Raw genomic sequence first — 115,343 nt, 5'->3', positions numbered from 1 at the left:
GTCAGTGACAAAGTTGCCGCACTGGCGGACTGGATTGAGTTAAATTTGCCACAGGTGTTAGCACAACGGGAAGAACGGGCGGCGTAAAACGTTGCCGGATGGCGGCGTGCCCTCCGGCATTAACGTTATTTGCTTAAATCTATCTGATAAATCGCGAAACCAATATCATCGGTGGCGACGTGCTGCATAGGGTATTGCCCTTTCTCTTTGATAAACGCGGTGGCTTTATCACTCGGCGACGTTTCGAAACGGATATCCAGTTTCGTCTTGCTGTGAATCGGTGCCAGACGCCAGTTGTTATCGGCAGCCGGATGAATTTCCCCGGCGCGTTTAGACTCCGCGCCAATCCATGCCGCCAGCACCGAGCGGTTCTCATCCGGTGACGCAAAGGCAATATGATTGTCACCGGTTCCGGCAAACTTACCGCCATAGGCGCGATAGTTATTGGTGGCGACCAGGAAGGTGGCATTGGGATCAATCGGCTTGCCGTTGAAGGTCAGATTTTTAATCCTTTCCGCTGTCGGATTGACCGTCTGGCATTCGCCGTCATAACGTGCGGGCTGCGAGACATCAATCTGGTATTCCACACCATCGATGACATCGAAGTTATAGGTGCGAAAACCCTCCCAGTTAATGAGCGACTGCGGCTTGCTGCTGGTGCTATCGATTTGATTAAACTGTCCGGCTGAGCACTCAAGCCACTCTTTCACCTCTTTGCCGCTGGCTTTAACAACCACCAGCGTGTTCGGGTACAGATAGAGGTCGGCAGCATTACGGAAGGTCAACTGGCCTTTTTCGACCTCGACAAAACTGGCCGGATCGTTCTTGCGCCCGCCGACTTTAAACGGCGCAGCGGCGGAAAGCACCGGCAGTTTCGCCAGGTCCGGGTCGCCCTGAATGAAGTGTTCGACATAGGCTTTCTGCGCGTTGTTGACCACCTGAACGGTCGGATCGTCCTGCACCAGCGCCAGATAGCTGTACATATTATCGGCGGATTTACCGATAGGCTTACTGACGAATTCACGGGTGGCGTCGTGGTCGGCTTTCAGAATATCCACCAGTTTGCTGTCTTCGGCAGCGAGTGATTTCTTCGCGGCCGCGTCGTAAATGGGGCGCGCTTCGGCTTTGGCCTGCGTCACCTGCCATTTGCCGCTGTCGTTATTGAGCACCAGATCCACCACACCCAGATGATCGCCCCACATGCCTGGCATCACCGCCGGTACGCCGTTCAGCGTCCCTTTCGCGATATCTGCGCCTTTGATGCTGGCAAAGTCTTTACCGGGGAAGACCGCGTGGGCATGACCAAACATGATTGCGTCCACGCCGGGCACGTCGCTGAGATAATAAACGGAGTTCTCCGCCATGCTCTGGTAGGGGTCAGCAGAGAGCCCTGAATGCGCAATCACTACCACCACATCGGCCCCTTTTTCGCGCATTTCCGGGACATACTGGCGCGCGGTGGCGGTAATGTCGTTAACCGTCACTTTACCGCTCAGGTTCGCTTTATCCCAGGTCATGATCTGCGGAGGAACAAACCCGATATAGCCGATGTTCAGCGTCTGCTTGTGGCCTTCCTGATCGACGACGTCAGTCTTTTTGATGAGATAGGGGGTAAACAACGGCTTTTTGGTCTTAACGTCGATGATATTGGCGTTAACGTAGGGGAACCTGGCGCCAGCCAGCGCCTTTTGCAGATATTCTAGTCCGTAGTTAAATTCATGGTTACCGAGGTTACCCACTGCGTAATCCAGCGTATTCAGCGCCTTGTAGACCGGATGGATATCACCGTCTTTCAACCCTTTGGCCGCCATATAGTCGCCCAGCGGACTGCCCTGAATCAGATCGCCATTATCGACCAGCACGCTGTTTTTTGCTTCATTGCGCGCGGCGTTAATCAGGCTTGCGGTACGTACCAGTCCGAATTTTTCGGTTGCGGTATCTTTGTAATAATCGAAATCCATCATGTTGCTATGTAAATCAGTGGTTTCCATTATCCGCAGGTCGACGGTTGCGGCATTCACGCTGGCCGCGATCAGCGTGGCCAGGAGCGTTGCACTAAACTTAATCATCAGGGGGCATCCTTTTCAGATCTAAGCCACAAAAGAAAATGTATATAAATCTTCTTGCTTACAGAACTGTGAATCATGCATCAGTTTAGCAAGCAAAACCGCAGGCACTATCACAGTTGGCGGATTCGCCTCTGATCGGGTATAAGTAAAACAATGAGTTAACGCCACTGCCACAAACGAGGTGGAGAATGTTAGAACACGTATGCCAGCTTGCACGGAACGCGGGCGATGCCATTATGCAGGTCTATGATGGAGTCAAACCGATGGAGATTGCCAGCAAGCAGGACGATTCTCCGGTAACCGCGGCCGATCTCGCCGCGCACGCAGTGATTCTCGAAGGCTTAACGACGCTGACGCCGGATATTCCGGTCCTCTCAGAAGAAGATCCGCCGGCCTGGGAAGTACGCCAGCACTGGCAGCGCTACTGGTTAGTCGACCCGCTGGATGGCACCAAAGAGTTCATCAAACGTAACGGTGAGTTCACCGTGAATATTGCGCTTATCGAGAAGGGTAAGCCGGTACTGGGCGTGGTCTACGCACCGGTCATGAAGGTGATGTACAGCGCGGCAGAAGGTAAAGCCTGGAAAGAAGAGTGCAACGTGCGCAAGCAAATTCAGGTCCGCGACGCCCGCCCGCCGCTGGTGGTAATTAGCCGTTCCCATGCCGATAACGAACTGAAAGAATATTTGCAGCAACTGGGTGAGCACCAGACGACGTCGATTGGTTCGTCGCTGAAGTTCTGCCTGGTGGCGGAGGGACAGGCGCAACTGTACCCGCGTTTTGGACCGACCAACGTCTGGGACACGGCGGCAGGCCATGCCGTTGCGGCAGCCGCCGGGGCACACGTTCACGACTGGCAGGGTAAGCCGCTGGACTACACCCCGCGTGAATCGTTCCTGAACCCCGGCTTCCGGGTCTCTATTTATTGAGCAACTTGTGCAGCAGGGCAATCACCTGCTGCACCTCTTCCTGGGTCAGCGCCCCGTCCTTCGCCCACTGTACGCGACCGTCTTTATCGAGCACCGCGATAGCTGAACTCTCTTCATCCAGTTGCCAGGCCTTACGGGCCACGCCGTCACTGTCGACGATAAACTGCGACCATGGGTAGAGCTTCTTATTGCTCTCGAGGCTGCTGCGCACAAACATACCGGAGCCTGGAATGGCATCGTCGGTGTTGACGACAGTCGTGGTCTGGTAAACGTCATGGGGCAGTTTTGCCGCTTTGATGGCTTCAATCAGCGTCGCATTTTTTTCTTTGGCGGAGGTGCGTCCGGCGATGTGCTGAAGGATGCGCACCTTCCCGGGCAACTGCGCGCTGTTCCAGCTTTTATAGCTGAATTTATCATTTTCAAGAATCAATTCGCCGCGATCGGCAATCCCTACCGGCGGGACGCGCTGGCCCGTTTCGAAGCTATGCGCGGAGGCCATCATCGGCGCTAACAGGCACGCCAGCGCCAGAATCTTACGTAAGGTCATGGTGTTTCCTTCTTATTGTTTGCAGGTGATCCGACCACTTGGGTCTGATTTTTAATCATATGTGCGAATGATGCTTTTTCCCGCAAGAGCGATGCCAGTTTGCGGACGGGCGCACAAATCCTGCGAAAAACGAAGGCTTATACTGAGGACAGCGCCGTGATTCAGAGATGATTCTGATTAACTGTAATGAAAAGGTAAATAAACTTATACGCGCTGGAAACATCGTACAGATAGTCTATAGTCAAATGGCATTAAATTTTGCGCCTTAGAACGGTTGGACCGATTGTGGAGCCACAAGGGCGTGACTTAAGCAGGAGATAACAATGAAAATTTTCCAACGGTACAACCCACTGCAAGTGGCGAAGTACGTGAAGATCCTGTTTCGTGGACGGTTATATATCAAGGACGTTGGCGCTTTTGAGTTTGATAAGGGCAAGATTCTTATCCCAAAAGTGAAGGATAAACAGCATCTGTCTGTGATGTCCGAAGTCAACCGTCAGGTTCTGCGTCTGCAAACTGAGATGGCTTAACCAAAGTGCTATGCAGTAGTTTAAAAAACGGCTCCCACTGGGAGCCGTTGATGTTTCTGAAGCAGGCCTGACGGGCGCAAACTACGCTTTCACGTCTTCCTGCGCATCCGGCAGTTTTGGTACCAGTACGCTCGGTTTACTGTCAAGACGGGTCACCAGCAACTGATCGATACGGTAGTTATCAATATCCACCACTTCGAATTTGTAGCCCGAGAACTTCACGGAATCGGTACGTTTGGGGATTTTACGCAGCATGAACATCATAAAGCCGCCAATCGTCTCGTAGTTGCCCGACTGCGGGAATTCATCGATATCCAGCACTCGCATCACGTCATCGATCGGCGTACCGCCGTCAATCAGCCAGGAGTTCTCGTCGCGCGCCACAATCTGTTCTTCCAGCCCCTGGCCGACCAGATCGCCCATCAGCGTCGTCATGACGTCATTCAGGGTGATGATACCCACGACCAGCGCGTATTCGTTCATGATTACCGCGAAGTCTTCACCGGCCGTTTTGAAGCTTTCCAGCGCTTCTGAAAGGGTCAGCGTGTCTGGAACAATCAGGGTGTTACGGATCTGCACGCCGCTGTTCAGCGCCATGCTCTGATTCGCCAGGACGCGATTCAGTAAATCTTTCGAGTCGACATAACCAATGATGTGGTCAATATCTTCGTTACAGACGAGGAACTTGGAGTGCGGATGTTCCGCCACTTTATTCTTCAGACTCTGCTCGTCTTCATGCAGATCGAACCAGATCACGTTTTCACGCGACGTCATGGATGACGGTACGGTACGCGACTCCAGCTCGAACACGTTCTCAATCAGCTCATGTTCCTGTTTACGCAACACGCCTGCGAGCGCGCCAGCTTCCACCACGGCATAGATATCATCAGACGTGATGTCATCTTTGCGCACCATCGGCAGCTTGAAGATGCGGAAGATCACGTTCGCTAACCCATTGAAGAACCACACCAGCGGCGTGAAAACAAACAGACAGAAGCGCATCGGGTTGATGATACGCAAAGCCACAGCTTCTGGCGCAATCATACCGATGCGTTTCGGGGTTAAGTCCGCGAAGAGGATAAACATACCGGTGACCAGCGAGAAGGAGAGGATAAAACTCAACTGCTCAGAGAGCTCTGGCGATATGTAGCGAGAAAATAACGCGTTGAAGGCGGGAGAAAATGCGGCGTCGCCCACGATACCGCCAAGAATAGCGACCGCGTTCAGACCGATTTGCACCACCGTGAAGAACATCCCTGGGTTTTCCTGCATTTTCAACACGCGTTGCGCATTGAGATTGCCTTCATCGGCCAGCAGTTTGAGCTTAATTTTACGTGAAGCGGCAAGTGAGATCTCGGATATCGAGAAGAACGCACTCACGGCTATCAGGCAAAGAATAATGAAAATACTGTTTAACATATTTTATCTAACCGTTCAGGTCAGATCCTCGGAAGGGAAATTGATAAATCCATGTGGTAATGCTTATTGAAAACCGGCTCGTAGAGGTGAGCCGGTAAGTTCAGGGGCTAGTATAGCGTAAGGGACTGTAAAGCCGCCAGAGGGTTAATTTTCAGCGGTAGCCGTCCGATGCTTATTTCGTGCGCCAGGCGCGGCATCCCATATTTCATCGTAGGCGAAGCCGGTGAGTGACTTAATGACGGCGCGGGTCTCTTCGTCGCAGTCTTCACATTTACCGCCGAGTTTGCGGCGCGCCACCTCTTTGATCAGGATTTTGTGCGTCTTTTGCGTCAGCTTAAAGCGGAACGTGGTGTAAAAGCTGACGGCCAGCAGGGCTGCGGTCGCAAATATCATCAGACCAATAATGGCATGTAGCGCACTGATGGGTTGCGAACCGCCGCCTTTGACAAAGCCGCTCTCTTCCAGCACCACGCCAATCAACATAATCGCCAGCGCAACGGTGCTTTTTCGGGTCAGCACCATCACCCCGGCAAAAATGCCTTCCCGACGCTGACGAGTGACTATCTCATCCACATCCGGAATAAAGCTGTAGATATTCCACGGGATGTAATACAACCCGGCTTTTGCCAGGCCGAACAGGACAAATATTGCGGAAAAGAGCAGGGCCGGGAGCTGGATATCGCCCAGATAAAGGGTAAAAAGACAGGCCAGGACGAAGAAAATACTGCCATAGGAGAGGCGCAGTGCCGCAGAAGGCGTCATGTTGAGCTTATTCATCAGCAGCATAAAGCCGAACGTGCCAGGGACCGAAACAAACGCCGCAATACTTAACAGTCCGGAAACTGTGGCCGCATCCTGTTTTAATCCATAGATCACGTAATAAGTGAAAACGGAACCAAAGACATCCAGGGCAGTGAATGAACAAATATAGATAAGAATATGCTGGCGGAAAATACGCAGTTTAAAGGCAGAAAAAAGATCCACGACCAAATACTTCAGGTGGTTTAATAATCCGGTACTGCGCTGCGTGTCCGGTGTGAATTCATATTCTTCCCGCACATCTTTTGCTTCCCAGGTCGTTGCCCAGGTTGTGAATACGGCGACACAATAAATAATCGCAAACACGATCCCGGTCAGGGTATAGGTCAATGAATTATCTTTACCCGTATATTGCATAATAATGCCGGGTACGGAAACCGCTAAAAAGCCGCCCAGTTGTGAACACATCATGCGCACGCCAGAGAGGCGCGTACGTTCGCTGAAGCGGTTGGTCATCTCTGCTGACAGCGTCTCCCAGGGCACCAGCACCATCGCCGAGAGCAGTTCGATGGAAAGATACGTTCCCAGGTAATACCAGTAGCTCATGTCGGTAATCCACACCAGCGCATAGAGAAACATGAGCGGAGCGCTTATCAATAAAAAGAAACGCCGACGGCCAAATTTTCTGCCAAGCCAGGTGTTGCCGAAGTTGTCGGTAATATAACCCATCACCGGGCTTAATATTGCATCGATGATACGTGCAATAGCAAATATAGAACCGGCTTCCAGTACAGACAGTCCACAGTAGGTGGTGTAAAAAAATAACAGCCAGGTGCCAATAACTGCGAATGCACCGCCACCAAATAAATCGGTTACGCCGTAGCCAATTGCTACGCCGTAACCTACTCTACGTTCAGTAGGTTTCGCCATATGATTATTCCTGTAGTATGACTTGATTGCCGGATGTGCCTTATCCGGCCGGGATTCACTTTCTGCGGATTTATTTCTCCAGGTTTATCCAGGTATGTAATTGCGACGAACGATAAATGGCATCGACGATCTGCAATGATTTAGCGGCTTCGTGAATGTTGCATACGCTCCCGGTGGTGGGATGGTGTAGGGCATAATAGAACTGACGGATCGCTTCACGATGACCGACGCCCCAGTAGCTTTTGCCGCTGCCGTCAGGGGCTGCGTCGGTTGCCAGCTTTTGTCGCGTCTCCCCGTTGATATGCCACAGCTCGCTCCCCTCAAGAAGCAACGTGCCTTTTTCACCGTGTATTTCCAACTGGAGCGGTGAGTTGGTGGTGTGGCAGTTGCTGGCATAAAACAGTCCACGCGCGCCGTTGCGAAAGGCAAAGGTCGCCATGGCGCTGTCTTCACCGTCGATGGTACTGGCAAGCCAGGTGCTGTCGACCACTCCCTTGACCCGCGTCACGCCCTCGGCAAACCATTGCATCAGATCGAGCGTGTGGATCGCCTGGTTGATGAGCAGACAGCCGCCTTCGGTGGCGGCTTTTCCACGCCAGGGACTGGCGGTGTAATAACTGCCGCCACGCGACCAGGTCAGCACGGCTTTAATGGCGAGCATCTTGCCTATCGCGCCCTCCTGCAACTGCTGCTTAATGGTGAGACTGGTGGGATTGAGCCGGTTCTGATAACAGATCCCAAGCGTGCCCCGCGCATGGGCGAGGGCCGTCTCGACTTCTGCCACGTCCAGCGCGCGCATCACTGCCGGCTTTTCGCAAAACACATGTTTCCCTGCCGCCAGCGCGGCAAGGATCATCGGTTTATGCAGATAGTGCGGGGTGCAAATATGCACAACGTCGATCGCGTCATCCCAGAGCATTTCGCGGTAGTCATGATAAAAATGGCAATCATAAAGCGCCGCCAACTGTCGTCCTTTGTTGATGTCCGTTTCGGCAATCGCGCGCAGCCTGACGTTGGGCAACTGCTGCAGCGCCTCAGCGTGGATGGCATGGATAGCACCCCCGCCGATAATGGCGGCATTCACTGTGTTCATGGTGCCTCCCGTCACGCGCTCGCGTTTGCCCGCATCTGCGCCTTAACGCACAGCTCCGCCGCCTTAAAGGCGTGCTCCTGCGTCATGGCGTTTTCAGTACGCCGGATACAGTCGAGGATGAGCTGGCCAAAGTACGGAAAGCCCACCTTACCGGCGACGGGATAACGAAATTCCCCCTCTTTGTTGACCAGATAAACCACATCCTGCTCGCCGCGAGTGATATCGACATATTTGCGGATTTCGATATAGCCCTCGGTGCCGAGCAGCGTCAGGCGTCCATCGCCCCAGGTCGAGAGGCCGCCTGGTGTGAACCAGTCGCAACGGAAGTAGCCCGTTGCGCCGTTATCGCCTGCCAGCATGGCGTCGCCAAAATCTTCGAACTGAGGATATTGCGGGTGATTCACGTTGCGTACCTGGCTTGCCACAATATGCGCGTCGCTGTTGCCGGTATAGAACAGAAACTGTTCGATCTGATGGCTGCCGATGTCGCAGAGAATGCCGCCGAAATAGCGTCGCTCGTAGAACCAGTCCGGGCGACCGCTGCCTTCACGGTGCGGGCCGGTGCCGAGGGTTTGTATCACCCGGCCAATTGCGCCCTGTTTGATCAGATCACCCACAAAGACGGCGCTTTCCACATGCAGACGTTCGCTGTAGTAGACCGCGTATTTACGTCCGGTTTTTGCCACCATTGCTCTGGCGTCTTCCAGTTGCTCCAGCGTGGTCAACGGTGCTTTGTCGGTGAAATAGTCTTTCCCGGCGGCCATCACCTTCAGCCCCAGCGGGCAACGTTCCGAAGGGATCGCCGCACTGGCGACCAGGTCAACCGTTGCGTCAGTGAGGATCGTTGCCAGTGAGTCAGCGACCTGCGCCTGAGGATACTGTTGTAGAAAGCTTGCCACTTTTGCCGGATCCGGGTCGTATACCCATTTCAGCGTCGCGCCGGCCTCAATCAGCCCGTTGCACATGCCATAGATATGGCCGTGATCGAGCGCTGCAGCGGCAATGATAAATTCGCCGGGCTTGACGACCGGCTGTGGTTTGCCGGTCGGGGCGTAGTTCATTCCGTCATGCTTGTTCATTCTTCCACTCCTGAATCTAAATCTTTACCCAGCGGGATCGCGCCCACTTCTGCAAAGTTGCTCACCGAGGCGGATTTCTCATAAAAATGTGGGGCCTTCTCGAGCAGGCCTCCCGTGCGATAAAACGCGTCGTCGCGCTGAACAGGTAGGGTCACGACCGACCGGGTGATCGCCGATTTGTAGATAGCGGCGATCAGTTCCAGCGAGCGTTTGCCCTGTTCGCCATCTACCAGCGGTTCGATTTGTTGCTCAATAGCGGTTAGCACATTGTCAATTTGCCCGGTATGCAACGTCCATTGCAGGGCCGGAGTGGCGTGAAACCGCGTTGTCAGACTGTCTTCTCGCGCAGAGTCGTTTCCTGCCTGTGGGAAACCATTGTCTGCGGACTGGCTGGCGAACACGTTCCATGGCGCGGAAATACGCGCCTTCTCACCCTGAATCACAATTTTCTGATCTTCACCGTGATGTACCACGGAGGCGGTCAGTTGGGTCAGCGCGCCATTGGGATACCGGAAGATGGCGGCGCTGAGATCTTCCACTTCCGCATTGTCATGGGCGACGTTGGTCATCATTGCCACCACTTCGCTGGGAAAACCGAGCATCCACTGGATGGCGTCGATATGGTGTACCGCGTGATTGAGCGTGCAGCCACCGCCTTCCTTCTCCCACGTGCCGCGCCACCACAGGTCGTAGTAGCAGTGTCCACGCCACCAGAAGGAATCCACCTGAGCGTGACAAATCTTGCCCGCCAGGCCGGAATCCACCACCGTTTTCAAACGCCAGAAGGCGTCGGTAAAACGGTTTTGCGCGATGATCGACAGCGTTTTGCCGCTGGCCTGTTGCGCAGCAATCATCGCGTCACACTCTTCCAGCGACGCTGCCATCGGTTTTTCACAGAGGACGTGTTTGCCGCGGTTCAGGGCATCAATGGCGATTTCCGCGTGAACATAGGGCGGCGTGCAGACATCCACCAGGTCAACCGTCGTCCCGGCCTCCAGCATTGCCTGATGGCTGGCGTAAACCCGTGCGTCGTGCAGTCCGTAACGCGCTTTTTTCTCTTCGGCCTTTTCGGGAAAAATATCCACCAGGGCGACAATCCGACAGCGCTCAGGAAACGTCAGATAGCCCTGAATGTGCTGATGAGAGATATTCCCCGTTCCGATAATTGCGATGTTCAGCATGATCACTCCTCGCCGTTACCAGGTTCCGGAGGCGTCCAGCGTGCGGCTGGCAACCGTTTTTTCGACCGATGACGCAATACGTTCCTGCAACAGCTGGTAATAGCGCTGCTCGTCAATGGGCAGCGCGACCCAGTCATCTATCCAGGTGGAGAGATGCATAGCATTGGAAAGCGTCAGGCCGTGAATGCCCTCCAGACCGGGGGCGATGAGTGGTTCGCCATGCAGAATGGCGGCGGTGAAATTGCGGGTAATAACAACGTGTTCGCTACACTCCGGGGCGGTGGGGATGGAAACTTCCCAGCACTTCGGTTCGCCGAAACCGTTTTGCCAGCGAGCGTTAAATTCTGTTTCGGATTCACGTAATCGCCAGAAACGCAGGCGACCCTCTTCGACAACCACTTTGCCGCGATCGCCGACAATTTCCAGACGGTTGGTGCCCGGCGCTTCGGCGGTGGTAGTGATGAAAACCCCCGTCGCCCCGTTCGCGTACTCGGCATACGCCGTCACCTCGTTTTCGACTTCAATCTGCCGATGCTTACCGAACTGGCAGAAAGCGCGCATCCGCACGGGCATACCGACCAGCCACTGCCAGAGATCGAGTTGGTGCGGATCCTGGTTCAGCAACACGCCGCCCCCTTCGCCTTTCCAGGTTGCGCGCCAGCCGCCGGAGTTGTAGTAACTCTGCGAGCGATACCAGTTGGTGATAATCCAGTTGGAGCGTCGCAGTTCGCCCAGCTCACCGCTGTCGATCAGATCTTTCACCTTCTGATACAGCGGGTTAGGGCGCTGGTTGTACATCATGCTGAAGACCACGTCGCACTCGCGGGCGCAGGCGTTCATCTCCTTAACCTGAGCGGTGTAGACGCCAGCGGGTTTCTCACAGAGCGTGTGGATCCCCAGACGCATGGCCATGATGGACAGCCCAGGATGATCATAGTGCGGCGTCGCGACAATGACGGCGTCAATCAGTCCACTCTCCAGCATGTCGCGCGCATCGCTGAACAGCGTCACGGATTCGCCCACCAACTGGCGGATGGCGACATGCTTAGCGGCGTTGTTGTCGCAGACGGCGGTCAGGCAGGCGTCATTCACGGTTCCCGCCAACAGATAACGGGCATGGACGGTACCGATGTTACCCACGCCAATAATGCCAAAACGTACTTTTTTCATGTCATGCCTTATTCAGGAACAAGGAGGGATAAGCGGAACATAAGAAACGCCTGGAAGGTCGACAACGTGATTTTGTGAGAGCGCTTGCAGGACGCAAAAGAAGTTAGCGTGCTAATTAAAAAGGTGTTTTAGAATCAACGAAGTATGTCTGCAAAAATTTGCAAAGATACATTGCGAGCGAGGTCACAGAATGCCGGGCAAGCTGAAAATGGATGAAATTGCCGCCTTAACGGGCTTCTCAGTGAGCACCGTTTCGCGGGTGCTAAGCGGGAAGTCCTACACCAGCGACAAGGCGCGTGAGGCAATAGTGAAATGTGCGCGACAACTGGGCGTTCTCGACTCACTCGCCAGTGGACGACTGTTGATTAACGGCATCGCCGTCTTCGCCCCGCAGCGTACGTTCACGGCGCAGGGTGATGCTTTCTACCTTGAAGTGACGCGCGGCATTGCTGAGGCGGTCGCGTCACACGATGTTTGGGTGAGCTATTGTGGCCTGGATGAGCAGCGTGCGGATATCAAAGCTTTTCTGGAAAAAGCCAACCATAAGAACATCAATGCCATCATTTTGATCGGCATTGATGATCCGACGATCCACAAGCTGGCGCTGTCGCTGGAGAAGCCCTGTGTGTTGATCAATACGCAGGACAGGGAAGGGCTGCTGGATTCGGTGTCGCCGGACCATCGGGCAATTGGCAACCGGGCGATGCAGTATCTGTTCGATCAAGGTCACCGGCGCATTCTCAACGTCACCAGCCTCCGGCGGGAGACGATGTACTGGCGGCTGGAAGGCATTAAAGAGGTCTATCGTCAGTACCAGATCCCGTTTGATACCCATTGCGATCTGCTGGTGACGGAAGGGTTCACTGCAGAAGAGTCGGAGCAGGCGATGGGCGAATGGCTGCGCGATACGCCGCGTCACGACTGGCCGGAAGTGATTTTCTGCGCCGGCGCGTCGATGTCCACCGGCATCCTGCAGGTACTGAACGCCCACGGGGTGCGCGTTCCGCAAGAGATGTCGCTGATGACCACGGGCGTACAGGAACTGGATGCCCGCATCGTGGCGACGGTGAGCAGCATGACCATTCCCTGCCGGGCGCTGGGCGTGGAGGCGGTGCATCTGCTGCAACATCGCCTGAACCGGCCCGACGCGCCGGTATTTAATCTGTTGCTGAAAGGGATGCTTTCACAGAGAGGGACTGTCGCCAGCGCCACGCGGCATGCGGCCCGCGTGACGGTGGAACGCTGATCTTACGCGTCAGGGGGTAAACAGACGCCAATCCCGCCGATACCGCAGTAGCCGTACGGGTTTTTGTGCAGATACTGCTGGTGGTCGTCTTCCGCGTAATAAAACGGTGTCGCGTTGCTGATTTCGGTGGTGATGTGGCGATCGTCCCCCGCCGCGCGCATGGCGGCCTGGAAGCGCTCAACACTGGCGCGAGCGGCGCTGTCCTGCTCCGGTGTCAGCGGATAAATAGCCGAACGATATTGGGTGCCGTGGTCGTTGCCCTGTTGCATGCCCTGTGCCGGATCGTGGTTTTCCCAGAAAACCTGCAGCAACTGTTCATAGCTGATGACCGCCGGATCGTACACCACGCGCACCGCCTCGGCGTGGCCAGTTTCACCGGAACAGACTTCCCGGTAGGTGGGATTCGGCGTGTAGCCGCCGGTGTACCCCGCAGCCGTGCTGTAAACGCCGGGCAACTGCCAGAACAACCGTTCTACGCCCCAGAAACAGCCCATCGCGAAAATCGCGATTTCCATCCCTTCAGGGACGTTCGTCATCGAATGTTCGTTGACGGCATGCAGCGTCGCCACGGGCATCGGGGTATTGCGCCCAGGTAATGCATCCGACGGTGAAATCAGGTGCTTTTTATCAAATAGACTCATGGTGCGGTTCTCCCGAAAATCAGTAATTGGGGTTAAGGTTGTAACAAGACGCGTATTTGCACACAATAACCGTTAGGAATGCGTCTACAGTAAACATAAGAAATATTTGGGTAGTCGTCTGTTTTTCAATCCCAGTTGTTGGGTTTTTGTTAAGCCGTGGATCGGCGTTATGATTTTTTCCAGGGTGGAAATAAGGGATATTCAGGAGAAAAAGTGCCACATATCCGTCAGTTATGTTGGGTGAGCCTGTTGTGTTTAAGCAGTTCTGCCTTTGCCGCGAACGTCCGTTTACAGGTCGAAGGGCTATCAGGAGAACTGGAGAAAAACGTCCGGGCACAACTCTCAACCATCCAGGGTGATGAAGTCACGCCGGACCGGCGTTTTCGCGCGCGCGTGGATGACGCCATTCGCGAAGGATTAAAGGCACTCGGCTATTACGAACCGACTATTGATTTCGATCTGCGTCCGCCTCCGGCGAAAGGGCGTCAGGTGCTGGTGGCCAAAGTGACGCCCGGTGAACCGGTGCGCATTGGCGGAACAGAAGTCATTTTACGCGGCGGCGCGCGTACCGACAGAGATTACCTGGATCTGCTGAAAACGCGTCCGGCGATCGGTACAGTGCTCGATCATGGGGACTATGACAGCTTCAAAAAGTCATTAACCAGCGTGGCGCTACGTAAAGGGTATTTCGACAGCGAATTTAATAAGAGCCAGTTGGGTATTGCGCTTGATAGACATCAGGCGTTCTGGGATATCGATTACAACAGCGGTGAACGTTATCGCTTTGGTCACGTCTCTTTTGAAGGCTCGCAGATCCGCGAGGAGTACCTGCAAAACCTGGTGCCGTTTAAAGAAGGGGATGCGTACGAGTCGAAAGATCTCGGCGAACTGAACCGTCGACTGTCGGCGACCGGCTGGTTTAACTCCGTGGTTGTCGCACCCGAATTCGATAAAGCGCGAAAAACCAAAGTGTTGCCGCTGAAGGGGGTGGTGTCGCCGCGAACGGAAAACACCATTGAGACCGGGGTGGGTTATTCCACCGACGTGGGGCCGCGCGTGAAGACCACGTGGAAAAAACCGTGGATGAACGCTTACGGCCACAGCCTGACGACCAGCGCCAGTATCTCGTCACCAGAACAGCAACTGGATTTTAGCTATAAAATGCCGCTGCTGAAGAACCCGCTGGAGCAATACTATCTGGTGCAGGGCGGTTTTAAGCGTACCGATCTCAACGATACCGAACAGGACTCCACCACGCTTGCGGTTTCCCGCTACTGGGATCTTTCCAGCGGCTGGCAGCGCGCCATTAACCTGCGCTGGAGTCTCGACCACTTTACTCAGGGGGAGGTGACGAACACCACCATGCTGCTTTATCCCGGCGTGATGATCAGCCGTACCCGTTCGCGTGGCGGCCTGATGCCCACCTGGGGCGACTCTCAGCGTTACTCCATTGATTACTCCAACACCGCCTGGGGCTCCGACGTCGATTTCTCGGTCTTTCAGGCACAAAACGTCTGGATCCGTTCTCTGTACGATCGTCATCGCTTCGTGATGCGCGGTAATCTCGGCTGGATCGAAACCGGCGATTTCGACAAAGTGCCGCCAGACCTGCGTTTCTTTGCCGGGGGCGACCGCAGTATTCGCGGCTACAAATACAAATCCATCTCACCAAAATACAGTAACGGCGACCTGAAAGGGGCCTCAAAACTGGCGACCGGGTCGCTGGAATACCAGTACAACGTCACCGGTAAATGGTGGGGGGCGATGTTTGTCGACAGTGGTGAAGCCGTCAGTGATATCCGTAAAAGCGATATCAAAACCGGTGCCGGGGTGGGCGTACGCTGGCAGTCTCCGGTCGGGCCCATCAAGCTCGATTTTGCCGTTCCGGTCGGCGACAAAGATGAACACGGTTTACAGTTTTACATCGGTCTGGGGCCTGAATTATGAGTTTATGGAAGAAGATAAGCCTCGGCGTACTGATTTTTATCCTGCTGTTGCTGGGGACGGTGGCGTTTCTGGTTGGAACGACAACCGGTCTGCATCTGATCTTCAATGCCGCGAATCGCTGGGTGCCGGGGCTGGAAATCGGCCAGGTTACCGGCGGCTGGCGCGATCTGTCTCTGAAAAATATCCGCTTTGACCAGCCCGGCGTGGCGGTTAACGCGGGTGAAGTGCATCTGGCCGTGGGGCTGGATTGCCTGTGGAACAGCAGTCTGTGCGTGAACGATCTGTCGCTCAAAGACATTAATGTGGCGATCGACAGTAAAAAAATGCCGCCGTCCGCGCCGGTCGAAGAAGAAGAGAACGGGCCGCTGAATCTCTCCACGCCGTATCCGCTAACGCTTTCCCGTGTGGCGCTGAACAACGTCAATATTAAAATCGATGACACTACCGTGTCGGTGATGGCGTTTACCTCCGGACTGCACTGGCAGGAGAAGGACCTGACCCTGAAGCCCACGTCGTTACAGGGATTGCTGATAGCGCTGCCGAAAGTGGCGGAGGTCGCTCAGGAAGAGGTGGTCGAGCCGAAGATCCAGAACCCGCAACCGGATGAAAAGCCGCTTGGCGAAACGCTGAAAGATCTGTTCTCGAAGCCGGTTCTGCCGGAGATGACGGACGTGCATCTGCCGCTCAATCTCAATATTGAAGAGTTCAAAGGCGAGCAACTGCGCATCACCGGCGATACTGACCTGACGGTGCATAACCTGCTGCTGAAGGTGAGTAGCATCGATGGCAACATGAAGCTCGATGCGTTGGACGTTGACTCTAATCAGGGCACGGTGAACGCCAGCGGGTCGGCCCAGTTAACCGACAACTGGCCGGTAGACATCACCCTGAACAGCACGCTGAACATGGACCCGTTGAAAGGCGAGAAAGTGAAGCTGAAGGTAGGCGGTGCGCTGCGTGAACAGCTGGAAGTGGGCGTGAACCTCTCCGGACCGGTGGCGTTGGATCTGCGTGCCCAGACGCGTCTGGCGGAAGCCGGGCTGCCGCTGAATCTGGAAGTGGTCAGCAAGCAGGTTTACTGGCCGTTTACCGGCGACAAACAGTTCCAGGCCGACGATATCAAACTCAAGCTCACCGGCAAGATGACGGACTACCGGCTCTCGATGCGTACGGCGGTGAAAGGACAGGATATCCCACCGGCGACCATCACGCTCGATGCGAAGGGCAACGAACAGCAGATTAACCTCGACAAGCTTAGCGTGGCTGCGCTGGAAGGGAAAACCGAGCTGAAGGCGCTGGTGGACTGGCAGCAGGCGATCAGTTGGCGAGGCGAATTGACGCTGGACGGCATCAATACGGCGAAAGAGGTGCCGGACTGGCCGTCGAAGCTCAATGGTCTGATTAAAACCCGGGGCAGCCTGTATGGCGGCAGTTGGCAGATGGAGGTGCCGGAGCTGAAGCTGACCGGTAACGTTAAGCAGAACAAGGTTAACGTTAATGGGTCGCTGAAAGGCAACAGCTACATGCAGTGGACCATTCCAGGGCTGCACCTGGAACTGGGGCCAAACAGCGCCGACGTGAAAGGTGAACTGGGCGTTAAAGATCTCAATCTGGATGCGACCATTGACGCGCCGGGACTGGACAACGCATTGCCGGGACTCGGCGGTACGGCAAAAGGGCTGGTCAAAGTACGTGGTACGGTTGACGCTCCGCAACTGCTGGCGGATATCACCGCCCGTGGGCTGCGCTGGCAGGAACTGTCGGTTGCCCAGGTGCGCGTGGAAGGCGACATTAAATCGACCGACCAGATTGCCGGTAACCTCAACGTGCGGGTTGAGCGCATTTCGCAGCCTGACGTGAACATCAGCCTCGTGACGCTGAACGCCAAAGGGAGCGAGAAGCAACATGAACTGCAACTGCGCGTTCAGGGCGAGCCGGTCTCCGGTCAACTGGATCTGACCGGGAGCTTTGATCGTAAAGAAGAGCGCTGGAAAGGCTCGCTGAGCAATACGCGTTTCCAGACGCCGGTAGGGCCGTTAACCCTGACCCGCGCCATCGCGCTCGACTACCGTAACCAGGAGCAGAAAATCAGCATCGGGCCACACTGCTGGGCAAACCCGAATGCTGAACTGTGCGTGCCGCAAACTATCGATGCTGGCGCCGAAGGGCGGGCAGTGGTGAATCTCAACCGCTTTGATCTGGCGATGCTGAAACCGTTTATGCCGGAGGCGACTCAGGCCAGTGGCGTATTCACCGGTAAAGCGGACGTGTCGTGGGACACCACCAAAGAGGGGCTGCCGCAAGGCAATGTCACGCTTTCCGGGCGTAACGTGAAGGTGACGCAGACGGTCAACGACGCGCCGCTGCCGCTGGCGTTCGATACCCTGAACGTGACGGCCGATCTGCGCAACAATCGTGCGGAACTGGGCTGGCTGATCCGCCTGACCAATAACGGCCAGCTTGACGGACAGGTACAGGTCACCGATCCGCAGGGCCGTCGTAACCTGGGCGGTAACGTCAACATTCGCAACGTCAACCTTGCGATGGTGAACCCGATCTTCGCGCGTGGTGAGAAGGCCGCAGGTATGCTGAGCGCCAATTTACGTCTGGGCGGTGATGTGCAGAGCCCGCAGATGTTTGGTCAATTGCAACTGAGCGGCCTGGATATCGACGGCAACTTTATGCCGTTTGATATGCAGCCGAGCCAACTGGCGATGAATTTCAACGGTACGCGCTCGACGCTTACCGGGGAGATACGAACCCAACAGGGGCAGATCAATCTGAGCGGCGACGCCGACTGGAGCCAGATCGACAACTGGCGCGCGCGCGTGGCGGCGAAAGGGAGTCGGGTACGTATCACCGTGCCGCCAATGGTGCGCCTCGACGTTTCTCCGGATGTGGTCTTCGACGCGACGCCGAGTCTGTTTACGCTGGACGGACGGGTAGACGTACCGTGGGCGCGTATTGTGGTACACGACCTGCCAGAGAGCGCCGTGGGCGTGTCGAGCGACGAAGTGATGCTCAATAATGACCTGCAGCCAGAGAAGCCGCAGAGCGCCGGGATCCCTATCAACAGCAATCTGATTGTACACGTCGGTAATAACGTGCGGATGGATGCGTTTGGTCTGAAAGCCCGTCTGACGGGCGATCTGAAAGTGGCGCAGGATAAACAGGGACTGGGTCTAAACGGACAGATCAACATTCCGGAAGGTCGCTTCCACGCCTACGGTCAGGATCTGATTGTGCGTAAAGGCGAGCTGTTGTTCTCGGGGCCGCCGGATCAGCCGTTGCTGAATATCGAAGCCATTCGTAACCCGGAGGCGACAGAAGATGAAGTGATCGCCGGCGTTCGCGTTACCGGAACGGCAGATGAGCCAAAGGCTGAGATCTTCTCTGACCCGGCGATGTCGCAGCAGGAAGCGCTCTCTTATCTGCTGCGTGGCCAGGGCCTGAGCAGCGATCAAAGCGACAGTGCGGCGATGACCTCAATGCTTATTGGTCTGGGGGTTGCACAAAGTGGTCAGGTTGTGGGTAAAATCGGGGAGACATTTGGCGTAAGCAATCTGGCACTGGACACGCAGGGGGTGGGCGACTCCTCCCAGGTCGTGGTCAGCGGATATGTACTGCCAGGTCTGCAGGTGAAATATGGTGTGGGTATATTTGACTCACTGGCGACACTCACGTTACGTTATCGTCTGATGCCTAAGCTATATCTGGAAGCCGTGTCTGGCGTAGATCAGGCACTGGATTTGCTCTATCAGTTTGAGTTTTAGCAATGCGAATATTTGTCTACGGCAGTTTACGAACCAAACAAGGCAACAGCCACTGGATGACCAACGCCCAGTTGCTGGGAAATTACAGTATCGATAACTACCAGTTGTACAGTCTGGGCCACTATCCAGGCGCAGTTCCGGGGAACGGAACGGTACACGGTGAGGTTTATCGTATTGATAATGCGACTCTGGCCGAGCTGGATGCTTTGCGCACCCGCGGCGGTGAATACGCACGCCAGTTGATCCAGACGCCGTACGGCAGTGCATGGATGTACGTGTACCAGCGCCCGGTGGACGGATTAACGCTGATCGACAGCGGTAACTGGTTAGACAGAGACCAGTACTGAAACCTCCGCGCCACCTTCGGGTGGCGTTGTTTTATGCGATGTCACTCGCATTCCGGATTGCCAGCCTTCCGGTGCTCTTTTTCCCCTTTTGCCAAAACGCAGGCATAAAAAAACCCTTACTGACCGGTACCCGGCGTTCAGGGTTTTCAGCGTTCAGCGAACTTATTTCTTCGCGGCGCGCTCGAAGGAGGCAATGATTTCAGCTTTAGCGGCTTCAGCGTTGTCCCAACCGTCCACTTTCACCCACTTGCCTTTTTCGAGATCTTTGTAGTGCTCGAAGAAGTGCGTGATCTGTGCTTTCAGCAGTTCCGGCAGGTCGTTCACATCTTTGATGTGATCGTACTCTTTGCTCAGTTTGGTGTGCGGCACGGCAACCAGTTTCGCATCTTCACCGGATTCGTCGGTCATTTTCAGTACGCCAACCGGACGGCAGCGGATAACGGAGCCAGGTTCCAGCGGATACGGGGTCGGGACCAGAACGTCAACCGGATCACCGTCCAGAGACAGTGTGTGGTTGATGTAACCGTAGTTGCACGGATAGAACATCGCGGTGGACATGAAGCGGTCAACGAACAGTGCGCCGCTCTCTTTGTCGACTTCGTATTTGATCGGATCTGCGTTAGCCGGGATCTCGATAACAACGTAGATATCTTCCGGCAGGTCTTTACCTGCTGGGACGTTGAGTAAGCTCATGTCTGTTTCCTTTAACTGTGTCGTAAACAAGTGGCGAGTATTATAGCGATCTCGCGACGAATGTCTTCGCCTGATTTTGTTTTCACTCGCCTCGTACCGGTCTTTTCAGACCACTTGCATGACAGGAAAATCCATATCTTCAGCCGCTTTTTTCATAGGGAAATGGAAGCGATTACAAACTTGTGATTAACGTTCTATTTACTTTTTTGAAGTGTGATGTAACGCAATCCGTTACATGCTCGATTGTCTATAGTTTTTTCGCGACTGTTTCTTAACCAACAATAACCTACCCTACGAGGACACAGTTATGTGGAAGCGCTTACTTATCGTCACAGCAGTTTCGGCAGCCATGTCGTCTATGGCCATGGCCGCCCCATTAACCGTAGGATTTTCGCAGGTCGGCTCTGAGTCCGGCTGGCGCGCCGCAGAGACCAACGTGGCGAAAAGCGAGGCCGAGAAGCGCGGCATTACGCTGAAAATCGCTGACGGTCAGCAAAAGCAGGAAAACCAGATTAAAGCCGTGCGTTCATTTGTCGCTCAGGGCGTTGATGCCATCTTCATTGCGCCGGTGGTGGCGACAGGATGGGAGCCGGTGCTGAAGGAAGCGAAAGATGCCGAGATTCCGGTCTTCCTGCTTGATCGTTCCATCGATGTAAAAGACAAATCTCTCTATATGACCACCGTCACCGCCAACAACGTGCTTGAAGGCCAACTGATCGGTGACTGGCTGATCAAAGAGGTTAATGGTAAGCCGTGTAATGTGGTTGAGTTACAGGGCACCGTCGGCGCCAGTGTGGCCATTGACCGTAAGAAAGGGTTTGCTGAGGCCATTGCCAAAGCGCCAAACATCAAAATCATCCGTTCCCAGTCCGGTGACTTCACCCGCAGTAAAGGTAAAGAGGTCATGGAAAGCTTTATCAAAGCGGAGAACAACGGCAAGAACATCTGCATGGTTTACGCCCATAACGATGACATGGTGATCGGTGCTATCCAGGCTATCAAAGAAGCGGGGCTGAAGCCGGGCAAAGATATTCTGACCGGTTCTATCGACGGCGTACCGGACATTTATAAAGCAATGATTGACGGTGAAGCGAATGCCAGCGTTGAACTGACGCCGAACATGGCGGGTCCAGCCTTCGACGCACTCGAGAAGTTCAAGAAAGATGGCACGATGCCTGAGAAGGTCACTATCACCAAATCGACGCTGTACCTGCCGGATACCGCGAAAGAAGAGTTAGAGAAGAAGAAAAACATGGGCTACTAAGTTCAGACCCGTTCTGGTGGCATACCTTACACCGTAGGCCTGATAAGCGAAGCGCCATCAGGCAAATGTTCTGCCGGATGGCGGCGTAACGGCCTTATCCGGCCTACGGGCCTACGGCCACGCTTTGTACCGGAGGAAGATCATGACGACTGAACAACACCAGGAGATCCTCCGTACAGAGGGGTTAAGTAAATTCTTTCCTGGCGTCAAAGCGCTGGATAACGTCGATTTCAGCCTGCGTCGCGGGGAAATCATGGCGCTGCTCGGCGAGAACGGCGCCGGAAAATCCACGCTCATTAAAGCGCTGACCGGCGTCTATCACGCCGATCGCGGTACCATCTGGCTGGAAGGCAGCGCCATCTCCCCCAGAAATACCGCTCATGCTCAACAGCTGGGCATTGGCACGGTGTATCAGGAAGTGAACCTGCTGCCGAATATGTCGGTGGCGGACAATCTGTTTATTGGTCGTGAGCCTAAGCGCTTTGGCCTGCTGCGGCGCAAAGAGATGGAAAAGCGCGCCACGGAACTGATGGCGTCTTACGGCTTTTCCCTCGACGTGCGCGAACCGCTGAACCGCTATTCGGTGGCGATGCAACAGATCGTGGCTATCTGCCGGGCGATCGATCTTTCCGCTAAAGTCCTGATCCTCGATGAACCCACCGCCAGCCTCGATACGCAAGAGGTTGAGATGCTGTTCGGCCTGATGCGTCATCTGCGCGATCGCGGCGTGAGTCTGATCTTCGTTACCCATTTTCTCGATCAGGTCTATCAGGTTAGCGATCGGATCACCGTCCTGCGTAACGGCAGTTTTGTCGGCTGCCGTGAAACCCGCGAGCTGCCGCAGATAGAACTGGTCAAAATGATGCTGGGACGCGAGCTGGACACCCATGCGCTACAGCGCGCGGGACGCACCTTGCTTAGCGACAAACCGGTTGCCGCGTTCAAAAATTTCGGTAAGAAGGGGACTATCTCCCCGTTCGATCTCGACGTTCGTCCCGGTGAGATCGTCGGTCTGGCTGGACTGCTCGGATCCGGACGCACCGAAACGGCTGAGGTGATCTTCGGCATCAAACCGGCGGACAGCGGCAGCGCACAGATCAAAGGCAAAGCGCAGACGCTGCGATCCCCTCACCAGGCGTCATGCCTGGGAATCGGTTTTTGCCCGGAGGACCGGAAAACGGACGGCATTATTGCCGCCGCCTCGGTGCGGGAAAATATCATCCTGGCGCTACAGGCCCAGCGCGGTTGGCTGCGGCCGATTGCGCGCAAAGAACAGAATGACATTGCCGAGCGGTTTATCCGCCAGCTTGGCATTCGCACCCCCAGCGCAGAACAGCCGATCGAATTTCTCTCCGGCGGCAACCAACAAAAAGTACTGCTGTCGCGCTGGCTACTGACCAAACCGCAGTTTCTGATCCTCGACGAACCGACGCGAGGGATCGACGTGGGGGCGCATGCCGAGATTATCCGCCTGATCGAAACCCTGTGCGCTGATGGTCTGGCGTTGCTGGTGATCTCCTCGGAGCTGGAGGAACTGGTGGGGTATGCGGATCGGGTGATCATCATGCGTGACCGCAAACAGGTGGCGGAGATCCCGCTGGCTGAACTGTCCGTACCGGCGATCATGAACGCCATCGCGGCGTAAGGAGACTCTTGTGATGCCCCAATCTCTCCCGCAAACCACGCCGCCGAAGCGACGCTTTCGCTGGCCGACCGGCATGCCGCAACTCATTGCGCTGCTGCTGGTGCTGCTGGTGGACAGCCTTGTCGCCCCCCACTTTTACCAGATTGTGTTGCAGGACGGGCGTCTGTTCGGCAGTCCAATCGATATCCTGAACCGCGCCGCCCCCGTCGCATTGCTGGCAATAGGGATGACGCTGGTGATTGCCACAGGCGGCATTGACCTTTCCGTTGGCGCGGTGATGGCGATTGCCGGGGCCACGACCGCCGCGATGACCGTCGCGGGTCACAGCTTGCCGGTGGTGCTGCTCGCCGCGTTGGGGACCGGCGTTCTGGCCGGCCTGTGGAACGGCGTTCTGGTGGCAATCCTCAAAATTCAGCCCTTTGTCGCCACGCTGATCCTGATGGTGGCGGGGCGCGGCGTGGCGCAACTGATCACCTCCGGACAGATTGTCACCTTCGACTCGTCCACGCTCTCCTGGTTTGGTAGCGGTTCGCTGCTGCTGTTTCCCACACCGGTCATTATCGCGCTGATCACGCTGGTGCTGTTCTGGCTGCTGACCCGGCGAACGGCGCTTGGGATGTTTATTGAAGCCGTAGGGATCAACATCCGGGCGGCGAAAAATGCCGGGGTGAACACGCGGGTCATCGTCATGCTCACCTACGTGCTGAGCGGGCTGTGCGCGGCGATTGCCGGGATTATCGTCACGGCGGATATTCGCGGTGCTGATGCCAACAATGCCGGATTGTGGCTGGAGCTGGACGCCATTCTGGCGGTGGTGATCGGCGGTGGTTCCCTGATGGGCGGGCGTTTTAATTTGCTGCTGTCAGTGGTGGGTGCGCTGATTATTCAGGGGATGAACACCGGGATCCTGCTGTCCGGATTCCCGCCGGAGATGAACCAGGTGGTCAAAGCCATCGTGGTGCTGTGCGTACTGATTGTGCAGTCACAGCGCTTTATCAGTCTGCTAAAAGGAGTGCGTGGTCGTGATAAAACGTAATTTACCGTTAATGATCACCCTCGGGGTTTTCGTGCTGGGCTATCTCTACTGCTTAACCCAGTTCCCCGGCTTTGCCTCCACGCGGGTTATCTGCAACATTCTGACCGATAACGCCTTTCTGGGGATCATCGCCGTGGGGATGACCTTTGTGATCCTCTCCGGTGGGATCGATCTCTCCGTCGGATCGGTCATCGCCTTCACCGGCGTATTCCTGGCGAAGGCTATCGGCTACTGGGGGATCTCGCCGCTGCTGGCGTTTCCGCTGGTACTGGCGATGGGCTGTGCGTTTGGCGCTTTCATGGGGTTGTTGATTGATGCGCTAAAGATCCCGGCCTTTATCATCACGCTTGCCGGTATGTTCTTCCTGCGCGGGGTCAGCTACCTGGTGTCGGAAGAGTCGATCCCGATTAACCATCCCATTTACGACACGCTTTCCAGTCTGGCGTGGAAAATCCCCGGTGGCGGTCGCCTGAGCGCGATGGGTCTGCTGATGTTGGCGGTGGTCGTTATGGGGATTTTCCTCGCGCATCGCACCCGGTTTGGCAATCAGGTGTATGCCATTGGCGGAAATGCGATTTCGGCGAACCTGATGGGGATTTCCACCCGCAGCACGACGATTCGCATCTATATGCTGTCGACCGGGCTGGCGACGCTGGCCGGGATTGTCTTTTCTGTCTACACCCAGGCCGGCTACGCGCTGGCGGGGGTTGGTGTGGAGCTGGACGCCATCGCGTCGGTGGTGATCGGCGGTACGTTGCTGAGCGGTGGGGTGGGTACGGTTCTTGGAACGCTGTTTGGCGTGGCGATTCAGGGGCTGATCCAGACCTACATTAACTTCGACGGTACGCTCAGTTCATGGTGGACGAAAATTGCCATTGGCGTTTTATTATTTATTTTCATTGCGTTGCAGCGTGGCCTGACGGTGCTCTGGGAAAATCGACAGAGTTCGCCGGTGACGCGTATTGCTGATTCAGGGAGCAGGAATTGATATCTGTTTGCCGATGCAGTCCAGGACAGAACAGACGGTTTTTGCTACAGTGCCTGTTTTACGGCAAGTGGGTTGGATATGGCTTCATTAAAGGATGTTGCGCGCCTGGCGGGGGTGTCGATGATGACTGTCTCCCGGGTAATGAATAATGCGGAATCAGTACGCCCTGCAACGCGTGACAGCGTGTTGCAGGCTATCCAGACCCTGAATTATGTTCCCGATCTTTCCGCCCGTAAGATGCGTGCCCAGGGGCGTAAGCCATCGACTCTTGCCGTGCTGGCGCAGGATACGGCCACAACGCCTTTCTCAGTCGATATCCTGCTTGCCATTGAACAAACAGCCAGCGAGTTCGGCTGGAACAGTTTTTTAATCAACATTTTTTCTGATGATGATGCCGCGCGTGCGGCGCGCCAACTGCTTGCTCACCGGCCTGATGGCATTATCTATACCACGATGGGGCTACGGCATATCACGCTACCTGAAGTTCTGCATGGCGAAAATATCGTTCTGGCGAACTGTGTGGCGGACGATCCCGCATTACCCAGCTATATCCCTGATGATTACACCGCACAGTATGAGGCAACCCAGTATTTGATCGCGGCGGGATATCGTCAGCCATTATGCTTCTGGTTACCCGAAGGCGCGCTGGCGACAGGGTACCGTCGACAGGGATTTGAACAGGCCTGGCGTAATGCCGGACGGGATCTGGCGGATGTGAAGCAATTTCACATGGCGATGGGTGACGATCACTATACCGATCTTGCAGGTTTACTGGACGCCTGCATTCCATCGGGTAAACCCGATTTTGATGTTCTGATTTGTGGTAACGATCGCGCCGCCTTTGTGGCTTATCAGGTTCTTCTGGCGAAAGGGATCCGCATCCCACAGGATGTTGCTGTTATGGGGTTTGATAACCTGGTGGGCGTCGGGCATCTGTTTTTACCCCCATTAACCACAATGCAGCTTCCACACGATATTATCGGGCGGGAAGCGGCATTGCATGTGATTGAAGGACGTACCGGCGGCGGCCAGAAACGGATCCCTTGTCCGCTGCTGATCCGTTGTTCCGCCTGACCGTTGATTACCCCAGTAGCCAGAGTTCGCCTTGCAGCAATATGGCTTCTCCATGAGCGGCATAGAGAGACAGTTCACGTTCCTCTGGCTGCGGATAGATTCGGCTGCTCATGACCGCTTCCCCACCATTAATGAATACCTCAATGGATGACTTATCGATAAAGATCCTCAGATCAAGTGGTTCACCTTGCGTAAGAGGAATACTACGGTAACCATCTATGTTTTCTTGCGGGTAATACCGCCACAAAACGAGCCGTCCGGACTGATTATCGATATACAGTCGCATCCCTGTGCCGAGCTGTAACCCGTAATGCTCGGCATGACTATTCTGACAATCCCACCGTAATTGAATTTCGATCGCTTGTGCGTTTTCCTGCAAAACGCATTTGCTGACGACGTTATTGGCAGGAATAGGTTGATACCGCTGGCGTAACGACTCTGCTTCCCGCACCGGGCGCTGGATGAGTTTGCCGTTGCTCTCAGAGAGCTCTCGAGCCAGCGTCATGCAACCTGCCCAACCCTCACGTTTTGATGGCATTGATGATTCCCACATATCCATCCAGCCGATGATGATGAGCCTGCCATCTTTAGCGGTAAAACTTTGCGGCGCATAAAAATCATGCCCGTGATCGAGTTCAGTAAAAGGGCCTGACTGGGCAAAGATCCGTCCAGGAGACCAGACCCCAGGTATGACTCCGCTCTGAAAGCGATTCCGGTTACAGTATCCTTCCGCCTTCATTCCTTGTGGTGAAAACATCAGGTAATGGTGTTCACCAGGACGGAAAAAGTCCGGACACTCCCACATATAGCTTTCGCCTGCGTTGGCATGCGCCAGTACGCGATCGAAGGTCCATTCACGCAATGATTTACCACGATAAAGTAAGATCTGCCCGGTGTTACCAGGATCCTTTGCACCTACCACCATCCACCAGGTGTTTGCTTCTCGCCAGACTTTAGGATCGCGAAAATGCATAATCCCTTCCGGCGGGGTCAGCACCACACCCTGTTTTTCAAAATGGATCCCATCCCGACTGGTTGCCAGACACTGTACTTCACGAATGGCGTCATCATTGCCTTCTCCTGCAAGCCAGACATGACCGGTGTAGATGAGCGATAGCACACCGTTGTCATCGACGGCACTGCCCGAAAAACATCCATCTTTGTCATCTTCATCGCCTGGTGCCAGCGCAATAGGCTCATGGCGCCAGTGAATCATATCTTCACTGGTGGCATGTCCCCAGTGCATAGGCCCCCAGTGTTCGTTGAATGGGTGATGCTGATAAAACGCGTGATAGCGATTATTAAACCAGATCAGCCCGTTGGGATCGTTCATCCACCCTGCTGGCGGGGCAAGGTGGAAATGGGGATAAAAGGTGTTTCCACGGCGGGTGTGAAGCTTTTCCAACGCTTTTTGCGCCATGTGTAATCGAGATTGCGTCATCTTAGCTCTTCCTGGTTTAGCAATAATTGTTGAATTGTTAACGTTAACTTTTGCAAAAATAAAGATCTTAATTTCGTCTAATGTGATGATTATCGCAAATGTTAACGTTAACTATGCGGTTTTGTGATCGATTATGCATGTTGGGGCAAATTTATGACGGTTTTGAGAAAAAGCGGTTTATCAATGTGCGTAAGCCAGATGAAGTCGAGGGAGAAACATGTCAGCCAAAGTATGGGTTTTAGGTGATGCGGTTGTAGATCTTATGCCTGAATCAGATGGAAGGTTATTGCCTTGCCCTGGTGGCGCGCCGGCTAACGTTGCGGTGGGGATAGCCAGATTAGGTGGGGCAAGTGGATTTATAGGTCGGGTGGGGGATGATCCTTTTGGCGCTTTGTTAAGAAGAACGCTGAAAGCGGAAGGGGTTGATACTTCACGGTTGAAGCAGGATGAATGGCACCGGACATCGACTGTGCTTGTCGATCTTAATGAACAAGGAGAGCGTTCTTTTACATTCATGGTTCGCCCCAGCGCCGATCTTTTTCTGGAGGCAACCGATTTGCCCGAATGGCGGCACGGCGAATGGTTACATCTCTGTTCAATTGCCCTGTCTGCCGAACCTTCACGTACCAGTGCTTTTATTGCGATGTCAGCGCTTCGACGCGCAGGCGGCTTTGTCAGCTTCGATCCCAATATCCGTGACGATCTCTGGCAAGACAAACAGTTGTTGCGCTTGTGTTTGTTGCAGGCGCTTCAACTGGCAGACGTGGTTAAGCTGTCGGAAGACGAATGGCGGCTTATCAGTGGAAACGCTCAGTGTGATCGGGATATCTGCGCCCTGGCAACGGAGCATGAAATTACCATGCTGTTGGTGACGAAAGGGGCTGATGGTGTGGTGGTCTGCTACCGCGGGGAGGTTCACCACTTTGCCGCGATACCCGCGAATTGTGTAGACAGCACCGGGGCGGGGGATGCGTTTGTCGCCGGATTACTGGCAGGTCTGGCTGCTGAAGGCTTCCCTGCGCATGAGGGCGAATTACAACACATTATAGAACTCGCTCAACGCTGCGGAGCGCTTGCGGTAACGGCAAAAGGGGCGATGACAGCGCTGCCGCATCGACAAGAGCTGGAACGGTGTAAGTAAACAACGAGGCCGATTTTGCCTCTGAACAGGACGTGATTTTTGTTAACGACAGGCAGGTAATTATGGCATTGAAGATTCCATTCAGAAATGCGTACTATCGTTTTGCATCCAGTTATTCATTTCTCTTTTTTATTTCCTGGTCACTGTGGTGGTCGTTATATGCCATTTGGCTGAAAGGACATCTGGGTTTAACAGGGACAGAATTAGGCACACTTTATTCGGTTAACCAGTTTACCAGCATGCTGTTTATGGTGGCCTACGGTATTATTCAGGATAAGCTTGGCCTGAAGAAACCTCTCATCTGGTGTATGAGTTTCATCCTGGTCCTGACGGGGCCGTTTATGATTTACGTTTACGAACCGCTACTGCAAAGCCATTTTTCTGTTGGGTTGGTTCTGGGATCTCTCTTTTTTGGCCTGGGGTATCTGGCGGGCTGCGGCCTGCTTGACAGTTTCACCGAGAAAATGGCGCGGAGTTTTCATTTTGAATATGGAACCGCGCGTGCCTGGGGGTCATTTGGTTATGCCATTGGCGCATTTTTCGCTGGCATCTTTTTCAGTATTAATCCCCATATCAACTTTTGGCTGGTCTCGCTATTTGGCGCCGTGTTTATGATGATCAACATGCGCTTCAAAGATCAGGAGCAGCAGTGCGTAACGGCTGAAGCGGGTGGGGTAAAAAAAGAGGATTTTATCGCTGTCTTCAAAGATCGTAACTTCTGGATCTTCGTTGTGTTTATTGTGGGGACGTGGTCTTTCTATAACATTTATGATCAACAGCTCTTTCCGGTGTTTTATGCCGGTCTGTTCGAATCACACGATGTTGGAACGCGCGTATATGGATATCTGAATTCGTTCCAGGTCGTGCTTGAAGCACTGTGCATGGCGAGTATTCCCTTCTTTGTTAATCGGGTGGGGCCAAAAAATGCATTACTCATCGGCGTGGTGATTATGGCACTGCGCATCCTCTCTTGCGCCTTGTTCGTTAATCCCTGGGTCATTTCGCTGGTGAAGCTCCTGCATGCTATTGAAGTTCCACTTTGCGTCATCTCCGTATTCAAATACAGCGTAGCGAACTTTGATAAGCGACTGTCATCGACAATCTTCCTGATTGGCTTTCAGATTGCCAGTTCGCTGGGGATAGTATTGCTTTCAACGCCAATAGGGATTCTCTTTGACCTCGCAGGCTACCAGACCGTGTTTTTCGCCATCTCGGGTATCGTCTGCTTGATGTTGCTTTTTGGCATCTTCTTCCTGAGTAAAAAACGAGAACCGTCCGTGCCAGAACCTTCACTGAATTCAGCGACATAAACCTAAACTTTTTCCGGTTGTTGTCGATAGTTTCTGTATATCTTACAACCGGAAAATAACGATGCCAAAATCCCTCTCCCTACGAAATACCCTGTTGGTTTTATTGTCGCTTATTACCCTGTTACTACTGCTAACAGGCGGCATGGGGATTTACGCCTCCACGCGTATTATTACCTCATGGGTCTATTACGGGGTGATGACGGCGACGACGCTGACGGCCATCGCTCTGCTGGCGGTGGTTTGGCTGTTATTGCGCAATAAGCTCCTGAAACCGCTCGATAATGTCGTTGAACAACTCGAACGCCTGGCGACAGGGGATTTATCGGCGGCGGAAAGCCGCTATGCCAGCGCCGAGTTTAATCGCCTGCAGGCTGCGCTCGAAGGGATGCGCGTGGCGCTGAGCGAGTCCGTCAAACGCGTCCGCGATGCCAGTTCGCAGATAGACACCGGCAGTCGTGAACTGACGGCGGGTAATATTCATCTGGCGACACGCACCGAATCGACCGCGACCTCGCTGGAACAAACCGCCGCCAGCATGGAGGAGCTCACCGCGACGGTGAAACAGAATGCGGAAAACGCCGATCAGGCGCATCAACTGGCGAAATCAGTTTCTGATACCGCCGATCGCGGCAGTGAAATGGTGTGTTATGTCATTGAAAAAATGCGCGATATTTCCGGTAGTTCTAACCGTATTGCCGATATTCTTGGCGTGATCGACGGGATTGCGTTCCAGACCAATATTCTGGCGCTGAACGCCTCGGTTGAAGCGGCGCGCGCGGGAGAGCAGGGACGCGGTTTTGCCGTGGTGGCAGGCGAAGTGCGCAATCTGGCCAGCCGCAGCGCGGAGGCCGCGAAAGAGATCCGCACGCTCATTGGCGACTCGCAGTCGCAGGTGGGGGAGGGCAGCGACCTGGCAATGCAGGCGGGTGAAACGATGGATGAGATTGCCAGCGAAGTGATGCGGATGACCAAACTGATGCGGGAAATTGCCAGCGCGTCGCAGGAGCAGAGTCGCGGTATCGAACAGGTGAATATCGCGGTGAGCCAGATGGATGAAACGGCGCAGCAGAATGCGGCCCTGGTACAACAGTCCTCCGCGGCAACGCGATCGCTTGAAGAGCAGTCGCACGCGCTTATCGAAGCGATGGCGTCGTTTAAATTGCAGACCGCCTGATGTGAAATGCCGGATGACGACGTTGACACGTCTTATCCGGCCTACGCAGCTATTGTAGGCCGGATAAGCGCTAGCGCCATCCGGCAAGGGTTTTACGCGTCCGGGAACTCCCGGATAAAGCGTTCCACATCTTCAACCATATGGTTGTTACCAACGAAGAACGAACGGCGCTGGTGCAGGCTTTCCGGGGTGATATCCAGAATACGCTCTTTCCCGTCGCTCGCTTTCCCGCCGGCTTGCTCTGCGAGGAATGCCATTGGGTTGCACTCGTACAGCAGACGCAGTTTTCCTTCCGGGTGGCTGGCGGTGCTTGGGTAAAGATAAATCCCGCCTTTCAGCAGGTTACGGTGGAAGTCAGCAACCAGTGAGCCGATGTAGCGCGAGGTGTACGGGCGCTGCGTGGATTTATCCTCTTCCTGGCAGAACTTGATGTACTTCTTCACGCCGTTCGGGAATTTAATGTAGTTGCCTTCGTTAATGGAGTAAGTGTTGCCTTTCTCCGGGAAGCGCATGCGCTCCTGACACAGGCAGAACACGCCCAGCGACGGATCGTAGGTAAAGGCGTGGACACCGCAGCCGGTGGTGTAAACCAGCATCGTGGAGGAGCCGTAAACCACGTAACCCGCAGCAACCTGTTTGTTGCCCGGTTGCAGGAAATCTTCTTCAGTGACCGGCGTGCCAACAGGCGTCACGCGGCGGTAGATAGAGAAAATGGTCCCGACAGAGACGTTAACATCGATGTTGGACGATCCATCCAGCGGATCCATCAGCACCACGTATTTCGCGTGTTCACAGCCTTCGAAAACGACGATTTCATCTTCTTCTTCAGAGGCAATACCCGCGACGATATCACGCGCCTTGAGTGCAGCTTTCAGTTTTTCGTTCGCGAACAGGTCGAGTTTCTGCTGAACCTCGCCCTGTACGTTCTCAGCACCGCTGGCACCCAGGATATCGACCAGACCGGCCTTGTTGATATCGCGGTGGATGATCTTGGCGCCCAGCTTTATTGCCGACAACAACGCAGTGAGCTCACCTGTAGCATGAGAGAACTCGTGCTGCTTCTCGACAATAAATTCACCTAACGTTTTCATAACACTTTCCCTGCAATTAATATGGAGTAAAGCGACCGTAACAATCTTAACAAATATTTCAGTGGCTGCGCTCAGGTGAATCGCGCCAGCAAACTACGGATTATCCTGAAATGCGTTTCTCACTTGCCTGACATATGCGTAAAATGCCCCCTGGGTTAAATTAGGATAGTGACGTATGCGCATTCATATTTTGGGAATTTGTGGCACGTTCATGGGCGGTCTGGCGATGCTGGCGCGCTCGCTCGGTCATGAAGTAACGGGTTCGGACGCCAATGTGTATCCGCCGATGAGTACCTTACTTGAGAACCAGGGGATCTCCCTGATTCAGGGTTATGACCCCAGTCAGCTTGACCCGCAACCGGACCTGGTGATCATTGGCAATGCCATGACCCGTGGAAATCCGTGCGTTGAGGCGGTGCTGGAAAAAAACATTCCGTTTATGTCCGGTCCGCAGTGGCTGCATGACTTTGTGCTGCGCGATCGTTGGGTGCTGGCCGTTGCGGGAACGCACGGTAAAACCACCACCGCGGGCATGGCGACCTGGATTCTTGACGTCTGCGGTTATAAGCCAGGTTTTGTGATTGGCGGTGTGCCGGGGAATTTTGACGTTTCTGCGCGTCTGGGCGAAAGCGACTTCTTCGTGATTGAAGCGGATGAGTACGACTGCGCCTTCTTCGATAAACGCTCCAAATTCGTACATTACTGTCCGCGTACGCTGATCCTCAACAACCTTGAGTTTGATCATGCGGATATCTTTGACGATCTGAAAGCGATCCAGAAGCAGTTCCACCACCTGGTCCGCATCGTGCCGGGTCAGGGGCGGATCATCTATCCGGAACACGACATCAATCTGAAGCAGACGATGGCGATGGGTTGCTGGAGCGAACAGGAACTGGTGGGCGAGCAGGGTCACTGGCAGGCGAAAAAGCTGAATGTTGATGCCTCGGAATGGGAAGTGTGGCTGGACGGCGAGAAGGTCGGCGAAGTGAAGTGGTCGCTGGTTGGCGAACACAACATGCACAACGGCCTGATGGCCATTGCTGCGGCCCGTCACGTTGGCGTGCAGCCGGGCGATGCGGCCAATGCGCTGGGATCGTTCATCAACGCCCGTCGCCGTCTTGAACTGCGCGGCGAAGCGAACGGCGTCACGGTCTATGATGATTTCGCGCATCACCCGACGGCGATTCTGGCAACGCTTGCGGCGCTGCGCGGCAAAGTAGGCGGCACGGCACGCATTATCGCCGTACTGGAGCCGCGTTCTAACACCATGAAGATGGGGCTGTCCAAAGACGATCTGGCACCGTCATTAGGCCGTGCGGATGAAGTGTATCTGCTGCAGCCGCCGCATATCCCGTGGCAGGTGGCGGAAGTGGCGGAAGCCTGCATCCAGCCTGCCCACTGGAGTGGTGATGTGGATACGCTGGCAGAGATGATCGTGAAAACGGCGCAACCTGGCGATCACATTCTGGTGATGAGTAACGGCGGGTTTGGTGGTATTCACCAAAAACTGCTGGATGGCCTGGCGAAAAAAGCCGAAGCGCAAGCCGAAGAGTAATAAAAAGGCCCGGTGGCGCTGACGCTTACCGGGCCTACGTGCTTGTAGGCCGGATAAGACGCTTCGCGTCGCCATCCGGCATTCACGCCGGGTTACATTACGCTTCGTTTTCCGCCAGTTCGCGCAGATACTGGAAGATCTGTCGCGCGGATTTCGGCGGCTTATTCCCTTCTTTCTCTTTCTTCGCGTTGCGGATCAGCGAGCGAAGCTGCTGGCGGTCGGCGTTTGGCCACAGGTTCAGCACTTCCTCTACCGCGTCATCCCCTTCGTCAATCAGACGATCGCGCAGATGCTCAAGCTTGTGAAACAACACCACCTGCTGGTTGTGGCGGTTTTTCAGCTTGTCCAGCGCCTGGCGAATAGGATCAACCTCACGCTGGCGCAGCATTTTACCAATCAACTGCAACTGGCGGCGGCGACCTTCCATTTTGATCCGCTGGGCCAGCTCAATGGCGGCACGCAGGTCCGCATCAAGCGGGATTTTGTCCAGCGCGTTTTTCCCCAGATCCACCAGTTCCGCGCCCAGGCGTTTGAGCTCCTCGGCGTCGCGTTTAATTTCACTTTTACTGACCCAGATAATTTCATCGTCTTCGTCTTCGATGTCATCACCGGGAACGTCGTCGAGCCAGTCTTCGGGCTGCTTAGTCATGTCAGGCTCCTTAAAAAAAGAGGCTAATGTTACCAGTTAAGATGCGCACTGAAAAACGGTTCTCTGTTAGACTTCAGAGAAACTCTCTACATTATGGCATTTGCGATGAAAGTAATCTCACAAGTTGAAGCGCAGCGTAAGATTCTGGAAGAAGCGGTCTCGACAGCGCTGGAGTTAGCCTCAGGCAAATCGGACGGGGCGGAAGTCGCCGTAAGCAAGACGACCGGCATCAGTGTCAGCACCCGTTATGGTGAAGTGGAGAATGTCGAATTCAATAGCGATGGCGCGTTGGGAATTACCGTCTACCATCAGAACCGCAAAGGCAGTGCCTCATCGACTGATTTAAGCCCGCAGGCGATTGCCCGTACCGTCCAGGCGGCGCTGGACATCGCGCGCTACACCTCGCCGGACCCTTGCGCAGGTGTGGCAGACAAAGAGTTGCTGGCTTTTGACGCACCGGATCTGGATCTGTTCCACCCGGCAGAGGTTTCTCCGGATGAAGCCATCGAACTGGCGGCGCGTGCCGAACAGGCTTCTTTGCAGGCCGATAAACGTATCACCAATACGGAAGGCGGCAGCTTTAACAGCCACTATGGCATTAAAGTGTTCGGCAACAGCCACGGCATGTTGCAGGGCTATTGCTCCACCCGCCATTCACTTTCCAGCTGCGTGATTGCCGAAGAAAACGGCGATATGGAGCGCGATTACGCCTACACGATTGGTCGGGCGTTGGGCGATCTGCAAACGCCGGAATGGGTTGGCGCAGACTGTGCTCGCCGCACGTTATCCCGCCTGTCACCGCGTAAACTCTCGACGATGAAAGCACCGGTAATTTTTGCCAACGAAGTGGCGACCGGGCTGTTCGGTCACCTGGTTGGCGCGATTGCAGGGGGCTCGGTGTATCGCAAATCCACTTTCCTGCTGGATTCGCTGGGAAAACAAATTCTGCCTGAATGGCTGACCATTGAAGAGCATCCGCACCTGTTAAAAGGACTGGCTTCCTCACCGTTCGACAGCGAAGGTGTACGTACGCAACGTCGTGACATTGTGAAAGACGGTGTGCTGACTCAGTGGCTGCTAACCAACTACTCTGCCCGTAAGCTGGGGCTGAAAAGCACCGGTCATGCAGGCGGCATTCATAACTGGCGCATTGCCGGGCAGGGGCTGAGCTTTGAGCAGATGCTCAAAGAGATGGGTACCGGACTGGTGGTCACCGAACTGATGGGCCAGGGCGTGAGCGGCATCACCGGGGATTACTCCCGTGGCGCAGCCGGTTTCTGGGTCGAAAACGGGGAAATTCAATACCCTGTAAGCGAAATCACCATCGCCGGAAACTTAAAAGAGATGTGGCGCAATATTGTTACCATCGGTAACGATATTGAAACACGTAGCAATATACAGTGTGGTTCAGTTCTGTTGCCGGAGATGAAAATCGCCGGACAATAATCCCGGATGGCGCGACCTGCCGCGCCAAAACAATAAAAAAGAGGAAGTGAGCAATGCGTAAAAAACTACTGGCGATGCTGGCGGTCTCCACTCTGGTATTGAGTTCGGCAACGGCGTTTGCCGCCGAACTCGAAGACAATATGGAAACGCTTAACGATAACCTGAAGGTGGTCGAAAAAGCGGATAACGCAACACAGGTGACAGAGGCGTTAACCAAAATGCGCGCTGCCGCGCTGGATGCCCAAAAAGCGACGCCGCCAAAGCTGGAAAGCAAAGCCTCCGACAGTCCGGAAATGAAAGATTTTCGTCATGGTTTTGACGTCCTGGTCGGTCAGATCGACGGTGCGTTGAAGCTGGCGAAGGAAGGGAAGGTCAAAGAAGCGCAGGCCGCCGCGGAAGAGTTCAAAACCACCCGCAACGCCTACCACAAGAAGTATCGTTAATGGTCTCCCCTGATGCCTTCAGCCGGGGCTTCAGGGGAAATAATAAAAATAACGGTCTTTTCAACCAGACTCTCCTGAACCAGGCCGCCCTCTTTACAAGGGCGGCCTTAATCATTACTTCAGATTCGTTTTGAAGAACGATGTCAGCTTTTCGAACGGAATCAGGTCGGTACGGTCATACAAATCGACATGACCAGCCCCGGGAACGACATACAGCTCCTTCGGTTGAGCCGCACGTTTCCAGGCATCTTCGCTGAATTCTTTCGAATGCGCCTGGTTCCCGGTAATAAACAGCATGGGGCGCGGTGAAATCGTTTCTATATCGTTGAATGGATAGAAATTCATAAATTTACCAATGCTGCTTAACAGCGGTTTGGTGGTCAGTTCTTCTTTCTCACCCTGCGGGGTGTAGCCGCCTCGCTCGGTACGGTAAAAATCAAAGAACTCACGCTGAATGGCCGGCGTTGAGTCATCCAGTTTGTTAACGGTCCCCGGGATATACGCCTTCTCTGCGCCTTTAAATTCTGCAAATCGCTGCTCGATAGCCGATTTAATAAAGGCCTGACGCTGTTCTGGCGTCTGGGAATGATTCAGACCATGACGGAACGCCGAGCCCATGTCGTACATGCTGACAGTGGCAATCGCCTTCATACGTGGATCGATTTTGGCTGAACTGATTGCAAAGCTCCCGCTGCCACAGATACCCAGTACGCCGATGTTCTCTGGGTCAACATACGGCTGGGTACTGAGGTAATCGACCGCCGCGCTGAAGTCATCTGCATAAATTTCCGGTGAAACCAGATGCCCCGGCTTTCCTTCACTTTCCCCCCAAAAAGAGAGATCGATCGCCAGCGTCACAAAACCCTGCTCTGCCAGTTTTTGGGCATACAGGTTCGAGCTTTGCTCTTTTACCGCGCCCATCGGATGTCCGACGACAATGGCTGGGTTTTTCGCATTCTGATTCAGCGTCTTTGGAATAAACAAATTTCCCACGACGTTCATCTGGTACTGATTCTTAAACGTGACCTTTTGCTGGGTAACGTTATCGCTTTTATAGAAGTTGTCCGCGCCTTTTGACATATCCGCCGCGGTGGCGGCGAATGAACTGATTAACAGCCCCAGCGCCAGTGTCATATTTTTCATGAATTTCATCCTCTCGTGTGCGTGGTGTGTTTTACGTGATGTCAGAATGGTCATCCCTGTTGCGGCGATCGGTCGTCTATCTCCTGCCTCGGCATTATCCGACAACGTGTGCGCTATACAGGTCAGCCATCTTCAGGCAAGCCGGGGCCGGACGTTATTCATGGGAATAACGACAAAAAGTGCATAAATAAACATGCAGTTCACGATGATCTCTTGCGGAAAGTTTTACACGGCAGGCGTAGGTTGACTAGCTAATGAATGCTTAATAGGCTTATAAGATTACCTTATTAATCGGGAAAGCCTGACAGATGAAACGCAATCTCAATGACCTGCTTTATTTTGTCACCGTTGCCCGCGAAGGAAGTTTTACCCGCGCGGCGGCACATCTTGGTGTCACACAGCCGGCTCTCAGCCAGGCGATTTCCGCTCTTGAGAATCGCCTGCAAATTCGACTTCTCACCCGCACCACCCGCAGCGTGTCCCCCACCGCTGCCGGAGAACGGTTGTTGCAGTCCATCGGCAACCGCATTGATGAGATTGAAGCCGAACTGGATATGCTCACTGAGCTGCGAGACAAACCCGCCGGTACGGTACGAATCACCTGTGGGCCGAACGTTTTGCGTACCACACTGTTACCTAAACTGACGCCACTGTTGCGTGAATACCCTGATATTCATATTGAGTTCGACGCCAATCACGGTTTTCGCGATATTGTCGCCGACCGTTTCGACGCCGGAGTGCGACTGGGCGACACGATTGATAAAGACATGATAGCCATACCGATTGGACCAGAACTCCGTATGGCGGCCGCAGCCTCACCGGATTATTTTTCGCGTTATCCCATTCCACAAACCCCCCATGAACTGACGCAACACTGCTGTATAAATCAGAGAATGGTGAGATCGGGTGGGCTGTATGTCTGGGATTTTGATCAGGACGGCGGCGACTTGAACGTGCGGGTGAGCGGGCAAGTGACGTTCAACACGTCAGAACACATTGTCTATGCTGCTCTGGAGGGGATGGGAATCGCTTTTTTACCGGAGGAAGAGTTCGGTGAACATATTGAGAAAGGTCGATTAATCCGTGTGCTTGAACCGTGGTGTAAGCCTTTTCCTGGGTACTATTTGTATTACCCCAGCCGCAAACAAGTCTCTCCCGCGTTTTCACTGGTGATAGATGCTCTGCGCGTTAACCGTAAGCGCCCATCCGTAGAGAAGAAAAAGTGATTCAGGAAAACCAGCCTGTCGCATTGATATAATCCGGATGGCAGCAATATATTTTTATGCCCTAATCTGTCCGCTTGTGGTTCGACGCTACCTGTGACATGTAGACCTGGCAGCGTCGAATAAGAAGGGGGGCAGATTTATAATTTCACTTTGATGATTACTTTAAACTGATATTTTTATTTTTCGCCCACTTTCTTAATCTTCCATTCGCATTGGCGTAAGGCGAAGAGGTGTTAAATGAGATCATTCGCCCCATCGTCCATTTTGTGTACCACGGTTTACCGTACAAAACATCATCAGTACGTTCATTAATAAGCCGCACAATTTCATTTTTTACAGCCTGTAATTCAGCGATCAGGGAGTCATAGCTTAACGCGCTGTAATCCTTGTAAAATTTTTGAGCAAGGAGGCCAAGCTGGTTCCATTTATAACCTGTTTCCGGAAAATCGACCGGCTGACCTTTCGCATCAAAAGTGATCCACTTTACAACCAGAGAATTCCATCCAAGTAGATACGAAACAAGGTCACGAACGCTCATCTCTGTCCCTTTGGCGTGCCCATCCATTGAGTCATCGGAAGTCATTTCGTTCGGGATTGAATTAAGGTAACCGATTAATTTACTGAAATTTTTATCAATGGCTAAAAGTAATTCAGCTTTTGTTTGAGGCACACTCATAAGGAATTCCTTCTCATTTAAGAAAATGACACCATGATGAAACGGTGTGGTGTTTTAACATCGGGCCGTTATTTTCTCTCTCCTTGCGTCATGTCTTGCAAGGATTCGTCATAACTCTTTTCGATAATACGGCTCAAAAGCGCGCTCTGCTCACAGTTTCAGACTTTCTTCTCTGCTGGCGTCGCCACGAAACACCCTCGATATCTGTGAATAAAATCACACTTTCCCAGCGATAAATCATCAAAACCCCCTTTTTTGTGGAACAGATCACTATTGCCACTCGCCTTTCCACTTCGAAGTGGAAAACAACTCGCTACAAACTTTTGACCCCCACCGCTAGTTTTAACTCAGAGCCATTAACGGGGTAAGACGAGTGAATAACGGAGCAGTAATGAACGACATGGGGGACCAGGTGGCGCAGATTGGTGAACTGGCCGATCGCATGCTGGCGCAAGTGTATGCCTTGCTGCGTGAACATCACATCATTCCCAACGCCGTACAGGAACAAATGCTGACGTCTCACGTTCGCGCCATGGCGCACCGGTCGGTGACCGGAGAGCCTTTGCCGGAAGTGGAAGCCAGTTTGTTTGATGAAATTTCAGCCGATTCAATGGCGCTTGCCCGCGACGTGGTCGCAGCGTTTGGCAATCTTCCCGAGGAAGAGGCCTGGCTGCTGTCCGTCCACTTTGAAGTCGCGAAAGACAACCTTTAAGGAGCAACAACATGGAACAGATTACAGTCGTGATTGGCGATCGTCTGGGGAAAGGCCAGAAAGTGGCAGCAGGCGTCGAGAAAGCCGGTGGCCGTGCGGTGGTGGTACCGGGTGTCGCCGCGGATATGAAACTGGGGGACGTGATGAAAGCGGAAAACGCCACGTTCGGCATCTCCTTTTGCGGCAGCGGCGGCGCGGGCGCTATCACCGCACAGAACAAATACGGCTACAAGGCTAAATACGGGATGCGCTCTGTGGATGAAGGCGTAACGGCGATTAACGAAGGCTGCAACGTGCTGGGGTTCGGCTTTATGGATAAAGAAGAGCTTGGCGAGCGTCTGGTTCAGGCGTGGCAGAAAAAATACGGCGCCTAAGTATGAAAGAACAATTCACCACAACGGTGAGAGTCACCGGTAAAGGCGAAGCCAAAACGCGCGCCTTTGCCGATGCCCTGAACCACGTTCAGGCCGCGGTCATGAAGGCATCGCCGCATATTTTACTGCGTATTGAGCCACAGGATGTGCAGGTTGTTCAAGCGCGTGAAGCGGTGCGCAAAGAAGCGTTTTTGTTCTTCTTTCTGCGCCGGGAACGACGCACTTACAGCGTGGAGCTGGATGTGACCGTCAACGTGACAGCCATCAATCTGGACAAGGTGGATTTTGTCTCGCAACGCTGATTCTTGTTAAGAAGGCATAATTATGTTCCTGATAATTTTAATAAAATCGCTCATCATCGGTGCCCTCGTCGGCGTGGGTGTGGGGGCCGGGGCTGCACGCATGTTTCATGCGCCTACCACACAGGGGATGGGTGCGTTTCGAACTCTGGGGGAACTGAACTCCTGTGAAGGGGATCCGGCTTCTCACTTCTCGTTTGGCCTGGGCTTTTTCTTCAACGCCTGGGCCTCATCCGTTGCGGCGGGCTCGTTCACACAGGACGTGGATCACCGCATTATTCCTAACTGGGGCGCGGCAGCGCTGATGATCAAAAACCGCAACGTCGGTGAAACGCTGCATGACCCGAAAAAGATGGCGATTGCCTGCGGCATCATCGGCATGATCGTCGTGACCTTCCTGAACCTCACGGCCTCTTCCGTACCGGAAGCGTTGCAGGTGACCGCCGTTAAGGTACTGGTTCCTGCGGCAAACCTGCTGGTCAACACCGTGATGCCAGTGATCTTCTGGCTGGCGGCAATCGATGCCGGTAAGAAATCGGGCTTCTGGGCAACCGTTTTCGGCGGCGCGGCGCAGTTGATCATGGGTAACGCCGTTCCGGGTCTGGTACTGGGCATCCTGATCGGTAAAGGCGTTGAAGAGAGCGGCTGGAACCATGTGACCAAAGTGATGATGGCGGCGATTGTTCTGCTGTTCGTCCTGAGCGGCTTCTTCCGTGGCTTCGACATGAAGATGATCGAATCCTTCCACATGACCGTGCCGAACTGGCTCGAACTGATCCACAACTCGCTTAGCGGCAAATAACGGAGGCCACAATGGAACAGAATAAAGGTTTTTGGTTTGCCGACTGGTCTTTCCCGATCTTCGTTGGCCTGCTCTCCTCCGGCGTATTTGCCGGGACGCACATGTACTACCTGTACGGGATTGGCGCGTTCAACGAAGTGGCTTTCGTGGCCATGCTGAAAGCGGGAATTGATACCGGATCGTACGGCGCGGTGGCGGCATTTGGCGCCAGCTTCCTGTTCGCCCGTATTATCGAAGGTTCTCTGGTGGGGATTCTGGATATCGGCGGCGCGATTCAGACCGGTGTGGGTCTGGGGGTTCCGGCGCTGCTGCTGGGCGCGGGCATTATGTTCCCGGTTGAGAACTTTATCGCTTCTCTGGCTACGGGGCTGGCGATTGGTCTGGCGATCGGTTACGTCATCATTCTGGCGCGTAAGTTCACCATCAATCAGAGCGATTCGACCTACGGGGCGGACGTGATGATGGGGGCTGGTAACGCCTCGGGTCGTTTCCTCGGTCCACTGATCATCCTCAGCGCGATGACGGCGTCGATCCCTATCGGCGTGGGTTCTTTGGTCGGCGCACTGCTGTTTTACATCTGGCAGAAACCGATCACCGGTGGCGCGATCCTTGGCGCAATGATTTTAGGTTCAATCTTCCCGATTGCGATTAGCTAACCCTCGGCGGGCGTGAAAACGCCCGCACTAACAGGAGAGAGACATGTTTGATTTACTCCTGCGCCGTGCGCGTCTGGTTGACGATACGGTCTGTGACATCGCCCTGAAGGACGGCAAAATCGCCGCGTTAGGTGAGATAAATGACCCGGCGGTGAAAACCGTTGAGCTCAACGGCGAGTGTTACGTCAGCGCCGGATGGATTGATTCCCACGTCCACTGCTATCCAAACTCCCCGATTTATCACGACGAACCGGACAGCGTAGGCATTGCCACCGGCGTGACAACCGTTGTGGATGCGGGCAGCACCGGTGCCGACGATATTGATGATTTTTATACCCTGACGCGCGAAGCCGCGACGGAAGTCTATGCCCTACTGAACATCTCCCGTGTCGGATTGATTGCGCAAAACGAGCTGGCGAATATGGCCAACATCGACGCCGACGCGGTGAAGCAGGCGGTAAAACGTTATCCCGATTTTATCGTTGGCCTGAAGGCGCGAATGAGCAGCAGCGTGGTGGGTGAAAATGGTATTACACCGCTGGATCGCGCCAAAGCGATGCAGCAAGAGAACGGTGATTTGCCCCTGATGGTTCACATCGGCAATAACCCGCCGGATCTGGATGAGATTGCGGAGCGACTGACGGCGGGCGATATCATCACCCACTGCTACAACGGAAAACCCAATCGTATCCTGACGCCGGAAGGCGAACTGCGCGCGTCGGTCACCCGGGCGATTCAGCGCGGCGTGCGTCTGGATGTAGGACACGGCACGGCCAGCCTGAGTTTCGCGGTGGCGAAACGCGCCATCAGCTTAGGCATTCTGCCGCAGACCATCAGCTCTGATATCTATTGCCGCAACCGTATCAGCGGCCCGGTGTATTCACTGGCGAATGTGATGTCGAAATTCCTCGCCATCGGAATGTCGCTGCCGCAGGTCATCGACTGCGTGACGGCCAATGCCGCCGACGGCTTGCGCCTGAAATCTAAAGGTCGCCTCCAGCCTGGTCTGGACGCTGACTTAACCCTCTTTACGCTGAAGCATCAGCCAACCGTGCTGATGGATGCCGAAAATGACAGCTTACAGGCTGAGAAGCTGCTGGTGCCGCTTGCCGCAATACGTGCGGGCAAGGGCTATATGACCGAACAAGGGAGCGCGGAACATGCCTTCGATTTTTGAGAAATACCATTTAAAGCAGGTGATTAATACCTCTGGACGTATGACGGCGCTGGGCGTTTCCACGCCGCGCCCGGAAGTGGTGGAAGCGGCGATGGCCGGCATGAACCAGTACTTTGAAATGAAAGATCTGGTGAATAAAACCGGGGAATACATCGCGAAGCTGCTGGATGTAGAGGGCGCGACGGTGGTCTCCTGTGCGTCTGCGGGTATCGCCCAGTCGGTGGCTGCCGTGCTGGTTCAGGACAGCGACTGGCTGTTGGAAAACCTGCATGTCACGCCGATTGAAAATAACGAAATCGTGCTGCCGAGAGGTCATAACGTCAACTTTGGCGCGCCGGTCGGCACGATGGTGGCGCTGGGCGGCGGCAAGCTGGTGGAAGCGGGTTATGCCAATGAGTGCTCTGCCGCACAACTGGCCGCGGCGATCACCCCGCGTACGGCGGCGATCCTGTACATCAAATCCCACCACTGCGTGCAGAAAAGTATGCTCAGCGTTGAGCAGGCCGTCGTGGTGGCGCGTAAACATAATCTGCCGTTGATTGTCGATGCGGCGGCGGAAGAAGATCTGCAGTGCTACTACCGTTCCGGCGCGGATCTAGTGATCTACAGCGGTGCGAAGGCCATTGAAGGGCCAACCAGCGGACTGGTCATCGGTAAAACGCAGTACGTCGAGTGGGTGAAACGCCAGACAGCGGGCATTGGCCGGGCGATGAAGGTCGGCAAAGAGGGCATTCTCGGTCTGACCTGCGCCATTGAACTCTATCTGCATGCTCAGAAAGAGAGCGGCGCGGAGATGGTTGAAAAAATGACGCCGTTTATTGACGCACTCAATGCACTCAACGGGGTGACCGCTCGCGTGGTGTGGGATAGCGCCGGACGGGATATCGCCCGTGCAGAAATTAAGTTCGATGAAGCCGTTACCGGCATCGCAACGGGCGAACTGGTGGAAGCGCTCAAGCAGGGCGAATACGCGATTTACTTCCGTGGCTACAAAGCCAACGAAGGGATTATTGAAGCGGATGTGCGCAGCGTAGACCGCGCACAACTGGATATTGTGGCGCGCCGTATTGGCGACGTAATTAATCAGGAGAAACAAGCATGAAACTGACCCCGAACTTTTACCGCGATCGCGTCTGCCTGAACGTATTGGCTGGCTCGAAAGAGAACGCTCGAGATATTTACGATGCGGCGGAAGGTCATGTGCTGGTCGGCGTGCTCTCCAAAAATTACCCGGATGTCGAAAGCGCGGTGGCGGATATGCGCGACTACGCGAAGCTTATCAACAACGCGCTGTCTGTCGGGCTGGGGGCGGGCGATCCGAACCAGTCGGCGATGGTCAGTGAAATCTCCCGCCAGGTTCAGCCGCAGCACGTCAACCAGGTGTTCACCGGCGTGGCAACCAGCCGCGCCCTGCTCGGGCAGAGTGAGACGGTGGTTAACGGTCTGGTATCGCCAACCGGCACGCCGGGTCTGGTGAAAATTTCCACCGGACCGCTGAGCAGCAAAGCGGCGGACGGCATTGTCCCGGTCGAAACGGCTATCGCATTGCTGAAAGATATGGGGGGGAGCTCGATCAAATACTTCCCGATGGGGGGGCTGAAATGCCGTGACGAATATAAAGCGGTGGCAGAGGCCTGTGCGCGTCATGATTTCTGGCTGGAACCGACCGGTGGCATCGATCTGGAAAACTACGCTGAGATTTTGCAAATTGCCCTCGACGCTGGCGTCAGTAAAATCATTCCTCACATTTATAGTTCTATTATTGATAAGGTAAGTGGGAACACCCGTCCGGACGATGTGCGCCAGCTGCTTGCGTTTACCCGGACGTGTGTAGGTTAAAATAACGAGGAGAGTGATGTGCGATTCCCCAACCAACGTTTGGCGCAACTGTTTACTATGTTGCAAAACGAGACGCTGCCACAGGATGAGCTGGCGCAGCGGTTGTCGGTTTCCACACGTACTGTTCGTGCCGATATTACTGCGCTCAACGCCCTGCTGACTCAGCATGGCGCGCAGTTTATCCTCAGCCGGGGCAACGGTTATCAGCTCAGGATCGATGACCCGGCAAGCTATCAGTCCCTGCAATCGCAGCAGCCCAGCGCGCTGCGAATTCCGCGAACCAGTCAGGAACGCGTGCACTATCTGATGGTGCGCTTTCTGACGTCCGCTTTTTCTCTCAAACTCGAAGATTTAGCTGATGAATGGTTTGTCAGCCGGGCGACGTTACAAAATGACATGGCGGAAGTACGTGAATGGCTGCAACGCTATCATCTGACGCTGGAAACCCGCCCTCGCCATGGCATGAAACTGTTCGGCAGCGAGATGGCGATCCGCGCCTGCCTGACCGATCTTCTCTGGACGCTGGCGCAGCAGGATCCTGCTAATCCGCTGGTGACTGAAGAGGCGCTGTATGCCGGTGTGCCGTCGCAGCTTCAACCTCTCCTTGAGGAGATCTTCAACCGCTTCCATATTCGCCTTACCGACGAAGGCGAACTGTTTTTGCGGCTGTACTGCGCGGTCGCGGTACGCCGCATCAGCGAAGGGTATCCGCTGTCGGAGTTCACCACCGAAGAGGTGGAAGAGAACGTATGCCTGGCGGCGCGTGAGATTGCCGCTGTGGTGCAGCATCTGGCAAATCATCCGCTCTCGGTATCGGAAGAGAACTGGCTGAAGGTGCATATCGCGGCGCGGCAGGTGCAGGAAATTGCCCCCAGCGCGATCAATGCCGACGATGAAGAAGCGCTGGTCAATTACATTCTGCGGTTTATCAACAGCCAGTACAACTATAACCTGTTGAATGATAAACAGCTTCACGCGGATTTACTCACTCACATCAAAACGATGATCACACGGGTGCGCTATCAGATAATGATCCCGAATCCGCTACTGGAAAACATCAAGCAGCACTATCCAATGGCGTGGGATATGACCCTGGCGGCGGTTTCCAGTTGGGGCAAATACACCCCTTACGCCATCAGCGAAAACGAGATCGGCTTTCTGGTGTTGCACATCGGCGTTGGACTTGAACGTAGTTACAACATCGGTTACCAACGCCAGCCAAAAGTCCTGCTGGTTTGTGACGCGGGAAATGCGATGGTGCGCATGATTGAAGCGGTACTGGCACGCAAATATCCGCAGATTGAAATTGTGCATACGCTGACGCTGCGCGATTACGAACAGCGCGAGAGCATCGCGGAGGACTTTGTGATCGCCACGGCGCGGATCGGTGAGAAAGACAAACCGGTCGTGCAGATCGCCCCGTTCCCTACTGACTATCAACTGGAACAGATCGGTAAGTTGGTGCTGGTGGACAGAACCCGTCCGTGGATGCTGAACAAATACTTCGATGCCGCACATTTTTGTATTATCGACGGTGAGATGGATCAGCAGACGCTGTTTAAAACCTTGTGCGATCGGTTGCAGAGTGAAGGATTTGTCGATGCGGAATTCCTCGACTCGGTAGTTGAGCGTGAGGCGATCGTCAGCACGATGCTTGGTGACAGTATTGCGCTGCCGCACGCCCTCGGACTGCTGGCGAAAAAAACGGTGGTCTATACGGTGCTCGCCCCACAGGGCATCGCCTGGGGTGACGAGACCGCGCACGTGATCTTTTTACTCGCCATCAGCAAAAGCGAGTACGAAGAGGCAATGGCTATCTACGATATCTTCGTCACGTTCCTGCGCGAGCGCGCCATGACGCGGCTGTGCAGCAGCCAGAACTTCGCCGAGTTTAAAGCGGTGGCGATGGAGTGCGTGAGTCGTTTTTGAGAGCCATTATCCAGATATGAATGTAATGCAGATGTAATGCTATAATGCATTACATTTCTTTTTTCTCTGGAGGCATAATGGCCACATTGAACGTCCGTCTGGATGACAAACTCAAAAACGAGGCGTATGCCGTGCTGGAAAAACTCAATATTACGCCTACTGAAGCGGTAAGACTGCTGTTTCAGTATGTGGCTGAAAATGGACGCATGCCGGTAAAGACACTCACTGTCAGTGATAGCGAAGAAGCGTTATTGCGTACTGTCAGGGAGCGACTGGCCGATCCGCAAGAGGCCATTAAGGTCAGACTGGATGCGCTATGAACTGGCGTTTGATCCGCGGGCGCTGAAGGAATGGCAAAAGTTGGGTGAAGCGGTGAAAAACCAGTTCAGGAAGAAATTGGCTGAGGTGCTTTCACATCCACGGCTCTCCTCCGCCCGGCTTCATGACTTTCCTGATTGCTACAAGATAAAACTCAAGGCGTCGGGTTTCAGGCTGGTTTATCAGGTGAAAGGCGCACAGATTCTGGTATTGGTGATTGCGATCGGTAAGCGGGAAAAATCGGCCGTTTATCAGGACGCTGACAAACGGCTTTGACGGGGACGTTACCGCAAATGGTGCACAACCTGGTTGCTGCTGCCGCGCCAGATCAGCGCCGGGTCTTTCAGATCCTGCACATACTTACCGTCGACCAGCACGTTGATGAGATCCACAACCTGCATTTGCGCGGCATTGAGTTCATCCAGCTTATAGCCGGTCCACACCCAGATATCTTTGCCCGCACATTCAGCGCGAATGCGTTGCACCAGTTTCAGAATATCCGGTACGTTCTGCGGATGAAGCGGATCGCCGCCGGAAAGGGAGATCCCCTGGCGGTGGATCCGCGTATCGTTCAGATCGTTAATGATCTGGTCTTCCATTTCTTTCGTGAACGGCTGGCCTGAATTCAGTCGCCAGGTGCTTTTGTTGTAGCAGCCCGGGCATTCGTGCACGCACCCTGAAACAAACAGGGTGCAGCGAGTTCCGGGGCCGTTAACGATGTCGACAGGATAATATTGATGATATTGCATAGAGGATGTCCAGAAAGAATGTAGGCCGGATAAGGTGCTTGCACCGCCATCCGGCAACATTGTGATGCCTGATGGCGACGCGATTGCGTCTTATCAGGCCTACGGCCTTTGCAAACGGAAATTAACCGATCTGCCCATTCCCTAAATGCTTAACGCGACGTTTCACTTCTTCCTGTTTACCGGCGTTAAATGGGCGTGCGTCCGGGCTGCCTAAATAACCACATACGCGGCGGGTAACCGACACGCGTGCGGCGTCGTGGTTACCGCACTTCGGACAGGTGAAGCCTTTACTGGTGCACTCGAACTCGCCGGTAAAGCCACACTCATAGCATTCATCGATTGGCGTATTGGTGCCGTAATACGGCACATGCTGATAGCTGTAGTCCCAGACGTCTTCCAGCGCTTTCAGGTTGTGCTGGATGTTCGGGTACTCGCCGTAGCAAATGAAGCCACCGCTCGCCAGCGGCGGATAAGGCGCTTCGAAATCGATTTTGTCGTACGGATTTACCTTCTTCTCTACGTCGAGGTGGAAACTGTTGGTGTAGTAGCCTTTATCAGTGACGCCCGGCACAACGCCAAACTCGGCGGTATCCAGACGGCAGAAACGGTCACACAGGTTTTCACTCGGCGTGCTGTACAGGCTAAAGCCGTAACCCGTCTCTTCTTTCCACTGATCGACGGCCTGACGCAGATGCGCAACAATGGCGACAGCTTTCGCGCGCAGTACTTCGCTGTCATACAGATGCGTATCGCCAAACAGGGCGTTGATGGTTTCGTGGATACCGATATAGCCTAGCGAAATTGACGCGCGACCGTTTTTAAAGATTTCCGCAATGTCATCATCGGCTTTCAGACGTACGCCGCAGGCCCCTTCCATATACAGGATCGGTGCGACGCGGGCTTTGACGCCTTCCAGACGGGCGATTCGGGTCATCAGCGCTTTACGCGCCAGTATCAGACGATCGTCCAGCAACTTCCAGAACGTCGGCTCATCACCGCCCGCTTCCAGTGCGATACGTGGCAGGTTAAGGCTGATCACGCCGAGGTTATTACGCCCATCGTGAACCTGTTCGCCCTGTTCGTTTTCCCACACGCCGAGGAAGCTGCGGCAGCCCATCGGGGTTTTGAACGAACCGGTGACTTTCACGACCTGATCGTAGTTCAGGATGTCCGGATACATACGTTTGCTGGCACACTCCAGCGCCAGTTGTTTGATGTCGTAGTTTGGATCGCCAAATTTGTGGTTCAGACCGTCACGAATCGCAAACACCAGTTTCGGGAACACGGCGGTCTTGCGATTTTTGCCCAGGCCAGCGATACGGTTACGCAGAATGGATTGCTGAATCAGGCGCGATTCCCAGCTGGTGCCCAGACCGAAACCAAAGGTGACGAACGGCGTCTGGCCGTTGGCGGTATGCAGCGTATTGACCTCATACTCCAGAGACTGGAATGCGTCGTAGCACTCTTTCTCGGTACGGGAATGCGCATAGCCGTCGGCATCCGGAATTTGCCACTCTTCCGCCGTTTTACGGTGCTTTTTGAAGCTGGCGGTCACGAACGGCGCCAGCACTTCATCAATGCGGTTAATGGTGGTGCCGCCGTAAATATGGCTGGCGACCTGCGCGATGATTTGCGCGGTCACGGCGGTGGCGGTAGAGATCGATTTTGGCGGCTCGATCTCCGCATTACCCATCTTAAAGCCCTGCGTCAGCATCCCTTTCAGATCGATCAGCATGCAGTTAAACATCGGGAAGAATGGGGAATAGTCGAGATCGTGATAGTGAATGTCACCGCGCTCGTGCGCCTGCACGACATCACGCGGCAGCAAGTGCTGACGAGCGTAGTGTTTGGCCACGATACCGGCCAGCAGGTCGCGCTGGGTCGGAATGACTTTGCTGTCTTTGTTGGCGTTCTCATTGAGCAACGCGGAGTTGGTTTGCTCCACCAGGCCGCGAATTTCCTGGTTCAGGCGACCGCGTTTTTCACGCTGAATATCACGGTCATGACGGTATTCAATGTAGGCGCGTGCGAGTTGCTTGTAAGGACCCGACATCAGTTGGTTCTCAACCGCAGTCTGGATCTCATTAATATCGACCTGGCTACGCGCGTCCATCTGGCTGCTTACGACTTCTGCGACGGTGGCGCAGTAATCTGCGTCATCGACTCCCGCTGCTTTAGCTGCACGCAGAATGGCTTCTTTGATGCGCTCTGATTTAAACGGCACTTTACAGCCATCTCGTTTCATCACATGCGGTGTCATGATCACTCCATAATTTGTAAGAACAGGTTATCCACAGAGGCTCGGGAAGCATTGATATGGTTATTCATCTCTCTATCCAATCACTTCCCGCAGTCCAGTCCCATGTTATCCACAATGTCACCCTGACTGTGGACATCATCGTTGTTGTAAATGTAGTTGATTAATACAACATGTTGGGGCGGATTGCATTTTAAGTTCTATATATAGTGATTTGCATCAAAAGTGTTTGCGATTTTTTTGATATAGCGCAAAGTAAAAATCAGAGCGTACAGTTGGCGGGCGTTATAGCGATTGTAAATTGTGACATAGAAAAATCTGATTATTTATTCAGCAAAAACAGTTAGCTAAGGCGGGGAGAGGGATTTTGCCCGGGAAGTCTTCCTTCTCCGGGCAAGAGGGGACCAACCGATTACTTCTGAAGCCACCAGATGGCTTCGAAAGGACGCAGCGTCATTGCCGTCGGCTGCGGTGAAACTTCCTCATAGTTGTGCATCAGTACCTGCCAGCTACCACGGCACGACTCCGGTTGCCAGGCCTGACATTCGCCGCTCAGGTTGGCAATGACCAGCAGCGTTTGCCCCTGCCATTCGCGGCGATAGCACCAGAGATACGGGCTGTCTGGCAACAGATCCTGATAGTCGCCCCAGGTGAGTACCGGTTCTGATTTGCGTAGCGCGATCAGCCGTTGGTAGGTGTAAAACACCGACGCGTTATCGCCGAGCGCGTTCTCCACGTTGATGTCCGTGTAGTTATCGCACAACGGGATCCACGGTTCGCCCTGGCTGAAGCCTGCGTTTTTGCGGTTATCCCACTGCATCGGCGTACGACTGTTGTCGCGGGATTTACTGGCCAGGATTGCCAGCAGTTCATTGGCATCGCGACCTTCAGCCCGCAACTCAGCAAACATGTTATGGCTTTCCACATCACGGTAGTCGGTGATCCGGGTGAAGTGCGGATTGGTCATGCCGATCTCTTCACCCTGGTAGATGTATGGCGTCCCCTGCATGCCGTGCAGCACCATCGCCAGCATTTTCGCTGCCGGCACCCGATATTCACCTTCGTCGCCGAAGCGCGACACGATGCGCGGCTGATCGTGGTTACACCAGAACAGCGCATTCCACGCGACGTTGTGCATCCCTTGCTGCCAGTGGCGGAACAGGGTCTTCAGCGCGATAAAATCGGGTTTCGCCAGTGTCCATTTTTCTCCGTCAGGATAATCAACCTTCAGGTGATGAAAATTGAAGGTCATCGACAGTTCGCTACCGTCCAGCGCGGCGTAGCGCTGGCAATGTTCCAGCGTGGTAGAGGACATCTCGCCGACCGTCATCAGCTTGCGCGGCGTAAAGACGTCGCGGTTCATCTCATGCAGAAATTCATGCGCCCGCGGCCCATCGGTGTAAAAGCGGCGACCATCGCCGTCAAGGTCATTGGGGAAGCTCTGATCTTTGGAGATGAGATTAACGACGTCCAGGCGCAGGCCATCCACGCCGCGATCGGCCCAGAATTCGCAGACTTTTTTCAGCTCGGCGCGAACGGCAGGGTTTTCCCAGTTCAGATCCGCCTGTTCCGGGGCGAAGAGGTGCAGGTAATACTGTTCGCTCTGCGCATGCCATTGCCAGGCGTGACCGCCAAACTTGGAACGCCAGTTGTTGGGCAGCGTATCGGGCGTGCCGTCGCGCCAGATGTAAAACTCGCGATACGGGCTGTCTTTGTCGAGCGCCTCACGAAACCAGGCGTGCTGCGTGGAGGTGTGATTAAACACCATATCGAGAATAATGCGGATCCCGCGCGCTTTTGCCTGGGCGACCAGTTCGTCGAAATCGTCCAGCGTACCGTAGGCGGGATCGATTGCCATGTAGTTGGCGACATCGTAGCCATTATCCACCTGCGGTGAGATATAGAACGGCGTCAACCAGATGGCATCCACGCCCAGTTTATGCAGATAGTCGAGGCGCTGAGTCACGCCACGTAAATCGCCGGTGCCGGAGCCGGTCGTATCCTGAAAACTTCTGGGGTAGATCTGGTAGATGACGCCGTTTTGCCACCAGTGGGGAAGGGTATTCATAGTCATTTCCTGGTTATGCGAGGGGCGCAATTGCGCCCCGAATAAAATCAAACAATCTGTAACGTGCCCTGACGGTATTTACGCTGGTAGACCACGGAGGTCAGCACGATCGGGATGACAATGGCGATCGCCATCGCGACGGCGTACACCTGCCAGTAAGTCGGTTGGATAGAGAGGATGCCCGGCAATCCGCCGACGCCGATGCCGTTAGCCATCACCCCGTACAGGCCGCAGAGTAGCCCGGCAAGGCCGGAGCCGATCATCGCGCAGAGCATCGGGAAGCGGTATTTCAGGTTGATACCGTACATTGCCGGCTCAGTGACCCCCAGATAGGCGGAGATCGCGGCAGGAACAGAGATCTCGCGTTCGTTCTGTTTACGGCTGGCGATAATAATGCCCACCACCGCAGAAGCCTGCGCGATGTTGGAAAGGGCAATCAGCGGCCATACCGGGGTTCCCCCCATGCTCTGGATCATCTGCATATCAATGGCGAGCGTGGTCTGATGCACGCCGGTAATCACCAGCGGGGCGTACAGGAAGCCGAACAGCGCAGCGCCAATCGGGGCGAAGCTGCCGGTCATCAGATGGCGAACCGCAAACGCCACGCCGTCGCCAATCATGCGGCCAAACGGACCGATCAGCGCATGGGCGAGGAATACCGCGAGGATCAGCGAACACACCGGTACCACAACAAGGTACAGGTAATCCGGCACGATGCGCTTCAGACGCGTTTCAATCATGCCCAGCGCCAGACCGGCCAGCAGCGCCGGAATGACCTGTGCCTGATAGCCCACTTTGGCGACGCTGAACAAGCCAAAGTTCCACACGTCTGGCACCTGTTGTCCCAACAGATAAGCGTTCATCAACTGCGGAGACACCAGCGTAACGCCAAGTACGATGCCGAGGATCGGCGTGCCGCCCATTTTTTTCACCGCCGACCAGCAGATACCCACCGGCAGATAGAAGAAGATGGCTTCGCCAATCAGCCACAGGAAGTCATAAATGGTTTTCAGCGCCGGATACATCTGCGCCAGCGTCTGGCCGTTGTTCATCGGCAGGTCGCCAATGACGTTACGAAAACCTAAAATCAAGCCCCCGCTGATCAGCGCCGGCAGCAGCGGAAAGAAGATTTCAGCGAAGTGGGAGATCAACTGCTCATGCCATTTCATGTTCTGGCGAGCCGCTTTTTTCGCCTGCTCTTTATCGGCGTGTGCCTGTCCGGTGGTCGCCAGCAGCGCTTTGTAGTAATCGCCGACCTCGGTGCCAATCACCACCTGGAACTGACCGGCGTTGGTAAAGCAGCCTTTGACCATCGGTAATTCTTCGATTTCTTTCGGTCTGGCGTTTGCTGGCTGATTCAGCACAAAGCGCAGGCGCGTAATACAGTGACTCACTGTGGCGATATTCTCTCGCCCACCTACCAGCGCTATCAGCCGGTCAATATCCGCTTGTTTAACTTTGCTCATCATGAAGCCTCGTGGCGATGACTGTGAAAAGGGGGTTGTTGTGCGATGGCCACAGAGTATATCCGGGATAAAAAATTAAAAATGGGAACGTTCCCGAAACGCAGTGAAGATCACAAATTATCGTTCAGAAAGCGATCGACAATGATTCAGGAAAGGGTGGAAGGAATGACGATCTGGCGCAGATCGCTGCGTCCGTTGATCTGCTCGATCAGTTGGGCCGCCGCCTGGCGTCCGGCTTCGGCATAGCCGGGATCGACCGTGACGATCTCCGGATGCAGGAATTTCATCAGCGGCGTATTGCCGACACTCGCCAGCTGCAGGTTATCGATCCGCTGCTCCTGCAAATACTTACTGGCGCCGAGCGCGAGGGTATCAGTGGCGCATACCAGCGCGGTAGTGTCCGGTGTAATGACACTCGCGGCATGCTCATAGCCTTGCTTCATCGCCAGACCTGGCAGGGCTGCGACGGGATGTAACTTATGTTGTTTGCAAAAGCTGAGATAGGCGTCATGGCGGCGCTTGCCGGTGGTGACGTCACTGTGCGGAACGCCGAGGAAACTGATGTGGCGATGCCCCTGATCGTACAGGCGCTGCATCAGGATTTTAATCGCTCCATCGTCGTCATAGCAGACGGAAGCAAAGCCTTTCGCATCACGTGCCAGCAACACCAGCGATGCCTGCCACGGGGCGATCATCGCGTCGGGGATGCCGGTAAAGCCAAACAGCACCACTCCGTCGATGTTGCGGCGTTTCAACATTCCCAGGTGCTCTTCCACTTTTTCTGGGGAAAACTGGCTTTCCATCATGATGGGATCATAACCCTGCTCATAAAACACCGGCAGCATCGTCTGTACGGCAAGGTTTTCCGACAGTGAATCGAGACGAGTCACAATGATGGCGACCACTTTATCGCTTTGGCCGCGCATGGCGCGGGCCGAACGAGAGGGGGAAAATCCGTGCTGATTCATTACTGCTTCGACACGTTCGCGAGTCCGTTCACTGACGCCACTTTCGTTGTTGAGCACACGGGAAACGGTGGATTTCCCCACGCCGCTTAAGCGGGCAATGTCTTTGATTGTCAGCCGATTTTGCATCCTGTTTTCCCGTGGTACGCTGCAAAAGATGATAAGAGGGTAACTTTACTCGTAGAAACCTCAATGGGCAAAGTCTGGTTTATACACGTCATCCTTCACGCTGCCTCTGCGTTGGCGTCGTTCATTCCTTTTCCGCCGGGATGCAAGCCGAATGGTTTTGTGTATATGTTTTGTTTAATTGCCGGGAGTTATTATAACGCCATAGATGCCACAAATATTATGATCTACAACTTATAATCTGCGGGCTAAATCATTCACTTACCGGAGGCTTTATGGATCCCGATCCCACCCCTCTCACGAAATGGAGAACACGTTCTTTCCGGTAAGCCTGCCCTTCGCTGTCTTACCGGTGATGTAAGACAGTGACGCGTTAACGTCCCTGTTTAAGAAAATCATGTTACCTGCCAGGTAAGGCTTTGCCGCGCCTGAAGGATATTTCTGCGCCCGTCTTGTTGGCGCGGAGGGACTGCCTATGTTTAAAAATATCACTCGCCAGCTGTTTGCCCGGCTTGGCCGCCATCTGCCCGATCGCCTGGTGCATCGCGATCCGTTACCCAATGCACAGTCGATTGTCAGCACCCCGATGCCTGCTTCCCTGAGCGAACACTGCCTGAAAGTGGCCGCGATGGATGAAAAGACGTTGTGGAAAACGTTCAATGCGCATCCGGAAGGACTCACTGCGGCAGAGGTGAACGCCGCCCGCGAACAACACGGTGAAAACCTTCTGCCTACCCAGAAACCGTCGCCGTGGTGGAAGCATCTGTGGGTCTGTTATCGTAACCCGTTCAATATCTTACTGACCCTCCTGGGGGCTATTTCGTATGCCACAGAGGATCTGTTCGCCGCCGGGGTGATCGCCCTGATGGTGATAATCTCCACGCTGCTTAACTTTATCCAGGAAGCGCGTTCCACCAAAGCGGCAGATGCGCTGAAAGCGATGGTCAGTAATACTGCGACAGTGCTGCGGGTCATCAATGAGAAAGGGGAAAATGGCTGGGTTGAGCTGCCAATCGATCAACTGGTGCCCGGCGACATTATTAAGCTGTCGGCCGGGGATATGATCCCGGCCGATCTGCGGGTGATTCAGGCGCGAGATCTGTTTGTCGCCCAGGCATCGTTAACCGGGGAATCGCTGCCGGTGGAGAAAGTGGCGCGCACCCGAGACGTCAATCAAAGCAACCCGCTTGAGTGCGACACCCTCTGCTTTATGGGGACCAACGTGGTGAGCGGCACGGCGCAGGCGATGGTGATCGCCACCGGAGCCCATACCTGGTTTGGTCAACTGGCGGGGCGCGTCAGCGAACAGGAAAGTGAGCAGAACGCCTTTCAGAAGGGGATCAGCCGCGTCAGCATGCTGTTGATTCGCTTTATGCTGGTGATGGCACCAGTGGTATTGCTCATCAATGGTTATACCAAAGGCGACTGGTGGGAAGCGGCGCTGTTTGCGCTCTCCGTCGCCGTGGGCCTGACGCCGGAAATGCTGCCGATGATTGTCACTTCGACGCTGGCGCGCGGTGCGGTGAAACTGTCGAAGCAAAAAGTGATCGTCAAACATCTGGATGCGATTCAGAACTTCGGCGCGATGGATGTTTTGTGCACCGATAAAACCGGTACGCTGACCCAGGATAAAATTGTGCTGGAGAATCATACGGATATCTCCGGTAAGCCCAGTGAACGCGTCCTGCATGCCGCGTGGCTGAACAGCCATTATCAGACCGGGCTGAAAAACCTGCTGGATACCGCCGTGCTGGAAGGCGTTGATGAAGGGGCCGCGCGCGAGTTGTCTACCCGCTGGCAGAAAATTGATGAGATCCCGTTTGATTTTGAGCGCCGCCGGATGTCGGTGGTGGTGGCGGAAGAGACGAATGTCCATCAACTGGTGTGCAAAGGCGCGTTGCAGGAGATCCTCAGCGTCTGTACGCAGGTGCGCCATAACGGCGAAGTTGTCCCGCTGGATGACAACATGCTGCGACGGGTGAAGCGCGTGACTGACACGCTGAACCGTCAGGGGCTGCGCGTCGTTGCCGTGGCGACCAAATATCTGCCGGCACGGGAAGGCGATTACCAGCGTATTGATGAATCCGATCTGATCCTTGAAGGCTACATTGCCTTCCTCGATCCGCCGAAGGAGACTACCGCGCCCGCCCTGAAGGCGCTTAACGCCAGTGGCATCACCGTGAAGATCCTGACCGGTGACAGCGAACTGGTGGCTGCGAAGGTGTGCCATGAGGTGGGCCTGGACGCCGGAGAAGTGATTGTCGGGAACGAGATCGAAGGCATGAGCGACGACGCGCTCGCCGCATTGGCCCAGCGTACCACGCTGTTTGCACGCCTGACGCCGATGCATAAAGAGCGGATCGTCCGGCTGCTCAAACGCGAAGGGCACGTGGTGGGTTTTATGGGCGACGGCATCAATGACGCGCCGGCGCTGCGCGCGGCGGATATCGGCATCTCGGTTGACGGTGCGGTAGACATCGCCCGTGAAGCGGCCGATATCATCCTGCTGGAAAAGAGCCTGATGGTGCTGGAAGAGGGCGTGATTGAAGGGCGCCGTACGTTCTCCAATATGCTGAAGTACATCAAAATGACCGCCAGTTCTAACTTTGGCAACGTCTTTAGCGTGCTGGTGGCGAGCGCTTTTTTGCCGTTCCTGCCCATGCTGCCGCTACACTTGCTGATTCAGAACCTGCTGTACGATGTATCCCAGGTGGCGATCCCGTTTGATAACGTTGACGATGAGCAGATCCAAAAACCACAGCGCTGGAATCCGGCGGATCTCGGTCGCTTCATGCTCTTCTTCGGCCCCATCAGCTCCATCTTCGACATTCTGACGTTCTGCCTGATGTGGTGGGTATTCCATGCCAATGTGCCAGAAGCGCAGACGCTGTTCCAGTCAGGCTGGTTTGTGGTGGGCCTGCTCTCGCAAACGCTGATTGTGCATATGATTCGTACGCGCCGCGTGCCGTTTATCCAGAGTCGTGCCGCCTGGCCACTGATGCTGATGACGCTGGTGGTCATGGTTGTGGGAATAGCGCTACCGTTCTCACCGCTGGCAGGTTATCTGCAATTGCAGGCGTTACCGCTGAGTTATTTCCCCTGGCTGGTGGCGATCCTGGTGGGATATATGACGTTAACGCAACTGGTGAAAGGATTCTATAGCCGCCGCTACGGCTGGCAATAAGCGAAAATAATGGCTGCTTCGGCAGCCATTTTTCTTTTCACCCTGCAAAAGAATATATTCTTTCATCCGTCGTGTTTTATTTTTTTTGAAAAACCAAAGAGGTGTGGTCGATCACAATTTTAGGCCTCTTCAGAACATCTTTTTTCCAGGAAAAAGACCTTCATTGCAAAAATGAAACAGCGTGCTAAAAAAAATTCCATCCCGCATCATTTTATGAACATAATCATCGTAATAATTTGTTACACCGACTCGTCTGTTCGGGCAATGTCATTCCTTACTGTCCCTTTTAATTAAGGTGGCCCTCTATCCTGCAAGTCGTTTGTATTAATGAAAATTATAAACCTCTGGAGATGGAAAAATGAAACTGACTAAAACCTTGTTAAACCTGTGTATGGGTTCCGCCTTAGTGCTGGCCGCTCAGGCGGCGTCTGCGCAAACGCTGCGTGCGGCAGATGTCCATCCGGCGGATTATCCGAACGTGGTTGCTGTGAAGCATATGGGCGAAAAACTCAGCGCCGCTACCGACGGGCGTCTGGATATTAAAACCTTCCCGGGCGGTGTGCTGGGCGATGAAAAGCAGATGATTGAACAGGCGCAACTGGGTGCGATTGATATTATCCGCGTGTCGATGTCTCCGGTTGCCGCAATATTGCCAGAGATTAACGTCTTTACGCTGCCCTATGTCTTCCGTGATGAAGATCACCTGCACAAAGTACTGGACGGGGCAATTGGTCAGGAAATTGGCGACAGGTTGACCGCGAACAGCCAGTCCCGACTGGTGTTTCTCGGCTGGATGGATGCCGGCACGCGCAACCTGATTACCAAGGATCCGGTCGTGAAACCGGAAGACCTGAAGGGGATGAAAATTCGTGTTCAGACCAGCCCGGTATCACTCGATACCTTAAAAGCCATGGGCGCGAATGCGATCGCAATGGGGACCAGTGAGGTGTTCAGCGGGATGCAGACTGGGGTCATTGATGGCACAGAAAATAACCCGCCGACCTTTGTCGCGCATAACTATCTGCCGGTTGCCAAAAATTATACCTGGAGTAAGCATTTCATTATTCCTGAGCTGTTCCTGTTTTCAAAAGCCAAGTGGGACAAGCTGAAAAAAGAAGATCAGGAATTAATTATTAAACTGGCGAAAGAAGCACAAATGGAACAGCGCCAACTCTGGGAAGCGTATAACGCGAAATCGCTGGAGACGATGAAAGCGAATGGTGTGAATTTTCATGATATCGATACGAATTATTTCTATAAAGCCACACAGTCCGTCCGGGATCAATATGGTAAAGACCACCAGGATTTGATCAAGCGGATTCAGGATGTGAAGTAATTCATCAGGCGGGTGACGGAGGTCATCCGCCTGAATCGGTTATTAGTTGAGGTGATGATTATGGGTGAATGTTATTCATCGGTAATGGATGTGCTGTATCGAATTTCAATGTGGATTGCCGGGCTGGCTTTATTGGTGATGGTGGCGGTTATTCCCGTGGGGATATTCGCGCGTTATGTGATGAACAGCGCGCTGTCATGGCCTGAACCGGTCGCCATATTATGCATGGTGACATTTACCTTTGTCGGTGCGGCGGTCAGTTACCGCGCGGGTTCGCATATTGCTGTCAGCATGGTGACCGATCGTCTTGGCGAAATGGGGCGTCGGATCTGCTTTATCGGTGCCGATCTGATGCTGCTGGCGATCAGCATTTTTATTCTTTGGTACGGTTCGACGCTCTGTTACGAGTTGTGGCAACAGCCCGTGGCGGAATTTCCCATTTTAACTGCCGGGGAAAACTATCTTCCGCTCCCTATCGGTTCAGCGATCACGCTGCTTTTCATCATCGAAAAGATCTGCCGTGGCGCTCAGTATCAACGTCCTGTCGTCATGCTGGGTTCAACCAGTTGATGACCGAACCGACTTCATAGGGGAAAGCAGATGGATGCATTTATTCTCGTTTTTACGCTCGGCATCATGCTGGCGATTGGGGTGCCGGTGGCGTACGCGGTAGGGATCAGCGCGATCGTCGGGGCGTGGTATATCGATATCCCGCTGGAAGCGGTGATGATCCAGTTGACCAACGGTGTGAACAAATTCTCGCTGCTGGCGATCCCGTTCTTTATTCTGGCCGGTGCCATTATGGCGGAAGGTGGGATCGCGCGGCGCTTAGTGAACTTCGCCTACATCTTTGTTGGTTTTATCCGCGGCGGCCTGTCGCTGGTAAATATTGTGGCATCGACTTTTTTTGGCGCGATCTCTGGTTCGTCGGTGGCGGATACCGCGTCCATCGGTTCGGTGATGATCCCTGAAATGGATAAGAAAGGGTATCCGCGCGACTTCGCCGCGGCGGTCACCGCCAGCGGTTCGGTGCAGGCAATCCTGACGCCGCCCAGCCATAACTCGGTTATCTACTCGCTGGCGACGGGCGGTACGGTGTCGATTGCCGCGCTGTTCATTGCCGGGATCCTGCCAGGGCTGTTGCTGAGTTTTACCCTGATGGTGATGTGTGTTGGCTTTGCCCATAAGCGCGGCTACCCGAAAGGGGAACGCGTACCGTTCCGACAGGCGCTGAAGATCTTTCTCGATACGCTGTGGGGACTGATGACGGTCGTCATTATTATGGGCGGGATCCTTTCCGGTATCTTTACTGCAACAGAATCAGCGGCGATCGCCTGCCTGTGGGCGTTCTTCGTCACCATGTTCATCTACCGCGACTACAAATGGTCTGAACTGCCGAAGCTGATGTATCGCACCGTGAAGACTGTGACCATCGTGATGATCCTGATTGGTTTCGCTGCGGCATTTGGCGCCATCATGACGTACATGCAACTGCCGATGCGCATTACCGAAGCCTTCACCAGTATCTCGGATAACAAGTATGTCATCCTGATGTGCATTAACATCATGTTGCTGCTGATCGGTACGCTGATGGACATGGCCCCGCTGATTCTGATCCTGACGCCCGTGCTGCTGCCGGTTACCAACGCGCTCAGTATTGATCCGGTACACTTCGGGATGATTATGCTGGTGAACCTGGGGATTGGCCTGATCACGCCGCCGGTAGGGTCGGTGCTGTTTGTTGCCAGTGCGGTGAGTAAACAGAAGATCGAACAGGTGGTGAAGGCGATGCTACCGTTCTACGCGGTGCTGTTCCTGGTGCTGATGCTGGTGACCTATATTCCGGCGATTTCGCTGTTCCTGCCGAAATTCTTTGGCGTGATGTGAGGGGACTGCAGTAACGAAAATCCGGGCATTGATGCCCGGATTTTTTTATCGCTTAGCGACGAACGGCGATCGCTTCGATCTCGATCTTCACGTCTTTTGGCAGACGCGCCACTTCCACGCAGGAACGTGCCGGGAAGGTGGCGTTGTGCTCGGTGAAGAACGCTTCGTAGGTGGCGTTGACGGTTGCGAAATCGTTCAGATCTTTGACAAATACGGTCGTCTTCACGATGTCGCCCACTTTCAGACCAGCGGCTTCAACGATAGCTTTCACGTTTTCCAGCGACTGACGCGCCTGCGCGGAGACGTCTTCTGCCACGCTGCCGGTTTTCGGGTCAACCGGGATCTGACCGGAAGTGATGATCATGCTGCCCAGATCTACGCCCTGAACATATGGACCGATTGCTGCGGGTGCATTTTCCGTCGCGATAGTTTTGCTCATGATTTCTCCTGAAGTACAGCGGTAAAAGAATTTTCCCAGGTATTATAGGTAGCCAGGAATTTATAACCAACCCCAATTAGTTGGCCAGCACCACATAATGAGAAAACTCTTTTTCACAGTATTTGCATTTGAGAGCAATGTCATCTACGCGTTTTTTCACTGCGAAGCTGGATGAAACCGGCTCGGCGTGACTGATACAGTTACTGTTCGGGCAGACCAGCACGCTGTCGATGCGATCCGGCAGGCTTGGGCGCGATTTACCCACCACTTCGTAGTTGTCGATACGGTTAACGGTGGCCTGCGGCGCGTACAGTGACAGTTGGTTAACCTGTTCGGCGGTCAGGAAGGTATTCTCGATTTTAATCAGGTCTTTACGCCCCATTTCACCGGAAGGCAGGTTCAGGCCGATGGTGATGCGCTGATCGGTTTCGGTCAACTTAAACAGGGTCAGCAATTTAAAGCCAACCTGCGCGGGAATATGGTCGATTACGGTGCCGCATTTGATCGCTTCAACCTGCAGTTTATTATCGTGTGTCATCTCGTTATCTCCCCTTACAGTGCCAGATCGCTAGTCAGAACCAGTGCCAGTAACGCCTGGCGGGCGAAAATCCCGTTGCCTGCCTGCTGGAAATACCAGGCGTGAGGCGTTTTATCCACATCCGTGGCGATTTCATCAATACGCGGCAGTGGATGCAGTACCTTCATGTTTTCCCGTGCTCCCGCCAGGTCGCTGGCGCGCAGAACAAACTGGGCCTTAACGTTGGCGTATTCAGAAGGGTCCAGACGTTCTTTTTGCACGCGGGTCATGTACAGAATGTCTACTTCCGCCATCACCTCTTCAATAGAGGAGTGCAGGCTCCAGGCAATGCCTTTTTCGTCAAGCATATCGAGAATGTACTGCGGCATCGCCAGCGCATCCGGGGCGATGAAGTAGAAGCGGTTGCCGTCGAACTTGGCCAGTGCCTGCGTCAGTGAGTGTACGGTACGGCCATATTTCAGGTCGCCGACCATCGCCACGTGCAGGTTATTCAGACGACCCTGCGTTTCCTGAATGGTGAACAAATCCAGCAGCGTCTGGGTCGGATGCTGATTCGAACCGTCGCCCGCGTTCAGTACCGGCACCTTACCGGAGAATTCCGTCGCCAGACGTGCCGCGCCTTCCTGTGGGTGGCGCATCACGATCGCGTCAACGTAGGTGCTGATAACCGAGATGGTATCCGCCAGCGTTTCGCCTTTCTTGCCCAGCGACGTGTTGGCGCTGTCGGAGAAACCGACCACGCTGGCACCCAGGCGGTGCATTGAGGTTTCAAACGACAAGCGGGTACGAGTAGACGCTTCAAAGAAGCAGCTGGCAATCACCTTGTGCTTGAGCAGTTCCGGTTGTGGGTTAGCTTTTAATTTCGCCGCGGTCGCCAGCACCAGATTGAGGTCGTCGCGACTGAGGTCGTTTATGGAAATGATGTGTTTTTGATATAGCGGGTTAGCCATGTTTATCTCCTGACGCCTGGGCAAAAAAAAAGCCCCTCATTTGAGGGGCTGGGAATAGGTTAGCAACGGAAAGAAAAACGGCAGGCCAGCGTCTGTTTTCAGACGCGGTAAGACAGAATGTCGTACACACTGGACCATACTTCCTCCCGGCAAATTGTCCGCGATTATACTCAGCTCCGTTTGCGGATCAAGCAAATAATGCCATTTTTATTCAACGCAAACGGTTTTAATGAATATTAATTCATTTTTAGTAAGTAGTTAATCTGTTTGTGGACAAGGCCAGTCCGCTGTACAACCCGTGGGGCAACCCAGACAATACTGCTACCCGCGATCACTCCCAGAATCTCCGGCAGGGCATGGTAATCGAGGATCCTGGCGACGGCACGACCATAGCCGGCGGCAGTATGGATAAGGATAAATTCGCTGTTGTGCTCCACGCTCACTACCATTTCAGCAATCGAACGGGCGGCATCGGGGGCAGGGCGCAATTGCGGATTTACGGAATAAATTTTTTGTCCTTTCGTATTTCTAATTTTTATGACGCCAAGAATTTTCAGCAGGCGGGAAACCGTCGATTGGCTGATGGTTTCAAAGCCGTAGTTTTGCAGATCGCGGCGGATCTCCTCCTGCGAGAGATAACTTTTTTCGCCAATCAGGCGCTGACAAACAGAGAGCTGTAGTTCTTCTTTTTCTGAAGCGGGTTGGTAAAGTTTCATCATCAGTTAGTCCAGTGTAATCAGCCGAAGATAACAACCAATAGGTCTGCCCAATGTTTCTATTTTTAATTGATGACGCACTAAGCAAACGTTCTCCATTTCAACCGGGATGTATTTGATCGGCTTATTGAAATTCTACTGGAGCTCGCTTCAGCATCCTGACGGATGGCATCTCCATGAGAAAATATTCCACTTAGTCGTCTAAGGGAAGGCGGAGTTTTGCCGCTTCGTCTTCCCTGTGTTGACGTGCATCAACTGAGCGTGAGCACGCCTGTCGCCAACAGGTAGACGGCATAGATCCCCGCCGCCACCACCATAATAGCCAGAACGATCTCTATTGGATTGAAAAGTCTCCCATTTTTCTCTTTCCGCGCCCAGACATAAAAAATGATGCCGAGGGCGTAGAGGATCATCGACATCAGCAGATATTCCATCCCGGCGGCGTAGACCAGCCAGGCGCCATAGAGTGTTGCCAGCGCGCCGATGATGATGTCGCGGGTGATGGAACGCTGTTCATCACTACTGTAACCGTCTCTCTGCCACGCCACTTTCAGGGCATACAGACCACTGAGAAAATAGGGGATCAGGATCATTGAGGTGGCAAGCAGCAGCAGCGCAAGATACCCCGCCTGTTGGAAATGGGCGATGATCAGGAACAGTTGGGTCAGGACATTGGTCAGCAGCAGCGCGTTAACTGGTGCTTTATTGGCGTTTTCTTTGCCCAGAAATTTGGGCATGGTGCCGTCTTTACCGGCCATGTACGCCGTTTCCGCAGATAATAACGTCCAGGCCAGCAGCGCGGCACCGACGGAAACGATAAGGCCGATGTTCATCAGAGCGGCACCCCACGGCCCGACCGCCGCAGCCAGTACGCCCGCAGTCGAGGGGTTCTTCAACTGGGCGAGCTCGGGCTGGGAAAGGACGCCCAGCGACAGAACCGAAACGGCGACGAACAGCAGAATCGAGATGAAAAATCCAATCATGGTAGCTTTACCCACGTCTGATTTTTTCATCGCCCGGCCTGAGTACATGGCCGCGCCTTCAATGCCGATGAAAACCCAGGTGGTGACCAGCATGATGTTTTTCACCTGGTCCATGACGGAGCCGAGCTGTTCATTGCCCCAGAATTCGATCTTAAAGGTGCGAACCTGAAAGGCGACGCTGACCAGTACAACAAACATGATCAGAGGAACCACTTTCGCGACCGTGCCGATCAGATTGAGCAGGGCTGCACCCTGCACGCCGCGACAGATCAGGAAATGCAGGCTCCAGAGCAGAATTGAACCCACAATCAGCGCAGAAAGGGTGGTGCCATCACCAAAGAAGCCGAGCGCGCTGAATGAGCCGAGGGCGGAACAGATCACCACATAGTACGAAACGTTGCCGATCCACGCCGAGATCCAGTAACCCCAGGCGGAGTTAAAACCGATGTACTCACCAAAGCCCGCGCGGGCATAGCCATACACGCCGCCTTCAACGTCGCTTTTACGATGCGCCAGGGTCTGGAAAACAAAGGCGAGGGTTAACATCCCGATAAAGGTAATTCCCCAGCCGATCAGGATCGCGCCGGCGCCCGCTTTGGCCGCCATGTTCTGCGGCAGGGAAAATACCCCGGCGGCAATCAGCGCACTGACCACAAGCGCCGTTAGTGCCGGAAGTTTGAGCTTACCTTCGGACAGGGAGGCCGAAGCGTCCGCAGCCGGTTTGCTGGTATCAAGAGTAGTCATGAAGAGAGTCCTCAATCTGACAGAGAGTGATTTTTAGAAGTAGCTGTATTGCTTGCCGACGTATTCGGAGGTCATGCACTGCAAGACGCCGCTGTATCCCAGGGAGAAATAGACGATGTCGCCCACCTGATATCCCGATGCGGTGTGGGTGACATCGAGGATCAAGTGATCGGAACTGGCGCCGAGCACTTTGACGCCGGGGTCAAATGGCCGGAGCTGGGAGAAGGAGACGTCCTGCTCGCCGAGTGCGGCGAGCGCCCGGTGGTGTACGCCAAGATCTTCGAATACCGGCTTTCTCCCCATGGCATCCAGCGCCGTGGAGTGTCGCGGAACGGAGGGTTTATCTTTCAGCTCGATGATCTCCACGCCGAGCTTGATGGCATCCTGGCGGGTGTCGGGGATCGGCTCGTCATTCAGGCCGAATCCCATAATCAGCGATGCGCCAAGCCGCAGTTGGTTAACGCCCGTCGGTAGCCCACCGTTGATCAGCAGGAACAGGGCAGCGGAACTGGCGCCAGAAATCGTGCGCAGTTCAATACCCAGTTCGTCTTCTATCTCATGGGCGAGATCGACCAGCGCCTGCTGGTTTTCGGTAGTAGGTTCCACCCCGCCGTAGCAGGCGAGATTGGCGCCAAGGCCTTCCAGCGTCAGTCCCGGCAGTTCCTTGTGTACCAGGCGCGCAAGACGTCGCGTCTCCTGTGGATCCATGCAGCCTTCGCGCAGATCGCCCAGGTCGTGCATCAAAATGACCCGATGCGTTTTGTTCTGCGCCGTTGCAGCTGCGGAGAGCGCCTGCAACGTATGCTCTTCGGAATTCAGCGAAATATCCGCATAGGCCACGATGTCGTGCGCCAGGCTTATCTGCGGCAGACGCAGCAGTAGTTTGTCGACGGGCAGATCGGCTATTTTTTTGAGATTCTGGATCCGGGAATCCGCAATCGTGCTGATACCCGCATCAATCATGGCTCTGGCGACATTCGCTGCTTCACAGCTCAGCTTATTGACGCCGACAGGCTCTACGCCGTGCTGGCGGCACAGTGCGATCAGCGTGCGGGTGTTGTCACGAATGACCGAAAGATTAACGAAGAGGCATGGAAAATCCTGGTTTCGCATAATGGGTCTCCTTACGTGAGACGCGGGTCAGGGGGCACCCGCGCCCGGTTCGTTCGGTCCAGTAGCTACCGTGGAGAAAGACGCCGTCCCGGACGGCGCTTTCCGTGTGGGTTAGTCGCCGAGCGTCGCCACCATCACTGCTTTGATGGTGTGCATGCGATTTTCTGCTTCGTCGAACACGATGGAGTGAGCGGATTCAAAAACCTCTTCCGTGACTTCCAGCCCTTTCAGGCCGTAGGCCGCTTCGATTTCACGTCCCACTTTGGTGTGTTCGTTATGGAAGGCGGGCAGGCAGTGCATGAATTTCACGTTGGGATTGCCGGTGGCGTCGATAACCTTCTGGTTGATCTGGTACGGCGTCATTAGGCTGACGCGCTCAGCCCAAGCCTCTTTCGGCTCACCCATGGAGACCCAGACGTCGGTGTACAGAAAATCGACGTCGTAAACGCCCTCTTCAACATCGTCCGTCAGCGTAATGCGCGCCCCGGTGGTGCTGGCGATGTTGCGGCACTGGGCGACCAGCGCTTCATCTGGCCAGAAGGATTTTGGCGCGACGAGGCGAATATCCATGCCCATCTTCGCGGCACCGACCATCAGTGAATTGCCCATGTTGTTACGCGCATCGCCAAGGTAAGCGAAGCTCAGTTCGGGCAGCGTTTTTCCAGGCGCGTGCTCCAGCATGGTCATCAGATCCGCGAGGATCTGCGTAGGATGGAATTCGTCAGTCAGGCCGTTCCACACCGGCACCCCGGCGTATTGCCCCAGTTCCTCAACGATCTGTTGACCGAACCCGCGGTACTCGATGCCGTCATACATCCGGCCCAGTACGCGAGCGGTATCTTTCATCGACTCTTTATGCCCAATCTGCGATCCACTTGGGCCGAGGTAAGTGACCTGCGCGCCCTGGTCAAATGCCCCGACCTCAAAGGCACAGCGGGTGCGGGTGGAGGTTTTTTCGAATATCAGCGCGATATTTTTCCCGGTCAGCGTTTGCTTTTCGCGCCCGGCTTTCTTCGCCGCCTTCAGTTCAATCGCCAGATCGATCAGGAACTGAATTTCCGCCGGAGTAAAGTCGAGAAGCTTCAAAAAGTTGCGATTTTTCAGTGAAATAGCCATCAATGTATCCTTGTTAAAATGAACTGCCTGATGACGCTGCGCTTATCAGGCCTACGGACGTGAATCGGTGTAGGCCGGATAAGGCGAGGCCGCCATCCGGCAAAAAAGCCTTACGCGTCAACATCGGCGGTTTCGCGCCGAATCAGGGTGCCTTTATCTCCGGCGAGAATGGCCGGACCATCGGCCAGCGAACCGATGCCCGCAATGCCGTGGCAGCGGCTGACAAATTCAGCGCAGGCGCTGACTTTGGGTCCCATTGAGCCTGCATCAAACTGCATTTCGCTCAGCAGTTCCGGCGTCACCTGCGCCAGCGGACGTTGGGTGGGTTTGCCCCAGTCGAGGTACACCGCGTCGGCATCGGTCAGGATCAGCAACGCGTCGGCGTGGATCTGGCTGGCAAGCAGCGCGGCGGAGAGGTCTTTGTCGATCACCGCTTCGAGGCCGTGGTAACCGTCCGCTCTCTCGACGACCGGCACACCGCCGCCACCGTTACAGATGACCAGGTGATCGCGGGCGATCAGTGCCTGGATGGCGTCGCTCTCAACAATGCGTTTCGGCTGTGGTGAGGGCACCACGCGGCGAAAGGCTTTACCGTCAGCTTTGAAAACCCAGCCTTTTTCCGCCTGTAACGCATCGGCCTGTGCGTGGTCATAAACCGGGCCGATATACTTGGTGGGGTTGCGAAAGGCCGGATCGTTTGCGTCCACTTCCACCTGAGTAAGCAGCACGCTGATTTCCCGCTGCGGCAGTTGATTTTTCAGCGCCTGTTGCAGCATGTAGCCGATCATCCCCTGGCTTTCCGCCCCGAGAATATCCAGCGGGTACGGGGTGACGCGGTCATAGGCGCTGTTCTGCAATGCCAGTAGACCCACCTGCGGCCCGTTGCCGTGAACCAGCACCACCCGCCATTGCTGAGTGAGTTGGGCGATCGTTTTCGCCGCCAGGATGATGTTCTTGCGTTGGATATCGGCTTCCAGCGGTTCGCCGCGCTTGAGCAACGCATTGCCGCCCAGAGCGACAACCAAAGTCGGTTTGTTTTGCATGGTGGGTTCCTTAAATGCCATCGCGTTCCAGTGGGCAACTCATGCAGCGCGCGCCGCCGCGCCCGCGCCCCAGTTCGTCGCCGGGGATGGGCAGCACGGTGATGCCGGCTTTGTCGTATTTCTCGTTGGTCCAGATGTTGCGTTCGTAGCCCACGACCACGCCGGGGCGCAGCGTGAGGACGTTGTTGGCGTCGTTCCACTGTTCGCGTTCGGCTTCAAAGGCGTCGCCGCCGGTGGTAATCAAGCGCACTTGATCGATGCCGAGTGCTTTCTCAATGGCGTTAACCAGCGTGCGTTCTTCGGTACGTTTCAGGCCGCCGCGGCCGTCTGGCGTCAGGGTCCAGCACTGCACGTCCTGGCGCACCACTTCCGGGTAAACGGAGAAGGTGTCGATATCGATGTGGGTCATGACGGTATCGAGGTGCATACAGGAGCGGTGTTTGGGGAGCTCAACGGCGATCACCCGTTCAGCCTGGCGATGTTTAAACAGAGACTGGGCAAGAAACTCGATCCCTTGCGGGGTCGTGCGTTCAGACATCCCGATCAGCACGGCCCCGCGCCCGATCACCAGTACATCACCGCCTTCTAAGGTGGCATGGTCGTAATTAATATTCTCGTCGCCGAAATATTTAATAAAGTCGCCGTCGGCAAATTGTGGATGCCAACGATAGATGGCTCGCAGATTATTGGTTTCGCGCTGGCGGGCCGGTTTAGCCATTGGGTTAATGGAGACGCCGTTATATATCCAGCAGGAAGTATCACGGGTAAATAAATGGTTCGGCAATGGCTTCATAATAAAGTCATTAATATCGTGGGTATCGACCACCATATTTTTAATTGAGGCGGGAATTTCACCGTAGGTGAGTCCACCGCTTAAATGACGGGCCAGTTCACGATGCGACATATCGGCAAGCCAGGCACGGATATCGGTGGCGAAAGTAGGGCCAAGTCGGTAATCCGAGATTTGTGTTTCCAGCAGCCAGCTTTTCGCATCCGCGATATCCAGCGTTTGTGTCAGTAAATCAGTCAGTAACAGGACTTCGATACCCTGCTCGCGTAACGTGTTGGCGAAAATATCATGCTCTTCACCCGCGCGTTCAACCGACAGTACGTCATCAAACAGGAGCTCCTGGCAGTTAGACGGCGTGAGGCGTTTCAGGCTGAGATTAGGGCGATGCAACATCACACTGCGTAGTTGGCCGATTTCAGAACCGACATAATGTTTTTCCATTACGATACCTTTCACTCTATTTCAGGAATAAAAAGGGGGTGGCTGCGAATAATAAAAATGCTCGCAGTCATAACTGTTCCGATATTTTTCGAGAGGCATCATTGAATTATTAAGACGTCGAGAATGTGATGGGTTTCACATCCATTCGGTTATTTGTTTTTTCTTAATTAATATATGACAGAGGTCTGAGAAATAACAAAAATAAAAAGTATAAAACTGAATTACTACGCAGTTATACGGCAGGTTATTCTTCAGTGTTAATTATTTGTTGGCGAGATCAAATAATGAAAGTAATGTAACACTATGATTTGTATCAAATAATAATGATTCGATGCATAGATATGCGTATTGTGAATTATATTATTTTTACCATAAAGTAAATCGCGCAATAACTATGGTGATTATCATTGATTGAGTAAGGGAAATGAATTGTGATCGCCTGGCGGTTTTTCTTATAACTCTTTTTATAACAGTATGTTATGAAAATTTACCCTTGGTTGAATTTACATTTTATGCACTAAATATGCATAGAACACTGTTTGGTGTTAACAGATAGTCAACAACTTCAGCGATAAACATGCGCTGACGCAAAACTTTGCAAGATAGCGATGGCACGGCAGGGCATTTTTTCGTATAACAATTAAAATTGAAACGCTGTTTTGAATGAGGGGTATAAGATGATCGTTGGTAACATTCACCATCTGCAATCCTGGCTTCCTGAAGAACTTCGCCAGGCGATTGAGCACATCAAGGCAAACGTCACCGAAACGACGGAGAAGGGGAAACATGAGATCGACGGCAGCCGTCTGTTCTATCTGATTTCTGAAGATATGACCGAGCCGTTCGAGAAGCGTCGGGCGGAGTATCACGCGCGCTATCTGGATATTCAGATCGTGCTGAAAGGGCAGGAAGGGATGACCTTCAGCGTTCTGCCTGCCGGTAAGCCGGATACCGACTGGCTGGCTGATAAAGACATCGCGTTTTTAGCGGAAGGTGAGCAAGAGAAAACGCTGATCCTGAATGAAGGCGACTTTGTCGTCTTTTATCCGCAAGAAGTGCACAAACCGCTGTGTGCCGTCGGCGCACCCGCGCCGGTGCGTAAAGCGGTGGTTAAACTGCTGATGGCCTGAAACAGTCAAGGCCGGGACTGAGCAGCCGCTCCCTGAATCGGAGCGGCTGTACCTTTTATCCCTTATCTTAAATTCGGCCGTAAAGTTCCTTGCTCCTGCGAAAGCGGTAAAAAATATCAAAACGGCTGCCTGCATTCATCATTCAGAAGAGAGCCAATCTGTACAGGTCGGTTTATTTCAGCCATTAATAGCGCACCGCGATCACATTATTTCCTTATGTATTTAAATATATAACGAGGGCTCGATTTCAGTTAGTCGTTGTATATTTAATTTTATATCGCTATCGCCATAACTTCAGTCACAACATACGGTTAGCGGTAACCTTTTCGGTTAACTTTCAAAAACTCGATCAATAGCACGTTTAACTCTTTCTGGTTAATAACACTTTTGTGTTACATCAATTCTTGTTTAAAAAGCATCCCGCAAAATATATCCCACAAAATTAAATATTAACTTTTGAATTAATTTCAGGGCAAGGTATGAATAAAAAATGGAAGTGGATAGCAGGTCTTGTTTTCGTGGGCATTATCCTGGGGGGAACTCTCGCGCTGTCATCCATGTGGATGATGCATAAAACGTCTGACACCTCGTTTTGTCTCTCCTGTCACACCATGCAAGCACCCTATGAAGAGTACCAGGGGTCTGCGCACTTTATGAATCAAAAAGGTATCCGCGCTGAGTGCCAGGATTGCCATATTCCGCAATCGGGTATGGATTACCTGATCACGAAAGTTCGGGCCAGCAAGGATATCTGGCATGAGTTTGTCACCGGCAAAATTGATACGCCGGAAAAATATGAGGCGCACCGCCTTGAGATGGCGGAGACCGTCTGGGATCAAATGAAAGCCAACGATTCGGCGACCTGCCGCTCGTGTCACCAGTTTGACGCCATGGATCTGCAAAAGCAGAGCGCCGACGCGCAGAAAATGCATGCGCTGGGCATCAAAGAAAAACAAACCTGTATTGATTGCCATAAAGGTATCGCGCACTTCCCACCTGAAATCACAATTGACTCCAAAGCCCATGATGCACTGATAGAAAGCGCACGCCAGACGCCGGTTGATGCAAAAGAAGTGTACCCCGTCGCGCCTACCTCACTGGGCAATCTGGGCACGGTTTACCCGGCCACCAAACTGAACGTGGTGGGTCAGTCTGGCGATGCGCGTGAAGTGGAGATAATCGGTAGCCAAATGCAGGGAGCCGAGCAGGTGATTTACTTTGCGGCGGGCCAGCGTTTAGTCCTTGCCACGCTTACCGATGAAGGACAAAAAGCACTCAAAATCTCCAGTGACTGGGAAAAAGATCCTTACGGAAACGCGTGGCGCACGGTTTCTCTACGCGCGCCACTGGCTGAACCCGCACTGGGTAAACCCGACGCTATCTGGGACTACGCCAAAACACTCGACAAAACGTATTGCTCCGGATGCCATGCGCCGATTTCTTCTGAACATTACACCTTAAATGCCTGGCCTTCCGTAGCAAAAGGGATGGGCGCGAGAACGGACATCAGCGCTGAGGATTTAGACATCCTTACTCGCTGGTTCCAGTATCACGCCAAAGATTTTACCTCTAAGGAATAACTGAAAATTACGATTAAAGGAAACCCCATGAATCTTACACGACGTAACTTTATAAAGTATGCCGGCGGTTCCGCTGGCGCAATGATGATTACCTCGGCAATCCCGATGCCGACGTGGGCCGCAGGCGCGCCGGGTAACGCGATCCTGACTGCGGGGCGTTGGGGAGCGATGTACATTGAGGTTAAAGACGGCAAAATTGTTTCGTCTCGTGGCGCGCTGGCGAAAACGATTCCCAACGATCTGCAAACTACCGCACCGGATCAGGCACATACCCCGTGCCGTATTCAATCTCCGATGGTACGTAAAGGCTTTCTGAATGCGCCGGGCAAACCGGACGGCAACCGTGGTAAAGACGAGTTCGTCAAAGTGTCATGGGAAGACGCCCTGAAGCTCATTCACGAACAGCACGCCCGTATCCGTGCCGAGCATGGCCCTTCTTCCGTATTTGCGGGGTCTTATGGCTGGCGCTCCAGTGGCGTACTGCACAAAGCGCAGACGCTGCTTCAGCGTTACATGAGCATGGCGGGCGGCTACACCGGACATACCGGCGACTACTCTACTGGCGCGGCACAGGTGATCATGCCGCACGTAGTCGGTTCGGTAGAAGTTTACGAGCAGCAGACGGCATGGCCGCTGCTCCTTGAACATAGCCAGGTGGTGGTCCTGTGGGGCCTTAACCCACTGAACACCCTGAAAATTGCCTGGACCAGTACTGATGAGCAAGGCCTCGAGTACTTCAATAAACTGAAAGCCTCCGGCAAAACCGTTATCGCCATCGATCCGCAACGCTCAGAAACCATCGATTTCTTCGGTGATAAAGCGCAGTGGATTGCGCCGAATATGGGTACCGACGTGGCGCTGATGTTGGGTATTGCGTCCGTGCTGGTAGAAAAAGGCCTGCATGACAAAGCCTTCCTCGATAAATACACCACCGGCTATGGCGAATTCGAAGCTTATCTGACGGGTAAAAGCGACAACACGCCGAAAAATCCGGCCTGGGCCGAGAAGATTTGCGGCGTTCCGGCGAAGCAAATGGAAATTCTGGCGGAAATCTTTGCCAAGAATAAAACCATGCTGATGGCGGGCTGGGGCATTCAGCGTCAGCAGTATGGCGAACAGCGCCACTGGATGCTGGTCACCCTGGCGGCGATGCTCGGCCAGATTGGTACCGAGGGTGGCGGTTTTGGTTTCTCTTACCATTACTCTAACGGCGGCAACCCAACCCGTAGCGGCGGGGTGCTGTCGGCGATTTCAGCGACAATCGCAGGCGGCTCGTCTGCTGGCAACGACTGGGCAACTTCCGATGCGGTTGAAGCGTTCCCGGTTGCGCGTATTGTTGAGGCCCTGGAAAACCCCGGTGGCAAATATCAGCATAATGGTAAAGAACAAACCTTCCCCGATCTGCGCATGATCTGGTGGGCCGGCGGTGGCAACTTCACTCATCATCAGGACACCAACCGCCTGGTAAAAGCCTGGCAAAAACCGGAACTGGTGGTGATCTCCGAGTGCTACTGGACGGCTGCTGCCAAGCACGCTGATATTGTTCTGCCGATCACCACATCGTTTGAACGTAACGACCTGACCATGACCGGCGACTACAGCAACCAGCATCTGGTGCCGATGAAACAAGCTATCCCACCGCAATTCGAGGCCCGCAACGATTTTGACGTGTTCGCGGATATGGCGGAGTTGCTGAAACCAGGCGGTAAAGCTGCCTATACCGAAGGCAAGAGCGAAATGGACTGGCTGCGCGAGTTCTACGACGTGGCGCAGAAAGGCGCTCGCCAGCAGCGCGTCAATATGCCGCAGTTTACCGCCTTCTGGGACGCGAACAAGCTGATCGAAATGCGTAAGAACCCGAAAGAAGAAGCATTTGTGCGCTATGCCGATTTCCGTAAGGACCCGGTGATGAACCCGCTGGGTACGCCGAGCGGCAAAATCGAGATCTACTCGAAAACCATCGAAGGCTTCAACTATAAGGATTGCCCGGCGCATCCGACCTGGCTGGAACCAGACGAGTGGGCTGGCAACGCTAAAGAGGGTGAACTGCAACTGCTGACCGCGCACCCGGCGCATCGTTTACACAGCCAGCTTAACTATGCGTCGCTGCGTAAACAGTATGCGGTGGCTAACCGTGAGCCGTTCTACATCCATCCGGAAGATGCGAAAAAACGTGGCATTGCCGACGGCGATTTGGTGCGTGTCTGGAACGCGCGCGGCCAGGTGTTGACCGGCGCGAAAGTTACCGACGGCATCAAGCAGGGCGTGGTGTGTATCCATGAAGGCGCATGGCCGGATCTGGATTATGCTGGCACCGGGATCTGTAAAAACGGCGGGGCCAACGTGCTTACCAAAGACATCCCGACCTCGCGTCTGGCGAATGGCTGTGCTGGCAACACTGCGCTGGTGATGGCGGAGAAATACACTGGACCGGAGCTGGAACTTACCGCGTTTACGCCACCAATGGGCGCGTAATTCACGGTTGTAATACTGAGCGGAAACGGTGATTTCGTCTCAGACTACTCATGAACCCCACATTGTTATGTGGGGTTTTTCTTTGCAGATAACATTATTGTGCCAGCGTTGCCACCATCACGGCTTTAATGGTATGCATCCGGTTTTCGGCCTGGTCGAACACAATACTGGCCGGGGATTCAAATACCTCATCGGTGACTTCCATCCCGCCATGCAGACCAAATTCCTCCGCCATTTTTTTACCGAGCGTGGTCTGGTCGTCATGAAACGCGGGCAGGCAGTGCAGGAACTTCACCTGCGGATTCCCGGAAAGCGTCATCATCTGGCTGTTGACCTGATAGTCACGCAGCATGGCGATACGCTCCGCCCACTTCTCTTTTGGTTCGCCCATCGACACCCAGACGTCGGTGTAGATAAAGTCCGCACCTTTCACTCCTGCCGCGATATCTTCGGTGAGCGTAATGTTGCCGCCATTTTTCTTCGCCATTGCGCTGCATTCTGCGACCAGCGATGCTTCTGGCCAGCAGGTTTTTGGCGCCACCAGACGCAGATCAAGCCCGGTGAGTGCGGCGGCTTCCAGCATTGAGTTACCCATGTTATTGCGCGCATCACCGGCGTAAACCAGCGTCATGTCGTTGAACGCTGTGCCCGGTAAATGTTCCTGCATTGTCAGCAGGTCGGCCAGCAACTGGGTGGGATGGAACTCATTGGTCAACCCGTTCCATACCGGTACACCGGCATAGTCGGCCAGCGTTTCGACCACTTCCTGACCGTAACCGCGATACTGAATGCCGTCATACATCCTGCCCAGCACGCGTGCGGTGTCCTTAATTGACTCTTTATGCCCAATCTGGCTCCCGCTGGAACCGAGATAAGTGACGCGAGCGCCCTGGTCGTAAGCGGCAACTTCGAAAGAGCATCGTGTACGGGTCGAGTCTTTTTCGAAGATGAGCGCGATGTTTTTGCCTGTAAGTTTTTGTTCTTCTTTGCCATTTTTCTTATCGGCTTTCAGTTTTGCGGCAAGTTGGATAAGTGCGTTGAGTTCAGCAGAGGTGAAATCGAGTAACTTTAAAAAATGCTTCTGATAAAAACCTGACATAGTTCCCTCCCATGGCTGATGCCATCTATTGAATTAAAATTCAATTTATATGGATGATTATGCATTTGCAACCCCGTTTAACAAATCTTTTCTGGAAAGGTGGAGGCAACGACGGTGGTATGTGACAATAAGAGTATCGGCAGGACATTATGAGGAACGAGCCATGGCAAACCCGGAACAACTGGAAGAGCAGCGTGAAGAAACGCGCCTGATTATTGAAGAATTACTGGATGATGGCAGCGACCCGGACGCGCTGTATACCATCGAGCACCATCTTTCCGCAGACGATTTCGAAACCCTGGAAAAAGCCGCGGTTGAAGCGTTTAAACTTGGCTACGAAGTGACCGAGCCGGAAGAGCTGGAAGTGGAAGAAGGCGACACCGTCATTTGCTGCGATATCCTCAGTGAATGTGCGCTGAAAGCCGATCTTATCGACGCGCAGGTTGAGCAACTGATGAACCTGGCAGAGAAATATGACGTTGAATACGACGGCTGGGGCACCTACTTTGAAGATCCGAACGGTGAAGAAGGTGAAGAGGGCGACGACGAAGACTACGTCGACGAAGATGACGACGGCGTGCGTCACTAAGATCCCCGCACGTTAAAAGAGTACGGCAGTTTGCTGCCGTACTCTTTCGACAGGTTACACATGGACTATCCGCAAATTCTCTCCCCGGTACGCCAGTTTCTACACTGTCCTACCCCGCAGGCCTGGATTGACCAGGCGCGCGATCCGCAAAACCTTCCTCTGCTGCTCACCGATCATTTGATTTGCGAACTTAAGGCGGCGCAAACGGCGATGCTGCTGGTGCGTAAGTACGTGGCGGATAAACCGGGTGCGGATGCGCTGCTCGCCTGGCTGCAGCCGTATGAAGCCTTTGCCTTCCGCGAAGGGCCGGAACCGGACTTTGTCGCGCTCCATAAACAGATTGGTAAAAGCGTGATGCCAGAAACGGACGATCCGTGGGGCCGCCAGCTTATCGACAGCATGGTGCTGTTGATAAAAGAAGAACTGCACCACTTCTGGCAGGTGCGCGAAGCGATGCAGGCCAGAAATATTCCTTACGTGAAGATCACCGCCAGTCGCTACGCAAAAGGGATGCTGAAAGCGGTGCGCACGCATGAACCGCTGACGCTGATTGATAAGCTGATTTGTGGGGCTTACATCGAAGCACGCTCCTGCGAACGCTTTGCCGCGCTGGCCCCGTTTCTCGATGACGACCTGCAAAAGTTCTACCTGTCGCTACTGCGCTCCGAAGCGCGCCACTTTCAGGACTACCTGGCGCTGGCGCAACAGGTGTCGCAGGAGGATATTTCTCCCCGCGTCCGTCATTTTGGTGAAGTGGAAGCCGTGCTGATAGCCTCACCGGACAATGAGTTTCGCTTTCACAGCGGCGTCCCCGTCGCCTCTTAATTTCGGTAGTTCTGCCTGCTGTAAGGTGACATCCCGTCGCGAGCAGGGAAAAATGTCTCCTTTTCAGGGCAAGGAATACCGATGAACTGGACACATGTACTTCTCGCAGGCTACGTCGGCGCGGTTATCGCTGCGGTGATTGGGCTGATGCGTAAAAAAGGCTGGGTGGGGAAAGCCTCTGGCGCGGTGCTGATGATTGTGGCGATCGTCGCGTGGAACCTCTTTGACGTGCACTACCTGATCCCGCGAGAAAAAGCGGCATCCGGTCAAACGGAAGAGCAGCAGTTTGATGCCGTGCTACTGCAAATGCCGACGTTTCAGGTACTGAAGGAACAGGAGCCGACATTCTGGATCCATCTTCGTACACAGGCGCTGCAGCTAAAAAATGAAGGTAAAACCGAGCAGCAAATTATCGATACCATTCAACCGCAGGTGCTACAAATTCAGATGTCGCGTTTACAGCAGGCGCCGGACAGCAACGTCGTTGACTATATGAAGATCAATCTCGAACAGATTGCCGCGGTGCAGAAAAAAGGCGACGACGAGTGTTTCCGCTTTCTCTTCCCGCAGGTCAAAGGCGGGATTAACCCGACGCGTCTGATCTCGCAGGATATTCTGAAACGGCGTATGGAAGGCGATGCCACGATGATGCGCGCGGCGTATGGTGTCAATAAACACACGGTGACAGAGGCTGAGAAACAACAGGCCATGGAGGATCTGCAAAACGTCGTACCGGTGCTGGTGCAGCGTTACGGGCAGGATGTACAGCTTATGGCTGAGCCGCAGAAGGGCGTGGGGAAAGAAAAGGTTGTCTGCGATCTGGTGCAGGATATGTGGGTGGAAGTGCTGAAATTGCCAGCCGCTCAGGCCGCTGGCGTGATTCGACTTTCGGTATCGCCTGAGATGCAATAACCTGCTTTACAGGGGTTTGAGCATGCGCACTTCGCAATCGACGTGCCCGGTGCAGCCCAGCGGTTCGCTGATATGCTCAAACCCTAAATGTTCGTACAGGCCAATCGCCTCGCGTAAAAAGGCAGTGGTTTCCAGATAGCAGTGTTTAAATCCCTGCGCGCGAGCGTGGTCCATCGCCATCAGCGCCAGCTTTTTCGCCATGCCTTGTCCGCGCGCCGCGGGCAAAAAGTACATTTTTTGCAGCTCGCAAATATCGGGTTCGCTACACGTTAACGGGGCAATTCCGCCACCGCCCACGATTTCCCCATTACGCTCCACCACCCAATACGCATGGCCTGGCTGAGAGTAGAGCTGATACAGTTCGTCCAGATTCGGATCGGCAACCGTATAGCCTTTGTCAGCGGAGAGACCATATTCGGCGGACACCTGACGGATAACCGCCGCGATGACAGGATTATCCTGTACGCAAAGGGGACGGAGAGTGAGGGACTGATGCTGTTGATTACTCATATTTTCGTTTAATTAAATCTACATATATATAATTATAATTGATATCACTGTCTGTGAAAGCATGCAAGCAGTACGTAAAAAAACAAGCGTTTCTTCACTGAACGGGTTATTCTGCGTTTTCTGATAGTGATATTATTTAATAGTTTTCATTTTTATATTTGGCAAACAAAGGAATTGTTATGGACTCAGTAGTAAAAAACGGGCAGCAGTCTCGTTGGCAGTTTGACTTTCATGGTCGCGCCGGAGAATATTTTATGATCTGCCTGACTAATATCATTCTATGTATCATTACTCTTGGCATTTATACACCATGGGCGATGGTGCGCAGTCGTCGCTATATTTATGAAAATATGGAATTGAACGGTGCGCGTTTTGGCTACCATGCGACGGGACTGGCAATTTTCTTAAGCTGGTTGTTCCTGGTTTTTGTTATTATCTTGATCTCTTTCTTCGCCGCCGTGCCCGCGCTTGAACTGGTGTTACTGTTGGTATTTTTCCTGGTATTACCCCTCTTTATGGTCAAAAGCATAAAATATAATGCCATGATGACCACACTGAATAATGTGCGCTTTAACTTTCACAGCCCATTGGGACGTGCATGGTGGGTGATGATGGGATTACCCGTTGTGCTTTATATTCTGCTGACGGTGATTATTCTCCTGGTGGTGAATATTCCTGGTGACAGCGTTACGGCTATTATTACAAAAGTCCTGTTAGCATTCGTTATTTTCCTGGCAGGCGCCGGCGTTATTGCCGGTGTCGTGTATGCGAAATGGATTACGCTGCTCGGTGAGGGCGGTCAGTTTGGTATTCATCGTTTCGCTGTTGCTGTAAGCGTAAAACAGTGCATTAAAGTGTGTTTCCTGTCGATGCTGATCGTTGTGCCTTTCCTGGCGATGATTGCCTGGCTCTTTTCCGGCATTTTCAGCGCCATCATGATGGCCAGCATGATGGGCGGGATGAGTGAGGAGGCGCAGCTTGCACTGATCCTTGAGTACCAGGGACAAATCATCGCCTGCTACCTGCTCTATTTCGCTGCCATTCTGCTTTCCACTGGGTATATGTGGATGGGTTTGCGTAATCATTTTATGAACAGTCTGACGCTCGCGAACGGCGGTATCCGTTTTCATTCCGGTATCGCATTTCATGCGCTGGTGGTGCAGTGGGTGCTGATTGCCGTGGTATCGTCCATTACGCTGGGGCTGGCCTATCCGTTAATGAAGATGCGCTATCTGCGTTTCCTGGCGGCGAATACCTGGGTTGATGGCGATCTGGATACTCTGGAACTGACTGACCATGATGAACAACCCGAGACAGGGCCGATTGCGGTGCTTTCACGCGGTATGATGCCGCAGGTTCCATTTATTTGATACAACAAGCCTGATACAAAAAGGCCGGAGCATGCTCCGGCCTTTTTACATTACCGTTATCCGGTTATTCGATTACAGCGCGGCGATGACCGCCTGCTGCTCAACCAGCTTCGTTTTCGCTTCGGCGTAGCCTTCCAGCTTCTCACGCTCTTTAGCGATGACCGCTTCCGGCGCGCGCGCCACAAAGCCTTCGTTAGCCAGTTTGTTTTCGATACGGCTGATTTCACCTTCGATTTTCGCCACTTCTTTTGCCAGACGCGCCAGCTCATCTTCTTTGTTGATGAGGCCTGCCATCGGGATCAGCAGTTCGGCACCGTCGATAATTTTGGCGACCGATACCGGACCTTTGTCGTCGGCAGGCAGCACGGAGATGCTTTCCAGACGCGCCAGATTCAGCAGGAAGCTGCGGTTGTCGTTCACGCGACGAATCGCGTCATCGCTGCAACCACGCAGCAGCAGTTCCAGCGGTTTGCCCGGCGCGATGTTCATTTCCGCACGGATATTACGCACAGCGGCGATCGCCTGCTTCAGCCATTCGGTATCGGCAAGGGCTGCTTCATCAACCTGAGACGCGTCATAGGCCGGGAACGGTTGCAGCATGATGGTGTCGGCGGTAATCCCACAAATCACTTTCACGCGCTGCCAGATGGTTTCCGTGATAAACGGAATGATCGGGTGCGCCAGGCGCAGCAAACCTTCCAGAACGGTAACCAGCGTGTGGCGAGTGCCGCGCAGTTCAGCTTCCGTCCCACCGTTCATCACCGGTTTCGTCAGTTCCAGATACCAGTCGCAGAACTGGTTCCAGGTGAACTCGTACAGAATGCCCGCGGCGATATCGAAGCGGAAGTTGTCCAGCGCTTCACGATACGCTTTCGTGGTCTGGTTGAATTCCGCCAGGATCCATCTGTCCGCCAGCGACAGGGTCATTTCGCCGCCGTTGAAACCGCAATCCTGGTCTTCCGTGTTCATCAGCACAAAGCGGCTGGCGTTCCACAGCTTGTTACAGAAGTTACGGTAACCTTCCAGACGCTTCATATCCCAGTTGATGTCGCGACCGGTAGAGGCGAGCGCGGCCAGGGTGAAGCGCAGGGCGTCGGTGCCGTGCGGCTCAATGCCGTCCGGGAACTGTTTCTCGGTACGCTTAGCAATCTTCTCTGCCAACTGCGGCTGCATCATGTTGCCGGTACGTTTCTCCAGCAGGTCTGCCAGGGAAATCCCGTCGACCATATCCAGCGGGTCAATGACGTTGCCCTTGGATTTGGACATTTTCTGCCCTTCGTCGTCACGAATCAGACCGGTCATGTAGACGGTATGGAACGGCACCTGCGGCTTGCCGTTTTCATCTTTGATGAAGTGCATGGTCATCATGATCATGCGGGCAATCCAGAAGAAGATGATGTCGAAGCCGGAGACCATCACAGAAGTCGGATGGAACTGACGCAGCGCGTCGGTGTTTTCCGGCCAGCCGAGCGTGGAGAAGGTCCACAGCGCGGAGGAGAACCAGGTATCCAGTACGTCGTCGTCCTGACGCAGCGCAACGTCGGCACCCAGGTTGTTTTCCTTGCGTACTTCGTCTTCGTTGCGGCCCACATAGACGTTACCGTCGTTGTCGTACCATGCCGGAATACGGTGGCCCCACCACAACTGACGGGAGATACACCAGTCCTGAATATCACGCATCCAGGAGAAGTACATATTTTCGTACTGCTTCGGTACGAACTGAATGTCGCCATTCTCAACCGCTTCCACCGCCGGTTTTGCCAGCACGTCGGCACGGACGTACCACTGGTCGGTTAGCATTGGTTCGATGACCACGCCGCCACGGTCGCCGTACGGGACGGTCAGATCGTGTGGTTTAACCTCTTCCAGCAGGCCCAGTGCGTCGACGGCGGCAACCACCGCTTTACGTGCGGCAAAGCGTTCCAGTTTCTGGAACTCAGCCGGGATCTCGCTTGAGTAAACGTCAGATTCTTCGCCTTTGGTGTCGTACACTTCCGCCGTTTCGCGGATATCGCCATCAAAGGTGAAGATGTTGATCATTGGCAGGGCATGACGACGACCGACTTCATAGTCGTTAAAGTCGTGTGCCGGGGTGATCTTCACGCAGCCGGTGCCTTTTTCCATGTCGGCATGTTCGTCACCGACGATCGGAATGCGGCGGTTTACCAGCGGCAGCACCACGAATTTGCCAATCAGATCTTTATAACGCGGATCTTCCGGGTTGACGGCAACGCCGGTATCGCCGAGCAGGGTTTCCGGACGGGTGGTCGCAACCACCAGGTAATCTTTACCGTCAGCGGTTTTTGCGCCGTCGGCCAGCGGGTAGCGGATATGCCACATCGAGCCTTTAGACTCGCGGTTTTCCACTTCCAGGTCAGAAATGGCGGTGCGCAGTTTTGGATCCCAGTTCACCAGGCGTTTGCCACGGTAAATCAGATCTTCTTTGTACAGGCGGACAAACACTTCTTTCACGGCATTGGAAAGACCTTCGTCCATGGTGAAGCGCTCGCGCTCCCAGTCAACGGAGTTACCGAGGCGGCGCATCTGGCGAGTGATGGTGCCGCCGGATTCCGCTTTCCACTGCCAGATTTTGTCAATGAAGGCATCGCGACCATAGTCGTGACGGGTTTTACCTTCTTCTGCGGCAATTTTACGCTCAACCACCATCTGGGTCGCGATACCGGCGTGGTCGGTACCGACCTGCCACAGGGTATTTTTCCCCTGCATGCGCTGGTAGCGAATCAGGGTGTCCATGATGGTTTGCTGGAAAGCATGACCCATATGCAAACTGCCGGTGACGTTCGGCGGCGGGATCATGATGCAGAAGGACTCTTTGCTTTCATCGCCGTTAGGCTTGAAATAGCCCTGCTTTTCCCAGTGCTCGTAAAGCGGCTGTTCGATATCTTGGGGGTTGTATGTCTTTTCCATTATTTCCAGGTTGCCGTATTCAGGTTAAAACCAGCCACGCGGTAGGCTTTGTAGCGTTCACGCGCCGATTGTTTCAGAGAATCTTCGTAAGGAACGAAGTCTATCACTTCTGTGAAAGCGGTGGCAAAATCTGCAAAGCCAACGCGCAGACTGATGAGCAGATCGCGCGGGCTGCTGTTGCGTTTTTCCGGCCAGGCGATTTCCACCGGCGAGCCGCCGCGCGGTCCTTCACCTGCCAGATTGTGCGGGACGAAACTGTCAGCCGGTCTGGCCCACAGTGCTTCATCCAGGCGAATCGCCTGTTTTTCGTCTTCGCAAGCAATCAACACGCGTTTACCACTGCGCCAACGTTCTGCGGCAATCTCACACACCAGTTGCTCGACGGCACTTAAGCCATCGACGGTGTTTTCGTTGTCCAGAAGGTAGAACGTTGCATTCTTCATATATGGGGCTTCTTGTGGTGGATTTAAACGCGTTGCCATGTTGCACACCGTAGGCCTGATAAGGCGCATTAGCGCCGACATCAGGCATTTTGCCGGATGGCACTGCGCTTATCCGGCCTACGGGGCAATCTCTAACTTACTCTTCGCCGGAAAAACCCGCACGATTGAGCAGGAACTGTGACAGCAACGCCACCGGACGACCGGTTGCGCCTTTGGCTTTCCCGGAGCGCCAGGCGGTACCGGCGATATCAAGGTGCGCCCAGTTGTACTTGCGGGTAAAGCGCGACAGGAAGCAGCCTGCGGTGATCGCACCGCCAGGACGGCCGCCAATATTCGCCATGTCCGCAAAATTGGACTCCAGCTGTTCCTGATACTCATCACCCAGCGGCAGACGCCATGCGCGGTCACCGGCTTGTTCAGACGCGCCGATCAGCTCGTGCGCCAGCGGGTTATGGTTCGACATCAGACCGGTGATGTGGTGGCCCAGCGCAATCACGCAGGCACCCGTCAGGGTCGCCACGTCGATCACGGCTTCCGGCTCAAAACGCTCAACGTAGGTTAAGACGTCGCAGAGTACCAGACGGCCTTCGGCATCGGTGTTCAGCACTTCGACCGTCTGACCGGACATCGTCGTCAGCACGTCGCCCGGACGATAGGCGCGACCACCCGGCATGTTTTCACAGCCCGCCAGCACGCCGATGACGTTGATCGGCAACTGAAGCTCCGCCACCATGCGCATCACGCCGTAAACGGCTGCGGCACCGCACATGTCGTACTTCATCTCGTCCATGCCTTCGGCAGGCTTGATGGAGATACCGCCGGAATCAAAGGTGAGCCCTTTACCGACCAACACGATCGGGCGGACGTCTTCGGACGGACTGCCTTTGTACTCGATTACCGACATCAGCGATTCGTTCTGCGAACCGTGACCGACGGCGAGGTAAGAGTGCATTCCCAGCTCTTTCATCTGCTGTTCGCCGATGACGCGGGTGACCACATTCTTACTGTAGCTGTCAGCCAACTGGCGCGCCTGAGAGGCCAGGTAGGCGGCGTTGCAGATATTCGGCGGCATGTTGCCGAGGTCTTTCGCAGCCTTAATACCGGCGGCAATGGCCAGTCCGTGCTGGATAGCACGCTCGCCGCTGGTCAGTTCACGGCGGGTCGGCACGTTGAAGACCATTTTACGCAGCGGGCGACGCGGCTCGCTTTTGGTGGTCTTCAACTGATCGAAACTGTACAGCGTCTCTTTGGCCGTCTCGACAGCCTGACGTACTTTCCAGTAGTTGTTGCGGCCTTTGACGTGCAGTTCGGTCAGGAAGCAGACGGCTTCCATCGAGCCGGTATCATTCAGAGTGTTTATCGTTTTCTGAATAACCTGCTTATACTGACGTTCATCCAGCTCGCGCTCTTTGCCACATCCGATGAGGAGGATACGCTCGGACAGCACGTTGGGAACATGGTGCAGCAACAAGGTCTGACCTGGTTTGCCTTCCAGTTCGCCACGGCGCAGCAGGGCACTGATGTACCCGTCGCTGATTTTATCGAGCTGTTCTGCAATCGGAGAAAGGCGGCGTGGTTCAAAGACGCCCACGACGATGCAGGCACTCCGCTGTTTCTCCGGGCTACCGCTTTTTACACTAAACTCCATGCACTACGCTCCTGAATCTTAAAGACAACGGCGGCGCCTGCGGTTAGAATTGCAAGCTTTCGTAACTCATGTCCGCAGTTGCGGTGACTTCGTGTTAATCTTAACGTTATTACGGCATTGGCACATCAGAACGCGTTCTGAGTGGCGAATCCGCTGAGTATAATAATTTTAGCGACGATTTCGACGACTCAAGAGAATAAATGACGTTTAAGCCATGAAACAAGCTAAATTCCTGCAAAAGACGAGTTTTTACGGGCGTATTTAAAGTGATAATCATAAGATATCTGGTGCGGGAGACGCTCAAAAGCCAGCTTGCCATCCTCTTCATCCTGCTTTTGATTTTCTTTTGTCAAAAGTTAGTGAGGATCCTCGGCGCAGCGGTTGACGGTGACATTCCGGCAAATCTGGTGCTCTCGTTGCTGGGCCTCGGCGTGCCTGAAATGGCGCAGCTCATCCTGCCGCTCAGCCTGTTCCTCGGCCTGTTGATGACTCTGGGCAAACTGTATACCGAAAGTGAAATTACGGTGATGCATGCCTGCGGTCTGAGCAAGTCCGTGCTGGTGAAAGCCGCCATGATCCTGGCGCTGTTCACCGGTATCATCGCCGCCGTTAATGTCATGTGGGCGGGACCGTGGTCGTCAAAGCATCAGGATGAGGTACTCGCTGAGGCGAAAGCCAATCCAGGAATGGCTGCACTGGCGCAAGGGCAGTTCCAGCAGGCCACCAACGGCGGTTCGGTACTGTTCATTGAAAGCGTTGAGGGTAGCCATTTTAAAGATGTGTTCCTCGCGCAGATTCGCCCGAAAGGTAACGCCCGTCCTTCCGTGGTGGTTGCCGATTCCGGACATTTATCGCAACTGCGCGACGGCACGCAGGTGGTCACCCTGAACAAAGGTACCCGCTTTGAAGGCACCGCACTGCTGCGTGATTTCCGCATCACCGACTTCCAGGACTATCAGGCGATTATTGGTCATCAGGCGGTAGCGCTGGATCCTAACGATACTGACCAGATGGATATGCGTACGCTGTGGTCCACTAATACCGATCGGGCCCGTGCGGAGCTGCACTGGCGCATCACGCTGGTATTCACCGTATTTATGATGGCGCTGATGGTCGTACCGCTGAGCGTGGTCAACCCACGTCAGGGCCGCGTGCTGTCAATGCTGCCTGCGATGTTGCTGTATCTGATGTTCTTCCTGATCCAAACCTCCCTGAAATCCAACGGCGGGAAAGGTAAGCTGGATCCGGTTATCTGGATGTGGGTCGTCAACCTGCTGTACCTGGCGCTGGCAGTGGGCCTGAACCTGTGGGATACAGTGCCGGTGCGCCGTCTGCGCGCCAGTTTTTCGCGTAAAGGAGCGGTGTGATGCAGCCATTTGGTGTCCTTGACCGCTATATCGGTAAAACTATTTTCACCACCATCATGATGACGTTGTTCATGCTGGTGTCGCTTTCCGGCATCATCAAGTTTGTTGACCAGCTCAAAAAAGCCGGGCAGGGGAGCTACGATGCGCTGGGCGCGGGGATGTACACCCTGCTCAGCGTGCCGAAAGATGTGCAGATTTTCTTCCCAATGGCGGCGCTGCTTGGCGCGCTGCTAGGCCTTGGGATGCTGGCTCAGCGCAGCGAACTGGTGGTGATGCAAGCGTCGGGTTTTACCCGTATGCAGGTAGCGCTCTCGGTGATGAAAACCGCGATCCCGCTGGTGCTGCTGACCATGGCCATCGGCGAGTGGGTTGCGCCGCAGGGCGAGCAAATGGCGCGTAACTACCGTGCGCAGGCGATGTACGGCGGTTCGCTGCTTTCCACCCAGCAGGGGCTGTGGGCGAAAGACGGCAATAACTTTGTTTACATCGAACGGGTGAAAGGCGATGAAGAGTTAGGGGGGATCAGTATCTACGCCTTTAACGATCAGCGTCGTTTGCAGTCCGTGCGCTATGCCGCGTCTGCGAAGTTTGATCCGGAACAGAAGGTCTGGCGTCTGTCGCAGGTGGATGAGTCAAATTTGACCGATCCGAAGCAGGTAACCGGTTCGCAAATCGTGAGCAGTACCTGGAAAACTAACCTCACGCCGGACAAACTGGGCGTGGTGGCGCTGGACCCGGATGCGCTTTCCATCAGCGGTCTGCACAACTACGTGAAGTACCTGAAGTCGAGCGGCCAGGAGGCCGGACGCTATCAGCTCAATATGTGGAGCAAAGTTTTCCAGCCGCTGTCCGTTGCGGTGATGATGCTGATGGCGCTGTCGTTCATCTTTGGCCCACTGCGTAGCGTGCCGATGGGCGTGCGTGTGGTGACGGGGATAAGCTTTGGTTTTGTCTTCTACGTGCTGGACCAGATCTTCGGCCCGCTGACGCTGGTGTACGGCATCCCGCCAATTATCGGCGCACTGCTGCCGAGCGCCTCATTCTTCTTAATCAGCCTCTGGCTGATGATGCGTAAGTCATAATCTCCGGCACGTTCTGGCGCAGTGCCTGATGGCGCTGCGCTTATCAGGCCTACTCGCGAATTATGATGCGTAAGTTGTCATCTCTTGTAGGCCGGATAAGGCGGTTACGCCGCCATCCGGCAAACTGCGGCGCAATGCCTAGCGTCTTCTGCCGCCCATCAAACTGCCTAACATCCCGCGAATGATCTGATTGGTCACCTGACGCGCGGCGCTTTTCGCCACGCTCTGCACGACGCCATCACGCTTACCGCCGCGTGGCCCGGTAGTGCCGAACAGAATATCTTTCAGACCGCCAAGAATACCGTCGTCAACGGCCACTTCTTTACCTTTCGCGGGGGGATTACTCTGTTGTTCAGTAGCCACTTGTATGCCTTTTTGCAGCATTTCAAACGCGGATTCGCGATCCAGGTCGTCTTCATATTTACCATAAAGCGCAGAGTGGTTGATCAGTCCGTTGCGCTCATCATCCGTCACCGGTCCCATACGTGAGCACGGGGCAATTACCATCGCCCGCTCAACGACCGACGGGCTGCCTTTAGCATCAAGAAACGAGACCAGCGCTTCGCCGGTACCCAGTTCCTGAATCGCTTTCTCCGTATCAAACGCCGGATTGGCGCGCATGGTTTGTGCGGCGGTTTTCACCGCTTTCTGATCTTTCGGCGTGAAGGCGCGTAGGGCGTGCTGAACGCGGTTGCCCAACTGACCGAGTACGTTATCCGGAATATCCGCCGGGTTCTGCGAAACAAACCAGACGCCAACCCCTTTAGAGCGGATCAGACGGATCACCTGTTCGATTTTATCCAGCAACACCTGCGGTGCGTCGTTGAACAGCAAATGCGCTTCGTCGAAGAAGAAGACCAGCTTCGGTTTTTCCAGATCGCCAGCTTCCGGCAACTGTTCGTAAAGCTCGGAGAGCATCCACAGCAGGCTGGCGGCGTAGAGTTTCGGCATCTGGTAGAGCTTCTCGGCACTGAGAATATTGATGATCCCTTTGCCGTTGGCATCGGTGCGCATCCAGTCTTTGATGTCGAGCATCGGCTCGCCAAAGAAGTGCGTTGCCCCTTGCTGTTCAAGCGTCAACAGCCCGCGCTGAATAGCCCCGACTGAAGCACTGCTGATGTTGCCATACTGATTCTGGAAGGATTTGGCATTGTCGCCGATGTATTGAGTGATGGCCCGCAGGTCTTTGAAATCCAACAGCAACAGACCCTGGTCATCGGCAATGCGGAAGATAATGTTCAGTACGCCGGACTGTACCTCGTTAAGGTTCAGCAGACGCGCCAGCAAGAGCGGCCCGAGGTCAGAGACCGTGGCGCGAACCGGATGGCCTTTTTCACCGAAGATATCCCACAGCACCACCGGGTTGCTGTGCGGTTGCCAGTCGGTAATACCAATATTTTTCAGTCTGGCGAGCAGTTTCTCGGAGGCTTGTCCCTCAGCGGCGACGCCCGTTAAATCACCTTTCACATCGGCCATAAATACCGGCACGCCAATTTCCGACAGCGATTCGGCCAGTTTTTGCAGCGTAACGGTTTTTCCGGTACCGGTCGCGCCAGTAATCAGTCCATGACGGTTTGCCATACCGGGGAGTAAAAACACTTCAGTGTCTGGCGTGCGGGCAATCAGCAGGGGTGAGCTCATTAGATTTCCTCCATTTATCCTGCGTCGAGTATAGGCAATGTGAAGGAAAGAGAATATGCGCAGGGGAGAGAAAATCACTTATAGCGTATTGCCGTGATAAATCTGGTATCCCAAATCGATCGTATTGTGGTTGTGGTCGTTGTTCTTGATTTTACTCAGCAACATCTGCGCCGCCATGCGGCCAATATCAAAACGGGGCGTAATGACGCTGGCAAGGCTTGGGATCATCTGTCGGCCCATCTCCAGACCGTGGAAACCCGCAATGGAGATTTGCTCCGGTACGGACAGTTCGCGCTCCCGGCAAAACAGCAGCGCCCCCATTGCAATATCATCATTGGTGCAAAAAACGCCGTCTAAATCCGGGTGGGCGACGAGCGCGTCGCGCATCAGTTGCGTGCCCAGATGAATCGACGAGATCGCCCGAGGGTTAACGCGCAGAGGCGTCAGGTTTCGCTGCGTCATCGCGTCGCAGTAGCCACAAAAACGTTGTTCATCACGGATATCGTCTTTCGAACCGAGATAGAGAATTTTGCGCCGCTGGCGTTTATCCAGCATGGTGCTGACCATATCAAACGCCGCCTGACGGTTATCAAACCCGACTTCCATATCCAGACGATCGCCCTGGATATCCATCAGCTCGATAATGGGAATCGCGGCCGATCGCAGGAATTTCACCGTGCGCAGGGTGTGATATTTCTCGGAAAGAATGATGCCGTCGATATTGTAGGAGAGCAGATTGATCACCGACTCTTCTTCTGATTCGCGGTCGTAGTTATAGTTGGCAATCAGAGTCTGGTAGTTGTGGTCAGAAGTAACAGATTCAATACCGGCAAGAATGTCGGCGAAGAGCTGGTTCTGAAATGAAGGAATTAACACGCCAAGCGTGTAGCTTTGCGCGTTCAACAGCATGGCGGGCGCACGGTTCGGGATGTAGTTAATCTCCTCCATGATCTGCGCGATACGCTCGCCGGTTTCCTTTGCGACTTTTTTCGGCGAGCGGATATAGCGGCTCACCGTCATTTTGGTCACGCCCGCGAGCGTGGCAATGTCCTGCAAAGAAATTCTGTGGTTCCTCATCTTCTCTCCCGTACCGGGGAGCGGCGGCGACATCGCCCCCCGGTGGTTAATCCCGCCTTCTTAATGCAGAACGGCGTTTAGCGCCAGCACGCCCAGCAGTCCCATAATCGAAATCAGGGTTTCCATCACGGTCCATGTCCGCAGCGTTTCACCGACGCTGAGGTTAAAGTAACCCTTAAACAGCCAGAATCCAGGATCGTTAACGTGCGAAGCGATCACGCTACCGGCCCCGGTTGCCAGCACCATCAACGCCGGATCGGCATGAGTGACGTTAATGATCGGCAGCACCACGCCAGCGGTCGTGATCGCGGCAACGGTCGCTGACCCCAGCGCAATACGCAGCAATGCTGCTACCGTCCAGCACATCAACAGCGGCGACAGCGACGTGCCGGTCATCAACTGCGAAATATACTGGCCCACGCCGCTGTCCACCAGTACCTGCTTAAACGCGCCGCCGCCGGCGATAATAAACACAATCATCGCGATGGCGCCGATAGAATCACCGACGATATCCATGATTTGTTCAATCGTCCGTCCATTGCGTCGGCCAAGGGTGAAAATCGCCAGTACGATAGCGATAAACAGCGCGACGGCAGGGTTACCGATAAACTCAAAGAATACCCGCACTGAGTTGGTTTTTGGCAGCGTAATTTCACAGACTGCGGCAACAGCCATCAGTATGACGGGGATCACCGCCGCAAAGATACTGTTCCAGAAGGACGGCATCTCCTCTTCGGTGAACAGGTGCGGGTTAAACAACCCTTCCGGCGGCGCTTTTTCAAAGCGGGTCAGCAGTTTTGAAAACAGCGGGCCTGCGACAATCACCGTAGGGATGGTGATAATGAACCCGTACAGCAGCGTGGTGCCGAGGTTGGCTTCAAAAATCGTCGCAATGGCGGTCGGTCCCGGATGCGGCGGCAGGAAACAGTGGGTCACCGAGAGGGCGGCGACCATCGGCACGCCGACGTACAGCAGCGGCAAACCGGAAGAGGCCACTACCGTAAATACCAGCGGCAGTAGCAGCACAAAGCCGACCTCGAAGAACATCGCCAGCCCGACGACCAGTCCGGTGACGACCAGCGCCCACTGCACGCGTTTTTTACCAAACGTACCGATCAGGGTAGTGGCAATGCGTTGTGCGGCCCCCGTGTCAGAAATCAATTTACCCAACATTGCGCCAAAACCGAGGATCATCGCCAGTCCGCCGAGCGTACCGCCGATCCCGTTTTGAATGGAATGTAAAACTGCCTGTGCGTCCATCCCTTCGGCGAATCCCACGACGGCAGCGACCAGGACCAGGGCGATAAAGCCATTGACTTTAAAGCCAATCATCAGGACCAGAAGCAGCGCGACGCCTGCCGCAATTATGATTAATGGCATAATCTTATCTCTTATCTGTGCCAAAAAGGCAGCGCTTGCGCGCTGCGTAGGGTTGTTCAGTGGTTACACCGCGACCAGCATGCCGCCATCGACGAACAGCAGGTGCCCGTTAACGAAGTCCGAGGCTTTGGAGGAGAGGAATACCGCTGCGCCAATCAGTTCCTGCGGATCGCCCCAGCGGGCGGCAGGCGTACGTTTGCACAGCCATGAGGTGAAAGCTTCATCTTCAACCAGCGCTTTGGTCATCTCGGTTTTGAAGTACCCTGGCGCGATGCCGTTAACCTGAATGTTATGGCGCGCCAGCTCAACGCACATACCGCGAGTCAGCATCTTCACAGCACCTTTCGATGCGGCGTACGGCGTGATGGTGTCGCGACCCAGTTCGCTCTGCATCGAGCAGATGTTGATCACTTTCCCGGCCTGGCGCTCAACCATCCGACGGGTTACCGCCTGGGAGACGAGGAACACGGCGGTCTGGTTGACCGCAATCACGTCGTTCCACTCCTGCTCTGGAAATTCGGTAAATGGGTGACGGCGCTGGATCCCGGCGTTATTGACCAGTACATCAATCGGGCCAATATCCTTTTCGATATGCTCTATTGCTGCGTCGATATCCTGTTTATGCGTCACGTTAAAGGGGGCGGCAACGGCGCGGATCCCTTCCTGCTGTAGTTTTGCGACGGCGGCTTCTGCCCGTTCCGACGTAATATCGTTAACGATAATCTGCGCGCCATATTTGCCAAGACCCGTTGCCAGCAAATACCCGATCCCTTGGGCGGAGCCGGTGATCAGTATATTTTTACCTGCCAGTGAAAAAAGATCGTTCATGATGTTGCTCCTTATTTTTCATTCTCAAAGACGAGCTGAACTTTCGCCGCCTGGGTTTTGTCGCTGGCGAAAATCAGCGCCTGTTCCAGATCGGTAAACGGATATTCCGCACTCAGCAGCGGCAGCGGATCGATAACGTTATGCGCCAGCCAGGAGACCGCGGTGTTAAATTCGGTGGTAAAGCGGAAAGAGCCTTTCAGGGCGATTTCTTTGCCGATCAGCATCATCATCGGGAAGTCCGGAACGGCGCCGCCCATCCCGACCTGCACCATCACCCCTTTTGCCCGGGTAACTTCCAGACAGGTAGTGATAGAGGAAGGATGGCCTGAGACCTCGAAGCTGATATCGAAATAGCCTTTTTCCGTTTTCCACTGATCGAGCGAGTCATGCAGAGGATTCACCAGCGTATCCGCGCCCATTTGCTGAGCCAGCGACAGCGATCGGGGGCTGACGTCGGCACAGACCACTTCCGCGGCGCCCAGCGTTTTCACCGCGCTGACGATCAGGCAGCCGATGGGGCCGACGCCGGAGATAAACACTTTCTTACCCTGTAGGTCGCCAGCCTCATGCGCGGCATGGATGGCCACCGCCAGCGGTTCGGCAAAGGCCATAACCTTTTCGTCCGCCTGTTCCGGGTAAGGAATGCACTGGGCGGTATCGACCGTTTTAAACTGGGTAAATCCCCCATCGACGTGCGGAAAATACATCGCGCTGCCAAAAAAGCGCATTTCAGTACATTGGTTTTCTTCATGCTGAAGACAATATTTACAATGGCCGCACGGTTTAGACGGATTAATAGCAATTGACTGTCCTTCGCGTAATGTTTCTGAATCGCTGTGGACCACTTTGCCAATAACTTCATGACCTAAAATCATCGGGGCTTTGACGGTGAAATTACCGACTTTGCCTTCCTGATAATAATGTAAATCAGAGCCGCAAATTCCTCCGCGAGTTATTTTTACGAGCGTGCCTTTATTATTCCATTCGATATTCTGTTGTGTAACGGCAACAGAATGCTTACCCGCGACAACGCAGGATTGAGTTTTCACTTCCATAAATGCCTCACTGGGTCAGGTCTTCATCTCCGGTGCATTTAAGCGGTTTTCATTGCCCTTATTTGTGATCAGTGTCACGCTGGAAAATTGTTACACTACAATGTTACGCATAACGTGATGCGCTTTATAATTCTTATCTATGGAAATAAAAAAACGTGAAATTGCCGATTGTGCAGGCGTAGTATCGCGCCATGGAATATGACGCAGAGGGTTTTACATGGCCGGGGAAAGCTATATTTTGATGGGCGTTTCAGGAAGTGGTAAATCGTTAATTGGCAGTAAGGTGGCTGCATTATTATCGGCGAAGTTCATTGATGGCGACGATCTCCATCCTGCCAAAAACATTGATAAAATGTCTCAGGGAATACCGTTAACCGATGAAGACAGGCTGCCGTGGTTAGAACGCTTAAATGATGCGTCCTATAGTCTGTATAAAAAAAATGAGACGGGATTTATTGTGTGTTCATCATTAAAAAAACAGTATCGCGATTTTTTACGCAAAGGCAGTCCTAACGTGCATTTTCTCTGGCTGGACGGCGATTACGACATTATCCTGGCGCGGATGCAGCGTCGGGCAGGGCACTTTATGCCGGTCGGCTTGCTGAAAAGTCAGTTTGAGGCGCTGGAATGTCCGCTGGCAGAGGAAGCCGATATCGCGCGTATCGACATTAATCATGATATTGAGAACGTGACGGCGCAGTGCCAACAGGCGGTGCTGGCGTTTCGCCAGGCGCGGGAGCGACTCAGCGCCTCAATCTGAGCAAGGAGGCGCTGGGTCAGACCGTCAGAAATCGGCTTTTAGCACCACGCGGTAGCGGGCTTTGCCGTCACGCACGTGCTGAATAGCCTCGTTGATTTGCGACATCGGGAACAGTTCGGTGGTCGGCGAGACCTTGCTGCGTCCGGCAAACTTCATCAGCTTACGCAGCTCATATGGCGTACCGGTCGCCGAACCGGAGATGCTGCGATCGCCGGCAATCAGCGTGAATGCGGGTACCGGCAATGGTTTCAGCACCGCGCCGACGGTGTGGAAGTTACCGCCGTAGGCCAGCGCTTCGAAGTAGGGCTGCCAGTCGAGATCGACATTGACGGTGTTGATGATGAGATCGAACTGGCCTGCCAGCGCGGTTAATGCCTGCGGATCTCGGCTGTTCACCACTTTATCGGCACCCATCGCCAGCACTTCTTTCTCTTTCGCCGGGTTAGAGCTGAACGCGGTGACTTCACACCCCATCGCATGCAGCAACTTAATCGCGATATGCCCCAGCCCGCCAATACCAATCACTCCGACGCGGCTGGTGGCGGTGATGTGGTGCATCAGCAGCGGTTTAAACACCGTGATGCCGCCGCACAGCAGCGGACCGGCGGATTCAATATCGATGCTTTCCGGAAGCGGGATCACCCACTGCCAGTCTGCGCGCAGCTTCTCAGCAAAGCCGCCGCGATTGAGAATGGTTGGCACAGCGCCTTCCAGACAGTTGATCTGATTGCCGCTGATACAGGCATCGCAGTGCCCACAGCTGCGTGCCGTCCAGCCAATACCCACGCGCTGGCCGATCTTCAGCCCTTTCCCCTGTGCCGCGCTGCCGAGAGCGACCACGCGACCAATCACCTCATGCCCGGCAACCAGTGGATATTGAGAGAATCCCCACTCGTTGTCGATCATCGACAAATCGGAATGGCAGATACCGCAGTAATCGACCTGTACCTCGACATCTTCCGGCTTGAGTTCGCCCGCATCGTATTCAAAGAGTTCGAGTTCGCTGCCCGCCTCTTTTGCAGCATAGCTTTTTATCATCGACATCGTGTTTCCCTCATGTGGTGTTGAACAGAAAAGTGTAGAGCATGGAAAACGGCGTCGCTTTGCAGAAGAGGGGATAGAGAAGAGGAATAGGGGAAGCGTGCTGATTTTTTCGACACTTAACGGAGAAGACACACGCTAGCGCTTGCATGGTTGCGTGCTACAGGTATAATCCACAACGTTTTCCGCGTACCTCTTCAGTGCCGAAGTGGCGAAATCGGTAGACGCAGTTGATTCAAAATCAACCGTAGAAATACGTGCCGGTTCGAGTCCGGCCTTCGGCACCATCGGAACATCAATAGACGTCAACGGACGTCTTTTTTTGTGCCTGAAATCCAGTATCCGCAAGGCTTTCCTCGCTTTTTCACTCTTCCTAAGTCAACCTGATTCAATCTACATCAACTTACTGTTGCGGGTACAACTGCGGGTATATCCCGGTTCGATAATGTTTGTACCCACACCGAACCCTTGAAAGGATACTCATCATGGCTCTGAGTGATGTGAAGGTTCGTTCGGCTAAACCTGAAGCAAAAGCCTATAAACTAACTGACGGTGAAGGCATGGTTTTGCTGGTTCACCCTAACGGTTCCAAATATTGGCGTCTTCGTTACCGCTTCGGCGGTAAAGAGAAGATGCTGGCGCTGGGGAAATACCCTGAGGTTTCGCTAGCAGATGCCAGGGCACGCAGGGATGAGGCCCGTAAGCTATTAGCTAATGGCGTCGATCCCAGTGAAAACAAGAAAGCCGTTAAGGTAGAGCAGGAGCAAGAGGCGATAACGTTTGAAGTGGTTGCCAGAGACTGGCACGCCAGCAATCAGAAATGGTCTGCATCGCATAGTGCTCGTGTATTGAAAAGCCTGGAAGATAATCTTTTTGCTGCTATCGGTAAGCGGAATATTGCGGAGCTGAAGACACGAGATTTGCTTGTACCCATTAAGGCTGTGGAATCATCCGGACGACTCGAAGTTGCCGCCCGTTTACAACAGCGAACTACCGCAATTATGCGCTTTGCTGTGCAGAGCGGTTTAATCGACTACAATCCTGCCCAAGAAATTGCCGGTGCGGTTGCTACGGCAAAAAGACAGCATCGTGCGGCTCTGGAGCTTAACCGCATACCTGAATTACTTCATCGCATTGATCACTATTCTGGAAGACCGTTAACCCGACTTGCTGTCGAACTAACCTTGTTGGTTTTTATCCGTTCAAGCGAGTTGCGTTTTGCCCGTTGGTCAGAAGTAGATTTTGAAACAGCTATGTGGACGATTCCGGGAGAGCGTGAACCGCTGGAAGGTGTTAAGCATTCTCAACGTGGTTCGAAGATGCGGACTCCACATCTTGTTCCCTTATCGCGGCAGGCTCTGGCTATTCTGGAAAAGATCAAAAGCATGAGTGGGAATCGAGAGCTGATTTTTGTTGGTGATCATGATCCACGTAAGCCGATGAGTGAGAACACAGTGAACAAGGCTCTGCGAGTGATGGGCTACGATACGAAGGTGGAGGTTTGCGGGCATGGTTTCAGAACCATGGCGTGTAGCTCGTTGATAGAGTCGGGATTATGGTCGAGGGATGCGGTAGAGCGGCAGATGAGTCACCAGGAGCGTAGCTCTGTGCGAGCAGCTTACATTCATAAGGCGGAGCATCTGGGGGAGAGGAGGCTGATGTTGCAGTGGTGGGCTGATTATCTGGATGTGAATAGAGAGGTGGGGGTTAGTCCATATGATTTTCGTAATTAAGATTAACCCCAGAAAATTATCAATGTAACTTAACACTAAAGAGAATTATAACAGGATTATATGTTCTTTAAAGTTCGGATGAATACTATCGCTTGTTTTGCATATTCATTATCAGGTTCAACTTGAAGCCAAAAATTCAGTTTACCTTCAAGCACACTTAGGTAGGCCGGATTTCTAATTTTCATTTTTGAAGCATGTGAAAGATATCCAAATTTTTTGATGTAATGTACTTCCTTCCTTATTTCTCTTTTTTTATCTCTTGGTAATGTCATTTTAGAACCAGCTACAGAAACTCCAGTTATTATTCTTTTTCCAGGTTTTGTAATCAGTTGCGTTTTGTCATTGTTAATATGAAGTCCGAAATTATCAATTATTTGAGATACAATTTCTGAGAATTTTAACGGAATATAGTCGCCAGAAAAAGTCATATCATCAGCATATCGAGTGTAGTCCAATTTATATGATTTTGATAAGTTTGTTAACCTTCGATCAAGACTTACTAGCAATATATTTGACAAGTATGGACTAGTGGCACCTCCTTGAGGAAGCCCGTTGTTTAGACAGCAGATAGATGATAAGTAGAATGAAACATTATTAGAGTAACCTAAAGAATGAAAGAAGTTAATAACCCAGTTAATTGGAATGGATGGGAAGAAATCTGACATGTCCATTTTTAAAATACATTTTTTTTCTACGTGCTTCTCTGCATTAGACATAATGGAACGTTTCTTTATGAAACCGTGTGCGGCATCATGAATAGCTATTTTGGATAGTATATTTTTATATATCCATTTTTGGCAATGGAGTAAAGAAGGATATGGAGAAAGAATATTTCTTGTCCCACCTTTTCTTTTGGGAATGTTAAACTCTCTGTAATAGTTTTCCGGTGAATTTATTATTTTTAATAATTCAATGTAATTAATAGAAAGTAGTTTAGATAAATGCTCGAGTTCGAATATTATAGGAAGATTTTTATCTATTAAGGAGATAATGTAAGAAATATATTCATCAATCAAGTCAGATGGTAATCCTCTATTTTTTAAGTAGAGATACCATGAGTTGATTTTTAATTCTTGAACTTTATCTAACTTTTGAAATGTCATGATATGAAATCCGCATTCGTTAAAAAAGCTTACAGAAGATACCTTCAATACTTTGCAACAGATCAGAATGCAATAAAATTTGCGATACGCTAATTTTATTGTGTTCTGATCCCGACACAAAGGACGCAGTCCTTTTGTCAACTCAAGGATGAATTTGGTACAAAATCATCCTTGAGTGTTGGCTATCGCGAACCTTAGTTCGGGGAGCGACTACACTCCAACATACTAGCTTCTGTAAGCTTATAGATATTTTAGCGATTTATTTTGCTTTTTGCAATAGGGAATTTTATAGGGTCAAGTAATCGAAGGTTTGGTAAATATGGTTCATCGATATCATATTCGTTCAATTTAAATGTCGATGGTACTTCTCTCCACTTTTTATCAGTTTTTGAGCTGTACTCTGTGAATGCTCTTACATATCCTGTTTTTGTAAGTTTGATTTTTTTATCTAACTCCTCAATAAGCTTTAACTGTTTGAGGTTGTAAAGTGTCTTGGAAAATTCAGCAAAGCTTATGCGCATTCTTTTAAATGCCGTGAAAGAATCAAGCTGGTTGTGTGATTTTAATAATAAATATAATAGTTGTAGTTCTACGTTATTAGTTTTCATTAAGCATCACCCATTGCTCTAATTAAGAGAACTTTTCTGCCATTTTCATTATTTAGTTGTGGCCACCAGAATATAGGGAAGACATTATTAGGTGTGTTCCCACCCTCTCGAGCATAAAGAGATTCAGCTTCCCCATACCCCATACTAGGTAAGCTTCTATTGTTGAAACTAGTTGAAAGAATACTTTCTAGTTCGAGCATTGTATTTTTTTTATTTTGTATTAAGATTTCATCTTCGTAGAAATCAGTAATCCCTTTTTTTATCCTTATTAAGGATTCAAAGTCTATCCCTGTTTCTTTTATCCTTTTGAACCCTTCATTTGTAGAAACAAGTACCTTTACAAAAATATTATAATCTGTGATTCCTGCTGAAGAAAACTGAGAATTAATAAAACGCACTCTGTTTATTACTGTATCACCAGAACCTACAAATTCATCTACAAGAATAATATTTTTGAGATTAATGTTGTTTCGGTAATTTGAAAATGCCTTTCCACAAACATTAACATGAGAGTATTTGGTCCAGTTGTATTTCTGTAAAATAGGTTTGAGTCCATATAAAATGTATTGAGAACTATCAGCTGAGCCGTCCATAGCCATCGCTACGATTTGCGTATCTCCATCATCTATATTAGGCGTGGTAATTATTGACTCGGCTAAACTTTCAAGCATCGAGAGGAACTCTGAGCTATTAAGATAATTAAATCTATTTAATAGCTCAATAATTAGCGCTCTTTTTTCACCAGAGTCACATTCTTCCGATAATAATGAATGTAATTCCTCTGTCTTATTATTCAACCAAGGTTGACTTTGTGTCAGCTTTAGCAGTGTATGAAATGATTCTGAATCGAAATCAACCATATTAGAAAGTACCTGTTATTAACAAATCAAGGCAACTAATATATTTATTCCGTTAACTTATAATAAAAAAATAGTTATAATTAATTAGAATAAATGGGGTTTGACGTTGGATAGTAAGTATGCTACCGCACGAGATTTACTAAAAAACCTCCTTTTAACGTAAAAGATCAACTAAATTTATGTTATATTGACAGTGTCCTAGAATTAAAGCATATTTACTCTTGAATGTATATCATCTTCATTTTCTAAAATTGTTTTAAAAGTAGATCTATATCACCATTCCCTGATATTTAACTGTGCAAATGTTAAATAGCATATAGTTTTTTTTGATATTACATGAAATGTTATTATGTGCTTTAAAATTTATTAATAAGGCTATCCCAACTTTCTAATCGAATAGGTGGGGATGATGTTATCTCTACATTATGACGCTGTTTACTTTCTTCAAGATCATTATTAGAGCGACCAGCAATAACAACGCTTCTGATGTTAATGTCTTTGTTAGGGTCAACACTTAATTTTCCTCTTGGTCCAAGTAATGCGTTTGAGAAGCCAGAACCAGTTTCGACCTGTTCTCTTATCTCATGAAAGTAGTTTCTATATTTTTCATAATCCCCTCTATATATTACACTAATTCTCTCTCTAACTTGTTGTATCGCCTCATTTGTTTTTTGTGACAAATTACCGTATCCAGATTGGTTCATGAGATTAAAATTAGCACCTTTGATTTCTATGAGAGTAACATCCATTCGTGATCGACCGGAAAAGATGACATAATCAACGAAACCATTAGCAATTTTTAATTCTGATAAAACAATATACTCTTCTTTAGGATTAGCATAAAAACTAGCGAAAAATGATAAATCCTTCTTCAGAAACTCTGCTATTTCACGTTCAGTTGGATTAGTTTTAATGAAATCAGAGATTTCTTTTTTTAATATTGAATGTTCTTTAATTAATAATCTTCTGGTGATTATATTGCTATCTTCAACATATGTTTTTTTAGTATAAGGATAAAGTTGTTGATAAAAATACTCTATTTTTTTAAAAAGCCTTTCATTTTTCAATGTGCCATCTAATAATTCTTCGTAAGAACAGCCAAGCATTAATTGTGCTTTTTTCAGTGTTGTTTTCTCCCAATTAGGAGAGTTATTATGGTCAAATGTTACGATATCAAAGCTTCCGTAGCCAGAAAAGCCCTCTTCATAATGTTCAATGATTTTAGTGTCATTGTAGATAAATCCCTCATCAATTAGCTGCTTACGGATATGTTCCACGGAATTGGTTACACTCGTCGGGCTTTTATCATCTAGATCAGTTAGTAATGAGAATTGAGTGTTCGCATGCAAAAATATCCTGACTCGGCATAAGGAATATTCATGTGAATAGTCATTAGGTTTGAATTTAAAAATAAAGTCACTTACTTTCATCATATTTCCTTATGTGATCAGTTTGTATCTAAATTGCTTCACATCGTCCAATGATTCGAAATAACTTCCGCTTGTTTTAATATTAACTCCACCGCTTCCGGCGTTTTATCTGGCGGATACTTATACCTCCGCAGAGTCTGGCGAACTAGGATACGCAATCTTGCACGAACGCTTTCCCGTACCTGCCAGTCTACGGTTGTAGATTGCCGCAGCTTCAGCGTCACTTCTATCGCCAGTTTCTTAAGTACCTCATCCCCTAACTCTCGGACAGCGCTTTCGTTTTCTGCCAGTGCGTCGTAGAAGGCGATCTCGTCAGGATTCAGGCCAAGCGCATCATCACGCGTCATTGCGGACTGAAAATCCTTCGCCATCTGGATCAGCTCTTCAATCACCTGCGCCGTCTCAATAGCCCGGTTGTTATATTTAATCAATACGGCCTGAAGACGTTCCGAATACTTCTTCTCCTGCACTACATTATTTTTTGTGCGGGACTGGATACCATCATTAATCAGTTTTTCCAGCAACTCTACCGCCAGGTTGCGATATGGCATATCGTGGACTTCCTGTAAGAACTCATCAGAAAGTAGGCCAATATTGGGCTTATCCAGCCCGGCCAGCGTAAAAATATCATCCACGCCATTAGCAATTACGGCATTATCCAGAATCTGTTTTAGCGCAGAGTTCTTCTCGGCCTGGCTTATTTTTTTGTCCACACTTGTAAATTTGCTGATAGCGGCCTTCACTGCAGATAAGAAAGCAATCTCCAGTTTATAAGGCTGTGCCGCATCCAGCGTACAGCAAAGCGACCAGGCTTTAGTAATTGCCAATATGTTATCAAGAAAACGCTTCTTACCATCTTCAAGGCCGAGCACGTAGTTTGCAACGGGCACCAACAGCTTTTGTGCGTGAGCTTCAAAGCCGGTGTAGTCAAAACCCACTGACGTTGCTGTTTTGGCAAACATACCGTGGATGATGTCCAGCTTTTCCAGCATGATTGCCAGCGCTTCTTCGGCATTAATGGTCGCATCGCCTTTACCGTTTGCATCGGTATAGGTTTTCAGTGCCAGTTTCAGTTCATTGGCGATTCCGATGTAATCCACCACCAGCCCGCCGGGTTTATCTTTGAATACCCGGTTGACGCGGGCAATGGCCTGCATCAGGTTATGGCCGCGCATCGGCTTGTCGATATACATGGTGTGACAGCAAGGGGCATCAAAGCCGGTCAGCCACATATCGCGCACAATCACCAGCTTCAGCGGATCGTTCACATTCTTGAAGCGGGATTCTAGTCGTTTTTTAGTTCGCTTGTTGTAGATATGCGGTTGCAGCATGGCCTTATCAGACGCTGTACCGGTCATCACAATTTTGATTTGTCCTTTTTCAGGAGCGTCATCGTGCCACTCCGGGCGTAGCGCGATAATTTCATCGTAAAGATGGACGCAGATTTCTCGGCTCATCGCGACAATCATCGCCTTGCCGTCCATTACGGTATTGCGCTTCTCAAAGTGAGAAATAAGATCGGCGGCAACCTGCTGGAGACGAGGTTTCGCACCAACCAGTTTCTCCAGACGGCTCCATTCACCTTTGGTTTTTTCACGCAGGTCCAGTTCATCATCTTCAATCAGTTCATCAACCTGGTCAGAGAGCGCCGCCAGTTCTTCATGATTGAGATCGAGTTTCGCCAGCCGGGATTCATAGTGAATAGGCACCGTTGCGCCATCATCCACCGCATCCTGAATATCATAAATCGAGACATAATCGCCAAATACAGCGCGGGTATCGCGATCCTCTGCCGAAACCGGTGTTCCGGTAAACCCAAGAAACGAGGCGTTGGGCAATGCGTCGCGCATATGTTTGGCGTAACCGTATTTATAGATACCCGTTTCCCGGTCCAGGTTAGCTTTCATGCCGTACTGGCTGCGGTGCGCTTCATCGGAAATAACAACGATATTGCTGCGTCCATTGAGTACCGGATGGGCGTTTTCTCCTTCTTCCGGGGAGAACTTCTGCACAGTAGTAAAGATAATGCCGCCTGTGTCGCGAGTTGCAAGCAGTTCCCGCAGTGCTTCACGGTTATCCGCCTGTACCGGCATTTGCTTGAGCAGTTCCTGCGCCTGACAGAACGTACCGTAAAGCTGACCGTCCAGATCGTTACGATCGGTTACGACCACAATCGTCGGATTGCCCATTTCCGGCTGTTGTAACAGTTTGCCGACGTAACAACACATGGAGATACTTTTACCGGAACCCTGCGTATGCCAGACCACGCCCGCCTTCTTACTGCCAGGCTGAATGTTGCTGTGCAGGACCAGTTGCTTACCGGTAGCAGCGACGATCGTCGCCTGCACGGCCTCACGCACCGCGTGGAACTGGTGGTAACCAGCTATTTTTTTAATCAGCCTTTCATCGTTGTTCTCGAACAGGACGAAGTAACGGATATAGTCGAGCAGCAGCTCCCGGTTAAAGAACCCCCGCACCATAGTTTCCAGTTGCCATTCCAGCAACGGCTTATCATTTTCATTGCTGATGGTCTTCCACGGCATAAAACGTTCTTCCGTGGCCGTCAGAGAACCCACTCGCGCCAGATAGCCATCGCTGACAATTAGTGCTTCATTGCTGATAAACAGATCGCGGATTTCGTCTTTATAGGTCTGTAACTGATGGTACGCATCCCAGATATCTACTTTGTCGTCGATGGGGCTTTTCAGTTCCACCACCGCCAGCGGAAGCCCGTTAATAAAGCAGATGATATCCGGGCGACGAGGCTGTTTCGTTCCGCTGATGGTCATCTGATTGACCACCATAAAACGGTTGTTTTGCGGCTGGTTAAAATCCACCAGCAGGGCGTGGTCGTGGATAAGTTCTTCGTCTCGGCGGTACTGTACCGGAACACCTTCCAGCAGCCAGTGATGGAAGGTTTTGTTACTGGCAATCAGATCCGGGCTTTCAGCACGGGTAATACGGGAGATAACCTGTTCGATGACGTCAGCGGGCAGATGTGGGTTGATTTTTAGCAGGCAGGAGGTCAACACGGGCGTCAGGAATACATCATGATAACTGGCGCGTTGCGGGTTACTGCCCTCGGGGGCAATATCCGGCCCGTGGTGTATTTCCCAGCCTTGTTCGGCAAACCAGCCCAGACATAATGTTTCAAGCGTAGACTCGTTCATTTATGCCTCCTTGTCATCACTATCTTCAATAGAAAGTATATTTTTAATAACATACTCACGTGCAGACTCTGGATAACCTGCTTTTCTCAATATGATTCTTGTTTTTGCAAGCATACTTTCTTTCAATGAGTCACGCTCTTGCCAGTCTATTAATTTACCTTTTGCAAGAGTGTTAGCTATTTCATTAGCCATGAAATGCAACTTTTCAATATCTATGCCTTTGGCTTCGCTTGGTGTTAATAATAGATCCATTATCGAGTTGGAAGTATTTATTTTGGGGGTGGTACTTTCAAATGAGAGGTGTGGTGCTTCTTGGTGGAACTCTGTGACATCAGGGTTAATCGTTTTAATTACTTTGCTTTTCTCAATTTCAGAAATAAATACGTTGCAATAATCTGCTGCACCAATTAAATCTGGGAAAAGGCTGGCATGGTGTACATTCATGCGACGGAGATATTTTAAGCACTCACCTTGGTTTTCATTTTTGACATAAATTTTGCAGATGTATTTTGCTAAAATATAAGCTTCCTCATCCTCTGAAGCATTAGAAAAATCTTCGCCATGAACTTCTTCGTTGCTTAATATTTCGGCCAGCTTATTTTCAATGGTTGCGTCATGCGGTGAGTAAGTAAATAACCCAGCTTGGCTTACTAACCGACCGTGATCATCTTTTTTTGGCTCAAATAGCCTGATGTCCTGACATATTTCATTGTCTGTGATAAATGTTTTGTTCAAAATATAAATTGAACGATATGGGTTGTCATCCTCCTCAATTTGATCTTCTTTGCAAAAAGCAAAAAAAAGAGCAACATATGGAGAGTATGTCCAATCTAATAAAGGAGTCATTAATCCATGATGCTGACCAATTGACCATAATTCATCATCTTCCGGGCCATCATCTAGTAAACTATGATCTTTTATTCTTCCCCTAATAGCTTTCCTAAAGAGAGTGAGTTGGCGTTCTGCAAGCTCTTTAGTGACAATGCCATTTGACGTGACCCTTCCTAATGTTGGAGTCATACTCCAATCGAAACGCCTGTGGCCTCGGAAAACTAATTGCACATCATGTTGATTAAAAAAATCACTTTCTAATAAATGAGTAAAATCATGCCAGTCATCGATCCGGGTTACAGGTATTCGTCCGCTAAATTCGTCAGCAGTAATAATAAAACTCTGCTTAGGTAAATCGCTGACCCATTTTGGAATCTTATCCCAGTAATTATCTGGTAATTGACTCATTTTATGCTCCTTCCGTACTTATGTTGAGAGTTTTGATCTGCTAAATCAATCTCACCAAATATAAGTTTGGGAAGTAACTTGTCACGGAGTTGAGATAAATAAGCATTACTTACCAAATTGTTTTTAATGCTATTAAATAAAGGTGTGATAATCTCTTCGAACTTATCATTTATTGTTTTATGCGCAGTAAGTATATTTACCGTTTCAAATGTATTTGTTGTTATTGTGTCAAATACAGCACCGTGAGTATTCCGCTTTAATACATCAATACATTGTTTTACTCTGAGATAGGTAAGAAATGGCCCTGAGAAATCCTGTCCAGAGATTCCGTAACATGACTGGTTCATAGCCATCTCCACAGCGACCAACGCTAACTTTCCAACGGTCCCTCTTGCCGAAATTATTGTTGTTCCAACTGGGAGTAATTTTGTAGAACTATTATTTAGCCCCTTTGCGGTAATTTTTTCAACCGTATCAATAACAAATACATCCCCATCACGAGGTGCATCTTTTACTGAGTACCAGCAGATGTCACCTCCCCAATAATCTGATTCAGAACGCTTTGGTGTTCCCCCTCCAATTATTTTAATTTTTTCAGCTAAAGTGGTCATTTCCCATCCATCAGGGATATTACCCAACTTGCTTTCTTGCATAGCAAACGGAAACAACTCTGCGGTTGCCCTAAGCTCAGCATATTTTTCAGGTTGTTCACACTCAAACTCAGCCAAGGAAGCCATATCTTTACCAGAAATAGATGACATAGCAGCAAGTGTCGCATCTACCTGCGAACCACCTGCTTCCAGTACCGCAATTTTGGCTTTTACCGGTTCAAAATCAACAAACCAGCTTTTGAAAAGGGCTTGTGCCATTCGTTCTAGCGTTTGATTAATCTTCTGATTAATATGTATTTTTTCATCTAGGCTGCTAAGGATTTTAGCTATATTTTCTTGTGTCTTTAAAGGTGGCAGAGATAATTCGATAGATTTAAGAGAGGATAATGGTTGTCCGATACCCGGAGTACCAACTTGAGAAGCATTTTTAAGCAATTCATGTCTACCAGTACTACTTTTAAAAAAGTAGTATACAAATTTGGGACATGCTTTATCAGTAGCACAAGTCAGTTTCATCAAGCTGCTGGAAAGGACGTAGCGTTGTTCACGTTCTACAATGCCTACTTCACCTATAGAACCTCTGTGAGGAAATACCAAGTCATTTTTATAAACGTTACATGATGCTAATTCATCAGCTTTTTCTTCTGTTATATATACGAAGTCATTTATAAAATGAGATGTTGGGCCAAGGTTTGTCCCTCGAATTACCGCAATACCCGACTCGGTATAGCAATCACTCTTCATTCGAGACCCAAAAGGACCAATAGTGATAGCATTTTTTCTATCGGCTTTAATGTCATCGATCCGTACAATAGGCCAGTTAGAACTCATATCCTAGCCCTCCCAGATTCATCTTTATTTGCTTCTCCAGCTCCGCATTTTCTGCCAGTTGATCTTTTAGTATCGCTGTCAATTGCGCCATCTTCTCTGCAAACGGCTCATCATCTTCTTCTTGTTCAATTGCACCAACATAACGCCCAGGAGTCAGGACAAAATCATTTTTCTTTATATCGTCCAGCGTGGCAGTAAAGCAGAATCCGGCTATGTCTTCGTAATCTTTAGCTGTCTGCCAGGCATGGAACGTATCGGAAATCTTACGAATATCATCCGTTGAAAAATCACGTAGTACGCGATCTTTCATAAAGCCAATCTGGCGAGCATCAATAAATAGAACCTCACCTTTACGATGAGCCTTACCATTACCGCCTGATTTGTCTTTGGTCAGTAGCCAGATGCAGGCCGGGATTTGGGTGTTGGTAAAGAGCTGCCCCGGCAGTGCTACCATACACTCCACCAGATCAGCCTCAATAATCGCCCGGCGAATTGCACCTTCGCTGCTAGTATTGGAGCTCATAGAGCCGTTTGCCAGCAGCAGTGCCATTGAACCTTTCGGTGCCAGATGGTGGATCATATGCTGCATCCAGGCAAAGTTGGCGTTGCCCTGTGGCGGGGTACCGTATTGCCAGCGGACGTCATCTTCCAGCTTCGCATTCCACCACTCTTTCATATTGAACGGTGGGTTAGCCATAACAAAGTCGGCACGCAAATCCGGGTGCTGATCGTTCAGGAATGTATCGGCATTTTGTTTACCGAAATTAAAATCGATGCCGCGAATCACCATGTTCATTGCAGCCAGACGCCAGGTGGTAGGGTTGGATTCTTGCCCGTAAACGGAGATATTGCGCTTTTGCTCGGCAGCGTTGTAATGCTTTTCATCTGCATGCGCTTCTATAAACCGATCGCTGGAAACGAAGAATCCGCCGGAACCCATCGCCGGATCATAAACACGGCCATTATAGGGCTGGAGCATTTCAACAATCAGCGTGACGATGCTTTTTGGCGTGTAATATTGGCCACCCTGTTTGCCTTCCGCCAGCGCGAACTGACCGAGGAAATACTCGTAAACGTGACCGAGAATATCTTTGCTCTTCAAATTGAGCTTCACGCCATTGTATTTAGGTTCGCTGAAACTGGTATCGGAGAAAACGTTAATCAGGCTGATTAACAGGTCATTGCCAAGCTGATAGTGGCCGATACGGTTAAGGATATTTTTCAGTTTAGGATTGCTGTTTTCGATAGTATCCAGAACAATATCAATCAGCTTGGATACTGACGTCATTACGATATCTTTACCGCTATCGTCTTTTCCCAAAACCGTCCCTACAGGCAGGGCTGCGTTGGTTTTGAGAGTTTCCCAGCGAGCCAGTTTTGGTACCCAGAAGACGTTTTTCTCAGTGTAGTAATCCTTAACTTCCAACTCTTCTGTGATCGCCTGCTGGTACGCCTCTTCCGTGTCGTAATCATCACGAGAAAGTGTGTAAATGTTGTCCGGGTTGGACTTGTCTTCAAACAGCCCTCTCAGTTCCATCTGACGGGCATCAAAGGCATCTGAAACATACTTCAGAAAGATAAGCCCCAGTACCACATGCTTGTAGTTGGCCGCGTCCATATTGGCGCGTAGCTTATCTGCGGCTTTCCAGAACTTAGTATCCAGATCGTTAAGAAATTGCTGCTCAGCGTTGTCCATCATAACCTCAAAAAATCATCTGCGTCTGGTTCGGTATCCAGGTTGCGTAAAGTCAGGGTAATTGCCAAGGATCATACCCTGACGTCAGCGCGATACCAAGATGAAGGACTGATTTCCGTATCAATACTTTGTGGCAAGGGGGGATTACTCTTTTACACTTATCGGTGCAAAATGACGGTATTTTTCATTTCCCTACAGGAGCTTCTTACGCGCTATGACCACTCTCGTTTTTTCCTATTCTCATGCAAACGAAGCACTGCGCAATGAGCTTGAGAAGCATCTTTCACCTCTGAAGCGCATGGGCAAAATCACGACATGGCACGATCGCCGCATCGTTCCAGGACAAGAGTTCGAGAACCAAATAGACCACTACTTTTCGCAGGCAGATCTCATCCTGCTGTTAATTAGCAGTGATTTCATCGCTTCTGATTATTGCTATCAGGTAGAAATGACCAACGCCCTGGAGCGACATAAGCGTGGCGAAGCGGTGGTCATTCCGGTGATCCTATGAGAGTGTGCCTGGCATCAGCTACCGTTCGGCAGCATTATGGCTGCGACTACTGACGGTAAACCCATCACCAGATTTACCAGCTATGATGAAGGCTATGTTCAGGTTGTTGATGCCGTTTCCCGCGCGATTGCCAATTTGGAAGCGAAGAAACCACAGCAGAGTGCTTATGTTTCTTCTCCTGCGCCAGTAAACCCAATGTTTCAGGCAACGGATACCGTTTTTATTCCTCGCTCCAGCAATCTTTCACTGCCAAAACGTTTTACCGACCTTGATAAGGATCGTGCCTGTCGTGACGGTTTTGAATATGTCGCCCGTTATTTTGAAGGATCGCTGGCTGAACTCAAAAAACGCCATGCCGGGGTAGAGATCGATTTCCATCGGCCTGATGCAGAAGCTTTCACTTGTGCCGTGTATATCAACGGTAGCAAGGTTGGTCAGTGCGGAATCTGGTGTGGCAGTCGTAATATGGGATTCGGGGATATCTGCTACAGTCAAAGCGGTGTGACTCACAATAGTTGCAATGAAAGTCTTAGTGTTGCGGATAATGGGCAAACACTTGGATTCCGCACCTTGATGGGATTGGGTTACAGCAACTTAAGGGATTCGTTATTGACTAACGAAGGTATGGCAGAGCATTTGTGGGATATGTTCTTTAGTCCTATTCAGCAGCGTAATCGTTAAATGTAATCCGTATCAGTTCTGCTTATACGGGTCATGCTTCTGAGCGGTTAGGTAGTGCCCAGCCAGAGGTAATGGTTGATTTTTAGTATCCTTCGAAGGATTGATATTGACGTATCCCGCTGAGGATATCAGTACTGAATGAAGAACAGCTTTGAATAGAATAAGAATTATAAGGCTGAATTTGATTCATGATCGGGATTCACAAATGCGATAATACAACCACTCTTCTACATCGCTTTTTAACCATCGGGAAGCTCTGCCCAACTTAATTGGCTTCGGGAATAAACCATCCTGTATCAGCTTGTAAAACCATTTGTCGCTCAGGCCAGTAAGATGGGTAATGAATTTCATGTCAATAAACTGATCTTCCAGTAAAGTAGGTTTAGTAATCATATTGATGTGTTCCAGTAAGGTATATTAACCGGAGCGGTAGCAAACGATTTTACTACCGGCTCCTCCACATCAAGGGTTTGTCCTGTAAAAAATCAGAACTGACGCGGTCTGCCTCGATTACTTCTTGCAGATATGTTGTTTCTGTCCACATACACACCTATGTCTTTTTGACTGGTTTTCGCCAGATAACTAATAATGTATCTCAGGTTGTTTATATCTTCCGGGTTGCGATGATCGACAACACGCTCAACGCTGGCAACAAACTCTTTTTTATTTCTGCAATGATGGAAGTATCCCTCATTATCGGTACATACTGCCCACTCATCTCCAATCATCCGAACCAACATGTAAGAATTATTGTGTTTTTGTCCGTTTAGATAAAATACAGTATGGACATGTAACCCTTTATCAGATGAACATTCGATAACCCAGTAATAGCCTGTTATTGATTTGTTGGCTTTAATCCCATTAATCAGGTTATGCATGTCTTTTGCCATTACATCGATACTCTGTTTTTGATATCGCACACTGTTCTTTCTCCAGCCGAAATCAATTCTTACAGCCAAAAGACGTGAGTAACGATTAAACATCGCATCAAGATGCTCATTAATATCACTGATAATTAACGGGTGCATTTCGTAGTTAGGGTTTGCATTGTAGGTAGTTGTCATGATTTATCCTCTGTAGTGTTCAATAGACAGGGGCATCATGTTTATTGTCAGAAGCTAGTTTCTTCAGAGATGAGTTTCATTCAAGCGGGATATATCTGGAATGGAGTAAGCAGGGTAAGAGAGACTACGTTAACACTTCTATAGATAATATTAAAAAACCTTAATTCGATTATCTCCACAGATTGTCCCCCCTTATCAGTTTTCTGACCGTTAAGTAAGGCATTAACTACTCTTGCACCGCCTGCTTAATGGCTCGTGCTTCTACGCTAAAACCCTCCTGCTTAATGACAATGTCACCTTTGATCTCAGATGAAGGCTCTGTCTTGTATAAAAAATTTTCTTTAGTTAGTAAGCTTCACTATTGGCAATGCAGAAATTTCGATTTTGAAGCATCGTTAACCCTATGAAACCACCAGTTATGAACAAATACTGATCATTTTTAATTACCAAAACATTACGATTTTAGCTGTTATTTATTAGTAATAAATTGACATTTTATCGTATGATTGATGTAGTGGTTCTTGATAGTTTTAAGCCTTCTAGTGACGTGACAGGGGAACATAATGACGTTGATGGAGTATGAGCGTTGCAGGAAGTATCATCAGTATGTGAGGTATCTGAGTGAGCATCTCGGTGTGTCTGTTGATATGAAAACCGTCAATTCCTTCTGTTCACCGGCGCAGTACGCACAATTGATTCATTCGAAATTAGATCAGCTTTTTGATAATTCATCTCAGAAAAGAAAAACTATAAGAGAGATGAAACTGTATGCCACAATGCATATTGTGTCTGAAAAACATTTTGACTGGATGAAATCAAACAGGCGCATTGCCTGTTTTGCATGGTTCTGGATTTTTAGCAAACCTAGTTTAGAACAGAGAAAACTTAACTTAACAAATAATAACACTGCAGCATCTAATGCAATACCTTCATTCCTCACTGAGGAAATATTGGGGCAGTATTCAAGCGATGTAGACTTTGAAGCATTAAAGAAACATCAGATCAAAACGTCAGGTGAAAAGAACGTTAAACTCAATGACAGGACAAACGTGAATGATGTTAGCGCGTTGGACACACATGAGGTGATCACTGTATCCCACAGCGCAAACGGTATGAATTTCGAAAGACTTACCCCTGTATATGATTCAAAAGAAAGTTATGTGCTGTCACTGATGAAGGAAATTGATAGCTTCAGCTGCGATGTAAATGAAAAAATTAGTATCATTAATGAGCTCTATCATTCGTGGGTAAATACCTTTAATGAATTCCCTTTACCATTTTCATGGATTGATCTGGATGAAGAAGAAAATGTCTACTGGTTATGGAATTATATGTATAAGGGCTATGTCGGTTGTGATGTACAGCCAGCCACCAGCAGGCAAATGAAGGACTTTGCTGTTGCAACCTTTGATTGTTGGAATGGCTGGAGTGCAGAACAGGCTGTTATTATGAATGTTAAGGATGGTGATTTTACGCCAGGAAGGGAGATGAGCAAGCAGGAGTTTCTCGTGCGAGCACGCAATTCCTGGATACAAAAACGCCATCGGGATAAAAAATCCAAAGACAGTTCAGGTATTAAACTGACAGCGCAATCTAAAAAGAAATTAATGTCTTTGCATAAAGCCACTGGCATTGAGTCAAATGTATTACTTAAATCCTTTATTGATGAAGCATGGAAAAAAATGACATCCGATGGAAAGGAGTAATTAAAAATATTATAGATATATATCATCTCCCTGAAGACTAATCAGTTAAGGCAGAGCCACGAGGTTCTGCCTAATTATTTTATTTCTCCGGAGATGCTTTCATGCATAACTCAGATAATGTTCAAGCAATTCAACAAACACTGTCAGCTCTGCCTGATTGGGTATCGGAACGTATTTTACAACACATAAATAACCTGACAAATTACGAGCCGGTTATAGGGATTATGGGTAAAACAGGAGCCGGTAAATCCAGTCTTTGCAATGCACTCTTTGCTGGGGAGATATCGCTGGTCAGTGATGTGGTCGCCTGTACGCGTGAGGCACTGCGCTTTCGTCTGCAGGTCGGTGAACGTCTGATGACAATCGTTGATCTGCCCGGCGTGGGAGAAAGCAATGCCCGCGATGCCGAGTATGCTGCGCTGTACCGTGAACAACTACCCCGACTCGACCTTGTTCTATGGCTGATTAAGGCTGATGACCGTGCTCTGGCGGTGGATGAACACTTTTATCATCAGGTAATTGATGAGACTTACCGGCATAAGGTGCTGTTTGTTATCAGCCAGTCAGATAAGACTGAACCCACCAGCGGTAGTGGTCAACTGTCCACGGAGCAAAAGCAGAATATCAGCCGCAAAATCTGCCTGCTGCATGAACTGTTCCGGCCTGTACATCCTGTGTGCGCCATTTCAGTTCGGGCTAAGTGGGGATTGCGGATGATGACTGAGCGGATGATTAAGTGTCTGCCGCGAGAGGCCAGCAGCCCGATGGTCGCGCAACTGCAACATCCCTTTCGTACACCAACAGTCCAGAAAAAAGCGCGTGACGATTTTGGTGAAACGGTCGGCGCGGCACTGGATGCGGTGAGTGCCCTGCCGCTGATCCCGGCCCCGGTGCGGGCAGTTATCAGGGCGGTACGCGATACAGTGGTATCGGTTGCCCGTACCGTCTGGAATTTTTTCTTCTGAGTATTTAATCCCGCCTGTTGTTTCCCGAGCCCTGTCGCCTTCATGCGACAGGGCTTTCTTTTATTTGTTTTCCGTTATGAGGAGTCTGCTTATGACCCGTCTGGCTTCGCGCTTTGGCGCTGCAAATCTTATTCGTCGTGACCGTCCGTTAACCCGTGAAGAGCTGTTTCGCGTGGTACCCAGCGTATTCAGCCAGGACAAACACGAATCCCGTAGTGAAAGATACACATATATACCCACCATCTCTTTGCTGGACAGCCTGCAGCAGGAGGGCTTCCAGCCGTTCTTTGCCTGTCAGACCCGCGTGCGTGACCCCGGTCGTCGTGAACATACAAAGCATATGCTGCGCCTGCGTCGGGAGGGGCAGATTACCGGTAAGCAGGTACCGGAAATTATTCTGCTCAACTCCCATGATGGCACCAGCTCGTACCAGATGTTGCCGGGCCTGTTCAGGGCTGTGTGTCAAAATGGACTTGTCTGCGGTGAGTCGTTTGGCGAGGTAAGGGTGCCACACAAGGGGGATGTGGTGAGTCAGGTGATTGAAGGGGCCTATGAGGTGCTGGGGATTTTCGACCGTGTGGAGGAGAAGCGGGATGCCATGCAGTCGCTGATACTATCACCACCTGCTCAGCAGGCACTGGCAAAAGCCGCACTGACGTATCGCTTTGGTGAAGACCACCTGCCTGTTACTGAATCGCAGATACTCTCCCCGCGCCGCTGGCA

At 52.3% G+C, this 115,343-nt stretch carries 102 protein-coding genes, 1 tRNA gene and 1 pseudogene (2 of these 104 cut by a window edge); 52 read left to right on the top strand and 52 right to left on the bottom strand.

Features of this window, described 5'->3' with window-relative positions; all coding sequences use genetic code 11:
- On the top strand, positions 1–87 hold the end of the coding sequence (locus QQZ17_RS02925) for a winged helix-turn-helix transcriptional regulator (protein ID WP_042321550.1). The gene continues 294 nt to the left of window position 1, outside the view; 87 of the gene's 381 nt are visible here — the last part of the coding sequence; its start codon lies beyond the left edge, outside the window; it ends in the stop codon at positions 85–87.
- A 38-nt stretch (positions 88–125) separates the two neighbouring features.
- On the opposite strand, the gene cpdB is transcribed toward QQZ17_RS02925, so the two are convergent.
- Entirely contained in the window at positions 126–2,069 is a 1,944-nt protein-coding gene (gene cpdB, locus QQZ17_RS02920; RefSeq protein WP_152401702.1) for a 2',3'-cyclic-nucleotide 2'-phosphodiesterase, read from the bottom strand.
- A 188-nt stretch (positions 2,070–2,257) separates the two neighbouring features.
- Between cpdB and cysQ the strand changes: the two genes are divergently transcribed.
- Positions 2,258–2,998, top strand: coding sequence for a 3'(2'),5'-bisphosphate nucleotidase CysQ (gene cysQ / locus QQZ17_RS02915; RefSeq protein WP_152401704.1), 741 nt, complete (start codon positions 2,258–2,260; stop codon positions 2,996–2,998).
- Here the strand turns inward: cysQ and QQZ17_RS02910 are convergent.
- Positions 2,988–3,545, bottom strand: a complete 558-nt coding sequence (locus QQZ17_RS02910) for a YtfJ family protein (protein WP_152401707.1) — start codon at positions 3,543–3,545, stop codon at positions 2,988–2,990. The two genes, cysQ and QQZ17_RS02910, sit on opposite strands and share 11 nt — an antisense overlap.
- A gap of 323 nt (positions 3,546–3,868) precedes the next feature.
- Between QQZ17_RS02910 and QQZ17_RS02905 the strand changes: the two genes are divergently transcribed.
- Positions 3,869–4,075 carry a DUF1107 domain-containing protein gene (locus tag QQZ17_RS02905; RefSeq protein WP_004857160.1) on the top strand — a complete coding sequence of 69 codons (207 nt, stop codon included), beginning with the start codon at positions 3,869–3,871 and terminating at the stop codon, positions 4,073–4,075.
- An 81-nt stretch (positions 4,076–4,156) separates the two neighbouring features.
- On the opposite strand, the gene QQZ17_RS02900 is transcribed toward QQZ17_RS02905, so the two are convergent.
- The 6 genes from QQZ17_RS02900 to QQZ17_RS02875 all read right to left on the bottom strand — a co-directional run bounded on the left by QQZ17_RS02900 (position 4,157) and on the right by QQZ17_RS02875 (position 11,706).
- Positions 4,157–5,494, bottom strand: a complete 1,338-nt coding sequence (locus QQZ17_RS02900) for a hemolysin family protein (protein WP_046495436.1) — start codon at positions 5,492–5,494, stop codon at positions 4,157–4,159.
- Positions 5,495–5,638: 144 nt separating this feature from the next.
- On the bottom strand, positions 5,639–7,183 hold the full coding sequence (locus QQZ17_RS02895) for an MFS transporter (protein ID WP_152401709.1): 1,545 nt from the start codon (positions 7,181–7,183) through the stop codon (positions 5,639–5,641).
- A gap of 70 nt (positions 7,184–7,253) precedes the next feature.
- Positions 7,254–8,276 (bottom strand): Gfo/Idh/MocA family protein, encoded by a 1,023-nt coding sequence (locus QQZ17_RS02890; RefSeq protein ID WP_152401711.1) that lies wholly within the window; start codon positions 8,274–8,276, stop codon positions 7,254–7,256.
- An 11-nt stretch (positions 8,277–8,287) separates the two neighbouring features.
- Positions 8,288–9,355 (bottom strand): Gfo/Idh/MocA family protein, encoded by a 1,068-nt coding sequence (locus QQZ17_RS02885; RefSeq protein WP_152401713.1) that lies wholly within the window; start codon positions 9,353–9,355, stop codon positions 8,288–8,290.
- Positions 9,352–10,536 carry a Gfo/Idh/MocA family protein gene (locus tag QQZ17_RS02880; RefSeq protein WP_152401715.1) on the bottom strand — a complete coding sequence of 395 codons (1,185 nt, stop codon included), beginning with the start codon at positions 10,534–10,536 and terminating at the stop codon, positions 9,352–9,354. Before QQZ17_RS02880 ends, QQZ17_RS02885 begins: the two co-directional genes overlap by 4 nt.
- 15 nt (positions 10,537–10,551) lie before the next feature.
- Positions 10,552–11,706: a Gfo/Idh/MocA family protein gene (locus QQZ17_RS02875; RefSeq protein WP_152401717.1), complete on the bottom strand. Its 1,155-nt coding sequence runs from the start codon at positions 11,704–11,706 to the stop codon at positions 10,552–10,554.
- A gap of 190 nt (positions 11,707–11,896) precedes the next feature.
- On the opposite strand from QQZ17_RS02875, the gene QQZ17_RS02870 reads away from it, so the two are divergent.
- On the top strand, positions 11,897–12,952 hold the full coding sequence (locus QQZ17_RS02870) for a LacI family DNA-binding transcriptional regulator (protein WP_152401719.1): 1,056 nt from the start codon (positions 11,897–11,899) through the stop codon (positions 12,950–12,952).
- 2 nt (positions 12,953–12,954) lie between these two features.
- Here the strand turns inward: QQZ17_RS02870 and msrA are convergent, their stop codons facing one another.
- Positions 12,955–13,593 carry a peptide-methionine (S)-S-oxide reductase MsrA gene (msrA, locus tag QQZ17_RS02865; RefSeq protein ID WP_152401721.1) on the bottom strand — a complete coding sequence of 213 codons (639 nt, stop codon included), beginning with the start codon at positions 13,591–13,593 and terminating at the stop codon, positions 12,955–12,957.
- A 213-nt stretch (positions 13,594–13,806) separates the two neighbouring features.
- On the opposite strand from msrA, the gene tamA reads away from it, so the two are divergent.
- The 3 genes from tamA to QQZ17_RS02850 are packed head-to-tail and all read left to right on the top strand — an operon-like array spanning position 13,807 to position 19,660.
- Complete coding sequence (gene tamA, locus QQZ17_RS02860; RefSeq protein ID WP_152401723.1) at positions 13,807–15,540, top strand: autotransporter assembly complex protein TamA; 1,734 nt, start codon at positions 13,807–13,809, stop codon at positions 15,538–15,540.
- Positions 15,537–19,313, top strand: a complete 3,777-nt coding sequence (gene tamB, locus QQZ17_RS02855) for an autotransporter assembly complex protein TamB (protein WP_152401726.1) — start codon at positions 15,537–15,539, stop codon at positions 19,311–19,313. The genes tamA and tamB overlap by 4 nt, the downstream gene beginning before the upstream one ends.
- A gap of 2 nt (positions 19,314–19,315) precedes the next feature.
- Positions 19,316–19,660, top strand: coding sequence for a gamma-glutamylcyclotransferase family protein (locus QQZ17_RS02850; protein WP_042321581.1), 345 nt, complete (start codon positions 19,316–19,318; stop codon positions 19,658–19,660).
- 162 nt (positions 19,661–19,822) lie between these two features.
- On the opposite strand, the gene ppa is transcribed toward QQZ17_RS02850, so the two are convergent.
- A complete protein-coding gene (gene ppa, locus QQZ17_RS02845) occupies positions 19,823–20,353 on the bottom strand; it encodes an inorganic diphosphatase (protein WP_008460444.1) in 531 nt (176 codons plus the stop codon).
- 307 nt (positions 20,354–20,660) lie between these two features.
- Here ppa and ytfQ point away from each other — a divergent pair, with 307 nt between their 5' ends.
- The 5 genes from ytfQ (at position 20,661) to QQZ17_RS02820 (ending at position 26,360) form a co-directional block, all read left to right on the top strand.
- Positions 20,661–21,617 (top strand): galactofuranose ABC transporter substrate-binding protein YtfQ, encoded by a 957-nt coding sequence (gene ytfQ, locus QQZ17_RS02840; protein ID WP_042999211.1) that lies wholly within the window; start codon positions 20,661–20,663, stop codon positions 21,615–21,617.
- 142 nt (positions 21,618–21,759) lie between these two features.
- Positions 21,760–23,262, top strand: a complete 1,503-nt coding sequence (ytfR, locus tag QQZ17_RS02835) for a galactofuranose ABC transporter, ATP-binding protein YtfR (RefSeq protein ID WP_152401728.1) — start codon at positions 21,760–21,762, stop codon at positions 23,260–23,262.
- A gap of 13 nt (positions 23,263–23,275) precedes the next feature.
- Entirely contained in the window at positions 23,276–24,298 is a 1,023-nt protein-coding gene (gene ytfT, locus QQZ17_RS02830; RefSeq protein WP_152401730.1) for a galactofuranose ABC transporter, ATP-binding protein YtfT, read from the top strand.
- Positions 24,285–25,286, top strand: coding sequence for a galactofuranose ABC transporter, permease protein YjfF (gene yjfF, locus QQZ17_RS02825; protein WP_152401731.1), 1,002 nt, complete (start codon positions 24,285–24,287; stop codon positions 25,284–25,286). Before ytfT ends, yjfF begins: the two co-directional genes overlap by 14 nt.
- Positions 25,287–25,364: 78 nt before the next feature.
- The gene (locus QQZ17_RS02820) at positions 25,365–26,360 is read left to right on the top strand and encodes a LacI family DNA-binding transcriptional regulator (protein WP_152401733.1); all 996 of its coding nucleotides are present in this window, start codon (positions 25,365–25,367) and stop codon (positions 26,358–26,360) included.
- Between the two features lie 7 nt (positions 26,361–26,367).
- Here the strand turns inward: QQZ17_RS02820 and cscA are convergent, their stop codons facing one another.
- The gene (gene cscA, locus QQZ17_RS02815; protein WP_152401735.1) at positions 26,368–27,801 is read right to left on the bottom strand and encodes a sucrose-6-phosphate hydrolase; all 1,434 of its coding nucleotides are present in this window, start codon (positions 27,799–27,801) and stop codon (positions 26,368–26,370) included.
- Between the two features lie 217 nt (positions 27,802–28,018).
- On the opposite strand from cscA, the gene QQZ17_RS02810 reads away from it, so the two are divergent.
- From QQZ17_RS02810 to QQZ17_RS02800, 3 genes are all read left to right on the top strand, one after another.
- Complete coding sequence (locus QQZ17_RS02810; protein WP_152401737.1) at positions 28,019–28,942, top strand: aminoimidazole riboside kinase; 924 nt, start codon at positions 28,019–28,021, stop codon at positions 28,940–28,942.
- A 62-nt stretch (positions 28,943–29,004) separates the two neighbouring features.
- Complete coding sequence (locus QQZ17_RS02805; protein ID WP_152401739.1) at positions 29,005–30,252, top strand: oligosaccharide MFS transporter; 1,248 nt, start codon at positions 29,005–29,007, stop codon at positions 30,250–30,252.
- A 61-nt stretch (positions 30,253–30,313) separates the two neighbouring features.
- Positions 30,314–31,426: a methyl-accepting chemotaxis protein gene (locus QQZ17_RS02800; protein WP_152401741.1), complete on the top strand. Its 1,113-nt coding sequence runs from the start codon at positions 30,314–30,316 to the stop codon at positions 31,424–31,426.
- Positions 31,427–31,518: 92 nt separating this feature from the next.
- Here QQZ17_RS02800 and fbp read toward each other — a convergent pair whose 3' ends face one another.
- Entirely contained in the window at positions 31,519–32,517 is a 999-nt protein-coding gene (gene fbp / locus QQZ17_RS02795) for a class 1 fructose-bisphosphatase (RefSeq protein WP_042321606.1), read from the bottom strand.
- 175 nt (positions 32,518–32,692) lie between these two features.
- On the opposite strand from fbp, the gene mpl reads away from it, so the two are divergent.
- The gene (gene mpl / locus QQZ17_RS02790) at positions 32,693–34,072 is read left to right on the top strand and encodes a UDP-N-acetylmuramate:L-alanyl-gamma-D-glutamyl-meso-diaminopimelate ligase (RefSeq protein ID WP_152401743.1); all 1,380 of its coding nucleotides are present in this window, start codon (positions 32,693–32,695) and stop codon (positions 34,070–34,072) included.
- A 97-nt stretch (positions 34,073–34,169) separates the two neighbouring features.
- Here mpl and yjgA read toward each other — a convergent pair whose 3' ends face one another.
- Positions 34,170–34,721, bottom strand: coding sequence for a ribosome biogenesis factor YjgA (gene yjgA, locus QQZ17_RS02785; protein WP_152401745.1), 552 nt, complete (start codon positions 34,719–34,721; stop codon positions 34,170–34,172).
- A 93-nt stretch (positions 34,722–34,814) separates the two neighbouring features.
- Here yjgA and pmbA point away from each other — a divergent pair, with 93 nt between their 5' ends.
- Complete coding sequence (gene pmbA, locus QQZ17_RS02780; RefSeq protein WP_152401747.1) at positions 34,815–36,167, top strand: metalloprotease PmbA; 1,353 nt, start codon at positions 34,815–34,817, stop codon at positions 36,165–36,167.
- Positions 36,168–36,220: 53 nt separating this feature from the next.
- Positions 36,221–36,610, top strand: a complete 390-nt coding sequence (cybC, locus tag QQZ17_RS02775; protein WP_152401749.1) for a cytochrome b562 — start codon at positions 36,221–36,223, stop codon at positions 36,608–36,610.
- 114 nt (positions 36,611–36,724) lie between these two features.
- On the opposite strand, the gene QQZ17_RS02770 is transcribed toward cybC, so the two are convergent.
- Positions 36,725–37,753, bottom strand: coding sequence for an alpha/beta hydrolase (locus QQZ17_RS02770; RefSeq protein WP_152401751.1), 1,029 nt, complete (start codon positions 37,751–37,753; stop codon positions 36,725–36,727).
- Positions 37,754–38,061: 308 nt separating this feature from the next.
- Here QQZ17_RS02770 and QQZ17_RS02765 point away from each other — a divergent pair, with 308 nt between their 5' ends.
- Complete coding sequence (locus QQZ17_RS02765) at positions 38,062–38,979, top strand: LysR family transcriptional regulator (protein WP_152401753.1); 918 nt, start codon at positions 38,062–38,064, stop codon at positions 38,977–38,979.
- Between the two features lie 157 nt (positions 38,980–39,136).
- Here the strand turns inward: QQZ17_RS02765 and QQZ17_RS02760 are convergent, their stop codons facing one another.
- On the bottom strand, positions 39,137–39,655 hold the full coding sequence (locus QQZ17_RS02760) for a ClbS/DfsB family four-helix bundle protein (protein WP_152401755.1): 519 nt from the start codon (positions 39,653–39,655) through the stop codon (positions 39,137–39,139).
- A 373-nt stretch (positions 39,656–40,028) separates the two neighbouring features.
- Between QQZ17_RS02760 and QQZ17_RS02755 the strand changes: the two genes are divergently transcribed.
- From QQZ17_RS02755 to QQZ17_RS02705, 11 genes are all read left to right on the top strand, one after another.
- The gene (locus tag QQZ17_RS02755) at positions 40,029–40,367 is read left to right on the top strand and encodes a glycine dehydrogenase (RefSeq protein ID WP_162200254.1); all 339 of its coding nucleotides are present in this window, start codon (positions 40,029–40,031) and stop codon (positions 40,365–40,367) included.
- A gap of 11 nt (positions 40,368–40,378) precedes the next feature.
- Complete coding sequence (locus QQZ17_RS02750; RefSeq protein WP_012134368.1) at positions 40,379–40,741, top strand: SFCGS family glycine-rich protein; 363 nt, start codon at positions 40,379–40,381, stop codon at positions 40,739–40,741.
- A gap of 2 nt (positions 40,742–40,743) precedes the next feature.
- Positions 40,744–41,043, top strand: a complete 300-nt coding sequence (locus QQZ17_RS02745) for a DUF4312 family protein (RefSeq protein ID WP_046495547.1) — start codon at positions 40,744–40,746, stop codon at positions 41,041–41,043.
- Between the two features lie 22 nt (positions 41,044–41,065).
- Positions 41,066–41,842: a DUF4311 domain-containing protein gene (locus tag QQZ17_RS02740; protein WP_042321636.1), complete on the top strand. Its 777-nt coding sequence runs from the start codon at positions 41,066–41,068 to the stop codon at positions 41,840–41,842.
- An 11-nt stretch (positions 41,843–41,853) separates the two neighbouring features.
- Positions 41,854–42,498: a DUF4310 family protein gene (locus QQZ17_RS02735; RefSeq protein WP_042321639.1), complete on the top strand. Its 645-nt coding sequence runs from the start codon at positions 41,854–41,856 to the stop codon at positions 42,496–42,498.
- Between the two features lie 43 nt (positions 42,499–42,541).
- A complete protein-coding gene (locus QQZ17_RS02730; RefSeq protein WP_152401757.1) occupies positions 42,542–43,675 on the top strand; it encodes an amidohydrolase/deacetylase family metallohydrolase in 1,134 nt (377 codons plus the stop codon).
- Complete coding sequence (locus QQZ17_RS02725) at positions 43,659–44,777, top strand: DgaE family pyridoxal phosphate-dependent ammonia lyase (RefSeq protein WP_152401760.1); 1,119 nt, start codon at positions 43,659–43,661, stop codon at positions 44,775–44,777. Before QQZ17_RS02730 ends, QQZ17_RS02725 begins: the two co-directional genes overlap by 17 nt.
- Positions 44,774–45,514 carry a 2-dehydro-3-deoxy-phosphogluconate aldolase gene (dagF, locus tag QQZ17_RS02720; protein ID WP_152401762.1) on the top strand — a complete coding sequence of 247 codons (741 nt, stop codon included), beginning with the start codon at positions 44,774–44,776 and terminating at the stop codon, positions 45,512–45,514. The genes QQZ17_RS02725 and dagF overlap by 4 nt, the downstream gene beginning before the upstream one ends.
- Before the next feature lie 18 nt (positions 45,515–45,532).
- Positions 45,533–47,443, top strand: a complete 1,911-nt coding sequence (locus tag QQZ17_RS02715) for a BglG family transcription antiterminator (protein WP_152401764.1) — start codon at positions 45,533–45,535, stop codon at positions 47,441–47,443.
- 77 nt (positions 47,444–47,520) lie between these two features.
- The gene (locus QQZ17_RS02710; RefSeq protein WP_152401767.1) at positions 47,521–47,763 is read left to right on the top strand and encodes a type II toxin-antitoxin system RelB/DinJ family antitoxin; all 243 of its coding nucleotides are present in this window, start codon (positions 47,521–47,523) and stop codon (positions 47,761–47,763) included.
- Positions 47,753–48,037: a type II toxin-antitoxin system RelE family toxin gene (locus QQZ17_RS02705; protein ID WP_152401768.1), complete on the top strand. Its 285-nt coding sequence runs from the start codon at positions 47,753–47,755 to the stop codon at positions 48,035–48,037. Before QQZ17_RS02710 ends, QQZ17_RS02705 begins: the two co-directional genes overlap by 11 nt.
- Before the next feature lie 8 nt (positions 48,038–48,045).
- Here QQZ17_RS02705 and nrdG read toward each other — a convergent pair whose 3' ends face one another.
- The 5 genes from nrdG to treR form a co-directional block, all read right to left on the bottom strand.
- Entirely contained in the window at positions 48,046–48,510 is a 465-nt protein-coding gene (nrdG, locus tag QQZ17_RS02700; RefSeq protein ID WP_152401770.1) for an anaerobic ribonucleoside-triphosphate reductase-activating protein, read from the bottom strand.
- A 121-nt stretch (positions 48,511–48,631) separates the two neighbouring features.
- Complete coding sequence (nrdD, locus tag QQZ17_RS02695; protein ID WP_152401772.1) at positions 48,632–50,770, bottom strand: anaerobic ribonucleoside-triphosphate reductase; 2,139 nt, start codon at positions 50,768–50,770, stop codon at positions 48,632–48,634.
- A gap of 409 nt (positions 50,771–51,179) precedes the next feature.
- Positions 51,180–52,835: an alpha,alpha-phosphotrehalase gene (gene treC / locus QQZ17_RS02690; protein ID WP_152401775.1), complete on the bottom strand. Its 1,656-nt coding sequence runs from the start codon at positions 52,833–52,835 to the stop codon at positions 51,180–51,182.
- Between the two features lie 47 nt (positions 52,836–52,882).
- Positions 52,883–54,301 (bottom strand): PTS trehalose transporter subunit IIBC, encoded by a 1,419-nt coding sequence (treB, locus tag QQZ17_RS02685; protein WP_152406249.1) that lies wholly within the window; start codon positions 54,299–54,301, stop codon positions 52,883–52,885.
- A 146-nt stretch (positions 54,302–54,447) separates the two neighbouring features.
- A complete protein-coding gene (gene treR, locus QQZ17_RS02680; RefSeq protein WP_152401777.1) occupies positions 54,448–55,395 on the bottom strand; it encodes a trehalose operon repressor TreR in 948 nt (315 codons plus the stop codon).
- A 472-nt stretch (positions 55,396–55,867) separates the two neighbouring features.
- On the opposite strand from treR, the gene mgtA reads away from it, so the two are divergent.
- The 4 genes from mgtA (at position 55,868) to QQZ17_RS02660 (ending at position 61,799) form a co-directional block, all read left to right on the top strand.
- Positions 55,868–58,576 (top strand): magnesium-translocating P-type ATPase, encoded by a 2,709-nt coding sequence (mgtA, locus tag QQZ17_RS02675; protein ID WP_152401779.1) that lies wholly within the window; start codon positions 55,868–55,870, stop codon positions 58,574–58,576.
- A 358-nt stretch (positions 58,577–58,934) separates the two neighbouring features.
- Positions 58,935–59,912, top strand: a complete 978-nt coding sequence (locus tag QQZ17_RS02670; protein ID WP_152401781.1) for a TRAP transporter substrate-binding protein — start codon at positions 58,935–58,937, stop codon at positions 59,910–59,912.
- Between the two features lie 60 nt (positions 59,913–59,972).
- Positions 59,973–60,482, top strand: coding sequence for a TRAP transporter small permease (locus QQZ17_RS02665; protein WP_152401784.1), 510 nt, complete (start codon positions 59,973–59,975; stop codon positions 60,480–60,482).
- A 30-nt stretch (positions 60,483–60,512) separates the two neighbouring features.
- Entirely contained in the window at positions 60,513–61,799 is a 1,287-nt protein-coding gene (locus QQZ17_RS02660) for a TRAP transporter large permease (RefSeq protein WP_152401786.1), read from the top strand.
- A gap of 52 nt (positions 61,800–61,851) precedes the next feature.
- Here the strand turns inward: QQZ17_RS02660 and ridA are convergent, their stop codons facing one another.
- From ridA to arcA, 10 genes and pseudogenes are all read right to left on the bottom strand, one after another.
- Positions 61,852–62,238 (bottom strand): 2-iminobutanoate/2-iminopropanoate deaminase, encoded by a 387-nt coding sequence (ridA, locus tag QQZ17_RS02655; RefSeq protein ID WP_152401787.1) that lies wholly within the window; start codon positions 62,236–62,238, stop codon positions 61,852–61,854.
- 76 nt (positions 62,239–62,314) lie between these two features.
- A complete protein-coding gene (gene pyrI / locus QQZ17_RS02650; RefSeq protein ID WP_046495617.1) occupies positions 62,315–62,776 on the bottom strand; it encodes an aspartate carbamoyltransferase regulatory subunit in 462 nt (153 codons plus the stop codon).
- A gap of 14 nt (positions 62,777–62,790) precedes the next feature.
- Complete coding sequence (gene pyrB / locus QQZ17_RS02645) at positions 62,791–63,726, bottom strand: aspartate carbamoyltransferase (RefSeq protein ID WP_152401789.1); 936 nt, start codon at positions 63,724–63,726, stop codon at positions 62,791–62,793.
- A 2-nt stretch (positions 63,727–63,728) separates the two neighbouring features.
- Positions 63,729–63,864 (bottom strand): annotated as a pseudogene (gene pyrL, locus QQZ17_RS02640) (pyr operon leader peptide).
- A gap of 98 nt (positions 63,865–63,962) precedes the next feature.
- Positions 63,963–64,442, bottom strand: a complete 480-nt coding sequence (locus tag QQZ17_RS02635) for an arginine repressor (protein ID WP_042322699.1) — start codon at positions 64,440–64,442, stop codon at positions 63,963–63,965.
- A gap of 251 nt (positions 64,443–64,693) precedes the next feature.
- Positions 64,694–66,169: an arginine-ornithine antiporter gene (gene arcD, locus QQZ17_RS02630; RefSeq protein WP_152401791.1), complete on the bottom strand. Its 1,476-nt coding sequence runs from the start codon at positions 66,167–66,169 to the stop codon at positions 64,694–64,696.
- 33 nt (positions 66,170–66,202) lie between these two features.
- Positions 66,203–67,282 (bottom strand): alanine/ornithine racemase family PLP-dependent enzyme, encoded by a 1,080-nt coding sequence (locus QQZ17_RS02625; RefSeq protein WP_152401793.1) that lies wholly within the window; start codon positions 67,280–67,282, stop codon positions 66,203–66,205.
- A gap of 111 nt (positions 67,283–67,393) precedes the next feature.
- Entirely contained in the window at positions 67,394–68,398 is a 1,005-nt protein-coding gene (gene argF / locus QQZ17_RS02620) for an ornithine carbamoyltransferase (RefSeq protein WP_152401795.1), read from the bottom strand.
- 110 nt (positions 68,399–68,508) lie between these two features.
- A complete protein-coding gene (arcC, locus tag QQZ17_RS02615) occupies positions 68,509–69,441 on the bottom strand; it encodes a carbamate kinase (RefSeq protein WP_152401797.1) in 933 nt (310 codons plus the stop codon).
- Between the two features lie 10 nt (positions 69,442–69,451).
- Positions 69,452–70,672, bottom strand: a complete 1,221-nt coding sequence (arcA, locus tag QQZ17_RS02610; RefSeq protein WP_152401799.1) for an arginine deiminase — start codon at positions 70,670–70,672, stop codon at positions 69,452–69,454.
- Between the two features lie 677 nt (positions 70,673–71,349).
- Between arcA and QQZ17_RS02605 the strand changes: the two genes are divergently transcribed.
- The 3 genes from QQZ17_RS02605 (at position 71,350) to QQZ17_RS02595 (ending at position 75,857) form a co-directional block, all read left to right on the top strand.
- Positions 71,350–71,802: a YhcH/YjgK/YiaL family protein gene (locus QQZ17_RS02605; protein WP_152401801.1), complete on the top strand. Its 453-nt coding sequence runs from the start codon at positions 71,350–71,352 to the stop codon at positions 71,800–71,802.
- Positions 71,803–72,281: 479 nt separating this feature from the next.
- A complete protein-coding gene (locus QQZ17_RS02600; RefSeq protein WP_152401802.1) occupies positions 72,282–73,382 on the top strand; it encodes a NapC/NirT family cytochrome c in 1,101 nt (366 codons plus the stop codon).
- Between the two features lie 27 nt (positions 73,383–73,409).
- Complete coding sequence (locus QQZ17_RS02595; RefSeq protein ID WP_152401804.1) at positions 73,410–75,857, top strand: molybdopterin guanine dinucleotide-containing S/N-oxide reductase; 2,448 nt, start codon at positions 73,410–73,412, stop codon at positions 75,855–75,857.
- Between the two features lie 94 nt (positions 75,858–75,951).
- Here the strand turns inward: QQZ17_RS02595 and argF (QQZ17_RS02590) are convergent, their stop codons facing one another.
- Both argF (QQZ17_RS02590) and argL read right to left on the bottom strand, forming a co-directional pair.
- Positions 75,952–76,956, bottom strand: a complete 1,005-nt coding sequence (argF, locus tag QQZ17_RS02590; protein WP_152401807.1) for an ornithine carbamoyltransferase — start codon at positions 76,954–76,956, stop codon at positions 75,952–75,954.
- Positions 76,926–77,021 carry a putative translational regulatory protein ArgL gene (gene argL, locus QQZ17_RS26355; protein ID WP_371305914.1) on the bottom strand — a complete coding sequence of 32 codons (96 nt, stop codon included), beginning with the start codon at positions 77,019–77,021 and terminating at the stop codon, positions 76,926–76,928. Before argL ends, argF (QQZ17_RS02590) begins: the two co-directional genes overlap by 31 nt.
- A 98-nt stretch (positions 77,022–77,119) precedes the next feature.
- On the opposite strand from argL, the gene rraB reads away from it, so the two are divergent.
- From rraB to QQZ17_RS02575, 3 genes are all read left to right on the top strand, one after another.
- A complete protein-coding gene (gene rraB / locus QQZ17_RS02585; protein ID WP_042321721.1) occupies positions 77,120–77,545 on the top strand; it encodes a ribonuclease E inhibitor RraB in 426 nt (141 codons plus the stop codon).
- Positions 77,546–77,605: 60 nt separating this feature from the next.
- Complete coding sequence (gene miaE, locus QQZ17_RS02580; RefSeq protein WP_152401809.1) at positions 77,606–78,370, top strand: tRNA isopentenyl-2-thiomethyl-A-37 hydroxylase MiaE; 765 nt, start codon at positions 77,606–77,608, stop codon at positions 78,368–78,370.
- Between the two features lie 81 nt (positions 78,371–78,451).
- Complete coding sequence (locus tag QQZ17_RS02575) at positions 78,452–79,282, top strand: topoisomerase II (protein WP_152401811.1); 831 nt, start codon at positions 78,452–78,454, stop codon at positions 79,280–79,282.
- Between the two features lie 6 nt (positions 79,283–79,288).
- Here the strand turns inward: QQZ17_RS02575 and QQZ17_RS02570 are convergent, their stop codons facing one another.
- Entirely contained in the window at positions 79,289–79,792 is a 504-nt protein-coding gene (locus tag QQZ17_RS02570) for a GNAT family N-acetyltransferase (RefSeq protein ID WP_152401813.1), read from the bottom strand.
- A 179-nt stretch (positions 79,793–79,971) separates the two neighbouring features.
- On the opposite strand from QQZ17_RS02570, the gene QQZ17_RS02565 reads away from it, so the two are divergent.
- Positions 79,972–81,162 (top strand): YjgN family protein, encoded by a 1,191-nt coding sequence (locus QQZ17_RS02565; protein WP_152401815.1) that lies wholly within the window; start codon positions 79,972–79,974, stop codon positions 81,160–81,162.
- Positions 81,163–81,234: 72 nt separating this feature from the next.
- On the opposite strand, the gene QQZ17_RS02560 is transcribed toward QQZ17_RS02565, so the two are convergent.
- The 3 genes from QQZ17_RS02560 to pepA all read right to left on the bottom strand — a co-directional run bounded on the left by QQZ17_RS02560 (position 81,235) and on the right by pepA (position 86,181).
- The gene (locus QQZ17_RS02560) at positions 81,235–84,090 is read right to left on the bottom strand and encodes a valine--tRNA ligase (protein ID WP_152401817.1); all 2,856 of its coding nucleotides are present in this window, start codon (positions 84,088–84,090) and stop codon (positions 81,235–81,237) included.
- A complete protein-coding gene (gene holC / locus QQZ17_RS02555; RefSeq protein ID WP_046495682.1) occupies positions 84,090–84,533 on the bottom strand; it encodes a DNA polymerase III subunit chi in 444 nt (147 codons plus the stop codon). The genes QQZ17_RS02560 and holC overlap by 1 nt, the downstream gene beginning before the upstream one ends.
- Before the next feature lie 136 nt (positions 84,534–84,669).
- Positions 84,670–86,181, bottom strand: a complete 1,512-nt coding sequence (pepA, locus tag QQZ17_RS02550; RefSeq protein WP_094465749.1) for a leucyl aminopeptidase — start codon at positions 86,179–86,181, stop codon at positions 84,670–84,672.
- A 153-nt stretch (positions 86,182–86,334) separates the two neighbouring features.
- Here pepA and ytgA point away from each other — a divergent pair, with 153 nt between their 5' ends.
- The 3 genes from ytgA (at position 86,335) to lptG (ending at position 88,630) form a co-directional block, all read left to right on the top strand.
- On the top strand, positions 86,335–86,385 hold the full coding sequence (ytgA, locus tag QQZ17_RS02545; RefSeq protein WP_211180521.1) for a protein YtgA: 51 nt from the start codon (positions 86,335–86,337) through the stop codon (positions 86,383–86,385).
- Positions 86,386–86,447: 62 nt separating this feature from the next.
- Positions 86,448–87,548 carry an LPS export ABC transporter permease LptF gene (gene lptF, locus QQZ17_RS02540; RefSeq protein ID WP_152401823.1) on the top strand — a complete coding sequence of 367 codons (1,101 nt, stop codon included), beginning with the start codon at positions 86,448–86,450 and terminating at the stop codon, positions 87,546–87,548.
- The gene (gene lptG, locus QQZ17_RS02535; RefSeq protein WP_152401824.1) at positions 87,548–88,630 is read left to right on the top strand and encodes an LPS export ABC transporter permease LptG; all 1,083 of its coding nucleotides are present in this window, start codon (positions 87,548–87,550) and stop codon (positions 88,628–88,630) included. The genes lptF and lptG overlap by 1 nt, the downstream gene beginning before the upstream one ends.
- A gap of 138 nt (positions 88,631–88,768) precedes the next feature.
- Here the strand turns inward: lptG and QQZ17_RS02530 are convergent, their stop codons facing one another.
- From QQZ17_RS02530 to idnD, 5 genes are all read right to left on the bottom strand, one after another.
- The gene (locus QQZ17_RS02530; RefSeq protein ID WP_152401826.1) at positions 88,769–90,271 is read right to left on the bottom strand and encodes a helicase HerA-like C-terminal domain-containing protein; all 1,503 of its coding nucleotides are present in this window, start codon (positions 90,269–90,271) and stop codon (positions 88,769–88,771) included.
- A 78-nt stretch (positions 90,272–90,349) separates the two neighbouring features.
- Positions 90,350–91,348 carry a DNA-binding transcriptional regulator IdnR gene (gene idnR, locus QQZ17_RS02525; protein ID WP_042321747.1) on the bottom strand — a complete coding sequence of 333 codons (999 nt, stop codon included), beginning with the start codon at positions 91,346–91,348 and terminating at the stop codon, positions 90,350–90,352.
- A gap of 60 nt (positions 91,349–91,408) precedes the next feature.
- A complete protein-coding gene (gene idnT, locus QQZ17_RS02520) occupies positions 91,409–92,728 on the bottom strand; it encodes a gnt-II system L-idonate transporter (protein ID WP_152401828.1) in 1,320 nt (439 codons plus the stop codon).
- Between the two features lie 63 nt (positions 92,729–92,791).
- Positions 92,792–93,556, bottom strand: a complete 765-nt coding sequence (idnO, locus tag QQZ17_RS02515) for a gluconate 5-dehydrogenase (RefSeq protein WP_152401830.1) — start codon at positions 93,554–93,556, stop codon at positions 92,792–92,794.
- A gap of 11 nt (positions 93,557–93,567) precedes the next feature.
- A complete protein-coding gene (gene idnD, locus QQZ17_RS02510) occupies positions 93,568–94,611 on the bottom strand; it encodes an L-idonate 5-dehydrogenase (protein ID WP_152401832.1) in 1,044 nt (347 codons plus the stop codon).
- A gap of 217 nt (positions 94,612–94,828) precedes the next feature.
- Here idnD and idnK point away from each other — a divergent pair, with 217 nt between their 5' ends.
- On the top strand, positions 94,829–95,371 hold the full coding sequence (idnK, locus tag QQZ17_RS02505; RefSeq protein ID WP_152401834.1) for a gluconokinase: 543 nt from the start codon (positions 94,829–94,831) through the stop codon (positions 95,369–95,371).
- A 24-nt stretch (positions 95,372–95,395) separates the two neighbouring features.
- On the opposite strand, the gene ahr is transcribed toward idnK, so the two are convergent.
- Entirely contained in the window at positions 95,396–96,415 is a 1,020-nt protein-coding gene (gene ahr / locus QQZ17_RS02500; RefSeq protein WP_152401836.1) for an NADPH-dependent aldehyde reductase Ahr, read from the bottom strand.
- A 199-nt stretch (positions 96,416–96,614) separates the two neighbouring features.
- Between ahr and QQZ17_RS02495 the strand changes: the two genes are divergently transcribed.
- Together QQZ17_RS02495 and QQZ17_RS02490 are read left to right on the top strand one after the other, a co-directional pair.
- Positions 96,615–96,699 (top strand) — tRNA-Leu (locus tag QQZ17_RS02495).
- 198 nt (positions 96,700–96,897) lie between these two features.
- On the top strand, positions 96,898–98,145 hold the full coding sequence (locus QQZ17_RS02490) for a tyrosine-type recombinase/integrase (RefSeq protein WP_152401838.1): 1,248 nt from the start codon (positions 96,898–96,900) through the stop codon (positions 98,143–98,145).
- Positions 98,146–98,201: 56 nt separating this feature from the next.
- Here QQZ17_RS02490 and QQZ17_RS02485 read toward each other — a convergent pair whose 3' ends face one another.
- The 8 genes from QQZ17_RS02485 to QQZ17_RS02450 all read right to left on the bottom strand — a co-directional run bounded on the left by QQZ17_RS02485 (position 98,202) and on the right by QQZ17_RS02450 (position 109,693).
- Complete coding sequence (locus QQZ17_RS02485; RefSeq protein ID WP_152401839.1) at positions 98,202–99,248, bottom strand: retron St85 family RNA-directed DNA polymerase; 1,047 nt, start codon at positions 99,246–99,248, stop codon at positions 98,202–98,204.
- A 251-nt stretch (positions 99,249–99,499) separates the two neighbouring features.
- The gene (locus tag QQZ17_RS02480; RefSeq protein WP_152401841.1) at positions 99,500–99,856 is read right to left on the bottom strand and encodes a hypothetical protein; all 357 of its coding nucleotides are present in this window, start codon (positions 99,854–99,856) and stop codon (positions 99,500–99,502) included.
- Positions 99,856–100,716: a phosphoribosyltransferase-like protein gene (locus QQZ17_RS02475; protein ID WP_152401843.1), complete on the bottom strand. Its 861-nt coding sequence runs from the start codon at positions 100,714–100,716 to the stop codon at positions 99,856–99,858. Before QQZ17_RS02475 ends, QQZ17_RS02480 begins: the two co-directional genes overlap by 1 nt.
- Positions 100,717–101,072: 356 nt before the next feature.
- A complete protein-coding gene (locus QQZ17_RS02470) occupies positions 101,073–102,149 on the bottom strand; it encodes a Shedu anti-phage system protein SduA domain-containing protein (RefSeq protein WP_152401845.1) in 1,077 nt (358 codons plus the stop codon).
- Positions 102,150–102,184: 35 nt separating this feature from the next.
- Positions 102,185–105,316: a type I restriction endonuclease subunit R gene (locus QQZ17_RS02465; protein ID WP_284554105.1), complete on the bottom strand. Its 3,132-nt coding sequence runs from the start codon at positions 105,314–105,316 to the stop codon at positions 102,185–102,187.
- Entirely contained in the window at positions 105,317–106,555 is a 1,239-nt protein-coding gene (locus QQZ17_RS02460) for an FRG domain-containing protein (RefSeq protein ID WP_152401849.1), read from the bottom strand.
- Complete coding sequence (locus QQZ17_RS02455) at positions 106,552–107,997, bottom strand: restriction endonuclease subunit S (protein WP_152401852.1); 1,446 nt, start codon at positions 107,995–107,997, stop codon at positions 106,552–106,554. Before QQZ17_RS02455 ends, QQZ17_RS02460 begins: the two co-directional genes overlap by 4 nt.
- Positions 107,987–109,693 (bottom strand): class I SAM-dependent DNA methyltransferase, encoded by a 1,707-nt coding sequence (locus QQZ17_RS02450; RefSeq protein WP_284554111.1) that lies wholly within the window; start codon positions 109,691–109,693, stop codon positions 107,987–107,989. The genes QQZ17_RS02455 and QQZ17_RS02450 overlap by 11 nt, the downstream gene beginning before the upstream one ends.
- Positions 109,694–109,907: 214 nt before the next feature.
- On the opposite strand from QQZ17_RS02450, the gene QQZ17_RS02445 reads away from it, so the two are divergent.
- Together QQZ17_RS02445 and QQZ17_RS02440 are read left to right on the top strand one after the other, a co-directional pair.
- Complete coding sequence (locus QQZ17_RS02445; RefSeq protein WP_235922364.1) at positions 109,908–110,204, top strand: toll/interleukin-1 receptor domain-containing protein; 297 nt, start codon at positions 109,908–109,910, stop codon at positions 110,202–110,204.
- A gap of 36 nt (positions 110,205–110,240) precedes the next feature.
- On the top strand, positions 110,241–110,885 hold the full coding sequence (locus QQZ17_RS02440; RefSeq protein WP_235922363.1) for a hypothetical protein: 645 nt from the start codon (positions 110,241–110,243) through the stop codon (positions 110,883–110,885).
- A gap of 186 nt (positions 110,886–111,071) precedes the next feature.
- On the opposite strand, the gene QQZ17_RS02435 is transcribed toward QQZ17_RS02440, so the two are convergent.
- Positions 111,072–111,278, bottom strand: coding sequence for a helix-turn-helix transcriptional regulator (locus QQZ17_RS02435; RefSeq protein WP_152401854.1), 207 nt, complete (start codon positions 111,276–111,278; stop codon positions 111,072–111,074).
- Positions 111,279–111,370: 92 nt separating this feature from the next.
- A complete protein-coding gene (locus tag QQZ17_RS02430; protein ID WP_152401856.1) occupies positions 111,371–111,949 on the bottom strand; it encodes a YagK/YfjJ domain-containing protein in 579 nt (192 codons plus the stop codon).
- A 563-nt stretch (positions 111,950–112,512) separates the two neighbouring features.
- On the opposite strand from QQZ17_RS02430, the gene QQZ17_RS02425 reads away from it, so the two are divergent.
- The 3 genes from QQZ17_RS02425 to QQZ17_RS02415 all read left to right on the top strand — a co-directional run.
- Positions 112,513–113,655: a hypothetical protein gene (locus tag QQZ17_RS02425; RefSeq protein ID WP_152401858.1), complete on the top strand. Its 1,143-nt coding sequence runs from the start codon at positions 112,513–112,515 to the stop codon at positions 113,653–113,655.
- A gap of 101 nt (positions 113,656–113,756) precedes the next feature.
- Positions 113,757–114,620, top strand: coding sequence for a GTPase family protein (locus tag QQZ17_RS02420; protein WP_152401860.1), 864 nt, complete (start codon positions 113,757–113,759; stop codon positions 114,618–114,620).
- Between the two features lie 91 nt (positions 114,621–114,711).
- Positions 114,712–115,343, top strand: the 5' portion of a protein-coding gene (locus QQZ17_RS02415) for a DUF932 domain-containing protein (protein WP_152401862.1). The gene runs 190 nt beyond the window's last position; only the first 632 of its 822 coding nucleotides appear in the window; its start codon is at positions 114,712–114,714; the stop codon falls past the right edge of the window.

Source organism: Citrobacter sp. T1.2D-1, assembly GCF_950098555.1.
Taxonomy (GTDB): domain Bacteria; phylum Pseudomonadota; class Gammaproteobacteria; order Enterobacterales; family Enterobacteriaceae; genus Citrobacter_A; species Citrobacter_A telavivensis.
Note: the sequence above shows the minus strand (reverse complement) of the source record. Positions and strands in the feature narration are given on the sequence as shown.

Coding starts and splice junctions, on each gene's coding strand:
- nrdD (WP_152401772.1), bottom strand. CDS start 50,770: ATGACACCGCATGTGATGAAACGAGATGGCTGTAAAGTGCCGTTTAAA.
- idnT (WP_152401828.1), bottom strand. CDS start 92,728: ATGCCATTAATCATAATTGCGGCAGGCGTCGCGCTGCTTCTGGTCCTG.
- QQZ17_RS02595 (WP_152401804.1), top strand. CDS start 73,410: ATGAATCTTACACGACGTAACTTTATAAAGTATGCCGGCGGTTCCGCT.
- QQZ17_RS02710 (WP_152401767.1), top strand. CDS start 47,521: ATGGCCACATTGAACGTCCGTCTGGATGACAAACTCAAAAACGAGGCG.
- QQZ17_RS02745 (WP_046495547.1), top strand. CDS start 40,744: ATGAAAGAACAATTCACCACAACGGTGAGAGTCACCGGTAAAGGCGAA.
- QQZ17_RS02450 (WP_284554111.1), bottom strand. CDS start 109,693: ATGGACAACGCTGAGCAGCAATTTCTTAACGATCTGGATACTAAGTTC.
- argF (WP_152401795.1), bottom strand. CDS start 68,398: ATGGCTATTTCACTGAAAAATCGCAACTTTTTGAAGCTTCTCGACTTT.
- treR (WP_152401777.1), bottom strand. CDS start 55,395: ATGCAAAATCGGCTGACAATCAAAGACATTGCCCGCTTAAGCGGCGTG.
- idnO (WP_152401830.1), bottom strand. CDS start 93,556: ATGAACGATCTTTTTTCACTGGCAGGTAAAAATATACTGATCACCGGC.
- cysQ (WP_152401704.1), top strand. CDS start 2,258: ATGTTAGAACACGTATGCCAGCTTGCACGGAACGCGGGCGATGCCATT.
- QQZ17_RS02600 (WP_152401802.1), top strand. CDS start 72,282: ATGAATAAAAAATGGAAGTGGATAGCAGGTCTTGTTTTCGTGGGCATT.
- QQZ17_RS02885 (WP_152401713.1), bottom strand. CDS start 9,355: ATGAACAAGCATGACGGAATGAACTACGCCCCGACCGGCAAACCACAG.
- arcC (WP_152401797.1), bottom strand. CDS start 69,441: ATGCAAAACAAACCGACTTTGGTTGTCGCTCTGGGCGGCAATGCGTTG.
- treB (WP_152406249.1), bottom strand. CDS start 54,301: ATGAGCAAAGTTAAACAAGCGGATATTGACCGGCTGATAGCGCTGGTA.
- mpl (WP_152401743.1), top strand. CDS start 32,693: ATGCGCATTCATATTTTGGGAATTTGTGGCACGTTCATGGGCGGTCTG.
- QQZ17_RS02900 (WP_046495436.1), bottom strand. CDS start 5,494: ATGTTAAACAGTATTTTCATTATTCTTTGCCTGATAGCCGTGAGTGCG.
- lptG (WP_152401824.1), top strand. CDS start 87,548: ATGCAGCCATTTGGTGTCCTTGACCGCTATATCGGTAAAACTATTTTC.
- QQZ17_RS02475 (WP_152401843.1), bottom strand. CDS start 100,716: ATGGTTGATTTCGATTCAGAATCATTTCATACACTGCTAAAGCTGACA.
- QQZ17_RS02705 (WP_152401768.1), top strand. CDS start 47,753: ATGCGCTATGAACTGGCGTTTGATCCGCGGGCGCTGAAGGAATGGCAA.
- argL (WP_371305914.1), bottom strand. CDS start 77,021: ATGCATAATCATCCATATAAATTGAATTTTAATTCAATAGATGGCATC.
- QQZ17_RS02910 (WP_152401707.1), bottom strand. CDS start 3,545: ATGACCTTACGTAAGATTCTGGCGCTGGCGTGCCTGTTAGCGCCGATG.
- QQZ17_RS02575 (WP_152401811.1), top strand. CDS start 78,452: ATGAACTGGACACATGTACTTCTCGCAGGCTACGTCGGCGCGGTTATC.
- QQZ17_RS02730 (WP_152401757.1), top strand. CDS start 42,542: ATGTTTGATTTACTCCTGCGCCGTGCGCGTCTGGTTGACGATACGGTC.
- QQZ17_RS02480 (WP_152401841.1), bottom strand. CDS start 99,856: ATGAAAACTAATAACGTAGAACTACAACTATTATATTTATTATTAAAA.
- pyrI (WP_046495617.1), bottom strand. CDS start 62,776: ATGACACACGATAATAAACTGCAGGTTGAAGCGATCAAATGCGGCACC.
- tamB (WP_152401726.1), top strand. CDS start 15,537: ATGAGTTTATGGAAGAAGATAAGCCTCGGCGTACTGATTTTTATCCTG.
- yjgA (WP_152401745.1), bottom strand. CDS start 34,721: ATGACTAAGCAGCCCGAAGACTGGCTCGACGACGTTCCCGGTGATGAC.
- rraB (WP_042321721.1), top strand. CDS start 77,120: ATGGCAAACCCGGAACAACTGGAAGAGCAGCGTGAAGAAACGCGCCTG.
- ytfQ (WP_042999211.1), top strand. CDS start 20,661: ATGTGGAAGCGCTTACTTATCGTCACAGCAGTTTCGGCAGCCATGTCG.
- ahr (WP_152401836.1), bottom strand. CDS start 96,415: ATGTCGATGATAAAAAGCTATGCTGCAAAAGAGGCGGGCAGCGAACTC.
- QQZ17_RS02870 (WP_152401719.1), top strand. CDS start 11,897: ATGCCGGGCAAGCTGAAAATGGATGAAATTGCCGCCTTAACGGGCTTC.
- QQZ17_RS02725 (WP_152401760.1), top strand. CDS start 43,659: ATGCCTTCGATTTTTGAGAAATACCATTTAAAGCAGGTGATTAATACC.
- QQZ17_RS02880 (WP_152401715.1), bottom strand. CDS start 10,536: ATGCTGAACATCGCAATTATCGGAACGGGGAATATCTCTCATCAGCAC.
- QQZ17_RS02470 (WP_152401845.1), bottom strand. CDS start 102,149: ATGATGAAAGTAAGTGACTTTATTTTTAAATTCAAACCTAATGACTAT.
- QQZ17_RS02760 (WP_152401755.1), bottom strand. CDS start 39,655: ATGAGTGTGCCTCAAACAAAAGCTGAATTACTTTTAGCCATTGATAAA.
- ytfR (WP_152401728.1), top strand. CDS start 21,760: ATGACGACTGAACAACACCAGGAGATCCTCCGTACAGAGGGGTTAAGT.
- cpdB (WP_152401702.1), bottom strand. CDS start 2,069: ATGATTAAGTTTAGTGCAACGCTCCTGGCCACGCTGATCGCGGCCAGC.
- QQZ17_RS02445 (WP_235922364.1), top strand. CDS start 109,908: ATGACCACTCTCGTTTTTTCCTATTCTCATGCAAACGAAGCACTGCGC.
- QQZ17_RS02800 (WP_152401741.1), top strand. CDS start 30,314: ATGCCAAAATCCCTCTCCCTACGAAATACCCTGTTGGTTTTATTGTCG.
- dagF (WP_152401762.1), top strand. CDS start 44,774: ATGAAACTGACCCCGAACTTTTACCGCGATCGCGTCTGCCTGAACGTA.
- QQZ17_RS02820 (WP_152401733.1), top strand. CDS start 25,365: ATGGCTTCATTAAAGGATGTTGCGCGCCTGGCGGGGGTGTCGATGATG.
- QQZ17_RS02560 (WP_152401817.1), bottom strand. CDS start 84,090: ATGGAAAAGACATACAACCCCCAAGATATCGAACAGCCGCTTTACGAG.
- fbp (WP_042321606.1), bottom strand. CDS start 32,517: ATGAAAACGTTAGGTGAATTTATTGTCGAGAAGCAGCACGAGTTCTCT.
- ridA (WP_152401787.1), bottom strand. CDS start 62,238: ATGAGCAAAACTATCGCGACGGAAAATGCACCCGCAGCAATCGGTCCA.
- QQZ17_RS02750 (WP_012134368.1), top strand. CDS start 40,379: ATGGAACAGATTACAGTCGTGATTGGCGATCGTCTGGGGAAAGGCCAG.
- QQZ17_RS02660 (WP_152401786.1), top strand. CDS start 60,513: ATGGATGCATTTATTCTCGTTTTTACGCTCGGCATCATGCTGGCGATT.
- QQZ17_RS02665 (WP_152401784.1), top strand. CDS start 59,973: ATGGGTGAATGTTATTCATCGGTAATGGATGTGCTGTATCGAATTTCA.
- msrA (WP_152401721.1), bottom strand. CDS start 13,593: ATGAGTCTATTTGATAAAAAGCACCTGATTTCACCGTCGGATGCATTA.
- QQZ17_RS02570 (WP_152401813.1), bottom strand. CDS start 79,792: ATGAGTAATCAACAGCATCAGTCCCTCACTCTCCGTCCCCTTTGCGTA.
- arcD (WP_152401791.1), bottom strand. CDS start 66,169: ATGACTACTCTTGATACCAGCAAACCGGCTGCGGACGCTTCGGCCTCC.
- idnR (WP_042321747.1), bottom strand. CDS start 91,348: ATGAGGAACCACAGAATTTCTTTGCAGGACATTGCCACGCTCGCGGGC.
- nrdG (WP_152401770.1), bottom strand. CDS start 48,510: ATGCAATATCATCAATATTATCCTGTCGACATCGTTAACGGCCCCGGA.
- QQZ17_RS02605 (WP_152401801.1), top strand. CDS start 71,350: ATGATCGTTGGTAACATTCACCATCTGCAATCCTGGCTTCCTGAAGAA.
- miaE (WP_152401809.1), top strand. CDS start 77,606: ATGGACTATCCGCAAATTCTCTCCCCGGTACGCCAGTTTCTACACTGT.
- QQZ17_RS02440 (WP_235922363.1), top strand. CDS start 110,241: ATGGCTGCGACTACTGACGGTAAACCCATCACCAGATTTACCAGCTAT.
- QQZ17_RS02435 (WP_152401854.1), bottom strand. CDS start 111,278: ATGATTACTAAACCTACTTTACTGGAAGATCAGTTTATTGACATGAAA.
- QQZ17_RS02740 (WP_042321636.1), top strand. CDS start 41,066: ATGTTCCTGATAATTTTAATAAAATCGCTCATCATCGGTGCCCTCGTC.
- mgtA (WP_152401779.1), top strand. CDS start 55,868: ATGTTTAAAAATATCACTCGCCAGCTGTTTGCCCGGCTTGGCCGCCAT.
- QQZ17_RS02485 (WP_152401839.1), bottom strand. CDS start 99,248: ATGACATTTCAAAAGTTAGATAAAGTTCAAGAATTAAAAATCAACTCA.
- QQZ17_RS02895 (WP_152401709.1), bottom strand. CDS start 7,183: ATGGCGAAACCTACTGAACGTAGAGTAGGTTACGGCGTAGCAATTGGC.
- QQZ17_RS02530 (WP_152401826.1), bottom strand. CDS start 90,271: ATGAGCTCACCCCTGCTGATTGCCCGCACGCCAGACACTGAAGTGTTT.
- QQZ17_RS02625 (WP_152401793.1), bottom strand. CDS start 67,282: ATGCGAAACCAGGATTTTCCATGCCTCTTCGTTAATCTTTCGGTCATT.
- QQZ17_RS02420 (WP_152401860.1), top strand. CDS start 113,757: ATGCATAACTCAGATAATGTTCAAGCAATTCAACAAACACTGTCAGCT.
- QQZ17_RS02670 (WP_152401781.1), top strand. CDS start 58,935: ATGAAACTGACTAAAACCTTGTTAAACCTGTGTATGGGTTCCGCCTTA.
- QQZ17_RS02735 (WP_042321639.1), top strand. CDS start 41,854: ATGGAACAGAATAAAGGTTTTTGGTTTGCCGACTGGTCTTTCCCGATC.
- QQZ17_RS02635 (WP_042322699.1), bottom strand. CDS start 64,442: ATGAAACTTTACCAACCCGCTTCAGAAAAAGAAGAACTACAGCTCTCT.
- QQZ17_RS02875 (WP_152401717.1), bottom strand. CDS start 11,706: ATGAAAAAAGTACGTTTTGGCATTATTGGCGTGGGTAACATCGGTACC.
- QQZ17_RS02810 (WP_152401737.1), top strand. CDS start 28,019: ATGTCAGCCAAAGTATGGGTTTTAGGTGATGCGGTTGTAGATCTTATG.
- QQZ17_RS02565 (WP_152401815.1), top strand. CDS start 79,972: ATGGACTCAGTAGTAAAAAACGGGCAGCAGTCTCGTTGGCAGTTTGAC.
- QQZ17_RS02465 (WP_284554105.1), bottom strand. CDS start 105,316: ATGAACGAGTCTACGCTTGAAACATTATGTCTGGGCTGGTTTGCCGAA.
- QQZ17_RS02770 (WP_152401751.1), bottom strand. CDS start 37,753: ATGAAAAATATGACACTGGCGCTGGGGCTGTTAATCAGTTCATTCGCC.
- QQZ17_RS02890 (WP_152401711.1), bottom strand. CDS start 8,276: ATGAACACAGTGAATGCCGCCATTATCGGCGGGGGTGCTATCCATGCC.
- pepA (WP_094465749.1), bottom strand. CDS start 86,181: ATGGAGTTTAGTGTAAAAAGCGGTAGCCCGGAGAAACAGCGGAGTGCC.
- QQZ17_RS02490 (WP_152401838.1), top strand. CDS start 96,898: ATGGCTCTGAGTGATGTGAAGGTTCGTTCGGCTAAACCTGAAGCAAAA.
- pmbA (WP_152401747.1), top strand. CDS start 34,815: ATGGCATTTGCGATGAAAGTAATCTCACAAGTTGAAGCGCAGCGTAAG.
- idnD (WP_152401832.1), bottom strand. CDS start 94,611: ATGGAAGTGAAAACTCAATCCTGCGTTGTCGCGGGTAAGCATTCTGTT.
- treC (WP_152401775.1), bottom strand. CDS start 52,835: ATGAATACCCTTCCCCACTGGTGGCAAAACGGCGTCATCTACCAGATC.
- argF (WP_152401807.1), bottom strand. CDS start 76,956: ATGTCAGGTTTTTATCAGAAGCATTTTTTAAAGTTACTCGATTTCACC.
- QQZ17_RS02460 (WP_152401849.1), bottom strand. CDS start 106,555: ATGAGTCAATTACCAGATAATTACTGGGATAAGATTCCAAAATGGGTC.
- ppa (WP_008460444.1), bottom strand. CDS start 20,353: ATGAGCTTACTCAACGTCCCAGCAGGTAAAGACCTGCCGGAAGATATC.
- idnK (WP_152401834.1), top strand. CDS start 94,829: ATGGCCGGGGAAAGCTATATTTTGATGGGCGTTTCAGGAAGTGGTAAA.
- ytfT (WP_152401730.1), top strand. CDS start 23,276: ATGCCCCAATCTCTCCCGCAAACCACGCCGCCGAAGCGACGCTTTCGC.
- pyrB (WP_152401789.1), bottom strand. CDS start 63,726: ATGGCTAACCCGCTATATCAAAAACACATCATTTCCATAAACGACCTC.
- cybC (WP_152401749.1), top strand. CDS start 36,221: ATGCGTAAAAAACTACTGGCGATGCTGGCGGTCTCCACTCTGGTATTG.
- cscA (WP_152401735.1), bottom strand. CDS start 27,801: ATGACGCAATCTCGATTACACATGGCGCAAAAAGCGTTGGAAAAGCTT.
- QQZ17_RS02765 (WP_152401753.1), top strand. CDS start 38,062: ATGAAACGCAATCTCAATGACCTGCTTTATTTTGTCACCGTTGCCCGC.
- QQZ17_RS02905 (WP_004857160.1), top strand. CDS start 3,869: ATGAAAATTTTCCAACGGTACAACCCACTGCAAGTGGCGAAGTACGTG.
- QQZ17_RS02425 (WP_152401858.1), top strand. CDS start 112,513: ATGACGTTGATGGAGTATGAGCGTTGCAGGAAGTATCATCAGTATGTG.
- QQZ17_RS02850 (WP_042321581.1), top strand. CDS start 19,316: ATGCGAATATTTGTCTACGGCAGTTTACGAACCAAACAAGGCAACAGC.
- QQZ17_RS02430 (WP_152401856.1), bottom strand. CDS start 111,949: ATGACAACTACCTACAATGCAAACCCTAACTACGAAATGCACCCGTTA.
- holC (WP_046495682.1), bottom strand. CDS start 84,533: ATGAAGAATGCAACGTTCTACCTTCTGGACAACGAAAACACCGTCGAT.
- QQZ17_RS02805 (WP_152401739.1), top strand. CDS start 29,005: ATGGCATTGAAGATTCCATTCAGAAATGCGTACTATCGTTTTGCATCC.
- QQZ17_RS02455 (WP_152401852.1), bottom strand. CDS start 107,997: ATGAGTTCTAACTGGCCTATTGTACGGATCGATGACATTAAAGCCGAT.
- arcA (WP_152401799.1), bottom strand. CDS start 70,672: ATGGAAAAACATTATGTCGGTTCTGAAATCGGCCAACTACGCAGTGTG.